The sequence below is a fragment of the Candidatus Zixiibacteriota bacterium genome, assembly GCA_040752595.1.
Classification (GTDB): domain Bacteria; phylum Zixibacteria; class MSB-5A5; order WJJR01; family WJJR01; genus JACQFV01.
This window is the reverse complement of record JBFMGX010000028.1, coordinates 1-115,343: the sequence shown is the minus strand read 5'-3', so window position 1 is coordinate 115,343 and position 115,343 is coordinate 1. Positions and strand designations below refer to the sequence as shown.

Below are 115,343 nucleotides of genomic sequence, written 5' to 3'. Positions count from 1 at the left end.
CCGACGCCGCGCCGGCGGTTCATCATCGACGATCAGGACCTTCATCATTCCGCACTCCGGCAGGATCGACCGATTGGCAGGGAATCCTGATCGACACCGAAACACCGGCCTCGCTGTTGCTCAGGGTGAAGATGTGGTCTTCGCCATACAAACTCTGCAATCGCTCGCGGACACTGGCGAGGCCGATGCCGCGCCCGGAACCGCCCGTGCTCCGACTCCCCAGACCCGGTCCGTTGTCCGACACCGAGACCAGGAGATAACCGTTGTCCAGGCGGGCACCGACACGGACCGTGCCTCCATCCGTTGCGGCTGCCACGCCATGTCTCACCGCGTTCTCAACCAGCGGCTGCAACATGAGCGTGGGAACAGGGACATCGAGTGCCGCCGCATCGACGTCGACGACGACTCTCAGCCGATCCGAGAACCGGACGCGCTCAATGTCCAGGTAGGCCTCGACGAACTCCAGCTCCCGGCGCAGCGCGATGGTCGGCCGATCGGCGTGGTGGAGCACCAGGCGCAGAAGTCCGCTGAGCCGCGACACCATGAGATCGGCGGCGGCGACGTCCTCGTGCATGAGCGATGAGATCGTGTGGAGCGTGTTGAACAGGAAGTGGGGCTGCAAACGCGATTGGAGCGCGTCGAGCCGGGCATGCGCCAACTGGGTCGACAACTCGGCCGCCTGCAGTTCCTGCTGGCGGTAGCGCCGGTAGTACAAGATCGCGTATGACACCATCGCGATGAGCGCATACGCCATGACGGCGGCGTGGAGCTTGGAGCGCAGGATGTAGAAATACCCGGACCAGAATGTGGCCATTTCCGGCGGCGGGGGTTGCTGCATGAAGTACTCATCGATCGGCCGTTGGGCGGCATTGTACAGCAGGAGCTGCACGAGACTGATCACCAACGCGCAGACGGCATGAATCGGCAGCGGCCGCCACCAGCGCGACTTCTGAAATGGTAGTCGTGATGAAATCGCGAAGATGGCCAGGGCGAAGAAACCCCAGAGGTACCACTCCACCAGCCCGAGGCACATCGATTCCAGCCACGTAATCGGCATGGTCTTACTGTCCTTGAACAGCCAGTACCATCGCGTGGCCCAGAAGAGCCCGACCAGCGTCCAGATTCCCGCATAGAGAAGCCACATGCGGGCGCGGTTTCTGGTCGATGGTGCGGTTGGCATGGTGGTTTGCCGGGATTGCGAGGATTCGATCCGAAGTCCGCAGCGGGTCCGATCAGCAGTTCGCGGCGTGCGATGCCGCCCATGCCCTTACAATCTGATGATCGGCAGCCGGAAAGGCCGCCCGCATCAATGAATATACGCAAAAGCGCCGCGCCCTCGCTGGATTGGCTCAATCCGTGATGGTTTCGATGTGAGGCGGGCTCAGGCCCAGTCGCACTCCTTGGGGATGTTGGTGAAGCCGATGCGCACCGGGGCCGTGGTACGATAGTCGTGAATGCCGCCGAAGTAGAGTGTCCGGCCGCCGTACTTGGCATTGATGCGATCCAACGCCCGCGACAGCGCTTCGCGCTTGCCGTCTCCGAGGAGGGGGAGGTTGTGTTGCTCGTCCGGAACCAGGCCGACGAGGTTGAGCCCGACCAATTGGGGTGTGCTGTGTTCAAACGAGGGGCGCCTGCGCCAAAGAACTTGCAGGGTCTGCAACAGGGTCAGTGTGTCCTGACACTCCTGGAAGACGGCCTTCTCCTCCCAGGAGCGGTCGCCATAGAACTTCACAAACACGATCATGCCCGTGGTCCACAGATTCCCCAGACGCAGCCGTGCCGCCGCCTTGTGCAGCAGGCGCTGCAACACCCCATAGGCCGCCGCCTCGCTGCGCACGTCCGGCCCCAAGACATGGGAGTGTCCCAGCGAGCTTTGGTGCGTCACCACGTCGGGGATGTCATGTCCGTGCAGCCAGTGCCAGAAGCGCTCGCCGACAATCCCGCCCCAGAGTTGCCGCATTTGCTTCTCGCTCAACTCGCAGAGTCGTTTGACCGTGGTGATGCCGCGTGCCTCGAGTCGTTTGTTCATGCGCGGCCCGATGCCGGGCAGATCGATCGGTTGCAGAGTAAAGAGAATCTCGGGGAGGTCGTGTTGCCGGATCACCACAAGCCCGTCGGGTTTCTGCATATCGGTGCCCACCTTGGCCAACCACTTGTTGGGCGCCAAACCGACGGAGCACGTCAGCACTTCGCCGACGGTGTCATGGATCGTGCGTTTGATCATCCGCGCCAGTGCCACGGCGGCGGCCGGATCCCGTTCGCCCCGGCTCAACCGGCACGCCATTTCATCGATTGAGTGAATCGCGGTGACGGGCGTGCATGACTCGACCGCCGCGACGATCTTGTCGTGGTACTCGACATACCGCTGCGGGCGCGATTCGATCAGGTGGATGCCGGGGCACAGGCGACGCGCCTCGCGGGCCAGCGTCCCGGTGCGGATGCCGAACTTCTTCGCCTCGCGGCTGGCGGCGATACAGCAGGAGGTCTCGGCCAGCAGGGGGAGTATCCCGACCGGCCGGCCGCGCAACTTGGGATTGACCTGCTGCTCGACGGAGGCAAAGTACGAGTTCAAGTCGAGAAACAGCCAGCGCACTTCGTCGGAATCGGGGGGCCGCATCGAAACCTCTCACCACAACATACGACCCCCGATACCGGGGAGTGGATCACTTTGCGATCAGAGTCCCCGGGCGAACCCCGGCGCCATGACCTTGATCAATGAATGAGACGTGCGGAACAAGAGCCACTGACCGAGGTCAGTAGCACACAGGATGTCGGGATACACCCGGGGCGAACCCCGTGTTCGCCCGCGAACCTCCCCGCATGGCAACACGCTGTTATCCCGGGAGGTCAATCCGAGGCGGTCATTCCCGGACACATCAGAAGATGCCGAAGATCTTCTTGCCGGCCCGCATGATGCCGAGGGTCACGACGTATCCGCGGTCGTGCGCGCCGTTGAGAGCAAGGCTGTACTCGAAGTTGGCGATCACGCGGAAATCGTAGGTCCGAAACGCCAACAGACCTCCCTTGATGAGGAATTCCACACCGCCGCTGGATTTGTTGTCCTGTTCGTCGTAGGGGTGGGACTCATCATACCGATACTCGTGGTCCACGGTATGAAATCCCAGTCCGCCGGCGACAAAGGGACTGAAATCGCGCAAGCTCGGCAGGTACATGACGCCGACATTCACCGCCAGCCCCTTCCGGATTCCCAAGAGAGCATCGACGGCCACGTGCCGGATTTCATACAGACTTCGGAAGTCCCAGATGAAGAAACTCTGCTTGTCGTCGTACCCCTCCTCCGGATAGAGGTAGCCGACGCCGATTCCCGATGAGGAGTTCGCCTTGCGCTCGTGCGGTTGCAGCGACTCCTGCTCGGTGACCCGTCCGACTTCCACGGTCTTCTCAGCCGGAGTCTGTTCGGTGATGCTTACGGCGACGCGTTTGGTCACCTGATCCAAGTCCTCGACGTGCAGGGCGCTCATCGCATCGGAGAAAAGCGTGCTGCCGGAGGAGACGTCGACAAGGTGATACTGGAAGATGATCTTCTCGCCGAGCCGGTTCAGGCTGCCGAAGACGACCTTGGCCACCTTCAACTGCCTCCCGACTCCAGCCGCACAGGCGGCATCCGAACAACTGCTGTCGGCCAACAGGAGTGCGATTTCGGTTTCGGATGCAACCTCGTACTTTTTCAATCGCGTCAGCTCCGACTGCAACAGCAGGCGGACCGTCTGCGCTGTCGTGGGATCCACGCCGATGCCGCGCAGCGGCAGCACCGCCAGCCGTTCCTGCGCCGCAAGCGATACTCTGACGCTCGATGAGAGGATCATGAGTGCAAGGATGGCTCTCTTCATATCGCCCCACTTTGTCGATTCGGCGTTGCCGCCACGCCCCGCCTCCATCCAGCATACCTTGTAGCATTCAATTGGTCAATATGGAGCTTACCCCGGTGACGGTCTCTTCAGATGAGGACCAGCGCCAGCATGGCCAGCAGGGATGTTGCCTGTGCTGCTTCGACCAGCCCAGAGAAGGGAATCAGCACGAGACTCCCGAGGACCGCCCCGGCGAATCCTCCGAGGAGATCGGCCCCGTAGAGTGGGCCAACAAGATTCTGCTGTTCGACGCCGCAGAGACTGGCATAGGCAAAGAGGCCGGAGACAAGCGCCCCGATCGCTACGAGCAGTATCGTGCCTTCAAGCAAGCTGGTGCCCAACCCTATGGACATGAGGGCTCCGAAGGCGCCGCCGATCACAGCGACGGCTCCCAAGAGCCCGTATCCGATCACTCTCCCGCCGTTCGCTGACAAGCGTGATGCCGCCATCAATCGCCCGACGGCGGGGGCGCCCATGGCCAACCCCGCCATCACCGCCATCAGCAGAATCCCGACATTCAGATAGAGAGCGCCGCTCGTGACTTGATAGTGGAGGATGATGCACGACTCAAGGATCATTCCCGCGAATCCCGCCACACCGACCAGGGCCACTGGCCGGAGCATCCGCCGCCGGCGGACCATCAGGAAACCGCCGGCGACGAGGAACACCAAGATGCCGACGCTGGTCAGGCGTACTGCCGACGACAAGATCAGTAGCCCGAAATCCCGATTGATCAGCGCAGGAATGAACTTCGACAACCAGACCATGCCGGCATAACGGTAGCACACTGGCCGCGCATCGGTGTTCGGTGGGGCTGGTGTCGACTCGAGACGGTGCGCCAGTTCCGCGAAACGATCGTTTGTATACAGGTAGTTGATGTACGCCGGCGTGATCAGACGCGTCCGGAGACCGCGGCGCTGTAACCCGGCGGTCACGTCGTCGGGGCCGCGCGGCAGTGGCCCGGGTGAGGCGACCACGATGTTGGCCGAAGCCGGGAAGACGCGGACATCGGGGAATGTCACGCGCAACGCACCAATGATGCTGGCATTCCGGTCGATGACGAATCGCGTCCAGATATTCTCCGAAGTGCTCAGCCGGAACGCCAGTACGCCGCCCCGACGCAGCTTCGCGGCGCACCTCGCGAAGAACTCCTGGGTGTAGAAGCGGCCGCTGAGCCCGGATGCCGGGTCCGGCATGCCCACGAGGATCAGATCGTACGGCGGGGCCGTCGCGATGAACTCCCGGGGATCGGCCACATGAACGCGCACGACCACGGACTCCAGTGGCGCCAGACACTCCCGGGGCAGAGTCTGCTTGGCCTCGTCCAGCAACGTGGCGTTCAACTCCACATAGTCCACCTGTTGCGGAGCGTGCTTCAGGATCTCAGCCAGGAGCCCGCCCAACCCGCCGCCGAGAATCAGGACGCGTTCGGGGGCCGCGCAGTGCAATGCTCCCAGATGCGCAATCTCCTCGGACGCGACGTTCTGAGTTTCGAAGGTGAGCGCGTCATTCTCGAATAGCACAAACTGATCACCACGGCGCGTGACCGTGATGCGGCCATAGGGAGAATCGCGCGTATCCAACAAGTCGGGGTGATTGACGCGCGTCAGCGCGCGATCAATCGATGGTGGGAGCAGCAGCGCCAGAAACGGCAAGGCCGTGACGAGGAGCAGAACCTGCCGCGTCGAGCGGCGCTTCAATGCCTGCGACACAAGCACGGCGGTGACGGCCGACAGACTGCAGAATGCGATCATCGCGAGATTCTGGACGCCAAGAGACAGCAGTAGGGTTGCGACCAGCCCGCCCAGCAACCCGCCTGCGCTCTCGATGGCGTAGGCGGCCGCGAGAGTGCGATTCCCGGCGACATATCGATGGGCGGCCATCCGAAACAGCAGGCCGAGGACGACGCCAATGGGACAGAGAACCAAGGCGGCGGCGATGAGTTGTCGACCGATCGGGAGATATGTTCCCGGTATTCCGCCTGCGATCACGCGCAGCCAGCGGATGACCATCGCATCAACGGGGAGTAGGACAGCAAACAGAATGAGCAACGCGTGGACCCAGGTCGTCGATGGCGGTCTCCTGCGGCGTCCGATCAGAGCGCCGGTTCCGCTCCACAGCAACCACAGCCCCATGGCCAGGAGATAGATGAGCTCCACGCCATAGAATGCGACATTGAGTTCGCGCAGGAGCCCTACCTGTCCCAGGATCGAGACGAAGCCGATGGTGAAGAGGATGAGAGCCACGGTCGGCCCGACGACCTCAGCGGTCGAAATCCGACTCGCTGAACACCTTGGCTTGGAATGTCTGGAATCTCGCGCCGGTCCGCCACGCGTCGCGCGGCAGGCCGGCTTTGGCACAAAGCTGCTCGAGCATCTGATCGCGGTCCCAGCCCTGTTCCGTCGCCACTTGCGGGAGGAAGACAGCCGAGCGGCCGTCCTTTTCGAGCAGAACGCCGTCGCGGCCGACTTGGATGTCCTCGTACGAAGACACCGGCCGATAGGGGGTCAGGATGGAAATCTCAATCTGTGCTTGCGGCAACTCTTCCGGCTCCAACGGTGGGAAACGCCGGTCATTGAACGCCGCCTGCAGGGCACAGTAGCCGACCGCTTGTTCGAGGGGAAGGTCCGCTGCCATATGCCCGATGCAGCCGCGCAGTTCGCCGCGCTCTTTGAGTGTGACAAACACGCCGGCGCCGCGAAGCAGATCCGGGTCGTCTCCCCGCGCCAATGGCGCGGTCTCGGTTTCCAGGAACTGCCGGATGGTCTTGCGGGCAAAGCGCAAGAGCGTTCGCTTGCCCTCAGGAGTCAACACGGGAGTATCGGCCGGAGTCAATCCACTTTCGGCGATCGTGATACCGTTGTCGGCGAGAGAGTCTCGGACGATGGCGATGGCGGCATAGCCGACGACCCGCGTGCGGTCCGCGAGCGCTGTTTCCCCGGAATTGGCCCGACTGATCAGGCGGGCGCCGTGTGCGCCGAGATGGCGGGCGGCGACGGCGGCGACCATGATCGGCGCCTCGCCGCAGGCGCAGGTCACCAGGTTCGCAACATTCCTCCGCACCAACCGCCCCAACGTCTGATGTATCGAGTCGGCATCCAGAGTGAGAATGGCCCGTATGGTCTCGCGATCGATCCGCCGCGCGTCTTCATAGTCGGGATAGTGGGACAGATCGGAACTGGCGACGATCAAGGGCCGCCGTCCCGCCAGCGACGCGGCCAGGGCCTCGCCGAAACGCGTGCAGAGCGCCAAATCGGGCTCCCCGATGACGGCTGGGAGAATCGGCACGTGAGGAAACAGCCGCTGCACAAAGGGAAGCAGGACTTCGATGGAGTGCTCGCGGGCGTGGACGGATTCAATGAATGTGACGTCCTTGTCGGTCGCCAGCAGACGCGCCGCCAGATCGCGAGCCACCGGGACATCGCCCAACGGCGTGCGGAATGCGCCCTCGGCATAGACGGAGACACCACTGAACCGCGGCACTGTATGGTTGGTTCCCAGAAGTACTATGACGTCGTAGTCAAAGGACGATGCCTGGCAGAACGCGTCGGCCGCGATCTGGCCGGAGTAAATGTATCCGGCGTGCGGCGCAATCAACGCAATCGGTCGCTCGGCGAGCGGTATGATCGCGTCCTCGAAATAGCAATCGACGGCGCGCGCCAACACGGTGGAATCAGCCGGGTAGAATTGACCGGCCACGGCAGGAGGGCGGATGTGGTCGCCGCCCGCGCGGACCGGGGACGCGTTCCATCCCAACGCGACAGAAACGACGCAAGCCAGGACTACACCGATGGGGCCATGCGCCGTGCGCTGAAGCGCAGACACCGGACGGGTCACCGCGACAGATCGGGACGATCCATCGTGACGACCGGGAGGATGAGCGATGCTCTCATCACGCCTAATCATGGGATAAACTCCACACACCGGCGATCGGCTCGCGACAGTATCGGCACCGTCCGTCCCCGATGTTCATGGCACTGATGAAGAAACCACTGCGCTCGATGACCGCGCGCCCGCACTGGGGACAGTACGTGTTGTCGCCGGGATGGCCGGGGACATTCCCGACATAAGGGTAGTGCATGCCGGCCTCACGGGCGATCGCGTAAGCACGTTCCAGCGTCCCGACCGGAGTGGGGGGCAGGTTCAGCATCTGGTAGTCGGGATGGAAACGGGTGAAATGCACGGGGACATCGGGGCCCAGTTCCCCCATCACCCACTTCACCAGGTCGGTCATCATGGTCTCCGAGTCGTTCAAGCTCGGCACCACGAGATTGACGATTTCCAGGTGGACGCCGCTGCGCGCAACCTGCTTGATACTGCGCAGGACCGGCGCCAACTCGGCGCTGCACACGCGCTGGTAGAACTCCGGACTGAACCCCTTCAGGTCGATCTTGATCGCGCGGAGGACCGAACACATCTCGGTCAGCGGCGCTTCATTCATGAATCCGCAACTGACCAGCACACAGGGAATCCCATGCGGCCGGGCGAGACGGGCAATATCGGTGAGGTACTCCGTGAACACGGTCGGTTCATTGTAGGTGAAGGCGATCACTTGCACATCGGGACGCGCGGCCTTGGCCACGATCGTGTCCGGAGGCGTGTATGGTCCGGCGTAGTCTTCCGGCCGCGCCTGCGAGATCTCCCAATTCTGACAGAACTTACAGTGCAGCGGGCAGCCCGCGGTCGCCAGTGAGAATGCCGCCGATCCGGGAAGGAAGTGATAGAACGGCTTTTTCTCGATCGGGTCGATGTGGACGGTGATGGGACGGCCGTACACGAGAGTGCGTAGCTCGCCGTTCAGATTCATGCGGGCGCGACAGCCGCCGCGTTCGCCCTCCCGTATGACACAGCCCCGGGCGCACAACAGGCACTTGACGATCCCGTTGGCGTGAACGTGCCGATCACCGGAAACGCTGTCACCGGCGGCATGGCAGGTCAGGCATGAGGTTCCCGGAGCATTTGCCGCGACCCAGTAACGCGCCAGCGGCGCATCACGCAAGAGGGCGACATTGAACGGCTCTGAGTCTACGCCGGCCAGAGCCGGCTGGCTCAGCCACTCGAGCCAGCCGGGGCATGTCAACGCCAACCCGACGCCTCCCAATGCCAGGCCCGCACGCGACGTCCAAAGCAGAAACTCCCGTCGCGATAACGGGTGCCTTGCCCCGACTTCTAACTCGTTGTCGTGCGGAACAAGCACCGGATGCCTCCTGCGGCCGGCTGCCGCACCATCATCGGCACGTCCATTATACGTACTCGGCATTCGCCCGGGGGCAAGATCCTGCATTATCTCCCACCGCGTAGCCCCGTAGTACCGCGGTGCGAGGCCCGAGGCGTCTCGGCCGGGCTCCATTCCTCATAAGACAACGCAGAGTACGGGCAGGAGTCCGTCAATGTGACCGCGGAAGGGGCAATTGTCGTTTTTGACACGCAATGGCCGACGGTCCCCATATACTGGTGGCGAGGGTCATGATCGGACTCTCCGGGAATCCGATCGGAGAACTCACATGGTCTGAGGATGAGGTCACGGATGCGGACAAGATACATACGCTATGGTCTTCTGACGGTCATTGTTGGTCTCGTAGTCTACCTCGCGCTCGGTCTTGGCACGCGGTCGTTTGAGACCTTCTGCCCGTTCGGCGGCATGGAGAGCTTGTGGGGTTTGTACACGGCGGGCGAGTTCAGTTGCGCCCTCGGCCCCCTGAACCTATCGCTGCTCTTGGCGGTGCTGGTGCTCGCCCTGGTCGCCAAGAAGGCGTTCTGCGGTTGGGCCTGTCCGATCGGTTTCTTGGGGGAATTGTGCGGTCGACTCGGGCGCACGGTGACCGGACGGAGCGCCTCGCCGACCGCGGGTCTTGATCGGGGGATGAGACTCTTGCGCTATGTTGTTCTGGCGATGTCACTCTACTTCACATATAAAACCGGCGAACTGATCCTGCGCGGGTACGATCCGTTCTACTTGATCTTCTCCGGTATCGGCCATGGCTCGGCGGGTGTGATATCGTGGGCCGTCCTGGCCGTCATCCTCGTCGGGGCGCTGGTGATCCCGATGTTCTTCTGCCGGTATCTCTGCCCGCTGGGCGCGGTGTTCGACCCATTCAGCCGCCTGGGTCTGATCAAGGTGGTTCGCAATGACGAGACCTGTACGGCGTGCGGCAACTGCCAGTCGGCCTGCCCACATGACATACCTGTACACACGCTCTCGCGTGTCAGACATCGGGACTGCACTAACTGTCTTGAGTGCATTGATGCCTGCCCGGAGCGCAATGTGCTTTCACTGCGTACGACACTGTAGAGGTCGCCATGTCCGTGCCCAAACTCGCAATTCCTGTCCTGGTCATCGCCCTGCTCTTCGGAGGTTTCGCCTTTCGCAATTCCTTCACGCAGCCGACTACGGCCGTGACCGTGGGGGAGGGGAGCGGTGCCACACTCGACTGCATCGTCGACGGCGTCAAATGCAAAGGCACTGCGGCGTTTTTCACGTCGCTCTATAAGGACGTGCCCGGAATCGAGAAGATCGAAACCTATGCGTCCGATCACCGCGCCGTCTTCACCTATGACCCCGTCCGCATCAGTCCCGATCAGATCCGCGTGATCATGGAAACGCCGGTGCAACTGGACGATGGCACGAGTGTCCAGGTGTTCACCTGTATGTCCATGAAGTAGACCGGCTGGCGACCGCAGTACCACGCGGGATGAACCGGGTCTTCGCCCTGATCATCCACGGGGTCAGTGGCATGGACGGACCCCCCGGACCGCGCGCAGAAGACGATTGACACCCTGTCGACCGTGTCGTACTCTAACCGGTGGACAAAAGGATGCCGAAAATAGTCCACTATCCACAATTATGCACGGGGAGGGTGTCATGACCGGGTTGCCCGCGCTATGGCTGCCGATTCTACTGTCGGCGGTGTTCGTGTTCCTGCTCAGTTGGCTGCTCCATACGGTGCTGCCGTGGCATAAGAAGGACTACCGGCCGGTGCCGGACCAGGACAAGGTCATGGATGCGCTGCGTCCCTTTGCCATCCCGCCGGGCGACTACATGCTGCCGTGCGCCGCGGATATGAAACAGATGTGCACGCCGGAGTTCAGGGAAAAGCTGAACAAGGGACCGATTGCGGTCATGACGGTGCTGCCGAATGGCCCGTTCTCGATGGGGAAGAGTCTCGCCCTCTGGTTTCTCTATCTGATCGTGGTCGGCATCTTTGCCGCCTACATCGCCGGGCGGGCGTTGCCGGTGGGTGCCCCATATCTGTCCGTGTTTCGCTTTGCGGGGTGCACAGCCTTCGTCGGGCACTCGCTGGCGCTCTGGCAGATGTCGATCTGGTATCAGCGCTCGTGCACGACCACGATCAAGGCGACGATCGACGGGCTTCTCTACGGTCTCGTGACCGCCGGCGTCTTCGGCTGGCTGTGGCCGCGCTGATGGAATAGGGCCTGATCGATCGCCAAGGTAGACAGACTCCCAGGGCCTCTGACTGGATGAGCGGGCGAAAGAGCTCCCTCACCCGATCCGTCCTCCGGATGCCGTGCCTGCCGGCAGGCAGGGATCGACCTCTCCCCGCCAGAGGCGGACAAGCCGGAGGGAGAGGTGAGATTTCCCCCCCTCTGGGGAGAGGGCAGGGAAAGGGGTTGTGACCCGCGGATTACGCATGCCGAGGCACCAACCCACCTTGGACTTCTCATTCTGTCAGACGCTCTTATTGACTTCAACGCTCTCGATACTTCAGTCGGTCCGCTGGTGCCGGATGTCACGGCCTTCGAGGAAGTAGATGACGTCCTCGGCGATGTTGGTGGCGTGGTCGGCGATCCGCTCCAGGTGATGGGCGACGAGGACAAGCTGCATGGTCTGCACGAAGGAATGTGCCCGATCCTCCGCCTGACGGACGAGCTCAGTTTCGATGTCGTGACGCAAGGCATCCGCGGATCTCTCATCCTCTAGGACCTTCTGTGCCAGGTCCACATCCCGGCGAATGAACGCATCCAACGCGTCCGCCACCATTCCGGAGGCGACCCGTACCAGCGGGGTCAGATCAACCGACGGCCATTCGCCCCCGGATTGCTCCAGAGTGGCGGCGCGATTCAGCAGATTGACGGTCTGGTCGCCGATGCGCTCCAGGTCGGCATTCATCTTCAACGCCGAGGCCACGAGTCGCAGGTCGGCCGCTGCCGGCTGCCTGAGCGCCAGAAGGCGGAGGCAGATCTCGTCAATCTGCATGTGCAGCCGATTGACTTCCTCCTCGTCGCGCTCCAGCGTCCCGGCCTCAGCCGTGGAGTGCTCCGTCAGGAAGCGGACCGCCTGGCTGATCATGGACTCCACCAGTGTGCCCATGGTGGCCAGTTGCTGCCGCAGCTCGGCGAGTTCTTCTTCGAAATGACGCTGCATGGAAGTCGTCTATCCGGCGTTCGGATCAGCCGAACCGTCCGGTCACGTAGTCCTCGGTCTGCTTTTCCCGAGGTGTGGTGAAGATCGTGGCGGTCGGCCCGAACTCGATCAACCGGCCCATGTAGAAGAAGCCGGTGTATTGCGAGATGCGCGCCGCCTGTTGCATGTTATGGGTCACGATGACGATGGTGTAGCGTTTGCGGAGATCCTCGATGAGTTCCTCGATCTTGGCGGTCGAGATCGGATCGAGCGCCGAGGCCGGTTCATCCATGAGCAGGACTTCCGGACGAACGGCCAGTGCGCGGGCGATGCAGAGGCGCTGCTGTTGGCCGCCCGACAGCATGAGCGCCGGCCGGCGCACGTCATCCTTCACTTCCTCCCAGAGCGCCGCCAACTGCAGGGATTCCTCCACGGCGCCGTCGATCACACGGCGGTCCCGGACCCCGGCGATGCGGAGGCCGAACGCCACGTTTTCGTAGATCGACTTGGCGAAGGGATTGGACCGCTGGAAGACCATGCCGATCCGCCGGCGCAGCGCCGTCACGTCCACGTTCGGGGCGTAGATCGGGGCATCGTCGATGGTAACCTCTCCCATCACCCGCGTCCCCGGTATATGGTCGTTCATCCGGTTGAGTGTGCGCAGGAAGGTCGTCTTGCCGCACCCCGAGGGCCCGATCAACGACGTCACAACATTCGGGAAGATGTCGAAATCCACGCGGTACAGGACTTGCAGTGCGCCGTAGTAGAAGTCCAAGGCACGCGTGCGCATCTTCGGCGTGACCGGTTCGATCACCGGCCCTTCGTTCACGTGCAGACGCGGTTCCGGGCGGCCGTTCCTTGTCGACGTCGGCAATGGCATGGGAACCGTCGTCATCGTCTATGATGCAACCTGGCGCCGCCGCAACCGTGAGCGGATCAGGACCGCCAGCGCGTTGAGTGCAAACGTGAGCATCAGGAGGACCAAGACGGTCGAGTACAGGATGGGAAGCGTGGCCTCCACGTCGGGCGACTGCGTCGACATGACGTACACATGATAGCCCAATTCCATGAATTGGTCATTCAGTTTGTGGGGCAGGTAGGGCAGAAAATACGCGGCCCCGGTGAACATGATCGGCGCCACTTCACCGGCGCCGCGGGATACCGCGAGGATGCCTCCGGTCAAGATTCCCGTCATGGCATTGGGCAACACGACGCGGGAGATCGTCTGCCAGCGTGTCGCACCGAGGGAATACGACGCTTCGAGATAGTCGCGCGGAATGGCGCGCATGGCCTCCTCGGTCGCCACGATGACCACCGGGAGGGTCAGGAGCGCCAGAGTGAGCGATGCCCAGATGATGGCCGGCTGTGCGAAGGTCAGTTCGCCGCCGAAGAAGGAGCGATCGATCCCCCGTCCGACAAACTGCACAAAGAACCCGAGGCCGAAGAGACCGAACACGATCGACGGTACACCGGCGAGGTTGTTGACCGCGACCCGTACGAGGCGGGAAAACGCCGAGTCCGGTCGCGCATAGTAGCGCAAGTACACCGCCGTGGCGACACCCAGCGGGATCACGGCGAGCGTCATCAACACAACCAGAAAGACCGTCCCGAAAATCGCCGGGAAGATGCCTCCGGCCGTCATTCCTTCTTTGGGCGCCGTGGTCAAGAATTCCCAAGTCAGTCGTCCGACCCCTCCGGCCGTGACGTTCCAGAGGATGACAACCAGCAGGGCCAGGACACAGACCGTCAATGCGCCGGTTAGTAGCGGCAGCGGAGACAGCCAGCGGCGCCAGCGGGCGCGATGAGCCAGCGGCCGCGCCGGCACGGCCAATGACCCGCTCACCGAAGGCAACTCGCCACCTGGGGTCATCATGATCTTCAGCCTGCGATGCCGGACAGCCGACGCTTCAAACGCCCGACGTACACCTCACCCGCCAGGTTGACCAGGAAAGTCACCACAAACAGCAGGGCACCGATGAAGAACAGAACATGATAGTGCGCTGAGTCGTGCACGACTTCCGCCAATTCCGCGGCGATCGTGGCCGACATGGTGCGAATCGAATCGGAGAGCGAGAGCGTCCATAGGGCCGCGTTGCCGGACGCCATCAGCACGATCATGGTTTCACCAATGGCCCGCCCGAACCCCAGAGCAATGGCCGCCAGAATCCCGGGTGCCGCCGCCGGCAGGACGACCCGTCGGGCCGCCGCCCATGGCCCGGCGCCGAGGGCGAGAGCGGCTTCACGGTACTGGCGCGGCACGGCCCGCAACGCCTCCTCGGCGACCGTGTAGATCACGGGGATGATCGCCACACCGAGCGCGACGCCCGCGGTGGTGGCATTCAAGCGGTATTTCCAGCCGAAGAGCACCTTCAGCCAGTCGGCCATCACCATCAGCGCGAAGAACCCAAGTACGACCGAGGGAATCCCGGCCAACATTTCGATGACCGGTTTGATGAACTCACGGGCGCGCCGCGGTGCGAACTCGGATGAGTACATCGCGGCGCCGACGGCAAGCGGGGTGGCAAACAAGATGGCGACCAGAGTCGCCTTCAGAGAACCGAGCACCAACGGCGGCAGCGCATACTTGGGGACGTCGGAGACCGGTTGCCAGATGAACGTTTTGGGCTTACCGGGTCGCGGCTCCACTTTTTCGAGCATCTGGCCGACCGTGACTTCCTTGTGCACTTCAGGAGATGTCAGTACGGGAAGGGCCTCCTTGCCGACGAACACGAAGATGAGAATGATCGATGCGATGGTTCCGAATGCGGCAAGGCCAATCAACCGGTGAGCGATCTGATCCCGTCGCCGGTCGGCGACACGAAGAGGAAAGGCGCGTCGGGGAGCGGAACCGGCAAGGTGAGAACCGGGGGCCTTCATCTGCGGCGGCGTCATCGGATGCTCCGAGTCGTGTCGCCATCGGGTCGATCTCCGACGTGGCCGCTGTCCGGCAGGCGGTAATACCCGACTTTGGTAACGATGCTCTGTCCTTCCGGCCCCAGGACCCAGTCGATCAGGTCTCTCGTCGGTCCCGCGGGAGAACCGGCGGTGTACCAGTAGAGGTTGCGTGATAGAGGGTATTTCATGGCGGCGACGTTATCCTGAGTGGCCGCATAGTATTCGGACGAAGAATCGGTGGCCAGAGCCACGGTCCGGACGCCCTTGGTGTACCCTATCCCTCCATAGCCGATCGCCTGACGATCTTTGGCGACAACGTTGACGATAGATGCCGTTCCCTGCAACATCTGGCACTCCGGTGAGAACTCGCCTTTCGCCAAGACGCGTTCTTTGAAGAACGCAAAGGTGCCGGAGTTGTTTTCCCGCGAGTAGAGCGCAATTTCCAGATCTGCTCCGCCGACCTGACGCCAGTTCGTGATGTCGCCCTGGTAGATCATTCGAAGCTGGTGCAGCGTGAGCCGTTGCACGGGGTTGTCCTTATGGACGTAGATGGCAATCCCATCCATGGCCGTCGGTATCTCGATCGCCGGGACAGCGCGCCGGTCGAGGAGTTCCGCCTTCTCCTTTTCGGAAATCGCACGGGACGACTGCGCGACGTCCGCCGAGCCGTTGATCAGAGCCGCGATGCCTGTGCCCGAGCCACCCCCAGTCACCTGCACCACAGCGCCCGGGTGCGTGCGCATGTAGACCTCGGCCCAGCGCTGCCCGAGAATCACCATGGTGTCGGAACCCTTGATCGTCACCGCCGCACCGGCAGAGACGGCGCCGGCCAGAAGCATCGCGACCCAGGCGACAGAACATGCTCTTCTCATGACAATCTCACAACTCCGGCCACGCCTCCATCTGCTCAACAGTACGACGTCGATCAACGCCTGCATCGCCCCGCAAGCGACAGCGGTCACGACTGAGTGCTCTGCGGTTTGACCGGCGGACGCCACATGTCCGCACGCCTGCAGCGTCGCGTGGCCTGCACAATGACGCCCGAGAGCGGGCCAAGGTCCAGCCGTGCTTTCCGTCCCTCACTTCCCGGCCGTGGCCTTTGACGCAACCGGGAAGTACCCTGTCTCAGTGACAACCGCCTGTCCCGATGGTGACAGGACCCAGTCGACCAGCTTCTTGATGTCGCCTTCCGGTTTGGTGCGCAGGTACCAGTAGAGGTCGCGCGCCAGGGGATACTTGCCGTTTTCCACCATCTCCTTGGTCGGAGGATAGGCCACAGAGTCGGCCGCCACAGCCACGGCACACTGCTTGACGCCCTTCGCGTAGGCCGCGCCGCCATAACCGATCCCGTTGGGATCCTTGGACACCGCATTGACAACGCTGGCCGTCCCGGGGAGCGTCGCCACGGCCGGCGCGAAATCTTCCCCTTCGAGGACGTTATCCTTGAAGAAGACATAGGTGCCGGAGTTGTTCTCCCGCCCGTAGAGATTGATGTCCGCATCCGGGCCGCCGAGATCCTTCCAACTCGTGATCTCGCCCACATAGATCTTCCGCAACTGCTCGATGGTCAATTGCGACACCGGATTGCTCTCACTCACGTAGACCGTCATGCCGTCCTTGGCAACCGGGATCTCGGTTCCCTGTGTGAAGTAGCGTTCCTTCATCTTCGTCTTTTCTGCCGGCTTCATGGGACGCGAGGCCTGACAGATATCGGTGGTGCCGTTGATCAATGCCGCGATGCCAGTGCCGCTGCCGCCGCCGGTGACCTGAATGACGATGCCGGGGTGCTCCTTCATGTACACTTCAGCCCAGCGTTGCCCCAGAATCACCATCGTGTCCGATCCTTTGATCGTGATGGCGCGTCCCGCGGACCCTGAGACCGCGATTCCCGCCACCATCAATGATGCCGCAACGATGAATGCCGTAATCCGCTTCATACCCATTCCCTCCTCCGAGAGACTCGTCAGATAGTATAAACCCATTCCAGAGTGATGGTGTTGTCCTTTACCTCGTTTTTACCCGCGGTCTTCGGGATCTCATAGATGAGCTTGAGCTTGCTGTTGCCGTCCCAGAAGTAGATCAAACCCAGACCATACGTCGTTGTCTGGTCTTGTTCGGTATCCCTGTCCGGGTCATAGAAATCCAGACGTGAGATCCACTGAAACCTTTCTCTGAGATTCTGCGCCCAGACGATGTCCAACCCGAGCACGTTGCGGGTTGTGTCGCCGGAGAGAAAACCCTTGGCGTTCTTGGGCTCTTTGCCGGCTACGAGCTCGCCTTTGAGCACACCGCCGCCCAGGCGCGGAAGCTCGTAGAAGTATTGTGCGTCAACGCCGTAGCGGATCTTGTCGGTGGTCGACGGCTGCTGCGCGGGGATCGACTGGTCGCTGGGGTTGAACTGTTTTCCCCAGTATCCGGACACGCCGAAGTCGAGGAACCCCAGCCCGCACGTCGCCCGAGCGATGACGTCTTTTGACTTGTTAGGGTCATTGGAGTTGAACGACTTATCATCCACGCCATTGCCATTATAGAGCCCCGCCTGAAGTCCCAATGTGTACCTGTCTTCAACGAGGAAGGACGTCTCCACCTTTACGCCGCGGTCGCGCTCGCCCGGAAACAGCGTGCGCGCCCACCGGGCCCGTTCCGGGAATTCGCGTTTGGAGGATGAGAACGAGATCTCGTAACCGAACAGCCAGTTGAATTGCCCCAAGGTGAACGTCAATTGACTCCACGGTTCGGTTACGCTGACGTAGGCATCCTTGAGCGAGACACCCGATGCCGAGCCGTCAAAGGAGACCGCTCCCGCGGCATTCGGGCTGGCTTGAAAGGCCGCTTTGAGTCGGGTGCGCCGGATGAAGAACCGGTTGAGCAGTTGCCCCTGGTTCTTCTTATCTGAGGATGTCGTCCCCAGAGCCGGACTGCCGATGGCATCATCATGGTACTCGTAGCGCGCCTGCACGTAGCCGGTGATCTTGACCTTCTTCAGCTTGGCAATGTCTGACTCCGCTATCGCCAGTCTCTCCTGCACTCCTGCCATCTGATCGGTGACCTGGTTGAGTTGGTCGTAAAGACTGTCGCTTTCAGGTTCCTCGCCTTTCGCCCAATGGGCTCCACCCATCAGTAAGCTGGCGCACAGTGCATATCGGATCAGTGTCACGGCACGGATCCTGCTCCGGGTCGCCTGCTTTGTCGTGGTGGGTCGGTTCAATTTCTCCTCCTTTGATATTCGTGAACGTACTATTCTCCCGTGGCGTGGCAGAGATGAAAGCCCCACACGAGTAAACGCCTGGTAATTGATGTGTTAATTTCATGTAAATTCTCGGCACGGGCCTCGTGCGGTCGGACCGGATCGGATCGCGAGTCTATGAGCGGACCGAGCTTCGAGGGCTTGGGCAGAGCGGAACCCCCCGGCTATGAGCTGTGCATGGCCGGAGGCACCGAGGGTCAATCTGGGCGGGTCTGGGGAAGACGGATGATGAAGCGGCTGCCGGTCGGCAGGTTGGGCTCGTACGAGGCGGAGCCACCGTGCGCCTCCGCCAAGTGCTTGACGATGGACAGGCCAAGCCCGGTTCCCCCCATGTCGCGCGACCGGCCGCGATCCACGCGGAAGAACCGCTCGAACAGCCGCGCCTGATCGGCTTCGGGCACACCGATGCCGTTGTCGGCGACTACGATGACAAGGTCATCTCCATCGAATGCTGTCGATATGTTGATGCGACCGCCGTCGGGGGTGTATTTCCCGGCGTTGTCGATCAGATTCATCAACATCCGTTCCAGCGCATCCCGGTCGGCGTAAACACGATCGACCGCGGAGGACGTCTCGAGAGTCAGTGTCTGGCGCTTCAAGTCGAACGCATGCCCGGTGTTTGACCGTATCTCCTCCAGCAGGTCGGGAAGGGGGAATTCGGTGCGCGTCAGTTGGTATCCCGGCGCTTCGATCCGCGACAATTCCAGGAGATCCCCGACGATACGGTCCATCCGGGCGGCATTTCGTTCAACGGTGTCGAGGAATCTGCCTGCCTCATCGCCAGAGACCCCCAGGTCGCGTAGCGCCGAAACGTACCCAATGATTGCGGTCAGGGGGGTTCGTAGCTCGTGGGAGACGTTCGCGACGAAGTCCCGGCGCATCTGCTCCATCCGGCGACGGGCCGTCACGTCGCGTACGACCAGCACGCCCCATACGTCGTCGTCACGTGCCGCGGCGATCATGGCGGGGCGTGCCACAAGTATGCGGCGTCGTGGCGCCATGGTCTCCAGCTCCTCGCTTTCCTGGGCTTCACCCGTCAGCAGTCTTTCCAGAAGCTCATTCAATCCACGGTCACGGAAGGCCTCAGCCTGGTGGCAGCCAATCGGGTCTGCGAGGAGGGAGCGATAGAAGCGGAGAAACGCATCATTGACCAGCCGAACAATCCCCTGTCGGTCGATGGCCAGCACGCCGTCGGACATGTTGGCCAGTACGGCCTGAAGCTGATCTCGTTCCCGGCCGGATTCCAGGAATCTCCATTGAACTTCGTCGGCCATCTGATTGAAATCGTGGGCCAGCTCACTGAGCACATCCGACCGGCGGTAGGGATCAATCGGTACCCGAGCATTCCAATCGCCCCGCGCGAAACGCGTCGCCGTCTCGGTCAATCCCGCCAATCGCCGTTGCGCTCGTAATCGCGACCACCAAACGCCCACCAAGACCACGACCACGCTCAGAAGCAGCGTGGCCGCGTTCCAGTGACCGGACGCCCAGAGTCCAAGTGCGGCCGCAACGAGTGCGATGGTGCCGGCGATCGACCAGGTGCGTGGCATGATCCACCCGGGAACGACGATCATAGTCTAACAGGTTGCTGAAAAAGAGCCAACCACTGTCATTCCGAGTCCCGCCGTTCTCCGGCGGGACGAGGAATCTGCTTTCTTCTCATAGGAAGAAACGGCAGATTCCCCGCTTCCCTCGCTTTCGCTTGGGGCAAGTCGCCCGGAATAACAAGTGGGGGCAATCCATCACTTCCACGCGTCTTTCTGCACCCCGCTAAAGCTCATCGCGCAGCTTGTAGCCGATGTTCTTCACGGTGACGATTGCCGCAGCCAACAGCGGTATCTTCTCGCGCAGATGCCGAACGTGGACGTCGACGGTGCGAGTCGACCCGTAGTAGTCGTATCCCCACACGGTGTTGAGCAGGAACTCGCGCGTGAGTACCCGGCCACGGGCACGAAGAAACGCTTCCAGCAGGCCGAATTCCTTGGCCGTGAGCGCGATCGGGGTCCCATCGACCTTCAACTCGAACCTGGCGCGGTCTATCTGCAAAGGACCGTACTGGTAGGAGGAGGGCGCTTTTTCGCCGCGTTCCAGCCGTCTCAGCATGGAGCGTACGCGCGCCAGAAGCTCGCGGGGAGAGAATGGCTTTGTCAGGTAGTCATCCGCTCCCATCTCCAGGCCGATGACCTTGTCGCTTTCCTCGGCCTTGGCCGTCAGCATGATGATCGGGATGAGCATGGTGCCTTCGGCTTGGCGCAGTCGGCGGGTGATCTCCAGACCGTCGATTCCCGGCAGCATCAGATCGAGGATGATCAGATCGGGCTTCTCCTTTTCGGCCCGCGCCAGGGCGGTCCGGCCGTCCCCCACGCGATAGGCGGTGAAACCCTCGCGCTGCAAATAATGAACGACGAGATCGCCGATGTCCTTCTCGTCCTCGACGACGAGGATTCGTCGTGGGGCTGCCATCGATTGTGAACATACCCCCCGGCGGGCGACAGATCAAGCCCGGCTGGAGAACGGGAACCCCCGCGCGAGGTGGCGGACCCGCCTCTTCGAGAACATGCATCATGCCGACCATCCGGTTCGGGGGGCCGTAAGGGTTGTTGCCTGTTGGTCCTTCGTTCGCTATGATGGCGGACGCCAAGAATCCGGCGACCTTGTGAACCCATTCTCGACCGGGATCACAATCCGGCAGACAGGGAGGCAATCACGGTGGATGCCAAGGTTCAAGACGGTCGGCGATTTCGTCTGAGCGAAGACTGGTTGGCGGTGGCGATTGGTCTGTTCCTCTTCCTGTTGTCCCTGGCCACCTTGGGTGGATGGGACCTGCTGGGTTGGGTTGTGACGACGAAGGTCTGGACGAGTCTCGCGGTGGCCTTGAAGCCGGTCTCCAGCGGTTATGGCCAGCTCCCCGGCTGGCTGTCACTCCTCCTTACGTACCTCTTCCTGCTTGGCCTACTCTCCTGCGGGGCAATGTTCTTGGGCGTCGGTCTCCGGAAGTTTGCATCTGCATTCACGCTGGTGTTTGTCATCAGCTATGTCTGCTGGATCGCCGGCGGTTGGGCGCATATCGCGGCAACGACCAACCAGCACGGGTCGTTCGGCATATCCTGGTCACTCAACCTGACCTCGGAGGCCGGGTACATCATCGCTCTGATCGTCGGGCTGCTGATCGGCAATTTCGCCCCCGGCTGGGTCGGTGCCATGCGAGGCGCCCTGCTGCCGGAGTTGTACATCAAGACCGCGATCGTCGTTTTGGGGGGCTTCCTGGGGATTACGGCGGCGGAGCAACTGGGGCTGGCCACATCGGTCATCTTCCGGGGGCTGTGTGCCATCGTCGAGGCCTACCTCATCTACTGGGCGCTCGTCTATTTCGTGGCCCGCAAGTGGTTCAAGTTCAGCCGCGAGTGGTCGGTACCTCTGGCCAGCGGCATTTCCATCTGCGGCGTCTCGGCGGCGATCGCCACCGGCTCGGCGATCAAAGCCCGGCCGGTCGTGCCGATCATGGTCTCCTCCTTGGTCGTGATCTTTGCCGTCGTGGAGCTGATTGCGTTGCCCTTCATCGCCCAACATTTCCTGCATGACGAGCCGATGGTGGCGGGGGCCTGGATGGGACTGGCGGTCAAGACCGATGGCGCCGCGGTCGCGAGCGGCGCCATCTCGGAGTCGCTCATCTTGGCCAAGGCCGCTGAACAGGGCATCCGCTACCAGCCCGGTTGGATCATGGCGACGACGACAACCGTGAAAGTGTTCATCGATACCTTCATCGCGGTCTGGGCGTTCATCCTCGCTTGGATCTGGTCGGCGAAGATCGAGCGCACCACTGGGGGACGGATTTCGGCCGTCCAGATCTGGGAGAGATTCCCGAAGTTCATCATCGGGTATATCGCCACGTTCGGGGCTGTCATCCTCATTGGCGCCCTGTCGCCCGGGTCGGTTGCTCTGACCAAGGCCGCCATGAATCAGGCCAATGTTCTGCGCGGCATCTTCTTCGTCATGACGTTCTTCACGATCGGCGTCGTCTCCGACTTCCGGAGGCTGTGGGCCGAGGGGATCGGCCGTCTCGCCCTTGTCTATGTGATCTGCCTGTTCGGGTTCATTATCTGGATCGGGCTGGTGATCTCATGGCTGTTCTTTCACGGCGTGAAGCCGCCGCTGTTGTGACCGGGCACTGCTGGGAACTTCGCACATGACCCTTGGAGCATCTAACACAATGAGAAGCTCAACGTGCGATGTGGCTTCGGCCTGTGCAATGCACCGGTGGCAGCCCCTCACCCTGCCCTCTCCCCAGAGAGGAGAGGGGAATCACCAACCTCTCCCCCCGGGAGAGGTCGCCCGCCGCAGGCGGGCGGGTGTGGGTGTTCTTCTATCGCTTACTCTGCTGGAATTTCTCATGGAGGGCATCGAACCATGACCGAGCCGAAACTCGCAGACGAGCTGCAGCGGATGCAGCACGAGCCGCTGTTGCCGATCGAGAAAAAACTGATCGCGTGGAGCATCGCGCTGGGGCTGTTTTTGATCGTCGTTCTGGTCTGGGTCAGCAGCACCTTCTTCGAGGTGTGATTCCCTCTCAGTCTGCCTCCGTGGGCATCCGGCAGCGTTGACTCCCGCCCGTTGCCGGCGTGGAAACACGAGTCCGCCGTCAACGGCGTGCCCTGATCCGGACTCCAATGGCGCGACATCACGATTCTGCTACCGACCCGGATACCGATAACGGATCTCCTGATCGCGCGTCAGGGAGGGGAAAGGGAGGTTCACGCGAAACACGAAGCGTCGCAGGTCCCACTTCGCACGTACGCTCGATCTGTCACCATGCGATGAGTACATCGGGACGTCCACCCGGACAATCCATTCATCCGGTTCATACTCGTTTGGATTCTTTCCCATGGTGAACCCGAGACCCAACTCGGCGAATTCCCCGGATTGCCCGTCGCTGCGCGTCAGAGCGGCGTAGGGCCGGGCATAAGCGCGCCACATCAGATTGCCACGAGGCCTCGGCACCGGTGCCTTGAAAGCCGGTTGTGCGATAGCGGCGAAGCGGCACCGCGCCCAGTTGACCATCGATGGCGAGGTCGAACAGTTCCTGAATGGGCAAGTCTCCTGATGCGATCCCCCAATGCATCCAGACCTCCCAGTGGCGATGCGGCCAGGTGATTCGCCCTGTCAAGAGGCGATACGAGAAGTCTCTGCCCAAGTCACGGATGCTCAGTGCACCATGCAGCCATATCCGGACAGGATGCAGGATCGTTGGGTGTTGCGGCTGAGAGAGTCTGATGTCGGCGCGTCCCCACGCGCGTTGGCCCCCAGACCAATCGTGCGGGCCAAGGGCTTCGAGACTGACATACTCCTCCCGATATGCTCCTGCGACAACCGAAAGCCATTCTTCTTCCTCGAGTTCTGACAGGCCGAGCGACAACTGAATTCCACCGCCGCGACAACCGAGGCGGTTGTACAGCGACACACCAATGTCCGACCTCATGTCGGTGCGCCGCAGGAGTCCCACCGACAATGCGATTTGGCCGGACAAACGGTCCTCGCGCTGTTCATACGAGGGCAGCGCCCCCAGTGCCAGCGCCGACGATGTACTCTGACCTCCGTCCCAAGTTAACCACGCGGCTGCCCCCAAGACCCAGCCAAACCGCTCCTGGTATGAAGGGAATGGTAACGCCCCAAAGCCCAGTCGGCCGACCGACCACAGCGGCCTCTGCGCCTCACAGACCGGGCCCTCGTTCTTGATCGTCCCGAATAGGCCGGAGGGATTCGACGTGTCCGTCGCGGTCGGCCCAACGACGTCTATTGAGTCGGGCATGGGGGCCGGTCGCACTTCTGCCTGAGCAGGAGACGTTCCTCCCGAGACGAAGCCCACAGTCGTGAATATGAGTAGACCGATGATCAATGCGCTGAGAATCGGTGGTACCGTCGGTTGCCCCATTCATCCGACCGGAACCATGACGTTACCGGTTCGGGTATCGGTACGAGACATTCTCCGACTGGCCGGCAAACTCGATCGGCAGGTTCAGACGAACCCGAAACCGTCGCAGGTCCCATTTCGCGCGACGCATCGACAACCCCGGATCATCTGCGCCGCTGGAATAGAAGGGGAGATCGATTCTGAGAACCCAATTGTCAGCATGGAATCCCCATTCCATGTAGTCGCCCGTGAGGGCAATACCGAGCTCCCAGAGGTCGCGATGACATCCATCCGCGTGCGCATAGCTGGCGAACGGTCGCAGGAAGAAGTCGGCGTAGCTCAATGAAAGGCGTCCCTCCACTCCGCCAGCACCCAACCCTTTGGTTCGGATCAGCCGAATCGGCAGTCCCGCGACACCTCCCTCGACTGCAGCGTCAAACCACTGCTGAACGGGGACATGACCGCTCGCAGCGCCCCAATACCCCCAGATTCGAAACTCCGGCCAAACCCTCTCCAGTGACGCTGATAGCTTGCGATACACGAAATCACCGCCTGCAATGTCGGTACCGACGGTTCCATTCAGCCGGGTCCTAATACCGAGAACGATCGGTGCACCCTTCTCTTGGTCGTCGTACTCGATCGTAAGCCGCGCCGCTGTCTGGTTGCCGACATCCCAATCCTGCGACTTCAACCACGCTGACGCACGGTAATCCTCACGCAAGACATATATCCTTGCAGACAGCCAACTCTCAAAAGCAGCCGGTCCTGCCTGAGCACGGAATTCAAGACCAGCACCGAGTCCGCGTCTTCCTACTCGCGAGTAGAAGTCGCCCGCGAGATGAAAACTGGTCGTGTCCTCCCGACCCCCAAGGTCGAGATCGGGAGAGATGCGTCCCGCAATCCTGTCGTCCCGCACGGAGTACAGGAGTTGAAGCAACAGACCACCCGATCCCGTGAGCCGGGTATGCTCCCAAGAAACGCGTGTCAGGCCGCCGACTTCCCACCCGTACTGCTCCTGATAGTACGCATCCGGAAAGGGCGCGAAACGATACGGCCCGATACGGAACAGGGATTTCTCGGCCCAGCAGACGGGGCCCGAAGACTTGATTGTGCCGAAGAAATTCTGATCGGTATCTCTACCGGTATCCGGTGAACATCGGAAACTCGCTGAATCGGGGAGGCGTAGTCTGGATTCTCCGATTCCGTTCGAAACCGGCGCGGTGCTCGTTGACGTTTGTCCCCGCACTGGAATCCCCGTCAAGAGCATCAAGAGCAATGTCCGCGTGAATCGAACTTGGATCAAACAGGGATTTCCCATACTGGCTCCCCCTTGATTATCTCAGATGCAAGAACGACTGCCTTCTGAAGATCGGGGGGAGCGCCGTCCGGCACTCCCCCCTTGCTCCCCTAATCAATCCTGTTGCCTGCTGCGGAAGCTGCGGCAGCGCCTGCCCGCCCCCTCGTCGCCATTCCGGAACCACTTCCAACAGTTCTTCGCCCAGCCGTAGACGGCTCCCCACGGGCTCCATGCTGTCCGTGGTCCTTCGTTCGGTGCTCCACCTGCTGTTAGCAAGCCTGGTGCAACCGCTGACGCCGCCACGGCCGGCTGCGACGCATGGTTCAAGAACACACTTGTGTGCGTCGCCGGCACGAAGGCCAGCAGGACGAGCAACATATCGGTCAGCATGATCGTGACCGCCAGCGAGGTCAAGAGTTTTCTTGCATTCATGGCCATCCTCCCGATGTGGGTGATTGAATTCCACTTGGTCATTCGCCTTGCAACTACACGGTTTGTGGCTACATTGTGGCGCCTCCTTTCCTTGAGGGGGTGGCCCCGGTGGCTGTGGTGGGATCGCCCGATCGTCCCATGGCCCCGGGGTTCCGTTTTGACCCTTTCGTTGGAATCGCCGCTAGTCCGTTGGTACATAAGCGCGTAACTCGGCCGTCGTCAGTGCGCCACGCACGATGACATCGAGAACCTGACCGTTTGTCGGGTCGAGCATCACGCGGGTTTCGTCCCAGCGCTCCACCCGATCAAATGGGCAATTGCAGTTGGGCTTGGCCAAGTCGATCTGCCAAGCGCTCGTTGAATCAGATGACCTCCAAACGAGGGCGACACGAGTCATCACCCTGCTCTGAGACGTGCTGCCCGGCCCGAGAAAGTCTCGAACTCGCTGCAAGCCGGTCGCCTCTTGGAGCGCCGACTCTGGCGGGATGATCCTTCCCCACCCGCTCACCGCCATCTTGGGCCAGACCTTGTTGCCGCTGGCGGTGCCGACGAACTCAGTCACGGAGGCGGCCAAGGCTTCTGCGCCGCCAAAACCCTCAATGACGGCCTGAACGGCCCCGTCCCGGATCAGCCAGGCGCTAGGGAGATACCGGAGTCGTTGAGTGGTTTCTTCGTCCAAGCGAAAGCACCCAAGCGCGTCAACTGACGTCGGGCTCCCGGGGACACGAGCCGGCGTCTTCAGGACCAGGGCAAGCGGGCGAACGCCGGTGTTTATCGCGGGAAGGCGACCTCCGGTGAGTCGACCGACGAGGTCACGCGAATCATCGTCGGCGGGATCGAAGAAGACGATCGCGGTCTTTGACCTTGGCCGGTCGGCCCGAAAGGCCTCCGAATTCCCGGGTAGCGGCAGGAATTCCAAGTCTTCAACTGACTCACCGGGGGATGGTATTTCCGGCGCTTCTTGGTGGGGAAACAGGTCGAAGCGGATGGCGAAGACAACGGCGGCGGAGACGGTGCCCCAAAGTACCGCTAACGCGCCAAGTACCCGAAATCCGATTCTGGGGAATCTACCCTTTCTTCCGCCCATGTTCGGCCTGCCTATGCTGACTCTTGCAGGCGAAGGGATCGAATCTGTCCCCCGCCGCCGACGGGGTAGCATGCGTGGCGTGTCGGCGGCGGGGTCCGAACGAGGCCCGCTCCCCCCGGAGAGACTCTCCAAGCGGGCGCCGACAGCACAGGCAGCAACTGCTGTGCCCAGGCCAGAGGCGCCGCACGTCCGATCTTCCCTCGTTGACTGCCAATCGAATGGCCGCTTCAGGGACTCCCTTGCGGGTTGTTGAAGGTGCGTAGTGCGTCGCGCTACTTCGCAGCACCACTACGCAGCGTGCCCGAAAAACGCATTCTCCTCCTCCGGCCGTATCCGGCAGTGGAATAGTCGACCCATTCGCGGGTAGTAGGCACAGAACACGTTCCTGCATTGCCGCTGCCGCTTTGTTGGTGAAGAACAGCGCTTGACTATGTGTACTTCACGACATATGGAATGTCCGGGTAGCAGGCCACCGGCCGCTTCAGCCGGGGCCGGAAACCGAATCTGCACGAGTCGAGAATGGGTGTTGTACCGCGCGGAGTTCACGCGGAGGTTGAACGTTTTCCCTAAAGGAGGTTTTGGCCATGAAGTTGACCAAGCTGTTGCTGGTGATCTGTCTGTGTGTCTTGGTCCTGTCGCCCAGTGCATGGGGGATCAGCCGGGAACGACTGACGACGTCTGCGGGACACCCCAACGATGACTTGAGTATTGCGACCACCTCAAGTCACAGACTGCGCGGCAGTGTCCTGTTTGTCGGTTGGCCCGGTCTTCGTTTGCCGTTGCCGCTGGCTTGGCTGCCCGTGCCAAAGACAGCACCTTCGTCATCGGCCCCGTCTCGCTGGCTGTCGAACCCAAGGAAGGTCCGTCGATGAGCGCGACTGTCACGCACACATGGGTCGCCGCCGTCGAAGAGAGAATGAAGCACCGGGATTATGAAACGGCGCTCAAGCTGCTTCGGCGTGAGGCCGACGCTCGGGCCGGTACTCATGGGACCAATGATCGCTGGACCATGGACGCTCTGTGCGGAGAGTGCCTGGCGTTCCTCGGCCGTTATCAGGAAGCCTTGTCCGTCTCGCGCCAGGTCGCGCGGGCACTGCAACAGGGCGATGACCATGGGCTTTATGCCCGAGCCTGCTTTTCGATGTCCGTGGCGCAGTACTATCTGGGCGATCTCGAGGCCGCATGCGAAAGTGCCAATCTGGCTCTCTTCACCTACAAGAGGATCGATGCGCCGGAAGGCGAAGCCCGGGCGCTCAACTGGCTCGGAAACATCCTCTTTGACAGGTCCGAGTATCGGCAGGCCATCGCCAGCTACAGGGCGTGCGCGGACATCGCACTGCGACATGGTCTGCCGCGATGGGTCGCCGTTGCCAACAGCAACACGGCCCGTACCCACCTGCTCACGGGGCACCTGGCTGAGGCCAAGGAAACTCTCCGCGGTGTCCGTGAGTTTCACGCGGAGAACGGCGACGTCCTCAGCGTGATTCGCTTTGATCTTTCGGCGAGCTACGCCGATATCCTCGGCCATCGCTTTGCGGAAGCGGAAGCCACACTGCAGCGTCTACGCGCTGAGCGCACGATATGCTCGTACCCCCGGGAGGAGGGAATCTGGTACGAGTACATGGGAGAGTTGGAGTTCTCCCGCGGTCGGTTGGACGCAGCGGCCGCCCAGCTCGAGTGCGCAGTCTCACGGGGGGTGGAGATATCCTCGGAGACGATCATTGGTCAATCGCGTCGGCTTCTGGCCGAGGTCCGTTTGGCGCAGGGCGACCTCGATGGCGCGATAGCCGAAGGGGAACGGGCACTGGTCTCGATTCGCAAGGTCGGTGAACGCTTCGAGGAGGGGGCGGTCCACCGTGTGTTCGGTGAGGTTTGTTCACGTCGCGGGGAGGTGGGCGAGGCGGCCAGGGCGTTTCGACAGTCGGTTCACATTCTCCGTTCCATTGGTGCCCAACTGGAATGGGGCAAGTCATGCTTGTCGGCGGGGCGGTGTCCGTTGTTGTCCAATCGGGAGCGGCTGGCATACCTGATGGAAGCCGAGCGACTCTTTGACGAGGTCGGCGTATCCTACTGGGTCGAGCAGACCGACTCCGAACTGGTGCGGATTTCGGAGGACACAACCGCCAGGATCTATCCGCGCAACGGCGACTCGCGCAACGGCAAACCCACGTTCGTCGCCGAAGACGCGTCGACGGTGGAAACACTGCGTCTGGCCGAGCGTTACGCCCGCAGTGACATAGCCATCCTGATCACCGGCGAGACCGGCACCGGCAAGGATCTTTTGGCTCGCTACATTCACGGCGTGAGCCCGCGCCATGAGGGTCCCTTCGTCAGTGTGGATCTGAACACGATCCCGGAGGCGTTGTGGGAAAGTGAGCTGTTCGGCCACAGCAAGGGAACATTCACCGGAGCAGCCGGGGCGAAGCCAGGGCTCTTGGAAACGGCGGCGGGAGGAACGGTCTTCCTCAACGAGATCGGGGACCTGGCTGTGGGGCTGCAGGCGAAGCTCCTGGAGCTTCTGGACACGAAGCACATCCGGCGGCTCGGTGAGACAGCGTCCCGCGCACTCGACGTTCGCTTCATCGCGGCGACGAACCGTGATCTGCGGGAGGCCGTGGACAAGGGCATATTCCGTGCCGACCTGTTTTTCCGCCTGGAACAGGCACCGCTGCATCTGGCGTCGCTTCGCGATCGCCGCGGCGATGTGCTTCCGTTGATTCGGCACTTTCTGGCCGAGTTCACCGTGCCCGCACACTGCACGGTCGATCTGGCAGATCAATCATGGGTGCGGCGTGCCCTGCAGGCTGCTTGGGATGGCAACGTCCGTCAGTTGCGCAACTTCCTGTGGCGGCTGGCAACACTCACTGAGCCCAACGGCAACGGCGAATTCGCGCGATGTGCTGAGGAACTCCTGGACCGTCATCCGGTCCGTTCCCGCGAACAGGGTGATCCGGGTTCTGCTGACCAGCTTTCGGTCCGACTGCGCACGGTCCTGGAGCGGAACAACTGGAATCAGCGTGCCTCGGCGCGGGAGTTGGGCATATCCGAGGGAGGAGTGCGTCACCGGATGCGGCGGTGGGATGTAATGCGTCCAGGGCTTGAACGAAGCCCATCAGCGCCTGCCGGACGGTGAAATCAACGCACGGTGTTGAAGCGATAGCCCGCGGGATATCATCCCCGCGGGCTGGCGCTTCGTCGTCCCGACTCTATTACGAGAGGCGGACAAGGGGCTACACCCATTGTCACCGGTGAGGTCGCAGGTCGGTCGCCTACCGTCCGGAATCGCTGGACAAGTGAAGATTTTCGCTTATTTTGAGATGAGGGGAAGTGAAATCTTGATCCCGCAGGAGGACAACGACATGGAACACGCAACCCGCCATCCAGGGTCGGGGCACTTGGTTCGCGCCTACCGGGCCGTCGGAGTGCTTGCCGGCCTGCTGTTCGGCACACTGGGCATCCCCGTCGCGGGCCAATGCCAGCAGTACTCCAGTGAGAATGACCTCATTGAGGTGATGTTCTCCCCAGAGTCCGTGGTCCGACTCCGCGGCGGACAACTCGTCGATCTTGGGGCACAGAAGGGGCTGACAGGGCTGAGCCAGTTGCAGCAGGAGCTTTCCGGGGCCCGATGGGAGCGGATCTGCGAAGTCCCCGAAGAGCAACTGGACGAAATCCAATCGCTGGGGGAGGCCAACACCGGGCAGCCGGTCTACAACCTGAACAACATCTATCGACTGCGCACTCCTCAAGGTCAGGATGTCTGGGCCATCAGCCGGAAGCTCGAGAGTCTCCCAGGTGTGATTCTGGCACGACCGGTCCCGAAGCCGACGCCGCCCCCGTATCCGCCTCCCGATTTCGTGCCGATTCAGGGGTATCTGCGGGATGCCGGGATCGTCCCCTCGGGAATCGGCATGGACCTTGTCTGGACGCTGCCCGGCGGCAATGGGGTCGGCGTAAACGTCTGCGATCTGGAATACTCCTGGAACTACTCGCATGGGGATATCACCAAGGCACCGGGATCTCAGATCAACATCAACGTCTCCGATCCATTCGGGAACACAGATCACGGCACCGCGGTCATTGGTGAGTTGGTGTCCGACGCCAACGGGATGGGGACCACAGGTATCAGCTACGGCTCCAACCTGAGAACCTGTGGCACCTACTACGGTCTGCCTCCCAGTTGGAACGTTCCGGGTGCGCTGGCGGTGGCGATCACCAATCTGACGGCCGGGGATGTGATTCTTCTGGAGCAGCAGTGGGAGTACACACCCGGCAGCGGCAACTACATCCCGATCGAGTGGTGGCTGAACTACTCGCCCAGCGCCCAGACCTTCAACGGGGTCTATGCCGCGATTACCAATGCGATCGCTCTCGGCATCCATGTGGTCGAGGCGGGGGGAAACGGCAACGTCAACATGAGCGCGCTGGTGTGGTTCGGGAATTCGGGCGCGATCATCGTGGGTGCCGGCGGGGTTAATCCGGGCGGTGCCTACCCCGAAGGGGACCGTCAGCGACTCTCTTTCTCGTCCTACGGCGCGCGCTTCGACCTGCAGGGATGGGGTGAGGATGTCGTGACAACCGGCTACGGTGGATTCTACGGCTTCGATGGGCCAAACTACTATTACACGAATTCGTTCAGCGGGACATCGAGTGCCTCACCGATCGTTGCGGGCGCGGTCGCTGCCGCGATGGGATACTGGAAGACGAATTTCCAGGGACCGTTGCCGACGCCGGCATACATGAGGAGCACACTGATCGCCACCGGTACGCCCCAGATCTTACCGCCCGCCGGCAACATCGGACCGAGGCCGAACCTCTGGGCCGCGATCAACAGTTTCTGTCAGTGTCCCTGTCACGGTGACCCGCAATGCGACGGAGTGCCAAACGTGCAGGATGTCGTGCAGACTGTGAATGTCGCCTTCCGCGGCAGCACGCCGGTGTTCGATCCACAGTGCCCACATGAGAGGACGGATGTCAGTTGTGACAACGTGACTACCGTGGTCGATGTCGTGAAGGTCGTCAACGTGGCCTTTCGCGGCGCCAGCGCATCCAGCGAGTATTGCACGCCCTGCCCGTAGGGCCCTTGGAGTGCGGCGCGATCGAGGCCCGCGGGTCGATTGGCCCGCGGGCCTTGTTTATGGACGGTGCCTCACAATTGTCTGGGCAGAGACGAATGCGGCGCCGGGCGGGCTCCGATTGTATAGATTGCCTCGCCTTGGAGGTGCCAACCATGCCACCTTCCGATTACAGTTTCCGCAACCTTGCCCCCGGAGTGCACTTCGCCACCGCCAGCGACCGATATGCGGCGTGGATCGGACAGATCTACTCCGGGGATCGAGACTACAAGATCACGCGCACGCCGAAGACCGTGAAGGGCGAGTCATTTGTTGAGGAGAAGCTCCCTGTCCGATCGGTCATCGAGTACTACGAGCACTACAGCGCCTTGGAGCTCGATTTCACGTTCTACGCGTTCTTGCTGGATTCCGAGGGGAAGCCGACACGAAATCATGCCCCGCTCGTCGAGTACGCCAAGTGGCTCCCACTCGATGCTCAGGTCATCCTGAAGGTCCCGGAGGGGATTTGCGCGAAGCGCATTTGGAGGTCCGAAGGTGGCAAGAGGGTTCTGGCAGACAACCCGGACTATCTCAACGCCCGGAAGTTCGTGGACCAATTCTACCGGCCGGCAATCAGCATTCTCGGAGACCGAATCGCCGCCTTCAGTTTCGAGAAGGGGTACCAGCGCAAAGAGTCCTGCCCGTCGCCGGAGGAGAATATCGACGACTTGGGCGTCTTCTTCACGTCAATACCCGGTGATGAACGCTACCACATTGAGGAACGCACGGACCGGCTGAAGACGGAGGACTATTTCGTTTTCCTGCACGAGCAGGGGATCGGCAACATCTTCAGCCATTGGACGTGGCTGCCGGACTTGCGGACCCAGTGGGCACAGGTCGGGGGATTCACCAGTCCCGTGCTATCGATCACGCGGCTTCTAACGCCACTGCGGATGGGTTATGAGGAGTCGTACGCGCGGTATCATCCCTTCGACAGACTGAAAGACGAGTTTGACGCGATGTACCGGGATGCCGCCTTCCTGATTAGGGAGGGGATTTCGATCCATCTGCCGACCATCACCGTGGTCAACAACCGCGCCGGGGGAAACGCCAATGAGATCAGCCGCCGGGTGAAGGACGAATTGTGCAAGCTGCTGTAGCGAAGTTCACATTGACGTGCCAGGACGCGCTGGACTTCTCCGAGTCGCAAGCGGATAGCAATCGGCCCGGCCCCGAGAGCAGATCACCGGGGCCGGGTCGCAGCGTGCAAGAAGTCTTATGGTCTGAACTTATGGACGTACCGGCAATCGCTCTCGATCATTTACTGCTCATCTGAGGCCTGGATTGCGCTACCGGCCTCGGTCTTCTCCCACGTGTCGATGAATGCGCCCTCGGCGGTGGAGATGATCCTGTTCCCATCGACGATCATGGTCGGTGTCTCAATGGATGGTGTGAAGCCCGATGCCGTTTGTCCGGTCACGATGCGGACCAACTGGGACTTTTTCACGAGATCGTAACCGGTCTTCTGCCCGAGGAGATGGTCATTGAGACTGCTGAAGAGGATCTTCTCCTTGAGTGTTCCCGATTTGATCTGGTAGCGCGACGCGAGGGAGTAGGAGCATAAGGCGTCGTTGGGACCCTTCCAGATCACGTTGAGGTTCCTGTGGGCGTTGGTGAACGTGAGGATACCGGTGACGTCGGGTTCCGACTTCACCGTGCCGTCCGGCAACTGCCGGGACACGAGGCGATAGGTGCCCACGACATTGGGATTGCCCGCGTGAGCCATGCCGGCACCCAGCAACACCAGCGCGAGTCCGGCGGCCATGGCATTTCGAAACACAGTCGACAGGGGTCTGACCACGGTGCATTCCTCCTTGGTATTGGCAGCATTCGGAGCTGTGTGTTGACGAATCGCAAGCCCCGGCGACACAGCTCCTCGGTCACGGGACTGGCAGGATCGCGACACGGCCGGTTTCTTGGTCGTGCCGGACATTGCCGGAGGGATACCACGGGAGGACCCTTAGGTCAAGATGAATATGATAGTCATGTTCGTTTTCTTCTGCGAGATCGGGACGGCGGTGCCGTCGCCGGTCCTGCGACTCCGCGCCTGTGTGTCAAATGCCGTCAAACGCCACGTGCCGCGTTAACGCGTACGGCGTCAAGGAATTATGCCATCGGTGATCGCCGGAGTGAATCGGATTCCCAGCGTTCACGGTGCACAGGGATCGCAGAAACGGCCGGTGGGGTTGTACCCCCGGAAGGCAACGTCGACAACACTGACCACGTCATGCACGGTGGTCGCGCCGTCGCAGTTCACGTCGGTCTGTTCGCGCGGACACTGCGGGTCTAAGGCCGGCGCCGTGCCGCGGAAAGCAACGTCGACCGTTCTGACGACATCGTGCACGGTCGAACGGACGCTGTCGCACTGCGGATCGGCATGGCAGGGGCAGGCGCAATTGCAGCCGCCGACGGCCACCAAGAACGCGGTCGACTCCGTGCCGCCATTCCCGTCGTCGGCTGTCAGAGTGATCTTCGCGCTTCCATCCGATGCGGACGCCACGTGCAGGATGGTCCCGTCCACCCACGCGTCGGCGATCACCGGTTCGGAGCTCTCGGCCCAACACGAGAGGACATCCCCGTCCGGATCCGTGAAGACCGCCGAATCGGCCAAATCCAGCATGTACTCTTGCGGGCATCCCGTCATGGTGAGGTCGCTCATCCGGCGGACCAGCACCGGCACGGTGTTGACTTCGCCCACCGACATGAGTGACTCATAGAAGTCATCGTCGATCGGGAAGTCCAAGGCGGCGAACTCGGAACGCAGATCGCTCTTGAAGGCGTACGATACGGCGGCGATCATCAGTGTGGCGCGGGCCGAGTCAGCGGCGAGGGAGTTGTTGTTCTGGTCGTACTGATCCATAACATACTGGTCGAACTGCTGCAACAAGTGCAGCATCCGCTTGGTCGGTGCACGGTACCCCCAACCCGATGTCTCGGCATGCTCGCAGAACGTGTAGGCGACCGTCATGAATGTCTGCATGGCTGAATCGCCGGGAGGATCGTTCCAGGTACAGAAGGGCGTGCCGGCGGCGAGGTAGTCGTTGTACTGGCTGCGTACGAAGGCCATGGATGACGTGACGCTTTCTGTGATCTCGAAGACCAGATCATCCGGCAGGTTGTACCGCCGGGCGGCATTGAGCAGAGCCCAACCCGTCGCATGCTGGTAGATCTGCGCCATGGTCTCCGAATAGATCATGTTGGCCGGGCCGTCGATCCGGCCCCCATAGTAGAAGTGGGCGGGGGTGTTGAGCGTGAAGTTGTGGCCCATCTCGTGAAACAGCGACGAGTAGCCGATTGTGCCCTGCAGGAAGACGTCGCCCACGCCGAAGGCGACCGGGTCGGAAAACCAGATCGAATAGGCGCCGCCGAACGTCGAGTCGCGCAGCATGACCTCCTCGAAGATCGAGTTATAGAAGTACGGGCCGTCATTCGTGAAATCCATCTGCGCGACCGCCGCAACGGTCAGGATCTTCTCGAGAGTCTCTCGCGCGATCGACCGGAAAGACGAATCGTCAAAGGCCGAGAGGTTGGGGGGGATACCGTAGAGACGCGTTCCGAGCGGCGGCATTGTTGATGGTATGGTGATCGGCATGTAGGAGGGGATGTCGCCCGGATCGCACGTCGGCGGGACAAAACGCACGAGCGTCTGTGCCGTGTCTTCCGCGCCACCCACGTAATGTGAGATCACAGATACAATGTAGTTCCGGGTGACTTCCGCGTAGGTGTGCGATTGCGGGAAGTAGTCGTCGTATACTGTCCCGTCCCCCCAGTCCCATGTGAACGGTCCCGACGTCGGCGCAATCTCAACCCCGTTGAGCTGCGCCACGCCGGATGCCGAATCGACGGCTTCAACCCACAGGAACAACGTCGGCGGATCGCCGAAGAGAACCTCGCTGTAGTTGAAGAGCCCGGTCTGCGCCAGACCGGGGATAGGCCACAGCAGTACGAGGAGAAGCAGTACAGTGCAGGAGGGTCTTTTCATGTGCCGCTCGCTTGGCATTGTTCCCAGGAGCACAGATCACAGAGTGTGAACTTCCACAGACCCTGTCGTCCGTGGGGTGGAAGGGCTCCGCATCGCATCCTTGTTGTCTCGAGACAGACGACCGAACTCCATCGACAAGATAGTACTTGTCGTCACATGGTCAAGACGGTTTGTGAGCGTCGATTCAGCCGCCCGGGAGGAACGATCTCGGGCACGGTCTCGACAAGACGGAGGCGTCAAAGCACGCTGAGATCAGTACCGGCACGATTCGCCGTCAGGACGGCGAGCCGCGCCAGCGGCGCCACAGGAAGTAGGCGGGGATGCTGACCAGCAGAATCGCCAGTCCGATTAGGGAATCGCGGGTGTTCTCCCGCAATAGTTGGTACATGAGTCCCAGTGCGACGAGGAGGAAGAGTGCCGGTGTGATTGGGTAAAGCGGCACGCGGAAGGGGCGTTCCAGATCAGGACGGCGGATGCGCAGGACATAGACCGAGGCGATGACCAGCACATACCAGATGGTCGACACGAACACGAAGTAGCGGATGATCTGCTCGAATGTCCCCAACAAGCAGTAGCCCGCCGACACGACCGCGAGGATCGCCAGCGCATTGGCCGGTGTGGCAAAGCGGCGGTGGACATACCCCACGGCCGCGAAGAACAGCCCCGCCCGGGCCATGGCGAAGAAAACGCGCGAGCCGCCGATCACCATGCCGTTGATGCTCCCCAACGTGGACACGAGAACCAATAGGTTGACAAATACGCCGCCATAGGCACCGAGTCCGCGGCTGGCCATGTCGACCGCGACCGAATCGGACCCGGCAATCCCCGGGATCGTGAGCACATAGGCGTACCCGGCGTTGACGAGAACATAGATCACGGTGACCAGCGCCGTGCCGAGAAGCAGAGCGCGGGGGAGATCGGTGCGGATGTGGCGAACCTCGCCGGAGAGAGTGGGGCCATTGGACCACCCTTCATAGGTCCACATGACGGATGCCAGCGCCAGGGCCAGTGCCGACAAGTGCCAGCCGGATGAGGGAGCACTGATCAACGGTCTGAGATTCTCCCAGTTGCCGGCTGAGGTGAAGACCGCCGCGCCGACCAAGGCCACTAGCGCGCCGACTTTGGCCGCGGTGGCGGCGGACTGAACTCGGGCGCCGAGAATCACGCCGCGGGCATTGAGACCACAAAGGAAGACGGAAAGCAAAGCCGCAACCAACGACTGGGGCACGGGAAGGCCCGGAAACAGTCGCGCCAGGTATGCGGAGAAGACAACAGCAACGGCAGCGATCGAGGCAGGGTAGGTGATCAGCAACGCCGACCAGCCATAGATGAATGCCGGCAGCGGTCCGTATGCCTCATGGAGGAAGACGAAGCTGCCGCCGGTCCGGGGGAACATCGCCGCCGGCTCGGCATAGGTGAGCGCGCCGCACACGGCCAGCACGCCACCGACCAGCCAGATGGCGATCATGGGTCCGAAGCGGTCGAGCGAAGCGGCGATCTGCGGCGGGGTGGCAAAGATCCCCGAGCCGATCATGATCCCCACGATCAGCGCCGTGGCATCCCACTTCGTCAGCACGCGGCGGAGCTCGCCGCGGTTTGACTCGGTGCCCGATGCGATTGTCTTCTGCATTGTCTGTGCCCCGGGTGTGCAGAGCACGCGAGCCTGAAGTCGCCCGGGAGAACAACATAAGTCGCAGATGCCTCCCAGAGCAAACGCACGGCCATCCGATCAGCCGTGGCCGTGCATGCGCCTCGGGGGACTCAGTTCACACTCTGGGAATAGGCGGCGGCCCATGAGAACAAGCGACCGTACATTGCGTTTGGCGATCAGTGCCATCCAGCGGTCCGTGCCTGCTCCAATGAACGGAACCACCCCAGACTGTCGCGCGCCGAGACGACTTTCATGGCTCGATCCAGGGTCATGCCAGGGAAAGTCGCCAGGTCGAAGACGTTTGCCGTGTTCAGATTCACCCGCAGCGGCTGGGTCGGCTCCGGGAAGAAGATCGTGGCTGGAATCGAGAACGCGTGATTCTCGACCCACAGTTGCGTCCCGACGTTTCCATCCAATGCGCGAGTGCCGGCGAGGACATCATCGCGAATGCGTGTGAACGCCGAGTCGTACTCCGCCCTCTGGCGACGGAAGTCCATGATCCGCCCCGTCGTTCCTGTGTATGCGGTCCGTTCGTAGAGAATGCCCAACTCATCGGTCGCCGTCTTTGCCACGGTCGTGGCCAAGAACAGCGACAGCAGCTCCCGGCGATCCTCCGGATAGAGGTCACACCAGGACTTGATGAACGAGATCATCGGAGCGCTGGAGGAGTCCACCGTGGGGCGGATGGCTTGCCAGACACGCGCCGTCTTCAGGATGATGTTCTCCAGCGGCGTGAACACGTCCCGTGGCCGCAGCGTCGTCGGCGCCGGGTGTCGCAAGAACGGCCGATAGAAGGTCCAGTCCAGATAGTGGCGCGAGAGAACCGTGTCGGTGGCCATCCGGTAGAAGATGGTCGCGACCACTCCTTCCGAGGCCAGCATCTCCTGCGCGCTCCTGAGCCGACACCGGTCGAACAGCGGCGAGGTATGTTCCAGGAAAATCAGCTCCGTGAGCGACATCCCGGAGGTATCCACCTGCGGCAAGACCTTGCGGTGGATGAAGTCGTTGTGCCGAACCCCCTCCAGCCGCAAACGCGTGTCCAGATGGGAATGCCACAGTTGACGGACATCCTGCGTGTAATTCCAGGTCTCGCGCTCAAGGTCACTGTACCGCTCGACCTGATCCATGGCCAGTTGCTGGAAGTGGATCCCCCATCCCTCGGAGAATGCGACATAGTCATCGGTGATCCCCATGCTGACGTGCTGCTTGGGAGTCCAACCTTCCCACCGATCCGGCCACACGATGCTCATCATCACGTGGCCCAGTTCGTGCGAGAAGATGTCCATTTCGCCGTTCGCGATTCGGCTGGAGTCCAGCACCAGATCAACGTAATGAAGCTTGGGGAATCGGTGGACCGTGCTGCCTTCGATGATGGCCAATCCCGTCCGGGCATAACCGCCTTCCTCGGAGGAGACATACAGGACATTGGGGCCTGCCGTGTCGCCGGTGAGGTTGCGCAGACACTGTGTTACCTTGACGAGAGAACGGTGAAAGGGTTGTCCCAACTCCGTCAGGATCAATCCGGCCAGGGGATCATCGTGGGCCAGTATGTGCCCGCATGGTAGTTCACCGTCGCAACTGTCCGCCGGGGCGACTACGATCTCATGGAGAGGGTCGGGAAAGATCAGATCGGGAATCGATTGCGCTGTCGCCTCCCATGGCACGAAAGCGACAATACAGGAGATGATCCCGCACACAGATCGCACTGACATGGAGATGCTCCTTGCTGGGTTCGCCGCATAGGCGGGTCTACGGAGTGTGCCGCTGTTTGTTGCATCCGGGCCCGGCGCATCCGAGGTTGACACGGAAGCGCACATTGCTCTTCTTCATTTCGCGGACAGAATTGGGCATCCGATAAGGAGTGATGGCCATGTGGAGAAGAGGAAAGCTCGTCGCGGTCGGCGTGGCGGTGGCGCTATGCGGCATTTCCTGCCTGCGAACGGTTCCATCCGGGGTGACACAGAGGGAAGCGGATCGGATCGCATCGACCTATCTGGAGGCCCGGAACACTGCCAACCTGGGTCTGCTCGATCAAGTCTTCGATGCCGCGGTGGTGGTCCATGACTGCGGTGCTCCCGCCGACATACTCGGACTCGACTCCCTGAAGTCATACTACCGCGGGAGTCATGCCGGATTCCCGGACCTCAAGATGACATTCGAGCAAGTGCTCGTCTCGGGGAACGACATGATCGTCCGGTGGACAATCACCGGGACCCAAACGGGACCGTTGTGGGGAATGCCGCCCACGGGGAAGGCGGTCCACTTCTCCGGCTTGGCCATTGATCGGATCGCCAACGGGAAGATCGTGGAAGAGTGGGTGTATTTCAATCTCCTTGACCTGCTGCAGCAACTGGGGTTCACGCTCGTGCCACCCTCGCCTCCTGTCGGCCATTGAGTCGGCGCGACCAGGCATCGGCGGATCACGCCTGCGAGGGAGTTCGTGAGTCGGAATCGGGATTCCGCGCCCCGCCGCTCAATCAAACTCATTGCGCGGATCGGCCGGCGTCTGTTCGCGGCCGACACATCCAATCACGACGTCAGCCCGGTTGTAACTCTCTCCCTTCATCGGTGAGCCGTGGAGCCGGCGCAGCATCGCCAGTTGCCCGGTGTGCGTGAGGGCGTCGGCGATCGGTCCTTGAAACAGGCGGGCCGGCTCATACCGAAGCGACGCGCCGGAGGCGAGGTAGGCGTCGAAGCGACCCAGCGTCTGAAAGAACCGCTCGCACTCCCCATCCCATTCCTGTGGTTCCGAGTCGCGCCAGACGGGAGCACCGTTCACCATGCTCAAGGCCCAGTCCAACAGGTCGCCCATGTGAGCGACGATCTTGACCGGAGAATTCGCGGCGGGTCCTGGTCGAAAAGTCGCAAACGACTCCGGAGCGCCGCGCATGGTCTTGGCCGCACGGTAAGCCACAGTGGCGATTGTATGCCGGAGGAATTCGACCTCGGTCATCGGGATACTCCCTCCTTCCACGGAATTCCGCCCGGAGTAAGATCTGGCGGGGACTGGAGGTCAAACGGTTCCGTGGGCGGTGTCGGTCCTCATGTCTGGGCGACGAGGATGCGGGACTCGATAAGCTCAAGTCAGATGATCGGTTAAGCGCTATCCGTTGCCGTGGGTGAGAAAGAGATGCCGTATGATCCCAAAGACACTCCGGACGAGAATCCGCCTGTTCGCCTGCCTGTGGATTGGACTGTCTGTGCTTGCTTCGGATCAACTGAGTGCCCAGTCGGCAGGGAGTAGAATCAGTGTCGGCGCGCCAACGAGCCCCATCCTCCGGGTCTCAAGACCTGATCCTGCTCGGTCACTTCTTCTCGGAGATCTCGACCGGCAAGTCCTCCTTGCGCGACCACTCCTGAAATGATCCGTCGTATAACCCAACGTCATAGCCCAGCATCTTGGCCGCCACGTACACAGGGCAGGCCATCCGGCCCACTCCGCAGTATGCGATGATCCTATGTCCCGGCTTCAATCCGGCGCGTTCGCAACGTGCCGCGAGCGAATCGAGCGGCATATAGCAGTCGAGACTGTCGACGACCGTGGAAGCAGGGATGCTGATCGCACCCGGAATGTGGCCGCCGCGGAATACGTTGAGACTGGCCGTGGCATCGAACTCCTTTGGTGACCGAGCGTCCACAACCTGGACTCCTGGAGAGTTGTAGCACACGCGCATGCTGTCGAGGTGGACGACGGTCTTTTGACGCACCTTCGGCACGAACGTTCCCGGCGCATACTCCGCATCGTCGCTCGTAACCGGCAATCCCGCCTCCTGCCACGCCGCCAGTCCACCGTCGAGGATCATGGTGCGATCGCCCATCCCCAAGTAGTCCAGCGTCACGAATACGCGCGCCGTTCCGGTGACGTCACCCAACACATGGCAGAGGACGATTCGGCTCTCATTGGAGACGCCGAGCGTTCGCAACACAGCGGCAAGCGAATCGACCGAGGGCATCTCGTAGCCGAGTTCCGGAGTCGAGACGGCCAGCCATGCGGGCCAGAGGAAACGGGCGCCGGGTATGTGCGCGCGGGTGTAGTCGTCGCGGAGAGAAGCAACATGCAACACCACGACGTCAGAGTCGCGAAGATGGTCCGCCAGCCATGCCGGTGTCGCGGTGATCGCCGGTGTACTCCCGATGACTGCTTCGCTGCCGCCAGTGAGGATGCCCGCGCACACGGCCGCCAGCATGACAATCTGATGCATACGTCGCACGGCTGATCTCCTTCATATCTGCTGTCGGATACGAACGCCCGACTGCCGGGCCGGAGGGAAGTGACCATCGCGGTGGTGCCACGGCTGGGGCGGACTCATGCCATCACGGTCAGCTCGAGTTCGATTTCCAGCTTCAGAACCCGCGAGATCGGACAGCCGACTTTGGCGGCGGCCGCGGCCTCCTCGACCTTGGACTTGTCGGCGCCGCGCGCCTTCACCGCTGTCTGCAGCACGCTCTTCGTCAATGTCAGGTTCTCGAAGGTGATCGTGCAGGTCGTCTCGATGGCCTCGGGGGTGATCCCGCGCTCGCCGAGTTGGCCGCTGAGTGCCATGCTGAAGCAACTGGCGTGGGCCGCGGCGATCAGCTCTTCGGGATTGGTGCCGGGGGCATCCTCGAAGCGCATGCGGAAGCCGTATTTTTGCCCCTTGATCACCCCACTGGCCACGCTGAATGTGCCCGTGCCGTCCCTCAATCCGCCGTTCCAGACGGCGCTCCCACTGCGTCTCATGTCACACCCCTTTCGGTTGTCGCATTCAGCGATCCACGTCCACGGCCAGTATGGTACGACAAGCGCGCCCTCACGGCAATTGCCTTTGAATTACCGGCCCGTGGCACCGCGCATCCCGCTTGACGCGGCGATCGCCGCGCCACAGGTCGTTCACTGCGGCATTGCGGACGTCCGAAGCGCCGCCGTCAGGAGGCGCCGGCGACACTCCAGGATGGTGCGGTAGTCGCGGTCAGTGGCCCATCATCTATGATGGGATAATTGAATTCTATCCAAAGAGCTGCTTCAGTATTTCCGCGCCGTTCTCCCAGAAGACCAAGATGACGCCCATGAGCGCGCCGCCGGCCACGATACCGGATGCCACCGGGAACAGGTATTCCTCGCAGTGCTTCGCGTTCCTCTTCTGCCAGCCATAGCCAATCAAGGCGCCGATCAGGAACAGCAGGCCGTAGAACCACTGGAAGACCCAAGCCAGCCCGACCCCGGCCGCGGAGGGAATCCACTTTTGCTTCTTGGGGAACAGGCGGGAGAGAGTCGGCAGGATGATGCCGACGAGGCCGCCGATCACGATGGCCCAGATCTTCACCGGGTGCATGGTGCTGAGGCCTTTCGACATCGCTTCGGCGACCCCTCTCCAGGTTTGCGCCGCCGGAGCCGGGAATTGATCGGTGCCGAGCACGCTGGCATCGGGAACAAGGATGCGGAAGGCGGCGACAGTCACGAGCGTGCCGACGAAGATGCCGGCGAATTGGGCAATAAACTGCTTCCGGGGATGGGCGCCGAGGAGATAACCGCTCTTCAGGTCGGTGAGCAGATCGGCTGACGATGTCGCCGCTCCCGCCGTGATGTTGGCCGCCATCAGATTCACGTTGATGTTCCCCGGCGAGAGCGCGCCGAACGTCAACTGGGTGATCTTGCCCATGGCCCCCACCGGCGTTGTGTCGGTCTCACCAGTGACGCGGCAGGCGACCAGCGCGAGCGCGAAGCTTAAGATCACCGCGATGGCGCTCTGCCAGTACGGCATGTCGAATGTAATGTGCCCCAGAATCGCCAGTGCGATCAAGGCGATGACTTGTCCGATCAGGAACCAGGAGCCCGGAGTCTCAACCGCGTCGAGTTTGTCGCGCGTTCCGCCGCCGCGCCTCAGCAGCATGTCTCCCAGACCCTTGAATGCGCGGACGGCACTCTTCCACTGGAAAAACACCGACAGGATCCCCGAAGTGACCATGCAGGCCGTACCGCCCCAGAGTGTCCACTGGACCAGGGACCGGAAGCCGGTCAAGCCGCTGGCCTCCGGCACATACGCCTGCACCAAGGGGACGAAGATCATCCAGCCCAGCACGGAACCGATGAACATGCTGGCCGCCACTCTCATGCCCACAAACATGCCGGCGGCGATGAAGATCGGATCCCAGGCGAACGTGACGGTGCGGCCCATCCAAGCCCTGCCGAGCGTCGCGGCGCTGAACCGGTCCACCAGGGTGGATAACTGCAGGAATTCCAGACGGGAAGTAATGAGTCGAAGGCCATCGGTTAGGAAGGCGCTCACCATGGCCAGGAGGCCGGCGATTCCAAGGGCACGCGCGGCTCGCATCCCCTTCTCACCCTTCGCGTGAAGGGCCCGCAAGGTCTCCGCCGCGGCAATCCCGCTGGGGAATCGGAGTTGTTCGACATTGATCATCTGGCGCTTCATGGGTACGGCCATAGTCACGCCGAGAACGGCGACGAAGAAGACCCAGGCCAGCATAAGTGAGAAGGGAAGAGTCTCGTTGTTTATGAGGATGTACGCGGCGAAGGCGGAGATCAACGTCCCTCCGGTTGAATACCCCGCGGCACTGGCCGTCGACTGCATGCAATTGTTCTCGAGGATCGTCATTTGCGTCCGGGCCAGTCCGATTTTGTGGAAGGTGGTCCAGATGGCGTAGGAGAGGATGCAGGCGGTGATGGCGACACCAAAGGCCCAACCGGCCTTGAGACCGATGTAGATGTTCGTCAGTGAGAGAATGCCGCCCAGCACCCACCCCATGATGACGGCACGCCAGGTGAGTTGTTTGATTGTGTCACCACGGCCCACGTAGCAACGCTCATACCACTGGCGCTCGACCTCCTCCGGGGCACCCCGGAATCCCTCCACCGGGAGCTCGTACTCCTCATAGGCGTCGTGGGGGCCGGCTGCATCTTCGCGCCCTCCCGCCGAATGCCGCGACTGTTGTTCCATTGCCATGGCCGTGTTCTCCTTGGACGTCCGCCGGCATCGGCCGGTGGGTATTCAGCTCGACGTGTTCGTCCCGCGAAATGCAAATCGCACATCAGATGCACTGCGCCTTCCGGCATTTTCAGGTGAGACATACTCTACCGGAGGGCAACGGCCTGACGGCTCGACGAAAGATAGCGCCGGCGGTCAGGAGGTCAAGGGGATGTCGATCCACCGCACCCGACGGCAGGAGATGGACGCGCCGGACCCCTCTGTTTGGACAGGCATGATCGAAGGGCTGACCGTTCCTCGGCAGTGCGCTTGCTCGTCGAACCGCGGGCGCGTGGATTCCTGCGAAGGTGAGGATCCGCGAGTGCGAACGAAGAGCATTGCTTGGGGACTGACGTGAGCATACTCTTCCCGCAAGAATGGAGGGTCTATGTCCACACAAACACGACGTGAATTCCTGGCGATGACGGCGGCGACCGTCGCCGGCCTGCCCTTGCTGGCGCGGGCGCAAGGCGCGGCGCCTGCCAAGTCTGCCGCCGCAACAAAGCACCCGGTCAGGATCATCGCCTCGGCCAATGGCCAAGAGGCCACACGGCGGGCCTACGAGATGGTCGTCGATGGCGCCGATCCATTAGACGCCGTGATTGCTGGCGTCAACATCATGGAGGATGATCCCAAGGACAACTCGGTCGGGCTCGGCGGTCTCCCCAACGAGGAGGGTGTCGTTGAACTGGACGCGGCCGTCATGCACGGACCGTCACACCTGGCCGGAGCGGTCGCCGGGCTGCGCAACATCCGCAATCCGTCCAAGGTCGCCAAGCTGGTCATGGAGCAGACCGATCACGTGCTGTTGGTCGGGAAAGGGGCATTGCGTTTCGCCCGTGCCCAGGGATTCCCAGAGGAGAACCTGCTCACCGCAGAATCGCGCCAGATCTGGCTCTATTGGAAGCAGTCTTTGTCCACTGAGGATGACTGGATGGCGCCACCGGACAGCCTGCTGGACCCTGCCGTGGCCAAACACTTCGGACGGCCGACCGGCACCGTCCACTGCTCCGGCATGAACGCGGCCGGGGACATCTCGTGCGTTACCTCCACCAGTGGATTGTCCTTCAAAATACCGGGACGAGTGGGTGACTCGCCGATCATTGGCGCGGGTCTGTACGTGGACAACCAGATCGGTTCGTGCGGGAGTACGGGGCGCGGCGAGGCCAATCTGCAGAACCTGTGCAGCTTCGCGGCCGTCGAGTTGATGCGCAATGGCATGGCGCCGGTCGACGCGGGTATTGAGGTCCTGAGGCGGGTCGCCCGGCACACCAAGCTGAAACACCTGCTGAGAGAAGATGGGCGGCCGAACTTCGGCTTGAAGTTCTATCTGCTGGCGAAGGATGGACGCCACGCCGGCGTGTCGATGTGGGGACCGGCGCAGTACGCCGTCAGCGACAACGAGGGCACGCGGCTGGAGGATTGCGCTTCGCTCTATGAGAAATGACGTGAGTGTGCAGGCAACAACACTGAGAGCGACCAACAAAGAGACGATCACGGCCTGCCGTTGGTGTGCAGGAGAATCACGATGCGGTTGCTTGCGAGGCGGACCGCCTCACCCCGACCCTCTCCCGAAGGGAGAGGGGGAATGATCGCCTCTCCATCCGGGAGAGGTCGATCTGTCCGGAGGACGGATCGGGTGAGGGAGCTCTTTCGTCCGCTCAGTCAGTTAGATGCCCCAAGTGGGAGCCTGTGAGAAGACAAACACGAGGCCCTCCCAAAGGACATGCTGACACTCACAATCCGTTTTCGGTAGCGAGTGTCGAGCCAGCTTCTGTCTCCCCCCGGGACACGACGACGGCGCCGGCGAGGTCGCCGGTCACGTTCAGCGTCGTTCGGCACATGTCGAGAAAGCGGTCCACGCCGAGGATCAGGCCCAGTCCCTCGACCGGCACATGAACCATGCCGAGGATCATCGCCACCACCGGTAATGAGGCCGCCGGAACGCCCGCTGTGCCGATTCCCCCTAGGATGCAGATAAAGACGATGAGAATCTGTTCAGGGAGCGACAACGCCACGCCGTAGAACTGTGCCAGGAACAGAACCGTGACCCCTTCATACAGAGCCGTCCCGTTTTGGTTGGCCGTCGACCCGATCGTGAGCACAAAACGCCCGACGCTGGAGGGAAGCTTGAGGTTGTCCTGCGCCACGCGCAGCGACGTCGGAAGGGTGGCATTGCTCGATGCCGTCGAGAATGCCGTCAGCATCGCCTCTTCGATCCCACGAAAGAACCGTCGCGGACTCATCCGGCCCAGAAGACGAACGGCCAGCGAATACACTCCGAATTGGTGGATGATCATGGCCAGGAGCACCACGCCGACATATCGCACCAACTGCAACAGGATCTCATAGCCCAGTTGCGCCGTCAGAGTGAACAACAACGCACCGACTCCGATGGGGGCGAACTCAATCACCAAACCGATCAGCCGCATGGTGACATCATAGAGGCCCTGCAGTGCCGTAGCGAATCGCCTGCTCGCCTCGGAACGGGTCAGAATCAATCCGACCCCGATCATGAACGCAAAGAACATGACCGCCAGCATGTCCATGTCGGTCGCCGCTTTGATCGGGTTGTCGGGGATGATCCTGACGATGAAGTCCGGCCCCTTCCCGCTGGCCGGTGCGCGCGCCGTGATGACCGCCGCCCGTTCTGCCGCTCCGTCCAGCAGCCGCGCCCGTGTCTCCTGTGACATCCCCTCGCCGGGACGGAGCACATTCACGAGGAATACGCCCAGCAGGACGGCGATCGACGACACGACGGCGGTGTAGGCCAGCATCTTGAGACCGACCCGTCCCAGCCGACGCGGGTCACCGATCTCCGCGACGCCCAACGTCAACGCCGAGAACACCAACGGGATCACCAGCATGAACAACAGGCGCAGGAAGATCTGGCCCAGAGGTTGAGCCACATACGTGATGGCATATCGAAGCGCTTCGGCATCCCGGAAGAAGATGAAGGAGAGAACACCCAGAGAAGCCCCGGTCAGGAGCCCGACGGCCATGCGCTGGTGCAATGGCATTCGCACCTGATCACTATCGTGCCGTCGCACGCACAAAGCAACGGCTTTCCCCACCCATCGTCGAATCATGCCACAACGGCTGTCGTACCCGTGTGCGTCATGGCAGATACATGCCGCTTTCCGGCCGGCCCACCATTGAACTGGACCTGATCCGGTCGGTTCCGTACTCTACCATCGGTCCATGCGGCCCGTCATCACCCGACTGCGTGCGACCGATCCCGCAACTGGCAACCCCGGGTCCCGTTGTTAGTGCCCGGGTGGGATTGGAGACAATCGATGAACGCCGCCCCACTCCTCACCGCGCTCGCTATTGGGTCAGCCGCGATCGCCAACGCGCCGTCTCTGCCTCCGGGTGACACGCCGCCGCCGACAGTCTTCAGCCTCGTCAAGGACATTGGCGACGCCTCGAAGTACGACAGCGCCGCCTATGTCATCGTCGTGGACTCGACTCTCAACCAGGTCAACGATCGGGGCGTGTCCCGCTCCGAGAGCTACCTCCTGTACAAGGTCCTGACCGACGAGGGCAGTCGAAACCTGTCAGTCTTGACATGGCACTACGAACCGTTGAGCAACTGGATTGACGTACGCCGGGTCAACATCATCCGCGGCGGCCGCACAATCCCTGTTGCGCTCGATGCCTTGCGCGACCTGCCCGCGCCACAAAGCGCGATCTATTGGGGTGATCGCATGAAGGCTCTGCAGCTTCCCCGGCTGGAGGTCGGCGACGGCATCGAGGTCGTCTCGTTTCGCAAGGGATACTCATACGCGCTGTTGGATTCGACACGGGCCGAGCCGGGTGACGAACGCTACATCCCGCCGATGCCGGGGCAGTACTTCGATATCGTGCTCTTCGAGTCGGATGTACCGATGGGCCGAAAGGTCTATGTCCTGCGATTGCCGGTTGCCAAGCGCCTGCACTCGCAGGTCTACAACGGCTCATTGTACAGCCGCACCGGCTACTCGGGCGACACGACAACGTACGCCTGGTGGCAGAGCGGAATCGCGGCGCACAAATCGGAGCGGTTTCGCCCTGCCGTCTCCGATCTGTACACCAAGGTTGTTCTGGCGACCGTGGAAAGCTGGGAAGCCAAGAGCCGTTGGTTCTTTGAAGTCAATGAACCCCAGTTCGAATACACGTCGGCGATCAAAGCCAAGGTGGATGAGATCCTGGCCGCCGCCGGGGTTGGCAACGGGACCGATGAACAGAAGGCGTTTGCGCTCGTGCACTGGGTGGCGCAGAACATCCGCTACAGCGGCCAATCGATGGGCGTGGGTGAGGGATACACATTGCACCCGGGGGCGATGATCTTCGAGCAGCGCAGCGGAGTTTGCAAGGACATCGCCGGGATGCTGATCACCATGATGCGGGCGGCGGGGCTGGATTCGTATGCGGCCATGACGATGGCCGGCAGTCGCATCGAGCAGGTCCCCGCCGATCAGTTCAATCATTGTGTCGTGGCCTTGCGCAAGAGCGATGGCACCTTCGAAATGTACGATCCCACCTGGGTTCCCTTCAACAACGACATCTGGAGTCTTCTGGAAACCGAACAGCATTACTTGATCGGCTCGCCGGAGGGCCGTCCCCTGTCGCGGATTCGCTTCAGCCCCGCCGAGGAGTCACCGCTGGTGGTCACCAGCACAGGACGGATTCTCGCGGACGGCACATACGAGGGACAACTGGAGTTGCACGGCCAGGGTGCCGTGGATGGGCGTCTGCGCCGTATGGCGGCGTACAATCACATCGCCGAACTCGACAACTACCTCGCCGACGTGCTGCATCACGCCGGGGATCAGGTCGAACTGGTCCGATTCGAGCACGGCGATGTGCTGGACTTCGGGAATGACATGTGGTGGCGCATCGATTTCCGCATTCCCCATCTGGCGCTGCCCGTGGACGGCGGCTGGGAGTTCCGTAGCCCGATGATGCAGACCCTTCTCGACAATGGACTGCTTCTCCGTGCGGCCAGTGCCGACTGGCCGGAGAAGCGTGACGATGACTTGTTCTTCTACTACACGCAACAGCTCGATGCCACCGAAGTCATCCAACTCCCCGCCGGGTATCGGGTGACCAAGCCGCCGCAGAGCAAGGCGATCGACGAGACGTACGCCTCTTTCAAAGGTGAGAGCGAGATGACCTCGCGGGGGCTGGTCATCAAACAGAAGGCGGCGCTCAAGCGACGGCAGATTCCGCCCGGCGGTTACAGGGGTTTTCGGGATGCCTTTCAGGAATTGCGGCGATACGCCGGGGTCGTGTTTCGCGCCGAGAAGGGAGGTGCGCGATGACCCGCCGCCGCGTCTTGTTCCTGTTTGCGCTGGCACTCGTGTGGTGCGCGGCGCGACCGTTGCCTGTCGAAGCCCAGACGTCGATCGACGGCCGACACGACATCGCGGCATTGACCGCGCAGGCCCAAGCCCATTTCGATCTGGCCAAGGAAGATGCGGTACTCCTCTTCGATAGCCAGCGCCAATACTGGCTGGCTGACGGTCGTTTGGTCAGTTTCGTCCACCGCATCGTCCGCGTGAATACCGATCTGGGCTTGGATACCTATGGCGACAACCGTGTGTCTTATGACGCCCAAAGATGCTCGCTGCAGGTCGTAACCGTGCGGACCTGGCGTGACGGGCAATGGTGGGAGACCGGGCCAAGCGGAAAAGTGGAAACGCTGCCGTTCGCGTTGCGCGAGGCGTATGACTACACCAACATGCGCGAGATGATGCTCCTGCACAATGGCATCGAAGCGCCATGCGTGCTGGAGTTGGCATACGTGATTGAAGACAAGGTGCCATTCCGCGGCGGGGCCGATGGAATCTGGTCGTTCGCCCGCCCCGAGCCGGCAGTGGAATCGTGGTTCTCGTTCGGTGTTCCGCCAGGCGCGAAACCGCATTTCGCCGCCTCTGAGGGAGTGCCCGAGTCCGGTCGGGAATCTGACACGCAGTACAGTGTAGATGTCTACACCTGGAAGATGTCGAATGTGCGGCCACTGCGACACCCGCAGGCCGCCAACGCGATCCAGTTTGCTCCACACGTTCTCTGGTCCACATGGTCCGACTGGGAGTCATTCGGCCGTCACCTCGACAGCGTGCTCCGTTCGGCGATGTCAACGGATGATCCAATCGTCGGCACGCTGGATTCGCTACTACGACCTGCAGCGACAGACTTTGAACGCGCCGAGATTGTCGCGAGGTTCATTCGCGATAAGACCCGCTACATCAGCTATCCGGAGATGTTCTGGTGGCTTGTTCCGCGCTCAGCGACACGCACATATGCGACCGCCTACGGCCACCGTCTGGACCGCGCGATCCTGGCCGCTGCGTTGTTTGGGCGGGCAGGGCTTCAGGCCCAACCCGTGTTCCTGGGCAGGGGATATGGTGCCATGGAAGCGACAATCCCATCGCTTGCTGAGATGAGCGGCGTGGGTGTCCGGGTCGTGGGGGAAAACCTCGATGGATACTACGATCCCGAGTCCGGTGAAATCGCCAATGGAAAAGCCCGCAGCTTCGGACGCGTCATGTGGAGACCCGGCACCGATCCGGAACCGTTGCTGCTCTCCGCCGACGAAGATCTTGCCAGCGCAATGACCGTTCGCTTCGATCTCCGGTTGGACACAGCGGGGAAGGCGCTGGTTGGCAAGGGGTATCTGGACGGCAGCGGGTGCTTCAGTGCCTATGACCGCATGGTCGGACAGGACGATCAGTCGACGCGATTCTTGGGATCACTGGCGTCATCGGTCCTAACCGATGCCAAGGTGACGGGATTCGGCCCGTTGCGTTTCGATCCACAGCGCGTCGAGATCGGTTTCGCCGTCGATGTGCCGCTTCCGGAGCCCGATTCGCTGGGGCGTCTACGGCTCGGCATCGGCGATCCGACGGGTGGAGTCTTGCAGTGCCTTCCCGACGATGTCCGGTTGTTCCATCAACGGCGCGAGTCGCCGGTCTGTCTCCCCAGTGTGATGCAACAACGGGTCGAGTGCCGGATCGACTTGCATGGGCTGAAGGTCGTCTATCAACCCGCGTCGTCCACCGTGGAGAATTCGCTTGGACGCTCCCAGATCACAGTGAACGTCCAGGATAGCGTACTGATAATCTCACGCGAACTCCATCTGGGTGTGCCCATCTGCAAGGCGGAGGACTGGCCCTCGCTGCGCGCCGTCCTCCTGGCCGACAAGAACGAACGTGGGCGGACGCTGCTGTTCAAGAAGTGAGTGTGAGTTGTGACTCATCGATCGTCGGCGGCGCGGTCCCAAGAGTAAGGGCCGCGGCCCCTTCGCTCTCGGGCCCTGTAATCTCATAACACTCAATAAGTTGAGCCGGGATGGTCGCGTCTTGATCGTTCCTTGGGGCCGACATCGTGCGGCTGCGGGGGAACCGAGATCATTTTCCTCGTGTTTATGGGAAACGACCGCGCCTTATGATCCGTAAGGCCTGTCAATCCTCCGTAAGAGGATCATCCGGCACCCGTCTGTCGAGGCGCACCGTGTCATCCACCCGCGAAGACGATCCGTCCCGGACACAAGAGCACGCGCACATATGAGAGCGACTGAAACGCGGGGACGGGCATTCATGCTGTGATTTGCGAAGGAGAGACCAGATGAAGAAACGCATGGCCATCATGTTGATTGCGATGTTCGTGTTCATCGCGGCGGTCGGGACATACAAGTTCCTGCAGATTCGCGCCGCGATCGCGCAGGGGTCTTCGTGGCAACCGCCGCCCGAGGCGGTGACGACAATCGTCGCCCATGAAGAGGATTGGCCGGCGACGTTGAACGCGATCGGCAGCGTGTCAGCCGTGCATGGCGTGACGGTGAGCGCCGATCTCCCCGGAGTCGTTTCCAGCATCGAGTTCGAATCCGGACGACACATCGATGCGGGCGAGGTGCTGGTCCATTTGGAGGCCAGCCAGGAGCGCGCGCAATTGGCCGCTGCCGAGGCGCAGCGGGAGCTTGCGAATCTGAACTTCGAACGCGTCCGCGGATTGCGTGACAAGGATCTGGTCGCACAATCGGAGTACGATCGCATCGCCGCGGAGTTGAAACAGGCCGATGCCCGGGTCGCGGAGCTGCAGGCCACCATCGACCGGAAACTGATCCGCGCGCCGTTTTCCGGCGAGCTCGGGATCCGGCAGGTGAATCTCGGTCAGTACCTCCGGGCGGGGGACCCAATTGTCCCCCTGCAATCGATGGATCCGATCTATGTGGATTTCGCCCTGCCGCAGCAATCGGTGAGCGCCCTGAAAGTCGGAGCCGAGGTCGAAGTCTCCGCCGACAGCATTGCCATCGCCCACCCCAAAGGCAAGATCACCGCCATCAACTCGGTGGTGGATGCGGGGACGCGCAATGTCCAGGTGCAGGCGACATTCGAGAATCCCAGTCGACAGTTGCGGCCCGGGATGTTCGTCGAGGTGAAGGTCTCGGTAGGACAAGGCGCCGAGGTGATCACGCTGCCGGCGTCGGCCATCAACTACGCCCCCTATGGCAATTCGGTTTTTGTCGTGACGGAGATGAAATCCCCTTCGGGCCAGTCATACACTGGCGTTCAGCAACGATTCGTCAAGCTCGGTGGCGGCCGGGGTGATCAGGTCGCGGTGCTGTCCGGTCTTGCGGCCGGTGAGGAAGTTGTGACCTCCGGCGTCTTCAAGTTGCGCAGTGGCACGGCGGTTCTGGTGGACAACAAGATCCAGCCGTCGAACGACGCCGCGCCGAGGCCGGAGGAGAGCTGATGAAGTTTACGGACCTGTTCATCCGCCGACCCGTGTTGGCGATGGTCGTGAGTCTGGTGATCCTCATCGCCGGGCTTCAGTCCATCCGCTCGCTGAGCGTGCGGCAGTATCCGCGCAGCGACATCGCCGTCATCAAGGTGACGACGGCATACATCGGTGCGAACGCCGATTTGGTCCGCGGATTCATCACGACGCCGTTGGAGCGGGTGATCGCCAGCGCCGACGGGATCGACTACATCGAATCGTCGAGCGCTCAGGGTCTGAGCACCATCACAGTGCATCTCAAGTTAAATTACGAGACCAACGCCGCCCTCACGCAAATCCAGGCCAAGGTGGCGCAGGTGCGCAACGAGCTGCCGCCCGAGGCCGAAGCTCCGATCATCGAACTGGAGACCGCGGACAATCAGTTCGCCGCGATGTATCTGGGATTTGCCGCCGATCATCTCGATCAGAACCAGATCACCGACTACTTGACGCGCGTTGTCCAGCCGAAGCTGAGCTCCATCGCCGGGGTACAGCGTGCCGAGATTCTCGGCGGACGCCGGTTCGCCATGCGCATCTGGCTGGAACCGGACAAGATGGCGGCGATGGGAATCACCGCCTCGCAGGTGCGCGATGCCTTGGCGCAGAACAACTACCTCTCCACGCTGGGACGGACAAAGGGAACGCTGGTCTCCGTCAATCTGGTCGCCAACACCAACCTCCAGACCCCGGAGGAATTCCGTCGCCTCGTCGTCAAGAAGGACAACGGTGTTGTCGTTCGCCTCGGCGACATTGCCGACGTCGTCCTGGGCGCCGAGAACTATGATCAGGACGTTCGTTTCGACGGTCAGGGCGCCATCTTCATGGGCATCTGGGTCCTTCCCGGAGCCAACACGCTGGATGTCATCCGCTCAATTCGGGAGGCCATGCCGCGATTGCAGGCGGAGCTGCCGGTCGGAATGAGGGCCGGAATCCCCTACGACTCCACCGAGTACATCGAGAGCGCCATCGATGAGGTCCTCAAGACTCTCGCGGAGACGCTGCTCATCGTCATCGTGGTCATCTTCTTGTTCCTGGGGTCGATGCGAGCGGTCGTTATTCCGTTGGTGGCGATCCCGATTTCCCTCATCGGCGCCGTGTTCCTGATGATGTTGGCCGGCTTCACGATCAACCTGCTCACGCTGCTGGCGATCGTGCTGTCGGTCGGGCTGGTGGTCGACGACGCCATCGTGATGGTGGAGAACATCGAGCGGCACCTGCGTCGGGGCGCCCGTCCCATGCGCGCGGCGCTCGATGCCGCACGCGAGTTGATCGGGCCGATCATCGCCATGACAATCACGCTGGCCGCCGTTTATACGCCGGTCGCGATCCAGGGCGGATTGACCGGATCGCTCTTCCGCGAGTTTGCCTTCACGCTGGCCGGCGCCGTGATCGTCTCGGGCGTCGTGGCGCTGACGTTGTCGCCCATGATGGGATCGAGACTCTTGCGCGCCGGCGACACACAACGTGGGTTCGCCGGGATGATCAACCGGCACTTCGAGGTTGTGCGCGACACGTACAAGCGACTGCTGGCGGGCACGCTGAGGTACCGCCCCGTGATCTATGTGCTGTGGGGCATTGTCATCTTGTTGATCGTTCCCTTCTACATGTTCTCGCAACGTGAGTTGGCGCCTCAGGAAGACCAGAGTGTCATATTCGGAATCCTCCAGGCTTCGGCGAATTCAACGCTCGACCAGACCAAGCTCTATGCGGCCAAGGTCCAGGACGTCTATGAATCGTTTCCGGAGAAGAAGAACACGTTCCAGTTGATATTCCCGACCGGCGGGTTCGGCGGGATGGTCACCAAACCATGGGGGCAAAGAACCAAGAGTACGCAACAGCTTCAACTTGAGGCGTCCGCCGCACTGTCCAAGATCCCCGGGATTCGGGTGATTTCGCTGGTGCCGCCGGCTTTACCCGGAGGTGGGGATTTCCCGGTCGACTTCGTCATCGCCTCGACGGCCGAGCCGGAGCAGCTCGTCACATTCGCCAATCAACTTGTGCAGGCGGCGTATGCCAGCGGGAAGTTCATGTACGCCGATGCCGATCTGAAATTCGATCAACCACAGACCGAGGTTGTCTTCAACCGCGACAAGGTCCGATCGCTCGGCGTCGAGATGAGCCAGGCGGGGCAGGACCTGTCCACGTTTCTCGGCGGCAACTATGTCAATCGCTTCAGTATCCAGGGCCGCAGCTACAAGGTGATCCCGCAGGTCAAACGCAGCGAGCGCCTGACCCCGGACCAACTGAAGGACATCTATGTCACCGGAACCGCCGGCGGGTTGGTGCCACTGTCGACGTTCGCCACCTTGCGCACAACGACTGAGCCGCGGGAACTGAAACGCTTCCAGCAGTTAAACGCCGTCCGGATTCAGGGCGTGGTTCCCCCCGGCGTGTCATTGGATGACGCCCTGCGCTTTCTGGAGAACGAGGCGGCGCGGATCCTCCCCCAGGGCTTCACGGTCGATTATGCCGGCGAGTCACGGCAGCTTCGCACCGAGGGCGGCCGGTTCCTGGGTGTATTCGTTCTGTCTGCCATTCTGATCTTCCTAGTCCTCGCGGCCCAATTCGAGAGCTTCCGCGATCCGTTCGTGATTCTCGCGGGCTCCGTGCCGCTGGCGCTCTGCGGTTCCCTGTTGTTCTCGTTTCTCGGATTCACCACGCTGAACATCTACAGTCAGGTGGGACTGATCACGCTCGTCGGGTTGGTGGCCAAGAACGGCATTTTGATCGTTGAGTTTGCCAACCATCTGCGCGAATCCGGAATGACGAAGCTGGACGCCGTCATCGAGGCCTCGGCAACCCGGCTACGCCCGATCTTGATGACGACGGCTGCGACCGTCTTCGGGCACCTGCCCCTCGTCTTTGCCCACGGTCCGGGCGCCGGGGCGCGCAACAGCATCGGCATCATGCTGGTGACCGGGATGATTATCGGCACGGCGTTCACGCTGTTTGTCGTGCCGTCCATCTACATGCTCGTGGCGCAGTCACAACGGCAGCCCGCCGTCCGCGAGATGGAAGAATTCGAAACGCCTCTGGCGATGACCGAACCGGTCACTATCGGATGAGCGGCCAGCGAGTGTGCGCCGCCTGGCTCATATCCGGTCTTCTGTGATTGCTTCAGGGATCATCTCCCCGGGCATTGATTAGAGCAGCCGTCGCAGATGACTGTAGCACCGTCCTCACCGCGGACGACCACGTCAATCATGCCGACGACATCGGCAACATCCACGCGGCAGTCACAGTTGATGTCGGCACGGCTTCCTCGTCCGCAGTCGACGTCCTCAACCGGGGTCCATCTCCGGAACGTTTCTCCGACCATGGCCAGGATATCCAAAACGTCGCGCCGGCCATCACATTCGGGATCGCCGTGACAGGCACACGCACAGGGGACGATCGTAATCACGCCCTTCGTGAACGACGGCGGAAAGATGTACGATAGCATGCAATCAACGAACTCGGGGCCATCGTGCCATACGCACGTTGAGTCGATTTCGAAGGTCCCGGGGACGTCGGTCACATTGAAGTGCAGGACGAGTGATGGGGTCCCGGTGGGCGGGAGGCCGTCGCTTCCGGACGGCAGGCACCGATCCCGTTGGAACATCCCTCCGCCCGAGTAGTAGCGGACCATGTCGGGGCTGGCAAAGTCAGGGGGCTCTGTCACGACCCAACAACCCAGCGAGTCGTCCGGTTGGGCGTAATACAGGGTGGTCCCGGCATCGCCGAAGTACCCGGTCAGACGCCCCGTTCCGGTCAAGGAGATCGTGTCGGCGATGAACGACCCCGGAGTGACGGCGCGGATTTCGAAGGGCAAGTGCATGATGGCAAGAGGAGGGATGTTCGACAGGTAGATTCCCACGTCGACGCCGAGAGCTCCAGCGACAACTGTCTTGGACTCGACATACACCGCATTGGCGGCTAAAGCGGTTCGCACCAGGCATAGACTTGCCGCTACGGGGATGGCACAGAGCATCCGTCGCATACCTTGACTCCTTCGCAGAGGTTTGCGTTCCGTCTTACTGCTGATGTACGATCGGAAGCGCTGCTCCCGATTCCCCTTCGCAACTGACGCCAGTATATGCCAGCGCCTGGCCGGTGTCAACAAGCAGAACGGGACGTCGTCACTGGACGTGGTGGCAGAGAGTCGAGCGCGGAGTGGGACAGGATCATTCCGCCTCTTGCGCCGCACACTGCGCCAACATCCAGTCGCGGAAAGCGGCGACCTGGGGGAGATCGGTCTTGCGCTGGGGACAAACGAGGTAGTACGCCGATTCGCTGGCCACGGGACGGTCGATGGCGACGATTAGTCGGCCGCTGGTAAGCTCCTCCTGAATCAGGAACCGGGGGAGGACAGCGAGACCGAGTCCGGCGATCGCGGCTTGGATCACCATGTGGAATTCCTCGAAACTGGGTCCGACGCGGCCATCCAAGTCCTCCACGTGACACGCGCGCAGCCATTCCTGCCAGGCCTGTGGGCGGGTGACATGCTGCAGAAGCGTGAATCGACCGACCTCCGCGGGACGCGTGAGTGGACAACGTCCGGCCAGCAGCGACGGCGCCGCCACCGGGACGACAACTTCGCCCATCAGTCGATGGCAGACCGCACCCGGCCAGAGATCGCTCCCGAAGTGGATGGCGACGTCGATGTCGCTGCCGGCAAACTCGAACGGCCTGGTCTTTGTCACGAAGTTCAGTTGAATATCAGGATGGCGGGCCGTGAAGTCGCCGAGCCGTGGAATGAGCCACCGGGCCCCGAAGGTCGGCAACAATGCGATGGTCAGGAGGCCTCCTCCGGTACCGTACGCCATCAACTGCAAGGTCGCCGCCTCGGCACGGTCGAGAAGGTCACGAACGGAGAGGAAGTAGACCTCTCCCGGCTCGGTCAGGACCAGTTGCTGTTTTTGGCGGCGAAACAGCGGTTGCCCGACGTAGTCCTCAAGCTGCCGGATGCGGCGACTTACGGCGCTTTGGGTGATACTGAGCTCGCGCGCCGCTTTGGTGAAGCTCATATGTCGAACGGCAGCGTCGAAGCACTGGAGCGATGAGAGTGATGGAAGAACACGCCGCATAGTCATGACTTTTTGGAATGACGACATGAGAAAACACCGTTTGCCGCCAAGCTCAAGATAGGGTATAATGTTCGGTCATGCAACGGGAAATAGGCCATATTGTGACACGTATCACAAGTGAGCATTCGGCCGATTCATTCCCAATCGGCATGCAATGGCGATTAGGCGGGGTCAGGAATAGCCAGTCCCTGGGTCTGAAGCGAGGTCCGAAGAGGACGGAGGTCGCATGAGCAAATGCAGGATCGCCTGGCTGCCCGGAGACGGCGTCGGGGTTGAAGTCATGGAGGCAACCAAGATCTGCCTCGATGCGCTCAAGTTCGACGCCGCCTACACGCACGGCGACATCGGATGGGAGTTCTGGTGTAAGGAGGGGGATGCGTTTCCCGAACGGACCATCGCGCTTCTCAAGAACTGTGACGCTGCCATGTTCGGCGCCATCACCTCCAAGCCGGTGAAGGACGCAGAGCGTGAACTCGTTCCCGAGCTGCAGGGAAGGGGCCTGGTGTACCGCAGCCCGATCGTTCGCATGCGCCAGATGTTCGATCTCTATACCTGTCTGCGTCCCTGCCGCGCGTATCCGGGCAATCCGCTCAACTATAAAGAAGGGATCGATCTCGTCGTGTTCCGCGAGAATACCGAGGATCTCTACTCCGGCGTGGAATTCAGCCCGGTTCCGGACGAGTTGACGGCCGTCCTCAACAAGCTCAGCAAGCCATTCGCGCCTTTCACCAAGCTGCCGGGGAGCGACTACGCCATCACCTGCAAGATCAACACAAGGAATGGGTGTGAGCGGATCATCCGTGCTGCCTTCGAGTATGCCCAGAAGTTCCGCTACCCGAAAGTGACCGTCATCCACAAAGCCAATGTCGTGCGCGCGACCGAGGGGATGTTCCTGGAGACCGGACGGCGCATCGCCAGGGAGTACCCTGGGATTCGGATGGATGACGCCAACGTCGACGCGATCTGTATGTGGTTGCTCAAGAATCCGATGAATTACGGTGTTCTGGTTGCCACCAACATGTTCGGCGACATTGTCAGCGACCTCGCGGCGCAGATGGTCGGCGGTCTGGGATTCGGGTGCTCCGGCAACATCGGCGAGAAGCTCGCCGTGTTCGAGCCGACCCATGGGAGCGCCCCCAAGTACACCGGCCAGTACAAGGTCAATCCGATCGCTACGATCCTCGCCGGCAAGATGATGCTGGATTGGCTGGGTGAAAAAGAGAAGGCCGACCGGCTCGAAAAGGCCACCGCCCAAGTCATCGCCGAGGGGAAGGTAAGGACCTACGACATGGGTGGCAGCGCCACAACTCTCGAGATGGGCGAGGCGATCGCCCGGAAGCTCTGATGGGTTGTCTGTGAACCAGTCCATCTTATTGCCGGCTTCCGCATGTCATCCCGAGTCCGCCCATGGCGGACGAGGGGTCTGCTGCTTCCTTTGTGAGAGGAAAGCAGATTCCTCGCCCCGCCAAAGAACAGCAGGCCTCGGAATGACTGCTGTCGCCTCTTGCCGCGACAGGTTGGTTCGCTCGTGGGGATAAACCATGCCCGAAATCATCATCCATGAAGTTGGACCACGCGACGGCCTGCAATTCGAGAAACAGACCGTCCCAACCGAGAAGAAGCTCGCGTGGATCCGATCGCTGGCCGCCGCGGGTGTCGACATCGTTCAGGTCGGCTCATTCGTGCACGCCGAGAAAGTCCCGCAGATGGCCGATACCGACGCGTTGTTCCGCGCCCTCAGTGCTGACCCGAAACGCAGGACGGTTTTCTCGGGGCTTGTGCTCAACGAGAAGGGGCTGGAGCGGGGGCTGAACTGCGGTGTCGAGATGTTCTGTCTCGGAGTGTCGGCCTCCGACACCCACAGCCGGAAGAACACGGGAATGGGCACGGAGGAGGCGCAGCGTCGCATCATCGCCATCGCCAAGGAGGCGGCCGCCGCGGGCAAGAAAGTCCAGGTCTCGGTACAAAGCGCCTTCGGTTGCGGCTTTGAAGGGCCGATTTCCGAGGAGCGGGTCCTCGGGATCGTCCGGTCCTACATCGAGGCCGGACTGATGAGCATCAGTCTCGCCGACACCGCCGGCCATGCGCATCCGGCGCAAGTGCGGCGGCTGTTCGGGAGTATCCGGGATCTGGCGCCGGAGATCGCCACCACGTGCCACTTCCATGACACGTATGGGCTCGGGATGGCCAACATCTTTGCCGCCATGGAATCGGGAGTCACCAGCTTCGAGACTTCCTTCGCCGGCTTGGGTGGCTGTCCATTCACCAAGGTCGCGGCCGGCAACGTTGCCACGGAGGATTTTGTTCATGCGCTCCGACGCCTTGGTCTTCGCCGGGAAATCGATCTCGATGCGCTCATCGCCATCGCGCGGGATGTGGCCCATCACTTCGGCCGGGAGATGCCGGGGCGGGTCTACAAGACGGGACCGTTGTCCTACTGACAGGCAGGTGCACCAATGACCAAGACGTCGCGCATTCTCGATGGCATTCAGGTTCTGGACCTCACCAATGTGCTGTCGGGTCCGTTCGCCTCTCTCCATCTGGCGCTTCTCGGCGCCGAGGTCATCAAGATCGAAAATCCCAAGGATGGTGACTTGGCCCGTAAACTCGGGATCGTGCCGGACTACAACAAGCGACTGATGGGAACAAGTTTCCTGGCACAAAACTGCAACAAGAAGTCGGTGACGCTCAACACCAAGAGCCAGGAGGGGAAGGAGATCTTCAAACGGCTGGTCCGGGATGCCGATGTCGTGATCGAGAACTTCCGGCCCGGCGTCATGGATCGCCTCGGGATCGGCTACACCGTCCTGCGCGAGATCAACCCGAAGCTGATCTACTGCGCCATCTCCGGCTTCGGCCAGACCGGCCCCGACGCCGACAAACCGGCGTACGATCAGATCATCCAGGGACTTTCCGGGGAGATGGCGATCAACGGCGATGAGCGGTTGACACCGTTGCGCGCCGGTTTCCCCGTGTGTGACACGGTGGGCGGGCTGAATGCCGCCTTTGCGGTGATGGCGGCGCTCTTTCATCGGCAGCGCACCGGCGATGGGCAGTTCATCGACGTGGCGTTGCTCGACTCGATCATGCCGCTCATGGGGTGGGTGGTCGCCAATCTCCTGATCGGCGGGCAGGAACCGCCGGTCATGGGCAACGACAACTTCACCGCCGCGCCGAGTGGCACGTTCAAGACGCTCGACGGCCACATCAACATCGCGGCCAACAAGCAGGAGCAGTGGGAAGCGGTCTGTGACGTTCTGGCGCTGCCGGAGTTGAAGACCGATCCGCGTTTCCAGGAGCGCGACACGCGCAAGAAGAACCGCAAGGCACTCACGCCTCTGCTCGAAGCGCGGCTGACCCAGAAGCCGACGTCGCACTGGGTCGAAGCGCTCAACGCTCAGGATGTGCCGAGTGGCGAGATCCTGAGCTTGAAGCAGGCGGTGCGCCAGAGTCAGATTGCGCACCGCGGCGTCTTGCAGAAAGTGCATGTCCCGAACGTCGGCGATATCGAGGTGTTCGGCCTCACCGCCATGTTCGACCGTACCCCGGGATCGGTCACGTCACCGCCGCCTGCTCTCGGGGAACACAACACCGAGATCTTCGGGCGCCTCGGATACGGCGAGGCCGAGCTCGCCGATCTGAAGAAGAAGGCAGTGATCTAACACGCCGCCGCGTACTATGCGAGGAATCGGATCCTCCATCATTGTCATCCTGAGCGGAGCGAATGATCTGCTGTTTCCCGTCGTCACCCGACACAGCAGGTTCCTCACTTCGTCCCCGTTCAAGAATGGGGACTCGTTCGGAATGACAGGGGTTGGTGTTATTCAAGAGCTTGCGACAGCATGATCCACAAGGAGCACCAATGGGAATGACAGTCGTCGAGAAGATACTGGCCAAGGCGGCGGGAGTGGATGCCGTCAATGCCATGGATGTTGTTGAGCCGCGTGTCGACCTCGCGATGTCGCACGAGAACGCGGCGCTGGTCGTGAACCAATTCAAGGAAATCTATCAGGGCACGGGACGTGAACCGAAGCCCTGGGATTCCACCCGGATCGCCATCATCTTCGATCACCGGGTGCCGGCCGAAGGGCCCAAGACCGCCACCAACCAGAAGCTCATCCGTGGCTTCGTGACGCTGCACGGCGTCGGGAAATTCCACGACATCCGCGGCGACCGCGGCGGCATCTGCCACCAGGTCTTGCCGGAAAACGGTTACGTCCGACCGGGCCAGGTGATCGTCGGCACCGACAGTCACACCACCAGCCATGGCGCCCTCGGCGCCTTCGCCTTCGGCATCGGCGCCACCGAGATGGCCTCGGTTTGGGCTCTTGGGGTCGCGCTCAACATCGAGGTGCCGCCGACGATCAAGGTTGTCGTGAACGGGGAGTTCCCCGAATACGTGGGACCGAAGGATCTGATTCTCCATCTCATCGGCAGGTTGACGGCGCAGGGGGCGAACTTCCGCGTCCTCGAGTTCCATGGCGAGACCATCATGGCGATGTCGACGAGCAGCCGACTTGTCATCTGCAACATGAGCGTCGAGGCGGGTGCCACCAGCGGGATCGTTCCCGCCGATGATGAAACCGAACGTTACCTGCGTACCGAGGCCGGAGTCACCGGACCAATCGAGCGGATCCTCCCGGACGCCGACGCCGTCTATGAGAAAGTCGTTGAGATCGACGTATCGAAGCTCGCGCCTCAGATCGCCTGCCCGCACACGGTGGACAACGTGAAGCCGGTGGGCGAAGTCGCGGGGAAAGCAGTGCAGCAGATCGTGATCGGCAGTTGCACGAACGGGCGTCTGGATGATCTCGAAATCGCCGCCCGCATCCTCAAGGGTCGCAAGGTGGCAGCGGGCACGCGTATGTTGGTCTTCCCGGCGTCGGGCCGCATCTTCACCCGGGCCTTGGAGGCCGGTTACATACAGGAATTCATGAAAGCCGGCGCCGTGGTGATGAATCCCGGGTGTGGCCCCTGTCTCGGTGTCCACCAGGGTGCTCTCGGTGATGATGAGGTCGCTCTCGCCACCACCAATCGGAATTTCAAGGGCCGAATGGGCAATCCGAAATCCGAAGTCTACTTATGCAGTCCGGCGGTCGCGGCGGCCAGTGCCATCACCGGTGTGATCACTGATCCGCGCAGGGAGGGACGTTGACATGGGCAAGGTCGTTCTGAAACTCGGCAGGGACATCAGCACCGACGATATCTACCCCGGCAGGTTTATGGCCACGGTCCTGCCTACGGAAACGCCGCTGTTCTGTTTCTTTGATCGCACCGAGTTCAACAACAAGCTCAAGGCGAAGGCGATTCCCCCCGGCAGCGTCATCGTCGCCGATGAGAACTTCGGCTGCGGCTCCAGCCGTGAGCAGGCAGCCAGCACGATTCGCGGTCATGATCTGATTGTCGTGGCCCGGAGCATTGCCCGCATCTTCATGCAGAACGCCATCAATCTCGGCCTGAACGTGATCATTTGTCCGACCATTGAGGCGAATGAAGGCGATGAGCTTGACTTCGCGCCCGGCAAGGTGCGGAACAAGACCAGCGGCCGGGAGTTCGCCATGGTTCCCTTGCCGCCGGCACGCCAGGCGATCATCGACGCCGGCGGGCTGATCCCGTATACCCGGCGGAAACTGCTCGCGCTGCCGCAGCGCTGATTTGTTGGTGTCGGCTCGGCGCAACCGCGCCGCATCTGGTCAAGGCAAATCGCGTACTTGACCTCCCCGCCGGGTGGTGAGTTAGATTCCCGGCATGTCGGAAGGAGGACTCATGCGTTTTCCACACGTCTTGAATCTGGGCCTTGCTCTTGTGTGCGCGGTTTTCGTTCTCAACTCACATCAGGGCCTGGCCTGTACGAACTTCATGGTCACGCGGGGCGCATCGATCGACAGCTCGGTGACGGTCACTTACACCTGCGATGGGGAATTCCACCCGCGCTTGAACTTTGACCCTGCCGCCGATCACCGACCAGGCGATTCCATCGAGATCCGGCGCTGGGGTGGAAGATTGCGCGGCAAGGTCGCACAGGTTCCGCACACGTATGCCGTGCTGGGACTGATGAACGAATACCAGGTGGCATTCGGCGAAACGACATTCGGCGGCCGCAAAGAACTCGAGGACTCGTTGGGAATCCTGCCATACTGGGACCTGATGCGCCTGTCACTGCAGCGGGCGAAGACGGCGCGCGAGGTTGTGACCGTGATCGGCGAACTGGTGGCCGAGTATGGCTATGGCGACGAAGGCGAGTCGTTCTCCATCGGCGATCCGCATGAGGTGTGGTACATGGAGATCGCTGGCACCGGTCCAGGTGGTAAGGGGGCGGTGTGGGTCGCGCTGCGGGTCCCCGACGGATATGTCTGTGCGCACGCCAACAGGGCGCGCATCGGCGAGTTCCCGATGGATGATCCAGCGAATTGTCTGCACTCGCCCAATGTCGTCTCATTCGCAGTCAAGAAGGGATACTATGACCCGAAGTCGGGCAAACCGTTCCGGTTCTGCGAGGCGTACTGCCCGGCAGGTCCGCAGGATCTCCGTTACTGCGACACGCGCGTGTGGAGCGTCTTTTGTCGTTGTGCTCCCTCCCAGGAGTTCTCCCCCGACGTCCACCGTGGCGTCGAAGGCGCCAAGCCATACCCGCTCTGGATCAAACCCGACAAGAAGCTCTCGATGGCCGATGTGATGAGCATCATGCGCGACCACTACGAGGGGACGCCGTACGACATGACCAAAGGTGTAGACGCGGGGCCGTTCGGCAGTCCCAATCATTGCCGTCCCATGACTTGGGAAGTCGACAGCACCTTGTACGGTTGGGAGCGGGCGATCTCCACGCCGCAGACCGGATTCTCGTTCATCTCGCAGTCGCGTGATTGGTTGCCGAATCCGATTGGAGGAGTCTACTGGTACGGGGTGGATGACACCTATTTCAGCGTCTGGTTGCCGCTCTACTGCGGGATCACCGCGGTGCCGTCGTCATTCACGACCGGGAGTTTGCGCCAATTCTCCTGGGAGTCGGCGTGGTGGGTGTTCAATTTCGTCGCGAACTACGCCAACCTGAAGTACTCTTACATGAAGGACGACATCATCAAGGTCCGCGATGAGCTGGAGAACCAGTTTCTGGCGATGCAGCCGGTGATCGAGGAAACGGCATTGGGACTTCGCCGGCAGGACGCTCTGCTTCTTCAGCAGTACCTCACCGACTACTCGGTGAGCCATGCCGAGGAGGTCGTCCGACGCTACCGGGAATTGGGAGAATTCCTCATCTGCAAGTACAATGACGGATATGTGAAAGACTCCAGCGGCCGTCCTCAGGAGGTCGGTTACCCCCAGGACTGGCTGCGCGACGTGGTGCGCTTGCGTCCGAAACAATTCGCCGTTCCGCGTTGGAAGTCGGACACACTCGATGCGAAATCGGCGAACTGACGGACGGGGATGGGGAAGAACGTGGAAACTCTATCCCACGATACGATCGAGTCCATACCGCCGTCGGGCGGCGGCGAGTTGACCGACATGGTACGTGTCGTGGAGCGCGGCCAGACTGAGCGTACCGAGCACAGAATCATCGAGACTGGGACCCTCGGTCGTCGCTCTAATCTGTTCCGAGGTCAGTCGTTCGAGCCGCGACATGAACGCGGCCTGGACCTCATCCCATTTCGCGCGCACTTGGTTCAAAGACGGCCATGATGCTTCGTCCTTGACCTGACCGCCGCGCGGGAAGTACTTCGCCCACGGAATGTCGATGGGTACGCCGAGGAACTTCAGGAATCCGGCCCTGATAGCGACCACATGTCCGGCTATCCATAAGATTGGGTTGGCGCCGTCGCGCCGTTCGCGTGCCCGTGACTCCGTGATCCCGTCGAGGGCGCGATGGAACAACTGGTGCGCGGTACGAAAAATCGGTGCGAGGCCTTCCAGTTCGGGAATCATGTCGTTCTCCATTCGTTTTCTGGTGACCACGGTTCGTCATCCCCCGTGGGACAGATTGGGTACTCAAGATAGTGAATGCGAGCCACTGTGCGCTGTTCTTCTTGATCGTACGCGACCTGGCGAATGCAAGTCGGACAGCGCCCCGCTTCGAATGTGAACACAATGGACCCACTGTGGTCTAATTGATGTCCCTCCACGGGGCACCATGGGTCACATGCTCACGTGCTCCCCGATCTCGATGACCCGCTCCGGGGGGATATTGAAATACGTCGTCGCACCTTGGGCGTTGCGCAAGAGGAACGAGAAGATGTACTTCCGCCACAGGGACATCAGCGGCCACGGTTGGGACCGGACACGCTCGCGACCCAAGAAGAAGCTGACTTTCCACGGTTCAAACTCCAACCCCTGCTTTCGTGCCAGGTCGAGCACCTCACAGACATCGGGCGTCTCCATGAACCCATATCGTGCTACGATGCGCCAGAATCCATCACCGAGCTCCTCCACGGTGACCCTCTCCTCACTGGGCACGGACGGAACATCTTCCGTGCGGATGTTCATGATCGCGACCTCCTGATGGAGGACGCGGTTGTGCCGCAGGTTGTGGACCAGGGCGGGCGGCACGACATCGCGGCGTCCTGCCATGAAGATCGCCTTCCCCGGGATTCGGAGTGGGGGCGATTGGTGCAGGTCATCCAGAAAGGTCTCAAGAGTGGGGCTGCCGGCATAGAGCTTCGCCGTCAGGATGGCGCGTCCCTTCCGCCACGTGCTCATGAGCGTGAAAGCGGCGGCGGCAATCGCGAGCGGAATCCACGCACCGTGGGCGATCTTGCTGATGTTGGCACCGAAGAAGCTCAAGTCCACGGCGATGAAGACCAGCGCGAACGACAACACGGCGGGCCACCGCCACCGTCGATCAAGTCGCGCGACCACCGCGTAGAGAATCGTCGCAATCAGCATTGTCGTCGTGACGGCAACACCGTATGCCGCCGCCAGTCGGCTCGAGGATCCGAATCCCAAGACCAGAGCGACTGTGCAGATCATCAGAATCCAATTCACCTGTGGAACGTACACCTGGCCGATCTGCGCGGCCGACGTGTGAATGATCCTGAGGCGGGGCAAGTAGCCCATCTGGATCGCCTGACGGGTCAGTGAAAACGCCCCCGTGATGACCGCCTGCGACGCGATGATCGTCGCGACGGTCGCGAGGACAACCAACGGCATCAATGCCCAGCGAGGCGCCAGTGCATAGAACGGATTGGCAGCGGCTGTCGGATCGCCCAGCAGTGCGGCGCCCTGCCCCATGTAGTTGCAGAGGAGCGCGGGCATGGCCACGGTGAACCACGCCAGCCGAATCGGTCGACGCCCGAAGTGCCCCAGATCGGCGTACAGAGTCTCGGCCCCAGTGACCACCAGAAAGACCGCGCCCAGGGCCAGGAAGCCGACCTTTCCGCTCGCCCGTAGGAATTCGAATCCATATATCGGGCTGAATGCCATCAACACTTCCGGGCGTTGGACGATGCTCGGCAGACCCAGAAGCATGATAACACAGAACCACGTCAGGGTGATCGGGCCGAAGAAGACCCCGACGCGCTGTGTGCCGTGTGACTGGACCATGAACAACGCCAGGAGGATTCCGACCGTCAACGGGACAATATAGGGATCGAACACCGGCGTAACGACGCGCAAGCCTTCAACGGCGCTCAACACGGAAATCGCCGGTGTGATCATCCCGTCGCCATAGAGGAGTGAGGCGGCAAACACGCCGGCGGCGATGACCGGCCAGCGCCATCCCCGCTCGCCACCAAGGGCTCTTCTCACCAGGGCGGTGAGAGCGATGACTCCGCCCTCACCACGATTGTCCGCCCGGAGGATAAACGTCAGGTACTTGATCGCCACGATCAGGATCAACGCCCAGACCATGAGCGAAAGGATGCCCAGGACATTCGCCCGCGTGAGCGGCACTTCGAAGTCACCATGGAAGCACTCGCGCATGGCGTAGAGCGGGCTGGTGCCGATGTCGCCATAGACGACTCCCAGTGCGGCGAGCGCGAGGATCGCGAGACGCTTCCTGGCATCGGCCGTCTTAGGCGCAGGCGAATCGTCGGTCATGGGGCCGGGACTTCTCATCGGGGCACTGGATGATCTGCGACGAGACTATGGTAGCCCGTCCCGGTGACCCAGACAAGAGTTTGTTGCCGTCGCGTCGCTCGACGCGTTGCGGGGGCCATGGTTGCGACGACTCGTGACGACGGTGCCGCGAGGGTCGCACGGGATTCCTTGCCGCCTCCCCGCCAGATCGCTACCTTGTGAGACAGAGGAAACTGGAGGGTGCCGCAATGGAACTGCTGGTATTCGGCAAAGACGTGAAGTTGACACCGTCCGTGCGGTTTCTGATCCGGACGGCAACCGATCATCTGGAAGCCCACTTTCGCCATATGTTGAGCGCTCAATGGGACCTTGCGTTCGAGCGGTTCGAAATCCGAGTCTCATGTCGCTTGCATGCGCGGAGTGGCTTCTATCGGGCTTCGTCCCGATCCAAGAAGCTGCGGACGGCGGTCGACGACGTGGTTCAGAAGATCCAGACGCAGCGACGCCGGAAGAAGGTCATTGTCCTGCGTGCGCGCCGACAGTCGGCGCGGAAGCGGTAGTCGGACCGGAGCGCTCCATCCATGGGCACCGAAGCGCTGGGCAAAGACGTTTACTACGTCCTTCTGCTCTTTTCGCTCTTCGTCATTCCCCGCCTGCTTCAGCACCTGCGGATTCCCACGGCGATCACGAGCCTCGCCATCGGTGCGGTGGCCGGAATGGGCTTCGGTTTGTTCCGAGCCGATCAGACGGTCGAGCTGTTGGCAACACTGGGCATCGTTTCCCTCTTCCTGTTCGCCGGGATGGACGTCGAGTTCGCGGCTCTGCGGCGCGAACGCCGCGTGATTCTGCAGCATGTGCTTATTCGCGTGGCGGCGTTCGCCCTGGTGTCGCCCGCACTCATGTGGGCGCTGGATGTCGACCTTCGCGTCGGGATGCTGATTGCGTTGGCGGTCCTGACTCCGTCCACAGGATTCATCCTCGATTCGATTCGGGGGTTTGGCCTGTCGCCGTCAGAGCAATTCTGGATTCGCTCCAAGTCGGTGGCCACGGAGCTGGTGGCGCTCGTCGTCCTGTTTGTGGCGTTGCAGTCGGCGTCTCTTTCCCGATTGGCAATCTCCACGGGCATTCTGGTGGCGATGATTGTCCTGTTGCCGCCGGCCTTTCGTTTGTTCGCACGAATCGTGGTGCCATATGCGCCGAAATCGGAGTTCGCGTTTCTCATCATCATGGCCATTGTCTGCGCGATGATCACTCGTGCCTTGGGCGTCTACTATCTGGTGGGTGCATTTGCGGTCGGCATCGCCGCTCAACATCTGCGCGAGCAACTCCCCGCGATGAGTTCTGAGAAGATGTTGCACGCCGTGGAGGCGTTCGGCTCCATCTTCGTCCCCTTCTACTTCTTTCATGCGGGTTTGCTTCTGCGCGCGGACGAGCTGGGGATGGCGCAGGTTGTCGCAGGTCTTGTCCTGCTCGCCGTGTTTCTCCCACTCCGCCTTGGTCTCGTCGCCATTCACCGGCGCGTCGTCGTCCGCGAGAAACTGCGCGAAACGATGCGTGTGGCCATCCCCATGCTGCCCACCCTTGTGTTCACTCTGGTGATCGCTGAGGTCTTGCGCATGGAGGGCGGGTATCCGACCTTTCTCGTGGGTGGTCTGATCGTGTATACCCTCGCGAACACTCTGATGCCGGGTCTGGTCATGAGGGCGCAACCACCGGAGTTCGAGGAACTGCATCCGCCGCCGTTGGAGATCTCCACCACGGTCTAGGAGTTTCCCGAAGGAAGAACTGCCGTGGAGACGATGGCCGGCACCTACGCCGTGATGCGCGCACACGGAGTGCGACCGGTGACGGTAAGCAGGGCTGCCGGACACAAAGGAGGCCTGCCATAAAGCTGGGCCGATTCATCATCCAATCGTTGGAGCGATTGCATGTGCGCGGGACCAACGCGCTCCTGCTGATCGCCTCGTTGGTCGGCATCACCACCGGGCTTGGTGCCATCGGCTTCACGGCGCTCATCCGGTATTTCAACCGGTTGTTCTTCGGCATGACAGACCGCTTTCTCTCTCAGTCGCTCGGCGCCGGCGGATTCCATTACTGGACGGCAGTCATTCCCGCGATCGGCGGGCTGATCGTCGGTCCGATCGTCTTCCTCTATGCCAGGGAGGCCCGAGGGCACGGCGTGCCGGAGGTGATGAACGCGGTGGCACGTCTGGGGGGTGTCATCCGGCCGCGCGTAGCACTTGCCAAAGCGGTCGCCTCCGCCGCCTGCATTGGCTCCGGCGGGTCGGCGGGGCGAGAGGGACCCATTGTGCAGATTGGATCGGCGCTCGGGTCGACGGTCGGCCAATTCCTGGGGTTCTCTGGCGAGCGGATCAAGATCCTCGTAGGGTGCGGCGCCGCCGCAGGGATTTCAGCGGTGTTCAACGCCCCCATTGCAGGCGTTCTCTTCTCCCTGGAGGTCATCCTGGGGGACTTTGCGATCGGGACGTTCTCGCCGGTACTCGTGTCGTCGGTCCTGGCCTCCGTTCTCACGCGCAGCATCCTGGGCAATCATCCTGCTTTTGCGGTCCCCGGCTACGAGTTGGCGTCGGCGTGGGAGGTGCTGTTCTACGCGGTCATGTCCGTCGGGCTCGGCCTGGTCGCCGTCTTGTTCACGAAGACTCTGGACGTGATGGAGGATGGCTTCGAGCGGCTCCGGATTCCGAACGTTCTCAAGCCCGTGCTCGGCGGCCTGCTGTTGGGTCTTCTGGCTCTGATGTACCCGCAATTGCTGGCGGACGGATATGAATCGGTGCGGCTGGCCCTACACAACTACCTGGCGTTGGGGATTCTGGTGCCGCTCGTCTTTCTCAAGATCGTGGCCACATCCCTGACCTTGGGATCGGGCAGTTCGGGCGGTATCTTCGCACCCTCGTTATTCATGGGCGCCATGGCTGGCGGGGCGTTCGGATATCTGGCGCATGCGGTCTTTCCGGAGGTGACCGCCAACCCAGGCGCCTATGCGCTCGTCGGGATGGCCGGCGTCATTGCCGCCGCGACCCACGCCCCGATCACTGCCTTGGTGATCGTCTTTGAGATGACGGGCGATTACCACATTGTCCTGCCGCTGATGATCACGGTGGCCATCTCGACGGTGGTGGCCAGGAGCGTCTCCAGCGAATCGATCTATACGATGAAGTTGGTGAAACGCGGCATCGACATTCGCGGTGGCCGCGACCTGAACATCCTGCAGAGGTTCCACGTCGCTGATGTCCTGGACGACCACTATACACGATTTCCCTCCCAGGCGCCGCTCGACAATGTGCTCGCCGTGGTCGAGGAGTCACACGAAACGCACTTTGTTGTGGAAGGTAGTGGCGGGGAATTGCGGGGGCTCGTGTCCCTCCACGACATGCGGGGCGTGCTGGCGAAACACGATGTCGGTGCGGCCCTCGTCGCCGAGGACGTCGCCCGGCACAAGATTCCGGAGCTGGTCCCTGCCGATGATCTTCAGAAGGCCCTGGAGGCCTTCAACCTCACCGGCCACGCATTGCTTCCCGTCGTGCGCGATGGAACCTCGAAGATCGTGGTCGGTGTGGTGCGTCGGGAGGCGCTTCTCAACTTCTACAACTTGAGGCTGCTGGAACAGTTGCGGCGGTAGTCGGCGTCATCAGCGTCGTCGAGCGCGCCTTGGGATCACGATTACGTGCTCCGCCCGTCGCAGCCGTCAGACGTAGAGAATGCGCTGCCCATCACCTCGCTTGAGGGCCAACAGCAGCGTGAGATACTCGCGCAGGTGACGCGTCAGAAGGAAGTTGCTGCCCACGAACTCGCGTCCGGTACGCCCCATCTGGGACATCATGTCCCGATGATGCAATAGGTAGCGGATCCGATGGGCCGCGCCTTCCGGCGTGGACACGAGGAAGCCGGTGTGGTAGTTGATGACCTGCAGGCGGATGCCGCCGGTGTCGCCGCCGATCACTGGTTTGCCCTTCCAAAGGGCCTCGGTGACCGTGAGGCCGAACCCTTCGCGCGTGGACTTCTGGAGGATGATGTCGGCGGCGCGCTGTATTGCATTGACCTGACGATCGGCACCGCTGGGGAGTTTCAACACATGGATGTCGGCATCGTTCTTGGCCTCTTCCATCACTTCTTCCAGGACGACATCGCCCTCCGGGTCATCGTCCGCGCCGCCACCGGCAAGGACCAACTGCACCGGGTACGTATGCTTCACGAGTTGATAGGCCCTGATGACACCGAGTGGATCCTTGAATCGGTCGAACCGGGAAATCTGCACAAGCAGCGGGCGGTCGGGGTCGAGCCCGTGTGCCGTTCTCATGGCAGCGACTTCGGACTGGGCCAGCTCGTGGTTCTTCTCGCTCAGCGGATCGATGCTGGGAGCCACGATCACTTGCCGATGCGGCAGAGACCGGGCGAAGTCCACGATGGAGCAGATGCTGGCATCGTACCCGGCGACGACGGAACGGAAGAACTTCCAGTTCTCATGGTTGGGGTTGCTGAGATCGATGTGCGCCCGCCAGATCCACTTCCCGATGCGGTCGCGCGTGAAGTGGAGCAGAGCGGCGGGCTGGGGATCATGGATGATCACGAAGTCCGCATCGCGGAGCACGTCCCGCAGCCGGGCGGCGTTTTCCTCGTTCACTTCCAGGTACAGTTTCCAGTCTTTCTTGCTGATCACTCCGGGTTGGCCCTGAAAGCTGTTATGGATCATCTTGGTAATCTCAAAGTAACGCTGGGGCCCGGTCACGACCTCCCAGCGCGCATCGAGGCCGAGTTCGCGCATGAACGGGACCATCCAGCCGAGAATCTCGGCCACCCCGCCTCCGGTCTGTGTGGAGTTGACATGGACGACGCGCGCCCCGGAGAGACGCTCTCCCAACTGCGATAGCTGGCGAATCGTGGCGCCGCCGGCGATCTCCGTGTAGTCTTGAAGCGTTCTGTCCATCATGTGTCCGGCAATCCCAGCAGTGAATCGGCCAGCGCCCGCCGCATCGTGGGCAGACTGTGGAAGTGAACGTCGATGCCTTGAATCGCCTGCAAATGGCGCGCCCAGTCCCCCGGGTATTCCCGCAGCCACGCGGAAAAATCGTCCATCTGGCGCGGCGGTCGGCGACGGGCTTCCAGGAAGTGAAAGTAGATGCTCCCGTCGCTCATGCGGGCGATGCTCCGGGGCAGGTCGTGTGGCCGCCGCACGCGTTCGCCCGTATCGAACACAACAATGGTGGCTTCAGTGAAGCGGAATTCATATCCCGGACGGGCGGTCGGTGCCCAGGGTGAGACCTCGGCCAGCCGCTCCTCGATGATCTCGTGGACGTGGGCCCGCAGCTCCGTCAGCGAAGCAAAACTGTAGGGATCGATGATTCCCAGTTGTTCGGCCAACACCGGATCGCCCAATCCCTGTTTGGCCCAGACGGCGAAATCGTTCCGATAGTCCGGATCATCAAACGTCGGTCGCAGCAGCGTCTCGCAGAAGTGGTGGTACAGGGTGTCGTCGCTGCAGGATGCGATTCGATCACTCAGATCCCTCATGTTGTAGGCCGGCGGAAGACCGCTCATGCGCAGAAGCAGAGTGCAGTCCATGACGGCAAAGGGCGGTGCAGTTGCGCTGTTGGCACGCTCCCTCATCTCACACTCGCCTTCTCCAGCAGCACCGATCGAATCGCCGCGGCCAACGAGGGCGGATCGGGCACGCGCGTGGCGCCGCTGACTTGGATCGAATCCCCGACGATGAAGCCCATCCCCCCCTGCGACAGGGTCCACCGAATGGCGGTGGCGTCATTCTCATCATCACCGGCGTAGACAATCCTGGCGCCGGCCGAGGTCCCGCGCGTGGCTCGGATCAGCCGTTGCAGCCCCGTGCTCTTGTCCATTCCGAGCAGGGCCTGTACTTCGACGACCCGCGGACCGCGGTGCATCTTGATTCCTGGTGTCGTAGCAACCCTCTCCAGTATGGCGAAGATCTCCTCGTGTGCGGACGGGTCCACGTGCCGGAAGTGAATCGCCAGCGACCACTTCTTGTCTTCGATCTCCAATCCGGGGACGCGCTGCAATGGCTTCAAGGCGCGAGCCAGGCGATTACGGGACTGCTCCAGTCTCTCTCCCATCGCCGCCGGCGGCGACAGAACTGTCCCGTCGGGCATCCGCCATTCGAGCCCGCTGGACCCTCCCAAGATAATTCTCGGCAACGGCACACGCCGCCTCAAGTCCTCCAGTGAGCGGCTCGATATGATCGCGACCGTGTTGGTGTCATCGGCAGTCAGTTCCACGAGCAGCTCACGGCAGTCGGGATGAAGGACCGCGGCCTCGCGGTCCGCCACGATCTCCGATAACGTGCCGTCGAAGTCGAAGACCCAGATCGCAACCGGAGAGCGTGTCACGGCGACCATCCTCTCTGAATCCGTTTCAGTTCATAGAAGATGCGCTCGCCCCACGCGTAGATGTCATGATCTCTGACGGCTTCCCGCATTTTTTCCATTCTCGTCACGGCCTCTTCTCTGTTCATTTGCAGCGCCTGCTGCATGGAGTCTGCGAGTTCATCGATGTCGTAGGGGTTGATCAACAGGGCGCTGTCGAGTTCCCGCGCCGCGCCGGTGAAGCGAGACAGCATCAACACGCCCCGGTTGTCCCAGCGGGACGACACGAACTCCTTGGCCACCAGGTTCATCCCGTCGTGGAGCGAAGTGACCGCCAGCACATCCGCCATGTGGTAGGCGGCGAGGACGGTGTCGTAGTCGTGGTGCGCGCGCAGGAGGTGGACGGGCAGCCAATCATCGCGCTGATGTCGATTGTTGATTTCCTCAACCAGCGCGACGACCTGTTCGTTGAGCTTCTGATAGGCGCCGACTTGCGTGCGACTGGGCGCGGCAAACTGCAGGAAGCTCGTTGTTCCGCGCAGCTTGGGAGAGCGCCGCAGCAGGAGCTCGAACGCCTGCAAGCGTTCGAGGATCCCCTTGGTGTAGTCGATGCGGTCCATGCCGACGAAGTAAGCGACGCGCCCTGTCTCCAGATCGTGATTCGACTGCAACTCACTGAGACGGCGCAGCGTCGCCGCCGACTGCGCATCCTCGTGAATCTGATCCAGGTCGACGCTGATCGGAAAGGGCCTCACAACCGTCGATCGGCCGCCGCGGACCACACTGAAGTTCTCATAGTCCACTTTCGCCTCGATGCCGCGATCGACGGTGTCGAGGAAATTGTTGCAGTGATACTGGATGTGGAAGCCCAGAAGATCACTGCCGAGCAGCCCGTCCAGCAGCTCCTCGCCCCAGGGGAACACCCGAAAGGCCTCCCGATTGGGCCAGGGAATGTGCCAGAACAGCATGATCGTCAGATCCGGTCGCTGCATCCGCAGCAGGCGAGGCAGGAGCGCCAGGTGGAAATCCTGGATGAGAACGATGGCCTTCTCGTCGCCGACTTCCTCGAGCACCGCGTCGCAGAACTTCTGATTCACGGCGCCGTAGGTGTCCCAGTCGAGTCGGGCGAACTGCGGACGGGTGAACGTGATGTGGCACATCGGCCAAATGGCACTGTTGGCGATTCCATAGTAGTATCCGACTTCCTCCTCCTGAGACAGCCAGACGCGTCTCAGCGTGTACTGCGGATTGGACCTCGGAATGCCGACGCGGTCATGGGCATCCACAACCTGCCGGTCGGCAGTGCCGGACCCATGAGCCACCCATTTCCCCCGCACCGCGCGGATGATCGGCTCGAGAGCGGTCACCATGCCGCTGGCGGGGCGAAGAGTCCGTATCCCGCTGTCCGAGTAATCATGAATGACGGGCTCACGGTTGGAAACGACGACGATCCGGCAATCACCGGCGACCTCCGAGACAAAACGAGCCAGCCGGGATTCCCTCACCGTTCCTCCGCGCTCTTAGTCTCGTCGTTCGTGCGCCCCATGCGGACCTCATGGGCCGGTTCGAAGCCCATTTGAACCGATCCGCTCTTTTCCTGGTCAAAGTTGAGAGCACGGATCGGGAAGGGAATGACAATTCCCTCCCGGTTATACCGATGATGGAGACGCTTGATGAACTCGTGCATGATCAAGTATCGGGACACGAAATCCCGTCCCCGCAGAATGACGGTGAAGTCCACGCTGGATTCGCCGAACGCGTTGTACCGTATGAACGGCTCGAATTCGGGCACTCCCCCCGGGACCTGCTGCATGACTTCACGCGCCACGTCGCAAGTCACGTCCTCCACGTGGCCAAGGTCACTGCCGTAGTGCACTCCAACGGGCACCAGCACGGCCAGATCCTTGGAGGGCAATTCATAGTTGGTGACCACGCTTTGCCCCAGTCGGCTGTTGGGAACAAGAACGACGTTGTTGGGCAGCATCCGCACCCGAGTGGTCCGCCAGCCGATATCTTCGATTGTCCCCTCTTCTCCCGATTCCAGTCGGACAAAATCCCCCACCCGGATGTTCTTGGCCATCGTGATGTGAATGCCTGCGAAGACATTGGCCAGCGTTTCCTGAAGCCCGAGGGCCACAGCAAGCCCGCCAACACCCAAGGTGGTCACAATCGGAGTGATGGAGATCCCCATAGTACCCAGAAGTACGATTGTACCTGTGACCAGAATCGCGAACCGGATGACATTCTGCACCACGCCGGCAACCGGCAGTGCATCGCCGTCCCTTCCTGTGGACGCAAGCGCGAGCAAACCGGAGGCGAAGTTGGCGAGCCAGAATGTCGCCGACACCACGAAGATGATGAGAATGGCCTTGTCACTCAGATGAGCCCACTCCGCCGGCACGCCCGCGACTTTGATAGCGGCGAATATGCCGAGCAGGATCGACCATCCGACGATCGGGCGGCGAAGAGAATCGATAAGAAGATCATCGGCCTTCGATTCTGTCCGTGACGCCCATCTGCCGATCCTGTTCCTCAGGAGTCTGCGGAGGAGAATGCCGGCTGGCCACGAGGCGACCACGATCGCCGCAGCAAGGCCCATACGCCACGGTTCGAAAACGAACGTCAAACTCGTTTCCCCTTCCTCTGAGCGACGGTGTTCTGGAGATCATCTGCCAGGGATTGCAGTACCTGCTTTGCCGCCTCAATCTTCCACGGCGGGAGCTTTGCCAACGTGCGACGCACGCTATCCTCTACGGTTCCACGACGGGGTGGGGAGAACGCGCCCCCCCGGGCAGTCAGCCTCAACTGTGCGCTGCGGCCGTCGGTCGGATCTGGAATCCGCGACAGAAGGCGGCGGTGCTCCAAGCGCTTCAGGATGCCCGTCAACGTGCTTGGGTCAAGATGCAGCAGGACCGACAGATCGCCCGGCTTCGAAGCGGGGAAGCGTTCGAGCATGCGAAGCACCAGTCGCTGCGGTCCCGTCACTCCCAGGCAGTTCCTCATGTCCTTGGAGAGCGAACGGAGCCCGTGATCCACGGCCCATAGCGTGCGCATGAAGTCCAGCACTTCGTCGAGATGCGGACCATCAGAAATCACGGTGGATGCGGGATTGCGTCGTTTTGGGATCATGGGGCTGTGCTCGTTTCGAAACACGTCCGGTGCAATCAATCAAGACCGGACATGTGAACTTCTGCTGCCGTGTCGCGGCGCCATTATCCCTTATACGCAGACATCGGGCGATAGTTTGATCTCAAACGACATAATTTGAGCTCAAACCAGTTCTATAGCTCCGCGTCGCAATTCGTGGCCGGACGTCAGGTTGCGAGATTCCTGTCGGCACGTCAGCCGGGCCGACCGGGTAGTCACGTCGATCGCGAATTCATCGATCCCGCTGCCGGTTCTGCACCGACGGGCGGAGCCGTGCCGTGCCTCACCGGATCGTCCGACGATTTATCAGCACCTCGGTAATGCCTGTCAGGGTGTGTGCCCACGCCACGGCGATCCGAAGTGCGACAGTGTGGCGAATGTCCAGGACGTGGTGGAGACGGTGAACGTGGCCTTCCGCAGCAGCGCACCCGTGTTTGATCCGAATTGTCCGCGTGAGCAGATAGACGTCAACTGCGATGGCGTCACGACGGTCCAGGACGTTGTCAAGGCCGTGAACGTGGCATTCCGTGGTGCCAACAAGGCGACGGAATTCTGCGACCCCTGCGCGCCGTAGGCCGGCGCGCATATGCGGGAATGCCTGTCCTTCTGTCATTTCCTCGTGGGCTTCAGGAGGACAGGCATTCTGGTCTGTTCGGCCCACGACTTATGCTTGACGCAGAACGCCTTGGGCTATCTTATCACTGTTGGTGCCGCCTGTCACGAACTGACATTACTTCTCACGAACGCCACAACTGGAGGTGATCATGCGTAAGTCCAAGGCAGTACCGTTGGCAGCAGCGGTCATTGTGACTGTCGTCGCATGTGCGATCTCGTCGGCGCCCGCCCAGGCACAGGATTTCTGTCTTGAGACGGCGGTGAATTACGCGGCCGGGGATGCCCCCTACTCGGTCTTTGCCGTCGATCTGGACGGCGATGGCGATGCCGACCTGGCGGTGGCCAATGGCAACAGCAACAACGTCTCGGTGTTGAAAAACAACGGGGATGGGACGTTCGTGACGACGGCGGTGAACTTCCCGGCCGGGGATGAACCCACTTCGGTGATCGCCGCCGATTTCGACGGGGATGGCGCATGGGACTTGGCCGTGGCCAACAACAACGGCGACAACATCTCCGTGCTGATCAACTGCGCGCCGCCACCGTGCCAGTGTCCCTGCCACGGTGATCCGCAGTGCGATGGCGTGCCGAATGTGCAAGACGTCGTGAAGACGGTCGATGTCGCCTTCCGTGGCGCGGCGCCGATCTTTGATCCACTCTGTCCGCGTGAGCAGACCGACGTGAATTGCGACGGCGTGTCCACGGTGCAGGACGTGGTCAAAATGGTGAACGTCGCCTTCCGAGGAGCGAGCAAGGCAACCGAGTACTGCGATCCCTGCGCGCCGTGAGGTGACACGACAGCAAAGGGACCAAGTCTCGTGGGTCGCAGCCCTGCGCACCTCGCATCGGGCGTCGAATCTCGATCCACTCCCTTCGCCATTCGTGGTGACTGATCGCCGCCCTTGTTCTCGACAGGGGATGCCGACGGGACCATGTCGCAGCGCGCGGATCAGGCGCTTGGGCGGAGTGTGGCAAAGGCCGTGTGATCAGGCGGCCCTCACGGAGAGTGTGGCTGGGGCATCATCTCGTTGGCCCACCATCTGCCAAGAACGCCCGCTGGCTTCGGTAGGCGAGAGATCGCCGGTCAATGGCACGGTCAATGGCAAGAATACCATCCAAGTGGTCGCATTCATGTTGGAGCAGTTCGGACAAGGCATCGGTGACCGTGAGCGAGTGCTCTTTCCATTCCAGGTCACGGAAGATGATCCGACAACGCCGGTGCCGTTCAACCTTGACTAACAGATCAGGAAACGACATGCAGTCATCCCAGAGTTCGAACCGCTCCTCGCTGAGATTCTCGAGGCGCGGGTTGACGAACACGACCGGGGAATCGATGCACATATAGACCAGTCTCTTCCTGACGCCGATCTGGGGAGCGGCTATCGCGCGTCCCGCACCCCATCGCTGTCGGAAGTCCATCAGTGTGTCGTGCAAGTCCTGCACGACAGGCCGAAGGGAATCGGCTTCCTCCCGGGTGACGGGTTCGGACGGCAAATACAGCTTCGGGTTGCCGAGCAGAAGAATGTCCCGCGCTGCCAACGACAGCACCTCCGGCGTCAATATGTGTGAGTCTCCTCATCTTGCCAACAGCTCATCACCCGGCGGGCGCTGTGGCATTGGCAGATGACAACGACAGTGATCCCTGCAACGTCATCAGACGACACTCTGAGGCCGGCACTGTCTCTCATCTGACCGCCTCATCCTGTGCGCGGGATTGTACTTTTGGGGCACTCGAGCATCCCGACGATATGGGTGTCTTCGCCGCCAAGATGACGATTTTCATCTTGTCTTTCCCCGATCGGCGACAAGACGATCACCGAGGGATCGATCCTGACGTTCGCGCTGGACGGCAGCGATCCGGATGATCGTCCGCAGCATTTCTACACCTGCCCGCTCCCCCGGAACACGGCCTTCGTCTCAGCGACGCGAGCGTTCTGGTGGATGCCGGACTTTGACCAAGCGGGTGAATATCTCTGCATCAACTTCGACCTCTGCGATTCCATGCCAGTATCAAGGCCTACGTCTGCGGCTCTCTGGGAACGGACTGCACACTGAACTTTCAGATCGAATCGGACTTGCCGGCCGCACCGGGCGTGCCGGTCGGGCCGCGCATGGTGCCCGGATCGTACAGCAATCCTGGAATCCTGGCACCGCTGGGATGCCCGTGATCGCAGCGGGCCAGAGGAGCGAAGTGCAGTGAGCTGCGTTCGGTCACTCGTTCAGAGGGTGCTGGGAATCGGCATGTGACGATGCCCGCGATTCACGTACGGGTGAGCGGTACTGTCCTGCGATAGGCTGTCATTTGGACGCGGGGCATCCGACCGTCAGGATGCCCCGCGTGCCGTGCTCACTGTCCGTTGATCGCTATGGTAGAGGCGGACAACTCGTCGGGTAGGGATCGCAGAGGCAAGGATCGCAGATCCGCGTCGCCGGATCATACCCCCGAAACGCCACGTCCACCATGCGAACAACGTCGATGACTGTGGATACTCCGTCGCAACTCAGGTCGGTGCGCTCGGCCGGGTTGCCTTTCCAGCAGGAGAGATCAAAGGTCGGCGTACCGCCGCGGAAGGCGACGTCGACGGTGGCAACCACGTCCTGAACATTGGGGATGGAGTCGCAGTGGGGATCCGCCCAGCATGGGCAATGGCAGGCAATCGTGATCACGCCCTTGGTGAACGCCGGCAAGAGACAATCGTACGTGCCGCAAATCCCATAGGCCAGGTGGTTGGCCGGTCTGACACAGCAGGTGTCGATCTCAAATTCGCCGCTGGCGGCGGTGACGTCGAAGGTGAGCAGGAGCGAGGGTGATCCGCTCCCCGGCACACCGTCTGAGCCGGCAGCGAGACAGGGCTCGGTGGAGTTCACTCCCGACCACATGATGGCGCTCGGGCTGGCAAAGAACGTGCCGGAAGCGGAGCCGGGGAGTCTGTACATCTGCGAGACGGGCCCGCTACATTCATTGGCGACCTCAGGATCGGGGAAGAATTGCCTGGCGACATGCTGCGCCACGCCGCTGGCTGCCAGGCGATTGATGGCCTGGTAGTCAAAGGAATTGGCGATGAACGCGCCTCCCGTGACCGAGCGAATTTCCAGCGGCAGGACCAGTCCCGTCAGCGCCACCCGCGGAAGCCGACCTCACAGGCGACGATCACATCCACGATGTTCAACAAGCCGTCACAGATCGGGTCGGCGTGACATGGGCAGGGACACGCGCAACTCAGCAGGATGGAGACATTGTCCTCAAAGAAGTTGGCGACGGCCAGGTCCAAATCATACTCGCCATCCAAGTCGGCGGCGAAGACTGAAGCAGCGACGTTTCCGGTTCCGTAGCTACTCGCCGCGGCAAACGTGCCATCTCCGTTGTTCCTGAGTACGGAAACGTCGTCGCCGAGACTATCGGCCACTGCCAGATCGGTATCGAGATCTCCGTCCAAATCGGCGGCAAAGACCGAACGCGGACCGTCTCCGGCCCCGTAGCCGACCGCCGCGACAAAGGTCCCGTCCCCATTGTTCTCCAACACCGAGACATCGTCGGTGCCGTAGTTGGCCACGACCAAGTCGGCATCGAGATCCCCGTCGACGTCGGCGGCGAAGACCGAGGACGGGAAACTGCCAACTCCGTAGGAAGTTGCTGCAGAGAAGGTCCCATCCCCGTTGTTCTTCAGCACGGACACGTCGTATCCGCTCTCATTCGCCACCGCCAAATCGGCGTCGTCGTCCCCGTCCAAGTCGGCCGCGAAGATAGAAATGGGTCCTTCCCCAGCCCCGTAGGTCACGGGGGGAGAGAAAGTCCCGTTGCCGCCGTTTATCAGCACAGAGATCAACAGGGAACCTATGTCGGCCACAGCCAAATCCGCGTCGTCATCTCCGTCCAAGTCGGCAGCAAACACGGAGTAAGGATTGTGGCCGGCGGAGTAGTTGACCGCTGCGGCGAAGGTCCCGTCGCCGTGGTTCTTCAGCACCGAGACACTGTCGGTCTGGCTTCTGGCCACTGCCAGATCAAGATCGAGATCCCCATCCAGGTCCGCGGCGAACACCGAGGTGGGACCGCCCCCAATTGCGTAGTCCTCCGCATCCGCGAAAGTGCCATCTCCGTTGTTCGCCAGCACAGAGACGGTGCCACTGTTGTCATTCGCGACTGCCAAGTCGGCATCTCCATCTCCGTCCAGATCGGCGGCAAAGACGGAGTGAGGACCATCTCCCGGGGCGTAGTTGACGGCCGGCAAATAACACAATCCCTGTCCGTGGGTCGTTGACGTGCTCAGGACAAGGCAACCGGCCAGCGACAAGCAGGCAGTCATGAGATTGAATCTCCTGCTTCGCATGAGACACCTCCTTGGCTTTGGACTGCGGCCTGTGGAGTACCAATCTCCGCGGCGCGTCGATCTGTGACGGCGGAGGGATGCGACTACGTGATTAAGAAATACAGCCACGCCGCCCCTGTCGAGCATTAAGCGGCGTCGAGCATATAGGTATAGTATTCTGAAATAGTATTGTTTTCTTCGTCCCGTCGGTGGTCAGACAGTCCGCTCTTCCTTTAGCAGGTTGCTGAAAAACCATCCGACACTGTCATTCTGAACCCCGCCGCTCTTCGGCGGGGTGAAGAATCTGCTGTTTCTTCATAGGGGAGGGGAAGCAGATGCTTCGCTTCGCTCAGCATGACAGACCCGTTTTCAAGGCTTCCTATGGTGTTTTTCAGCAGCCTGTTAGAGCTCGATCCCTGCCTGCCGGCAGGCACGGCGTCCGGAGGACGGATCGGGGAGCTCCTTCGCCCGCTCATTGTGTTAGCGGGATGCTGACAAAGGACCATCCATGTCATTCTGGGCCCCGCCGCTCTCTGGCGGGGCGAAGAATCTGCTTTCCTCTCATCGGAGAAACAGCAGATCCCTCGTCCGCCATGGGCGGACTCGGGATGACAAATGGGCGCGAGGGACCACTCCCATGTGTCTTCCAGCAACCTGCCATGCCGGGGTGTCAGATCAGGCGCTCCGGCGGGCGGTGCGTCGCGAGTGAAGCGCTTTCTCCGCGGTATGGATTTCGGTTGACGATGATCTCGCCGCGCGCTAATCGTAGCCGGGAATGCTGTGATCCGCAGCGGGGGAACCATGGGCGAGAGCACGAATCAGGCACCGGAATCACCGGGCGGGGCGGTGGCTGTGCGAGTCTCGATTTCGACGCCTGACGGCGAGATTAGGGGTACGGTTCACATCGACCCGGGGCCAATGTCGTTGGGGGATCTGGTTCCCCTGGCGCTCGAATTGACAGACATCACGGTCGCCTTGGCGAGTCGCCGTGAACAGAAAGCGGGGCGGGCGATCTCCTGCCGGGCCAAATGCGGGGCCTGTTGCCGGCAAATGGTCGCCCTTTCGGCCCCTGAGTGTTTCTATCTGATGGACCGGATTGAGACGTGGGCGGAAGCGAGTCGGCACGAAGTACTGTCGCGGTTTCAAACGGCTGAAAAGCGTCTGGTCGCTGCCCGTCTTGTGGAACTGTTTCTTTCCGACAATTACGATGATGAGCGGGCCCTCGAAGTCGCGCCGCACTACTTTGCTCTGGGGATTCCCTGTCCCTTTCTGGTCGACGAGTCCTGCGGCATCCATCCTCACCGTCCCACGGCCTGCCGGGAACACAACGTGACGTCGCCGGCGGCGTGGTGCGTCGATCCGATCAACAATCCGATCATGAAGGTGCCGATGCCGCAGCCGATCTCGGCGGCGCTGGCCAGGTTGGTCGCGGAATTGGCGAACGACGCGCCGCGTCTGATTCCCCTGACGTTGGCGCCCCGATGGGTGGAAAGACACGGTGCCTTGCGGCGGCAGACCTGGCCGGGGATGGAGTTGTTCACGCGTTTTCTGGCGCAGGTCAGCGCGTTACCCACCTCACGGTGATTTTCTGCGCCCCGGTTTCGCCACCCGGCTGTACCACAGGACCGGCGACCTGCACCTTCGGGCACCGGTAGATCACAGCGACGGAGATCGGCGCCAGAGCGTCAGCAACTCCACTCCGGCCCCGCGGCCGGGCGCCCTTGATGCCCGTGAGCGTTCCTGTCGCTCCTCGTTGTGAGATCCGGACCTATGAAGGCGACGTCATGGTCACGGCAAGGTAGAACGGCAGGGCCAGACAGCAGACCGTGGTCAACGTTCTGACCGCCGTCCAGTCTGCCACCTCATCGGAGGTCAGATACACGCGGGACAGGAACCGTCCCGAGTAGCGGTGGATGGCGACGAGGAGCAGCGTGAAGAGCGGTTGAAGAATCTTCCCCTCCAGCGCCAAGATCACCGACCCCGCCAAGCCGACGAATACCGGCGGAGCTTCGGAGACCATCGACCAGAGACCACGTTTCTGTACCGACATGGTGGCACCCTCCACAAGTAGAAGATCGGTCCCGGCGATCTTCCCTTGAGCGGGCCGTCCAACTCTCCTGGGTCCACAGGGATTGGACCGCCGGCAGATCACGACAACCGGGGTCTACGCGCGGTTGGCAATCAGGTGTTGCGGCGCGCAACACCAACGGTCTGACTCCGATGCTCAGCAGCGTCCTCCACACGGTCGCTGCGTTGAACTCCTGCCTTGTGGATTCTTGCGCTCCCCGCTAACTTAATCGTGCCGGGACTTCTTGATCAGGGCGATCCCATGATCGGCCAGACGATCTCCCATTACACGATCACCGCCAAGCTGGGCGAAGGCGGGATGGGGGAGGTGTATCTGGCCACTGACACCAACTTGGACCGCCAGGTTGCCATCAAGTTCCTGTCCGCCGGTCGATCCACTGATCCGGAAGCTCGGCAGCGGTTCATCCACGAGGCCAAAGCCCAGGCGATGCTGAGTCATCCCCACATCGCGACGTTTCTCGATGTCGGCGAGGCCGATGGGCGCGCCTTCCTCATCATGGAATATGTCGAGGGGCGATCCCTGCCGGAGTTGGCCCGCGACGAGAAGCTGACGTTATCGGAGATTCTGGATTTGGTGATCCAGGTCGCCGAGGGGTTGCAAGCCGCCCATGAACATGGCATTGTGCACCGTGACATCAAGCCGGAGAATGTCCTGGTGACGTCCAAGCGTCTGGTCAAGATCACGGACTTCGGGTTGGCGAGGTGGAAGGGGGCGACGACCCTCACCAAGAAGGGCACCCGGATGGGGACAGCGTATTACATGTCGCCGGAGCAGACCGAGGGGAGGCGGGTTGACCATCGCGGCGATATCTTCTCGCTGGGCGTGATCCTGTACGAGCTGGTGTGCCGGCAGCGACCGTTCGAGGGAGAGACGGAGACCGCCATCGCCTATGCCGTCGTCACAGAAACACCCGAGCCGTTGGCGCGATACAAGACAGGCGTTCCTGAGCAGTTGCAGTCGATCGTCTCCAAGTGTCTGGCCAAGGATCCCGCCCAGCGGTATCAGTCAGCAGCGGACTTGGTGACAGACCTGACCGCGCTCCGACGGACTTTGACCGGTGCCGGCCGCGTCACCAGCACGAGAATCGTCGCTGCGAGACGACCTTGGAAGTTGGCACTCGCGGTCGTTGTGGGTGTTGCTGTCGTTGCAGCGGCCGGAGCGCTGGTGACCCGTTATCTCCTGCCATCCGGGCGGAGCGTTCTTCCTGAGCGCAAGATGCTGGCGGTGTTGCCGTTCGAGAATCTGGGATCGTCGGACGACGAGTACTTCTCCGACGGCATCACCGACGAAATCACCGCGAAGTTGGCGGTGATCCGCGATCTCGGCGTGATCTCGCGCACCAGCACGATGCAGTACAAGAACACGACGAAGAAGCTGCGAGAGGTGGCCAGGGAATTGGGCGTCGACTACGTGTTGGAGGGAACGATCCGCTGGGACAAGAGCCGCGATACCAGCATGGTGCGGGTTGTTCCGCAATTGATCCGGGTCTCCGATGACACCCATCTCTGGGCGGAGACGTACCAGCGGCCGCTGACCGACATCTTTGCCCTCCAGGCGGACATTGCATCGCGGATCGCTGAGGCGATGGATGTGACGCTCGTTGGCTCGGAGCACGCCGCCTTGGAGGCGATGCCGACGCGGAATCTGGAGGCGTATCAGGCCTATCTGCGGGGGTCGGACCTCCTGTGGGGACCGGACCTCACGCGTGAAGACTGCCAGTTGGCGGTACAGATGTTCCAGCGGGCGGTCCAGCTTGATTCCACATTCGCCCTGGCGTATGCCAAGCTCGCCAATGTGCATACCAGAATATACCGCGTAGGGGGCGATGCCACTCCGGAACGTCTTGGCCTGGCCAAGGCCGCGGTTGACCGGGCGCTGGCTCTGCAGCCGCGTCTCCCTTGGGCGCATATCGCTTTGAGTTACTACTATTACTGGGGTCTTCGAGACTATGACGCCGCGCTGCGCGAGCTGTCGACGGCGGAAGTCGGCCTCCCCAATGATCCCGATATTCTCTCCGCCCGGGCCTTCATCTGGCGGCGGCAGGGGCAGTTGCGTGACGCGGTGCAACAGCTACAACGGGCGTTCGTTCTGAATCCGCGATCCGTTTGGTTGCCTCAGGACATTTCGTTGACGGAACGCTATCTGCGAGATTATGCACCAGCGATCAAGTCGATGGATCAGTCAATTGCCCTCGCACCGGATCAAGTCAGCGGATACGTGGCCAAATCTCAGATCTTCTGTTTCTGGCGCGGCGACACCAGCTCAGCTCGTGCAACGCTGGCATCCAGTCCCAACCAGGATGACGACTATACCCGCTTTGGATGGTTATGGCTGTACTGGTTGGGACGGGACTATCCTGCGGCATTGGGGCAGATGGCACGTTTGTCCTCGAGACCTCTACCTCTCGAGGACGAAGGCGTGATGCCGAAGACGCTGTTGCGGGCCATGGTCTACGACCTTATGAGCGAACCGGCGCGCGCCCGAGGGTGCTACGACTCTGCCCGTGTCATCTTGGAGGACGAACTCAAAGAGCGGCCTGATGATCACCGCGTACACGGAGCGTTGGGTCTTGCGTACGCCGGCCTGGATCGGAAGCAAGAGGCGATCCAAGAAGGCAAGTTGGGAACAGAGATTCTTCCCGTCTCCAGGGATGCGATGACCGGGCCTCTGAGAGTCGCGGATCTCGCTCAAATCTACATCATGGTCGGTGAGTACGATCAGGCCTTGGACCAGATCGAGTACCTGCTCTCGATTCCCTCATTGGTTTCTGTGTCGCTGCTCCGTCTCGATCCGCGCTACGATCCCCTGCGCGAACTGCCGCGTTTCCAGAGGCTGCTGGAACAACCGGACAAGGTCTTCTAATGACCGGCCAGACGATCTCTCTTGGAGCGTCCAACACAATGAGGAACACAAGGTACGTTGAGGCTTTGGTATGTTGAATGCTCCGGTGACAGCCCCTCACCCCTTCGACTTCGCTCAGGGCAAGCCTGTCCTCTCTCCAGAGAGGAGAGGGGAAATCTAACCTCTCCCTCCGGCTTGCCCTGAGCGAAGTCGAGGGGGAGAGGTCGATCCGCCGCAGGCGGATCGGGTGAGGGCATCTTTCCTTCATTCTGTTAGAAGCTCTTACACGATCGCTGTAGCGATTCAACCAAACCCTGACACGGTTGGGCTCCAAATCTTCATTGCCCCGGCAAATCGGTACGAGGGCCGGGTAGCGGCGATCTTGAAGCCACGGAGACGGAGCAAACCGATGACGACCTTGCAGCGGAGGACAGCGTACTGGTCCGTCTCTCATCCGAGTCGCCGTCCCACTACGGCCGTGATGGCGGCGACCCGCTGCATCAACTGGTCGAATTGCCCGAGATCGAGCGATTGCGGGCCATCGGACAGCGCCGCATCCGGGTTGGGATGGACTTCGATCATCAACCCATCAGCGCCGACCGCCGCCGCCGCGCACGAGAGCGGTGTCACCTTGTGACGGATCCCGGTCCCATGGCTGGGATCGACGATGATCGGCAGGTGACTGAGCCGTTGGACAAAAGGGACGGCGGAGAGATCCAGGGTGTTCCGCGCGTGATTGGCGAAGGTGCGCACGCCCCGTTCGCAGAGGACGACATCGGGGTTCCCCTCGCTGACGATGTACTCGGCCGCCATCAGAAGCTCGTCGAGCGTTGCCGCCATGCCGCGTTTCAACAACACGGGACGGCCGCACCTTCCGGCGGCGCGGAGGAGGGAGTAGTTTTGCATGTTGCGCGCCCCGATCTGAACCATGTCGGCGTAGTGGGCGACCAGATCGAGCGATTCCTGATCGACCGCTTCGGTCACGACCGGAAGTCCGTGACGATCGCGCACCTCGGCCAGCATCTTCAGCCCGGCCTCGCCCAACCCCTGAAAACTGTAGGGTGACGTGCGCGGCTTGAAGGCGCCGCCGCGCATGAGTTGGGCGCCGGCGGCCTTGATCCGAACCGCCACAGCCTCCAACTGCTCCGGCGATTCCACCGCGCACGGCCCGGCGATCACGGCAAACCGTCCGCCTCCGATCGCCGCCGGGCCGACACGTACGACGGAATCGTCCGGGCGAAACTCGCGGCTGACAAGTTTGTAGGGGGCGGTCACCGCGATCACCTGCAGCACGCCCGGCATGGCCTCGAATCGCGCCGCCTCCACCGGTCCCTTGTTGCCGGTGATTCCGATCGCGGTGCGTTGCGCCCCCGGCATCGGGTGGGGCACCAGGCCGAGGGCGCGGATCTCGGCACAGACCATTTCGACTTCAGAATTAGATGCGTGGACGTCCATCACTATGAGCATATAGTGTCTCCTTCATTTGCGGACACTGACACTTCTGTGCATCCGTTCACCCGCGCGCCGCACGGACAAGACGCGCCACCGCCTGTCCGACCGCCGCCGCGCGCGTTCGCGGAGGACCATCCTCCAACAATGGGACGAGGGCCGACCCGATCACGAAACCATCGGCCAGGCCGGCCAACGCGCGTACGTGATCCGGGGCGGCAATGCCGAAGCCGACGACCACCGGTTTGCGCGCGAGGTGTCGGACGCGGCGCAGGAATTCCCGGGTGGAATCGGCGATGCCCGAGCGAGCACCGGTCACGCCGGTCACCGCGACACAATAAGAGAAGTCAGTGGACACCCTGTCGATGTGGCGGAGACGCGGAGCGGCCGTGGTCGGCGCCATGAGAAAGACATTGGCCAGACCATGTTCTCGCGAGTGGCGAATCCATTCCCCGGCCTCCTCGGGCGGCCAATCGGGAATGATTGTGCCGTCGACACCGGCGGCCGCAGCGGCGGCCGCAAAGCGGGCCGGGCCAAAGCGCAGGATCGGGTTGAGATACCCCATGAGAAAGATCGGGATGGGCATGCGCGCGCGCAGTGATGCGGCCAAATCCAGAACGCGCGACAGGGTCGTGCCTCCACTCAACGCCATCTGCGAGGCACGTTGAATCGCAGGTCCATCGGCCAGCGGATCGGAGAACGGCATGCCGACCTCCAGTGCTTTCGCTCCGGCCTCGTGGGCCGCGATCGCCGTATCCAGGAACATGCGCCGCGTGGGAAACCCCGCGGTCAGGAATGGGATGACCGGCGGTTCATGGGCGAACAACCCCACGATGCGTGAGTTGACGATCCCAACTGAACCGGGGCGCCCCCTGGTTGTCTCGTCCGTCATTGAATGTCCAGCCGTCATCACTTCCCCAAACGAGCCGCCCCGAGCGCGGCCATCACCGTGCCGAGATCCTTGTCGCCGCGCCCGGAAAGACAGACTCCAATGACACGCTTTCCGCTTGGGTCGCGCGGAAGCTGGTACAGCGCTGCGATGGCATGCGCCGACTCCAGCGCCGGCAGGATTCCTTCGCATTCGGCCAATAGTGAGAACGCCGCCAGCGCCTCCTGGTCGGTGACCGCCAAATACTCAACCCGTCCCGTGTCACGCAGGAACGAATGCTCCGGCCCGACGCCGGGATAGTCGAGTCCCGCGGAGATTGAATGCGGCGTGATCACCTGGCCGTCATCATCCTGCAGGAGGTATCCCATCGAGCCATGCAATACGCCGACAGTTCCGGCGGACAATGTCGCTGCGTGCCTGCCGGAGCGTAGTCCGCACCCGCCCGCCTCGACACCGATCATGCGAACCCTGGCGTCGGAAAAGAAATCGGTGAAGAACCCGATGGCATTGGAGCCGCCGCCGACGCAAGCGACCAGCGTGTCCGGAGAGCGCCCCAGCAGTCTGCGGAACTGACCTCTGGCCTCACGGCCGATGACGCGCTGGAACTCGCGCACCATGTAGGGATAGGGATGCGGACCGACCACGGAGCCGAGCACATAGTACGTGTCGTTGACATTGGTCACCCAGTCACGGATCGCCTCGCTGGCCGCATCCTTGAGGGTTCCCGCCCCGGCCTCAACGGGGATGACCCGGGCGCCGAGCAACTGCATCCGTTCGACATTCGGCGCCTGCCGCTTCATATCGAGAGCACCCATGTACACGTCGCACGTCAGTCCGAAACGTGCCGCGACAGTTGCCGTGGCGACTCCGTGCTGCCCGGCACCGGTCTCGGCAGTGACCCGGCGCTTGCGCTGTCGCACGGCCAACAGGATCTGCCCAAGCACGTTGTTGATCTTGTGCGATCCGGTGTGCGTAAGATCCTCCCGTTTCAGGAAGATCTGTCCGCGACGCAGCCGCTGGGACAGCCGTGGTGCATGGGTGAGCGGCGTGGGACGTCCGGCATATTCCCGCAGCAGATGGGAGTATTCGTCACGGAAACGCCGGTCCCGCCACGCCGCGACAAAATCGGCAGTCAGACGCTCCAAGGCGGGAATCAACGTTTCCGGCACATACCGTCCGCCATACACGCCGAATCGCCCTCGTCGATCCGGCCGTTTCAGGTAGGCGGGTCCTTTGTCTCTCTGTCTGCCCATTTCGTCCCCTGCAACAGATACTCCTATTGTCCGGTTCGCCGCGCATCGGCCTGTCGAACGGCGTGCACAAGTGCCGCGATCCGTTCCGGGGACTTGATTCCCGGTGCGGTCTCCACGCCGCTGGAAACATCGATCGCATAGGGTCGAACCTGGGCAATGGCATCAGGCACATTGCCCGGATGGATTCCACCCGCCAACCAGACCCGCCCCCAGGAGCGCGCGCCCTCGATCAACGACCAGTCGAATGTCCGCCCGGTCCCGCCATGTAGTCCGGACCCCCCGTGGTCAAACAGGTAGTCGTCGATCGCATCGATCTGAAGCGACGGGTCCGCCGGTCGCGAGTCGACGGGGATAGCCCGGATCAGGCGGATCTCTTTCCCGAGTTCCGCCCATGGCCCGGGACGGATAACCCCGTGCAGTTGCGCGGCCGTGATGCCTGTCGAGCGGGCCACGGCAGCGATTTCATCGGGACCGGCATCAACGAATACGCCAACGGTTTCGAGGTCCGGCGAGACGGCGGCAACCAATTCGCTCGCGTGACGTTCTGTGACATAGCGCGGGCTGCCCGGCCAGAACACCAATCCCATCAGATCGCATCCCGAATCCCGGACCGCGATCGCATCCTGCATCCTGGTAATCCCGCAGATCTTGATGCGCGTGTGAGCCATGTCTACCCTTGTCTTCCCACACTGCACAACTCGCGCAGGCGCGCCGCAGGATCGGGCGATGTGATCAGGGATTCGCCGATCAGAAAGCCGCGGAACCCCACCTGCATCAGTGACTGAATCTGATCTGCGTTGCTGATTCCGCTCTCGGCGATGGCGACGGCGCCGGACGGGCACCGGTCGCAAAGCCGGGCCAGGCGCGCGATGTCGACCGAGAAATCGTCAAGGTCGCGGGCGTTGATGCCCACAAGGTGCGGGTCGCAGGCGGCGACCTTCTCCATGTCGTCGGTTCCGTGGACCTCGAACAGCACTTCCAATTGCGCCGCGCCAGCCGCATCGCGCAACTCGCGCAGTTGCATTGCCGTCAGAATTCGAGCAATCAGGAGGATGGCATCGGCTCCCAGCGCCGCCGATTCGGCCACTTGAATGGGCTCGACCATGAAGTCTTTCCGCAGAATGGGCAAATCGGTGTTTTGGCGGATCGCCGTGACCCAACCGTTCTCGCCGAGGAAGAACTCCGGTTCCGTCACAACGGAAAGAGCCGTAGCGCCACCGCAGGCGTACACCGCCGCCAGACCGAGAGGATCTAATGCCTGTTTCAGCAACAGACCCTTCGACGGGGACGCCTTCTTGATTTCGGCGATGATGGCCGGACACTGATTCCGGATCGCCGCGATCAATGAACGACGGGGAAATCGCTGTCCCTGCCGCAGCAGTTCCTCGACCGATGACGTCGAATGCAATGACTCCGCCCGACGCCGCGCCGCATCGACGATTGCATTCAGCACCCCGGTTGCCGGACCAACCAACGGTGGCTTTGATTCGGATGACAACCGTTCGCTCACGGCGTCGCCTCCCTGCCCGTACCATCCTCGCGCGAGGCAGCGACCGCTGATGTCAGCAACGTCGCCAACCGCCCCTCGCTCACGGCGGAGCGTGACTGCCTTATCCCTTCGGCAATGGAAGGCGCTGTCCCGGCTATATAGAGTGCGGCGCCGGCGTTCATGATGGCTGCGTCAGTGTGCGGTCCCGGCACGCCCCCGGCAATCGCCCGGATGATGCCCGCGTTTTCTGTGGCATCGCCGCCGGTTAGATCGTCGAGGGAACGCGTTCCCATGCCCCAGTCACTCGGGTGGATGGTGTATTCCCGCACCGACTGGCCGTCCCATTCGGCGACGCGATTGTCGCCACACGGCAGGAGTTCATCCGCATCGTGGGGGCCGCAGACCACAAGAGCGCGTTCGGCGCCCAGATGCGCAAGGACTTCCGCCATCTGGCGCAGACGCTTCGGATCATAGACCCCGACGACCTGACGCCGGACACCGGCGGGATTGCACAGGGGACCCAGGAGATTGAAGACAGTGCGCACGCCGATCTCTCGACGCGGCGCCAGCGCATGGCGCATCGCCGGATGGAATCGGGGCGCAAACAGAAAGGCGAATCGGCACGTGCCGAGCGCGTTTTGTACGACGGCCGGACCGGGATCGATTTCGAATCCCAATGCGGCGAGCACGTCGGCAGAGCCGGAGCGCGATGAAACGGCGCGATTCCCGTGCTTGGCCACGGGGACGCCACAAGCGGCCGCGATCAATCCGGCCACGGTGGACACATTGAACGTGCCCAGTCCATCCCCGCCCGTGCCGCACGTGTCGATCGCTCCGACGGGTACATCATTCAACACGACCATCGAGGAACGCATTGCATGCACGAAACCGACGATCTCCTCTGTCGTCTCTCCCTTCAGGCGCAACGCCACCAACCAGGCGGCGATCTGAGCCGGTGAGGCCTCACCGGACATAACCAATCCCATCGCGGTCTCGGCATCGGATTCGCAGAGGTCGCTTCCGGCCATCGCGACTTTGATAAACGGTCTCAGCATCGACTCATGCTCCGGGTGTTCTTAGTGGCAACAGCACGGCGACGCATGTGATCACAAGCGTCCTTCCAGAAAATTCCGCAGCAGCCGCTCTCCGTCAGGGGTCATGATCGATTCGGGGTGAAACTGCACACCGACAGTCGGGTGCTCGCGGTGACGCAGCGCCATGATCGTCCCGTCTTCCGTCTCGGCCGTGATCACAAGGCATGCGGGACAGGATGAGCGCTCGACGACCAGCGAATGATACCGAGTCGCAACCATGGGATTGCTCAGACCTGTGAATACGCCACGACGGTTATGGCGAATGAGCGATGCCTTGCCGTGCATCAAGCGACGGGCTGGCACGATGCGCCCGCCGAAGACCTCGCCGATCGCTTGGTGCCCCAGACAAACACCGAGGATCGGCAATGCTCCCGACAGTTCACGGATGATCTGGGGGGTTGCCCCCGCTTCGGTCGGACGACCGGGGCCGGGCGAGAGTACGATCATGTCGTGGCGTCTGAGAATGCCGGGAATGTCGATCGCGTCATTGCGACGCACATCAATGCGTGCCCCCAGGCCGCCGAACGCCTGGTAAAGGTTGTAGGTGAAGGAATCGTAGTTGTCCACCAGGAGGATCATCGCCGCTCCTTCGTATTCCAAACACCGCCCGCGGCGGCCAGTGGCGCCGCCGCCTTGCTGCATGTCTCGGCGAACTCACGGTCGGCATCGGAGTCGGCGACGATGCCGGCCCCGGCCTGCACGTAGGCGGCGTTCTTGTCCATGACCACCGTGCGAATGGCAATCGCCATGTCCATGTTCCCTCCCCAGTCGAAGTACCCCACGCAGCCGCCGTACACACCGCGGCGCGACGGTTCCAGGGCGTCGATGATCTCCATCGCGCGGATTTTGGGCGCACCCGTCAGCGTCCCGGCCGGAAAAGCCGCCGCCAGCGCATCGAATGCATCGATCCGCGGACGGATGCGGCCGCGCACCGTGGACACCATGTGCAGAACATGAGAGAATCGCTCGATGTCGCGGAAGGGCTCGGTCCTCACCGTCCCGAAACGGCAGACGCGTCCCAGGTCGTTGCGGCCGAGATCTACCAGCATCAGATGCTCAGCGTTTTCCTTGGGCGACTTTCGCAACTGCTCCTCGCGTCGCAAATCCTCGGCCAGGTTCGCTCCGCGCGGACGAGTTCCGGCAATCGGGCGGGTGGTCACGACGTTACCGTTCTTCTGAATCAGGGTCTCCGGCGAGGAACCGGCAATGGCGAGATCGTCGCAACGGAGGAAGAACATGTACGGCGAGGGATTGCTTTGACGCAGCCGGCGATAGACGGCGAATGCATCCCTTGGCGATGGAACCCGCCAGCGTTGGGAAAGCACGCCCTGGAAGATGTCGCCCCGGCGAATATGGCTCTTCATCGCGGCGACGGCCGCGGAGAATTCTTGTCGCGACATGTTCGAGCGGGCCACGCTCTCTGCCTGAGGAGGAAGTGGTGAGACAGTCAGCGGGCACCCAAGACACCGTACGAGTCTATCCAACCCTCGCCGGGATTGTTCGTAGGCGCGGACAGCGCCCGGACGACTTGAGTCCGCAGGCCGGACAGCCGCGATGGCGCGTGCGGTCTGGCAAACGTGATCGACGGCGACGATTCGATCATAGAGCCCCAGGTGGATCCATGGCTGTTGTAGGACATCGGGAGCGCGACTGGGAAGCCGTTCCCACAACCGGATGACGTCATAGGCGAAATATCCAACCCATCCGCCGGTCAGGCCGATGGCGGGCGCCACTCCCTTGGGGATGGATCTCGCAGGTAGACGCGACCGCAACAACGCGGGCAAATCGCCGGACGTGATGCGGTGTCGGCGGGAGCCGATGCGGTGCCAGCCGCCATCTTGGAAAAGCACGATTTCCTCGGTCGGGGCGCTGCCGACAAATGAGTACCGTCCCACCGACTGACCGCGGTCAACGCTCTCCAGCAGGAAGGCGGGACCGCGGCCGTCGGAATTCAGACGCATCAGAATCGCCGCCGGCGTGAGCACATCGGCCGGCACGTCCGCCGTAACAAAGGCGATCGGTGAATCGCGCAATTGCCGTTGGACGTCACGGAAGTCCATGGTCGGTCTCGCGTGCCATTCTGCCGCAACGCCGTCGCAGCAATGATGCTCCCTGCTCGCGCCCATTCGCACAGCCGATCTGTAACCCCTATCGGCCAAATCACCGGCTCAATAAGAAAGCGCCCGTCGGATCGACGGGCGCCTGAGGCCATGCCAGTGTCTGCCCACCGATCCTACAAGAAGCCCTCCCAACGCCATGACCAGGCCGAGGACATTGCGGAAACAGTTATCGTGGGCAGGTACACCACTAAAATTTATACGTGACCGGTCGCCCACTGTTTGTGATGAATTCAGATTCCACGCCAGGGGTTGTGGTCATTCATAGCTCGATGCGTGCTATCAACATGACGTTGTGCTGACTGACACAAGCCAGGTGTACACCGGTCGCCGACCTGGTTTCTTGGCTTCCGCACTGAGTACTTGCGCATTTGCCCTGCCCTTGTTACAATTGACATGAGGTTCGCAGTCCTCGGATCGGGTCACCGGTCCATCTACAGATCGTTTGGGGCTTATTCGCGGTGGGAGTCGCCACGGGTGTTCAGGCGCCGTGGGGCGACCGTCAGGGCAGAAATGGTACACAAGCAGCCCGAAGGGTGGGTGGTTCTCTCTGTTGTCTCATGGAGACCGATTGAGGAATCTGGAAGATGACCTTGGGTGCAACCTGGCGACATCGTCCTTGCGGCCGCCGCGGTGGCCTCTGCGACAGCACGCCCAGCATTCGACGCTGTCGTAAGATGACTGCGGCGCTCCTGCTGTTCGGTTTGACCCTGTGCGCGACGGATCTGTTCGCGCAAGGCGTGGCCCTGTACAAAGACGGTCAGAAGATCATCGATCTCCAGGACGTCATCACATCTTCTCATGCACCTCAGGGGAAGATAGCCGTCTCCAAACCTGCCGGGATCGAAGCTCTGCGACACCAGATCTTCGCAGCTACCAGGTCACGTCCCTTCCCGGAACGCGACACGTATTTGCGCACGGTCAGCGAGTGCCGCGATCAGGTGTTACGGCTCACCGCCGGGGACGGAGTGGGAGAATACTCCCCTGCAGATGTGGGCCGGCTTCTGGATCTGAAGACCGAACTGGAGCGGGATGGACAGATTCTGCTGGCCGAGTATCAGAGCCTGGCCGACGGTCTCGCCGCTGCAGGGTACCCAGGGGAAAAGCTCGCGCGCCACGCGCAGATGGTTGAACAGTGTCGCAAGGCGTCGGGGCACCTCCTCGATCTGCTATCGGAGTTGGAACGGGCCCGAACCGGCGGAGACCAAGCCGGAACACTGCGGACGATCGGCCGATTGCGCCAGTGCTTTGCAGACAGCATGGCGCCGTGGGAAGTAGAGGGACAGAACCCTTTACCCCGGCCGATGCTCCTTCAAACGAGAGCGCTTCCGCAGATTCAAGGTGACTTGCAGGGGCGACCTCCGGTGCTGTACCCCTCCGCCGACGCCAAGAGGATCGGCCCGGGTCCGGGTGATCTGGACGAAACGATCGATGTTCAGTTTTCCGATCAGATCGCCGCATTGGCGGCGGAGCTGGATTCCTCGCCGGTCCAGATCTACGGGTACGTGCGAAACCAGCTCACTTTCGAGCCCTATCTGGGTTCCCGCAAGGGGTCCCAGCAGACGCTGGAGCACATGCGGGGCAATAGTGAAGGGGTGTCGATGGACGTGTCCAGTGGAGCCTGCCGGAAGGCCGGTCACGTCTTCGAGTCCTCGGTCCGCTGCACACAGCAGATCAACATCGCACAGAGATCACCAACGCCCATGTCTTCACCGCCCACGGGATTCTGTTTGAACGCCTGCTCTTCGATCACCAAATCCCAGATCATTCGGCAGGGGAGAGCGGATTTCGGGTGCTGAATGGGCCAGTCAGCGGCCTTTGTTGCCGTTCGCGGATTGACCCGCCGAAGCGGTGGCAGCGTGCCATCGCCGTAACTCCGCCACGGTCCGTCGGTTCGCAACGTGCAGAACGGCCAGATTGACGCAGGCGATTCTTGTTGGGGGATAAGGACTTATGGCCACACTTTTGAAAGCTCCCCGGGCCGGACCTTTTGCGAACTCGTAAGTCGTTGGGCGGAATCGAGGGTTGATCGTCGCTATGGGCGCTGGCGAGTCTCGGCTTCCCTTCACGACGTTCAGCAGTGATCTGCTCCGCCGTAAACCGCTTCCGGCTCCACCCCAACCCCTTCTCTCTGGTCTCGCGGAACCGAACACAACCACTGGAGCAGCCTTCGGGAGGCAGGTCATCCCAGCAGAACGTCGATCTTGTCCAGCAGTTCTTCGGCTGTCAGCAGAAACCGATCTTCGGTTGGGAGTTGAATGGTCTACCCCAAGGCTCCAATACCGCGGCGGATGATCGGAATCTCGTGTACTGGATCGGCGCCCTTCGTGGCTGCCGCGACGATAGCATGCCCGGTCTCATGGTAGGCCACGATCTCCCGTTTCCTCGGAGTGATCAGTCGGCTCTTTTCTCGAGACCGGCGATCACCATTTCGATCGCGCCATCGAAATCCTTCGGCATGACCCGGCTGCAGCCAGCCCGGACGGCGCGTAATGCTGCTTCATGGGAATCCAGCGGGAGATCTCCGGACAGTGGGTGTGGAAACCGGGTCAGAGAACATGCCGATGACCCGGGCTCTCCGGTGGCAAGTTCGGACGATTTTCTTGTGCGTTCAACCTCACATCCCGCACGGCTCACAGAACTCCGTCGCCGGGTCGGCGCTGCGAAAGGCGACGTTAACCAGATGAACCACGTCGTGAATTTTCGTAACCCCGTCGCAATCGACGTCGGTCGTCATCCGGGGACAGAGCACGTTGGAATCGGGGATTTCCGCTTCTCCACGGAAAGCAACCCCGGCTGCAAAGACGACGTCGTGGACAGTGGTCACACCGTCGCAAAGGGGATCCCCATGGCAATCGCAGGCACACGGCGCCGCGGCACTCGCTGCGCCGTACCAAAACCCCAGTTCCATCCTCAGATTGCCGGCGGCGACTTCCCCGACGGCATTCTGACCAACCGACAGTCCTGTCCACACGTTGCCGGTACCCACCGATGTGCCACCACCATAGTCGATCACGTACCAATCGAGATTGACGGGGAGTGCCTGTGCCGTCGCGATCGGGATGACAGGGTCAGCACGCCGCGGGATCTCCGCCGGAGTCATGCCTCCGCTGTCGGCCGGTTGGGCGGCCGGCGTCGGCTGTAACCTCGGCACTATGTCGCTCGCGATATTCTGACGCCGAGGGCCTTCACCCGCCAGGGCCGGCAGCGCGATCAAGAACACGGCCACACCGATCCGGGTAAGCGCACCCGATCCCCAATCGGGTCTGATAATGCGTCTTCGGTTGCGTCGCGTATTCATTGTGTCCTCCGCTTCAGCTGCTCCGTCGGGCCGGGCAGGCACTCTTGTCACGGGCGCGATCGTCCGTCGCCGTGCACCGCCCGGCGAGATCGGGTTACTCCTCCTCCCGCAGTTGTTCGTCGCCCACATCGGGAGCGCTCGGCGTCGGCTCTTGCTGCATCAGCGGCGTCGGCGAACCGATATAGACATTCCCGACCGGAGCTCTGAGTGTCATCGCCTTGGTGATCACCAGGGTCTCATCATATGTTCCCTTGGCGATACACAGATGGCCGCTGGTGGCGATGCCGGTCGCGCCGTTCTGCACCGAGAGGTAGGGATCAAAGATGGCCCCCGTTTCCCCGGTGCTGATGTGGGCGTTGTCAACATAACGGGCCGATGATCCCAGAAAACCGTTCACCGCGTTGTAAAAGACAATCCGGCCAAAGGCGGTTCCCTTGTTACGGCCCGTCAGAACATCGCATCCAGAATTGGTATGCACCCCGAGAGCATGGCCGTTTGTGTTGTAGATGATCGGGCTGCCGGAACTCCCTCCTTCGGTATCGACGCGGTACTCGTGCACGATTTTGCCGTCGTTGATGTCGACGCCCTTGTATTCGCCGGAGGCCGTCTGCAGAGTCATATTGTCCGAGTTGCGTCCGCCGGTTGAGCCGGGCGGAGTCTCGTCGATCCCGCAGCCGGTGATGCGAATCGTGGCATCATCCGGGGGCTGCACCGTTGACAGTCGGAAGAAGTTCTGCGCCTGATACGGCAACAGTCCGGTGTTGCTGTTGGCGCCGACCTCAAACACGCACCAATCGTCGCCGATGTCGCCGCCGCTGCCAGGGAACTCCCACGTGACGTTGCTGGTGATGATCGGATACTGGTCTTCCGGCGCGGCCGCCACAGTAGTCCCGTTGGCCAATGATTGGGGGATATTGAACTCAACCACACCCCAAAGATCGAGGACGCCATCGGGCAGTTGCGGTCCGCCATCATCGGGATCCCAGTCGCAGCAGTGACCGGCCGTGATGAAGGACGAATTCGCGGTGAGCCAGGCGGTGCAGCCGCCGTAGAACAGTCGGCCGACCCGCGAATCAGTCGATGGGCCACGATCGTCGTCGCCACCGCAGAGCGACTTGATGGAGGTTTCATCCCCTTTCAGGAAACTGCCGACATGCACTTGCGATAGTGAGAAGTGGATGCCCGTGTCGCCCGGCGCCACATGCAATGTGATCTCGACGGCGTCGCCATTGAATATCGCCGACATATTGGACCACGCGGCGAGCGTCTTGGCGGTGCGCCTCTGAATGCCGTCGTCTTGCAGCGAGCGGATCTCAAGGACACTGCGTGCACCGAGCACGCAGGTGTCGAAACGGAAATGCAACCACGCCGCGCCGTCGAAACGGATGGTCTGTGAGAACGCCTCGACCATCGTTCCAGTGTGGTTCTCATACGTTCCGCTGGCGAGCAGGAACGGTTGGACACGGAACGGCGGTGGGATCGGTTCACCCCACGCGACCGGCCCTCTGATCAAGCCGCACGCGAGGAACAGCGATAGGCCGCAAATGAACTTGATATGTTTCCGCATCTGGGTGTCTCCTTTGCCGGGTCGCCGCTATTGCAGCGAGACCAGGGCCAGCACAAGTCCGCTGCCGGAATCGAGGGCTGTCATGGCTTTGCCGATGATGGCGCCGCGCGCCAGTTCGTGATCGACGACCCGCATCGCATGTCCGGGTGTGCCGGACGTTGTAAGCAGATCGCCGACGGCGACTGGGCCGTTCGCCAGGACATAGACACGCCCGGTGAGCGCGACCGGATGTGTTCCGTCGGCGGCGCTGCCGTCCTGACGCATGAGCATTCCGGGGATGACACCACCGGCACCGCTGATGATCCCGGCGACTGTGCGACAGTACGCGGCATCAGAGACGACCAAATCACCGGGATGTGCAGGATCGAGGCAGACAACCGCCCCGGGAACCGGCGGCGCACCCGACGCACTGGGATGGATGGTGAATTGCTCCGCGAGATCGGCCCCGCCGGTGATCTCCAGCACTTGCGTGGTCACACGTCCCGGCCCCGTGCCCGGTTCGGCGTCGAGGACAATCGTGGCGTTGCTGTCGGAATCATACAGCGCGATCTGGGCCCCGTTGCCGACCGCTTCGGCGGCTTGGATGACGACGCTGTTGAATCCCTCTTCGTTCGCCAGCCGCAAATCCCCGGCGTCACTCTCGTCGGCATCCAGCTCCATCGTCACCAGACCAGCGCCGTTGTACAAACGGATACGGCTGCCGCCAGCCGTGCCGTCCTTGGCGTCGATAGACACCGTGTTGCGAAAGCCGTCGCGAAGCCAGAACGCGCCGGCATCATCTCCCGCGTCGGCGTCCCATTCCCCCGTGTAGTCACCGACGCTGTTGTACAGCCGGATGCGGCTGCCGCCGTCGGCGCCGTCCTTCGCGTCGATGGAGACCGTGTTGTTCACGCCGTCGCGAAGCCAGAACGCCCCGGCATCATCACCGGCGTCGGCGTCCCATTCTCCCGTGAAGTCACCGGCGCTGTTGTACAGACGGATGCGGCTGCCGCCGTCGGCGCCGTCCTTCGCGTCAATGGCCACTGTCAACTGCGCTCCATCATCAAGAGTCAGCAGGGAGGCGCCGTCACCATCATCCGCATCGATCTCCATGTTGATGATTCCGCCGGCTTTGTAGAGATAGAAATGGCCGGAATTGCCGTCTTCGCCATCCATATAGGCGCCGTATCCGCCGCCCGCTTCTCTGTTGACATAGACAAAGCCGCCGCTTGGCGAGGCGCTCCCAATCGCCGCAGTCAATTGACCCAGTTCATCGTAAGTGTGCATTCGGCCGCCCGACGTCATGGATTGGACTTCGACCAGGTTCGTTCCACCGAGGGCATCCACAAGTTGCAGGTCGCCGACGGAGTTGATATTGCCCGTGGCCCCGGCAATCTCAAGGGTATTGCTTCCTGCAGCGTCGGTGACAAAGAGATTGCCGTCGTCCCCCGCCTCGCCGACTGTCAGGTCGCTGCGCAGATGGACATCGCCATGGATGTCGCCGCCCGTGGCCTCGTCGATGGTCGCGACGCGGAACGAGTAGGGCCCGGTGCTCAGGTGCACGCGCGGCAGCACGATGGGACCCTTGCCGGGATCGACGGAGATTTCCAGCCAGCGCGCGCTGTCGGCGAAGACCGACGCCGGAATCGGCGTTACCGCGCCCATCATGGCGCTCCAGATCCCGGCCGCATCGGTTGTCACCATCTGGCCTTCCGACCAGACGGCGAATCCACCGGCCTGGACAGAAAAGATGGCGAAGGTGAACGGGTAGCTGTTCGCCGGGAGTGGTGCGCCGACAGCGTCGGTGAGTTTGCCCTGAACGGTCATGGTCGTGGGGACCGCGCCGAACAACGGCGCGTGTGCGAGAGCCGCGACCACGAACGCAAGCATGGTGCGTTTCCACCTTCTCATGATTGACCTCCACGGTTTCGAGACAATCGATTCGGTACGGACAATGATAGCCAACAAATCGGACACTTCGCACGTCACGCCGCGATCCATTCCGAACGGTATGACTGGTCGCAATCTCCGGGGTCCGGGTGCGGGCATTCCATCACACCGTACCGAATCCTGCGGCTTCCTGGCTCCGCCTGAGAATGTTTGCGACGGCAGGCAGATGCCTGACGCGACACGCCCCCACCAAGAGCATTGCGCTGAGCCGACGCATGGACTCCTCCCGCGTCAATTGAGTGTATGGGTCTCGGGACTGACGACCAGTCTACACAGGCAAGATAGCGCTTTCCGTCACGTGGTCAAGGGGATGTCGGCCTCCACCTCCCACAGAATTCTGCGAAGAAGGCCGCTTCTTCGACTTGACTTCTTCGCCGTTCAATCGATGAAGTGATGCGGGCGGGGGAGGTTGGGCAGATGAAGCTTGAAGCGGCGATCGCAGGGTTCGCCCGTCAACAGGCGGCGGACGGGCGACCTGGGCACACCCGGCGGCGTACCGCAGGGATTCGGCGTCGTTGGGGCGGTGGTTCACCCCGAGTGCACAGCGCGAGGGGCCGGGTTTACCCGCCTTTGGCGGGCATGACCCCCATGTCCGCCGGATCAGCCCCGACGATCTGGCATGGTTTTTGGTGTCCGACCAGTTCCTGCTCACCTCCTCCGGCTCTCCCCGCAAGCCGATCACTGTCAACCGCGCCAAGTCGGGGCGGCGGTCATTCTTTGGGTTCCGCCTGGAATCGGGCTGGATCCGGGAGAACTCAGCCCGGCTGAGCCGGTTGGCACGGACAGCGGCCAAAGAGCCGGCGACGCTGACCGAGGCGGAGATCGGGTGTCTCAGACAAGCCCTATCTGACCGAACTGAGACACCTGTGCGCCGAGGCGGGCTCGCCTGCCGGTTCGACTTCGCTCACCGCAAGCGTGGCCGCCTGATCTTCGAGCTGCTCCTCGGGACTAGCATCCGTTTGGGGTCGCTTGTGGCTCTGAACAGGGGAGATGTCGACCTGAAGTCCGGGACCCTGCACATCCGCACCAAGGGCGGGGGAGAGGAGCGGGTGTTCCTCAATCCCCAACCGGTGCGCCTGTTGGGGCGGTTCCTCAAAGAAAGCGCCCCTGAAGCCAACTGTGGCCCCGACACGCCCCTGTTTCGCAGCCGGTGGGGGACACGCCTGTGTCCGCGGCCGATCCAACTGCGGTTCGCCGCCCTGTGCCGCAAGGCCGGTATTGCCCGACCTATCTCCATCCACTCCCTCCGCCACTCGTGGTGAACTCGTGGTGAACCACACCTTCGCCACCCGGCTGTACGAGAAAACCGGCGACCTGTACCCGGTCCAGCGCGCCCTCGGCCACCGGCATATCACGACGACGGAGATCTATGCGCGGGTGTCAAATCAGGCGTTGCGGCGGGCGGTGGGGAGGAAGACCTATTACGCTCCCAAAGGACTGTAGAGCATCAAGGCGCCGGGATGACTGACCACACAGTTGGGCCGGCCGCCCGGCTCAGCCACGTTCCTGACGCCGAACCCCGATTACCGTCCTGCGCGTGACTCTCGTAGTCAGTGATCAGCGCAAGTCCGTATTCTCGTGGCGGAATTCACTTTGATTCATTGACCAGCGTGTGTATCTTGTATTCCGGTTCCGGAAGTCAACACGCGGAATCTGTCTTCGCGTCTTGTCACAACCTACCATATCCAGAGGAGGTCTGCCGTGCACGGCCGTGTCGCAGTTGTTCTTGGCGTCGTGGTGCTCACTGGCGCATTGCTCATCGCCGGAGCGAATCCGGCTTCGACCGCGGTCCCCCCGCTCATGACCGTTCAGGGCAAGTTGACCAGTGCGGTCGGCACCCCCCCGGCGGCGGGACCAAAGACATTCACGTTCAAGATCTATGATGCTCCGGTTGGCGGCACCGAACTCTGGCCGGGCGGACCGGGGGAGACCCAAGTCGTAAACACCGATGCTGCCGGTCTCTGGACCGCGCAATTGGGGTCGGTCGCGGCACTGACCGATCCGGTGTTCTCCGCCACCGAGCGCTGGTTGGAGATTACTGTCGACGATGGCGTCAATCCGCCGGAGACGCTCTCGCGGACGAAGCTGAACACGAACCCCTATACCTATCGCGCCAGCACGGTGGACGGCGCGTCAGGTGGGACGATCACCAGTAAAGTCTCGATCGGGCCGGGTCACACGAACACGGGTACCGATGCCTTTGTCGCCGGGGCCAACAACACTGTCTCCGGAGAAGCGACAGCCGTCTCCGGCGGTACGGGGAACACCGCCTCCGGCCGCAAGGCGGTCGTGAGTGGCGGGCAGAATAACACGGCGTCTGGGGACAACTCGCTTGTCTGTGGCGGTACGGCGAACGAAGCGAGTGCTGTCGAAGCAATAGTCGGCGGGGGATCGGGTAACGTCGCCACGGGCGTCGGCAGCGTCATCAATGGTGGTGCCGGCAACGCCGCCAGCGGGCTGTTGGCAACAATTGGGGGAGGATTCTACAACCGCGCCCGCGGGCAATATGCCGTAGTGGGTGGAGGCGGCGGAGATGCGTCCTCCGACTCAAACACGGCCTCCGGCGACTGGTCTACTGTCGGCGGCGGTCGCCAGAATGTCGCAGATGACATCATTGCCACTGTCAGCGGTGGCCGACAAAACACGGCCAGCGGCCAGGGAGCGACCGTCGGCGGCGGCGTCGGCAACGTGATCACCGGCAACTACTCCACCATTCCCGGTGGGTATGACAACGCCGCCAGCGGTTCCAACTCTTTCGCCGGCGGCCTACATGCACGCGCCAATCACGATGGCTGCTTTGTCTGGGCCGATGCGATCGCACCGCAGTTTCCCTCATCGACGGGTAACGAGTTCAGCGTGCGCTGTCGCGGCGGGGCGCGGTTCGTGAGTGCCATTGATGGTCTCGGCAATCCGACCGCGGGCGTACAGTTGGCATCCGGCGGCGGGTCGTGGTCGTCCATATCCGACCGCAACGCCAAGGAGAACATTGAGCCGGTCGACGGCGCCGCGTTGCTGGCGAAGCTCGCCTCGATCCCCGTCGCCATGTGGAACTACAAGTCGCAGCCCACAGAGGTCCGTCACATCGGCCCCATGGCGCAGGATTTCTACAACGCCTTTGGTGTCGGTGAAGATGACAAACACATCACGACGATCGATGCCGATGGTGTCGCGTTCGCAGCGATCCAGGCGCTCCACGCCAAGACCCAGGAGATCGATGAGCTGCGCGCTCTGATCGCCGAGCTTCAGAAGCGACTCGAAGCCATGACGGCACAGGCGAAGTAGCCGACAGGAGGCGATGAGCATGAATCGATCAAGACGCATCCGATGCGGGTACTTCGGCCTCCTGCTACTGGCTGCCCTCCTGGCCGGGGGACCGGTGTCCCTCACATCACGGGCCGGTGCTCCGGTGCTGCCGAACTACCTCAACGACTGGTACTCGGTGAACGGCGGCGGGGCCATCGACGCGTCTTCCGCGCACTGGAAGATCGGAATGTCGGTGGGACAATCGGCGGCGGGGCAGGCGACCTCGGCGTCGTACAGACTGGGCATCGGCTTCTGGCACGCGACCGCTTGCCATTGTCCCTGTCACGCCGATCCCAAGTGCGATTCGATTTCCAATGTGCAGGATGTTGTCCAGACGGTGAATGTCGCCTTTCGCGGCGACACTCCGGTGTTCGATCCGCTGTGCCCGCGCGAACGCACCGATGTCAATTGCGACAGCGTCAGCACTGTCGTCGACGTCGTCAAGATGGTGAGCGTCGCGTTCCGGGGCTGGGGTCCGGACACGACGTTCTGCGCTCCGTGCGCACCATAGGGAGACGGTCGCGGCAGGATCGCGCGGCTGCGGTCCGCGCATCCTTTGTACCGGTTCGGACAGGATCGAGGATCTGCGTACGGGCGGGGGAAGAGCAGTTCAGGCGGGCCGTGAGACTCGCCTGACTTTCGACAAACCTCTCCGGTCTTTGCCTGCAACTGCGTAGAACGGGTAGACAACGACGATGTGGCGCCGGTACCGTGACCGCCGCGTCCGCGCTCGCCGGAGGGGGTCGATGCTCCGGACGACCGCCCGTTGTCGACGGCGACTGCTGACTGGGCAGTACTGATCTGACGCGCCTCTCCGCCAGCATCGCCGCCTTTGTCTTCGGCACACCACGACCACGGAGATCTACGCAAGGGTCAGTGATGACAGGCTCAGCAGCGCGGTGGAAATTATCTGATATCCGAGGTGATTCCCGCGGGCTGGGTCGGTATGCCGGAACTCAGCTGCACCCCTCAAGGTAGCAGCAGACTGTAAAGACTCTTCTGATAACGATCAAGAAGCCAAGTGCCTTTCTCCCGGTGGCGATGTCGCTCGCCGCCCTCGCCATCGTTCTCGGTCACATGGCGCTGTTTGGCGTTGTCCGCGAGGCCGATGAGGGGACCGCGGCCCACGTCTTCCAATTGCTCATGGCTGTGCAGACGCCAATCATCGCCTTCTTCGCGCTCAAGTGGCTTCCGCAGGCTCCGAGACAGGCGCTACAGGTACTGGCGCTTCAAGTCGGAGCGGCGCTCGCCGCACTCACACCCGTGTTCTTCCTCAACCTCTGATCAAATCGCCTGTTGGCACGCACAGGTAACCACGACGGAAATCGGTGCCCGTGTGAGCGATGGGTCGGTCCGTCAGGCGTTGGTGTGCCGGGAGCACTACGTCACACCCGCGGTCGGCGTCGCCTCACGGCGTTCGGCGGAGCTGCTGCTGGATGAAACAGGAAAAGTCCTTACCCGGAAACGCCAATTCAAACCAGGATCGGAGCGTGTCGCCGCCCGACAATTCATAGCGCAGTCTTGCCGTCATGCCCGGCGGCGCATTCTCCAGCGCCTCCGAGGTGAAGACCAGGATCATCGGTTCGGTCGCGACACTGTCCAGCGTGTATTGACTCACGTACCCCTCGCTCAGGAACTCCCGTAGCACGTGCCTGTCCCGCTGCCGGTCAAAGCTGATGTAACCAACGTCATCGTGAACTTCACCTTGGGGAGTGTTCTCCTGCGGGGCGATGACCGACCGATTCGAAACACGGATGAACTGACTGTCAAGCACAAGGGCAAACTCGGTGGAGACAGTCGAAGTCCCGGCCTGACTGGATCCCGTTCCTTCCCACCGGCCGACCAGTGGGCGCAACGGAGCCCAACGGTCCGGTTGAGGCGGCTTGTCCTGCGCGTTTGCCATTCCTGAAGAGAGCAACACGATTGCGAGCATCCGTTTCACGGGGGGCCTCCTTCAGAGCAGCACGCCGTTCCCGCGCAAGGTGGGCCAGGCCGCGAGCAATTGCAATGGTCTCTGAACAGATCTGTCCGTGTCGGGTCGGATTCTCCTCTTGGCCGATGCCGCGAAACCGCCCCGGGAGTGTGAACGCGCGACCATACTCCATCGGCGGGAATCGGCAGGCCGGGATTATACCCGCCTCAGGCGGGCGAGCCCGTCCTATCTCGATCCACTCCCTCCGCCACTCGTGGTGAACTCGTGGTGAACCTCAGACCCTAACATAACAACTGGACCGATCTTCGGGGGGCAGGTCAAGAAAGTCGTTGTGATCTTCCTCACATGATGTAAATTGTCCGTTGAGGTTCGCAGTCCTCCGGTCCCGGCATTCCTGGGCCAGTCAGAAGTCCGGTACCTTCCCGGCCCGTTCACAGCGGGTCACGAATCAGTGTTCGGTCATAATGATCGTCTGGTCGTGCATTCTCACATTTCGTCTGGATCAATCGGCTGCATGGGAGGAGGCATCATGAAGACAGGTTTAAGTGCTTCCCGATGGGCTCACCGCGCGCTTGTCGCGGCGTGGCTTTGCGCAATGACAACTGCGGCGGGTACGGTGCACGGCTCAGAGTGGCCGTTCGTGCTCCTCTATCAGAAGGACGGAGCTGCTGCCTACTACGGGCTGGGGTACTCGGTGGCAGGGGCGGGGGATGTGAATGGGGATGGGTATGCCGATTTCATCATTGGCGCGATCGGCGCCAACTCGGCATACGTCCACTCCGGTCTGAATGGATCGCTTTTGTACCAGAAGTATGGTGCGGCTGCCAGTGACCAATTCGGGTGGTCGGTAGCCGGGACGGGGGATGTGGACGGGGATGGTAGAGCCGACTTCATCATCGGCGCTCCCTATGCCGACCCCGGCGCACGTGCGGATGCTGGGTCCGCATATGTCTACTCCGGAGCGAATGGTCTGCTGCTGTACCAGAAAGACGGCGCCGCTGCCGGTGACAACTTGGGACGCTCGGTAGCCGGGGCGGTGGATGTGAATGGCGATGGGAAAGGCGACTTCATCGTCGGCGCTCCTTATGCCGATCCCGGTGGGCGTGCAACGGCGGGGTCCGCGTACGTCTACTCCGGTGTGAACGGGACGCTGTTGTATCAGAAGGACGGAGCAGCAGCCGGTGACGCGCTTGGGTCGTCGGTCGCCGGCTCTGCGGATGTGACCGGGGATGGAAGGGCTGATTTCATCATTGGCGCAGTAGCCGCCAGCCCGGGCGGACGTTGGGGTGCGGGGTCGGTGTATGTTTACTCCGGTCTGAGCGGATCGCTTCTGTACCAGAAGGACGGGGTGGCTGCCGGTGACAACTTCGGGTTGTCCGTCGCCGGGGCAGGGGATGTGAACGGAGACGGTTATGCCGATTTCATCATCGGCGCCGGATATGCCGACCCTGGCGGACGTTCGGATGCGGGATCGGTCTACCTCTACTCCGGTCAGAACGAATCGCTCCTGTACCAAAAGGATGGCGCGGCTGCCGGTGACCGCTTGGGGAACTCGGTAGCCGGGGTCGGGGATGTGAACGGCGATGGGAAGGCGGATTTTATCATCGGCGCCGATTTCGCCGACCCCGGGGGACACGCATACGCCGGGTCCGCGTATGTCTATTCCGGGCTGGACGGCGCGCTGCTCTTCCAGAAAGACGGCGAGGCGGCAAATCACTGGCTCGGCTATTCCGTTGCCAGCGCGGGGGACATCAACGGTGACGGCCGGGCCGATTTCATCATCGGCGTTTACGGGGCCAATCCCGGCGGTCGCACCGACGCTGGCAGCGCCTACGTGTTCCAGTCCGGCTATCGGGAACAAATCGTGCACGTCACCGACGTCGGCAACGATCAGGGCAGGAGAGTCCGAATCCAATGGCTGAGCCATCCGGGCGCGGACAACTTCGTCAAGGACTTCGCAATCTACCGGCGGATCGGAGCATACAAGTCCGGGGAGAAAGCGTACGATCCCTATGGCCTGAAGGACACGCCGCCCGGCGACTGGGATTATGTCCTGACTGTCCCGGCGCGCGGCGATACACTCTACAGCACCGAGGTGCCCACCGATGCCGACTCTACCATTACGGACGGTATGTACTGGAGCGTGTTCTTCGTGAGCGCGATTGGGGATAATCCCACAGACCATTTTGATTCACCACCCGATTCGGGACACTCGAAGGACAATCTCGCTCCGGCTCCGCCGATCGCCCTTGTCGCCACGGCTGCGGGCACCGATGTTGATCTCGACTGGCGGTCGGTCGCCGAGGACGACTTCGACTACTACTGGGTGTATCGGGACATCGTTCCCGGTTTCATTCCCGTCCCGTCAACGCGCGTCGGTGCCACCTGCGATTCGTCTTTCCTTGACCAATCGGTGCCTGCCGGCGGAACAGTCTACTACAAGATTCGCGCCGTGGACTTCTCAGGGAACGAGGGTGATCCGTCGAATGAAGCGGCGGTGACTCTTTGCTCATGCCCATGCCATGGCGACCCACAATGCGACGGGCTCCCAAACGTCCAAGACGTCGTGCAGACCGTAAACGTGGCGTTTCGCGGTTCAGTTCCGGTGTCTGATCCCGATTGCCCGCGGGAGCGCACCGATGTGAACTGCGATAACGTCACCACCGTGCAGGATGTCGTCAAGGTTGTGAACGTAGCTTTCCGCGGCGCCAATCCAGCTACCGAATTCTGCGACCCCTGCGCGCCGTGAGAACGACCAAGCGAGGATAACGCTGAAGCCCGTGGGGTCGCGCCTCACGGGCTTTCTCTTCGGTCACAGAATCCCAGATGATTCGACGCGATAGAGCGGCTTTCGAGCATTGAAACGGCTTGCCAGCGGCACGGGATGCCGTTTGCAGACTGGCAACGCGAACCAGCGGCCATTCGCCGTTGCCGTAACTCCGCACCGGCGAGCCAGTTCGAAACGCGCAGGACGGTCAGTTCGGCCGCAAGCGATCCTTGTTGGCGTGGAAGGCGTGAGTGGCATCTGATCGACAGTTCACGACTCGAGAGCCATACCCGCAGATCTGGGGCGTTAGAGGCCATCACAATTGGCTGTTGACATCTTGCATGTGGCCCGTATCTTAAGTTCAGAGGTCTGTTCTTCACAGACGGCACGGCAGGAGGTGATGATGCGTCGCTCCGATGCCGCGCGCCTGCTCGGGCACGTGGCGGTGATTGTAGCGGCTGCTGGCGGGACGTTCTCGCCAGGGGCCGTCCATGCACAGGGGATCTGCTTCGAGCCCCGACGCTCGTTGGCTGTAGGTGACGTTCCGTATTCGGTCTTTGCTGCTGACCTTAACGGGGACAGTGTTGCCGACCTCGCCGTGGTCAGCCGGTCGAGCAACTATGTCTCGGTGCTGATGAACAACGGTGACGGGAGTTTCGCGGCGGCGACCAACTACCCCGTGGGGGAGCTCCCCATGTCGGTCTTCGTGGCCGATTTGGATGGTGATGATGACGCCGACCTCGCCGTGGCCAATTCCAGCAGTCTCAGCGCCAGTGTCTCGGTCCTGAAGAACAACGGGGACGGGACGTTTGCGGCCGCGATCAACTACACGACCGGCGGGGGACCCTATTCCGTCGTGGCCGCCGACCTGGACGGGGATCACGACCTGGATCTGGCCGCGGCGGACCCGCTCAGCGTCAATGTCCGGGTGCTGAAGAATAATGGAGATGGGACATTCGGGGCGGCGGCGAGCTACGTGGCCGGGGATGCCCCGTGGTCGGTCTTCGCAGCGGATCTGGACGGGGATAGCGATGTCGATTTGGCCACGGCCAATTTCTACACCGACAGCGTGTCGGTGCTCAAGAACAACGGCGACGCGAGCTTTGCGGCGGCCATCCGCTTCGCGGTTGGTGATTCGCCGATATCGGTCGCGGCCGCCGATCTGGATGGCGACAATGATGCCGACCTCGCCGTGGCCAACTACTCCAGCCAGAACGTCGCAGTGCTGACAAACAACGGAGATGGGACCTTTGCGCCGGCAGTGTTCCATCTGGCCTGGAACCTCCCCACGGACGTTCGCGCCGCCGATCTGGACGGGGATGGAGATGCCGACCTCGTGGTTGCGAACAGGTTAAGCGACAATGTGTCTGTGCTGAGGAACAACGGCGACGGGACATTTGAGGCCGTCCCGTACTACCCGGCCGGAGACGGGCCCCAGTCGGTTTCCATCGCGGACTTGGATGGGGATGACGATCTCGACTTGGCAGTAGCCGATTACTACGGCGACAGCGTGTCCGTGTTGATGAACTGCACGGTGCCACCGTGTCCGTGTGTCTGTCATGCGGACCCGCAGTGTGACAGCGTAACCTCGGTGCACGACGTCGTGCGGACTGTGGATGTCGCCTTCCGCGGTGATTCGGCCCCGATCGACCCGCTTTGCCCCTACGAACAGACGGACGTCAACTGCAGCGGCATGACGACGGTTCACGACGTGGTGAGGATGGTCAACGTCGCCTTCCGCGGGGCGGACAAGGCCACCGAGTTCTGCGATCCCTGCGCGCCGTGAGGCGGTGTGGTGACGTACTCTGCGAATCACGGCGTGTCGCGACGTCATGTCGTTGTCAGTCAATTATTGGAGGTGTGCAGTGAAAAGGATTGTGGCGGGACTCGGCGCACTGGCTGCGACCTTGTGGTTGGCGGCGTCCGCGTCCGCGCAGGTGGAGACCGACTGGATCGCACGGTACGATGGCCCGCCCAGTCAGGACGATTGGCCCTACGCCATCGATGTGGACACAGCGGGCAACGTGTATGTTGCCGGCACGGTGAACGATCCAAGCACCGTTGCCGATTACGCCACCCTGAAGTACGACGCTGACGGTAATCTCCTCTGGGCGGTGCTCTATGACGGACCCGTCAGTGGCCTGGACGAGGCCAACGACGTCGGGGTGGACCTTGAGGGGAACGTCTACGTAACGGGCCTCAGCACGGGGAGCGGGACCCAGGCCGACTGGGCCACGCTGAAGTATGATGCGGCCGGCACCTTCGTTTGGGAACGGCGGGAGAACAACTTCGTCGCCAACGGGGAAGATGTGGCCAACGCCCTCGAAGTTGACGAGGCAGGAAACATCTACGTCACAGGCCGGTACACGGCCTGGCACATGGGATTCCCGGGTTACACCAGTCTGGAATTCATGACCGTCAAGTATGACCCGGACGGCAATGCCATCTGGTTACGGACCTTCGACGGCGGTGGTGATGATGAAGCCCTGGCCCTGGATGTGGATGCTCTGGGCAACGTGTACGTTACCGGCTGGAGCCAGGGCGTGGGGAGGGACTACCTAACCGTGAAGTATAGCACCGATGGCACGCTTCTTTGGTCCCAGAGCTATAACGGGCCGGGCAACCTTGACGACACCCCCCGGGATCTCGTCGTTGACGATGCCGGGAACGTCTTCGTCACGGGTTATTGTCAGGTCAACCTCAACAACACCGATTACGCCACGACAAAATACGATCCCAGTGGGACTCCACTTTGGACGCGGCTGTACAATGGACCTGGTGGCTGGCACGATTGGGCCGAAGCCGTCGGTGTCGACACGGGCGGCAACGCATTTGTCGCCGGCACCAGTGATGGCAATTCATCCCAGTACGACTACGCGACGCTGAAATACGATCCGGCCGGAACCCTGCTGTGGGAACGGCGGTTCGACGACGTCTTCGCCCACGGCTGGGACTTCGCTTCTGCGCTCGATGTGGACGCTTCGGGGAACGTGTATGTCACCGGCTGGTCCACGGTGTGGCATCCAGGTATCCCCGTCGAGCTCACCGAGGATTACCGCACGATCAAATACGACCCGGACGGCGGTGCCGATTGGTCACTGATATACAACGGTCCGGGAAACAAGCGGGACGAGCCAACCGACATCTTGGTGGACCGCAGGGGCAACGTCTACGTCACCGGCATGAGCCCCGGCGTGGCCGCGACGTTCTACTACGACTTCGCGACCATCAAGTACAGTCAGTGCTTCTGCCCGTGCCACGGTGATCCGCAGTGCGACTCTGTTGCGAATGTGCAGGACGTGGTACAGACGGTGAATGTCGCCTTCCGCGGCAGCGCTCCAGCCTTCGATCCGAACTGCCCGCGGGAGCGCACGGACGTGAATTGCGATGGCTTCTCGACCGTGCAGGATGTCGTGAAGGTCGTCAACGTTGCCTTCCGCGGCGCGAATCCGACCACGGAATTCTGCGATCCCTGCGCGCCGTGAGGTGAGGCAAGAGTATGATGCTGAAGCCCGTGGGTCAACCGGCCCACGGGTTCTCGTTTCTGGGCGTTCGTCCTTGGTCACCGAATCCCAGATGATCCGGCGGAGGAGAGCGGAATTCGAGTGGCGGAACGGCAGCTCAGCGGCGCGGATCGTTGTTGACAGATTGATCGTCCAACGTGGGTCGACTTGCCGCCGCCGTAAGCACGGAACGGTTCGCCGGTCCGCGATTCCCAGAATGGTCAGATTGTCGTGTGCCGATCATGTTGGAGTGTAGGGGATTAGCGGCGCCCTTTCGATGGCTCACCGGGCCGGGCCTCTTTCGAACTCGTAATTCGTTTCGGCACAATGGGGGTGCTACATCGGAGGAGAGGGTCTGGCCACTATTGCCGCTCCTTTCGCCAAGACCAATCGACAACAAAACCACATCTTAGCAAAGAGCTCCTACCCGTCCGGGTGTTGCTGAACCGCTACACAGGTGGACACAGCGGACTGCCGACGGCGGTCGCAGCGACCGATACGGCGGCCAGCAGGGATCGCAAGTACGCAGACGTTGCAGCCTTCAATCAGATCGCCGCGACTCACATCACCTCACAGATCGAGTTGAAGCCGCCGTACCGGTTCGATCGCTTCCCCGGATTGTTGGGGTCGGGTCGCCATTCGGTATCGACCAGGAACTGGTACTCGTAGGTACCGGCCGCCAACGGCAAGGCGAGCGACCACCGCCCGTCGGGCTTCTGGGCCATCGCCTGCGGCTCCCAGTTGTTGAAGGTGCCGGCGA

Annotated in this window: 93 protein-coding genes and 1 pseudogene (1 of these 94 running past the window's edge); 36 read left to right on the top strand and 58 right to left on the bottom strand. The window is 61.9% G+C overall.

All coding sequences use genetic code 11. The annotated features are described in order from the left end of the window. The 7 genes from AB1792_08055 to amrS all read right to left on the bottom strand — a co-directional run. A protein-coding gene (locus AB1792_08055; protein ID MEW5702165.1) for a response regulator crosses the window boundary here: on the bottom strand, nt 1–48 show its 5' end (the start). 705 nt of this gene lie to the left of the window's left edge; only the first 48 of its 753 coding nucleotides appear in the window; the start codon lies at nt 46–48; its stop codon lies beyond the left edge, outside the window. Further along, nucleotides 23–1,180, bottom strand: a complete 1,158-nt coding sequence (locus AB1792_08050; GenBank protein ID MEW5702164.1) for a sensor histidine kinase — start codon at nt 1,178–1,180, stop codon at nt 23–25. The genes AB1792_08055 and AB1792_08050 overlap by 26 nt, the downstream gene beginning before the upstream one ends. A gap of 201 nt (nt 1,181–1,381) precedes the next feature. Continuing rightward, on the bottom strand, nt 1,382–2,617 hold the full coding sequence (locus AB1792_08045; GenBank protein MEW5702163.1) for a DNA polymerase: 1,236 nt from the start codon (nt 2,615–2,617) through the stop codon (nt 1,382–1,384). Nucleotides 2,618–2,876: 259 nt separating this feature from the next. Beyond that, entirely contained in the window at nt 2,877–3,851 is a 975-nt protein-coding gene (locus AB1792_08040; protein MEW5702162.1) for a hypothetical protein, read from the bottom strand. A 107-nt stretch (nt 3,852–3,958) separates the two neighbouring features. Beyond that, entirely contained in the window at nt 3,959–6,115 is a 2,157-nt protein-coding gene (locus AB1792_08035; GenBank protein MEW5702161.1) for a hypothetical protein, read from the bottom strand. A gap of 16 nt (nt 6,116–6,131) precedes the next feature. Then, nucleotides 6,132–7,775 (bottom strand): AmmeMemoRadiSam system protein B, encoded by a 1,644-nt coding sequence (gene amrB / locus AB1792_08030; protein MEW5702160.1) that lies wholly within the window; start codon nt 7,773–7,775, stop codon nt 6,132–6,134. Next, nucleotides 7,768–8,955: an AmmeMemoRadiSam system radical SAM enzyme gene (gene amrS / locus AB1792_08025; GenBank protein ID MEW5702159.1), complete on the bottom strand. Its 1,188-nt coding sequence runs from the start codon at nt 8,953–8,955 to the stop codon at nt 7,768–7,770. Before amrS ends, amrB begins: the two co-directional genes overlap by 8 nt. Nucleotides 8,956–9,396: 441 nt before the next feature. Between amrS and AB1792_08020 the strand changes: the two genes are divergently transcribed. The 3 genes from AB1792_08020 to AB1792_08010 all read left to right on the top strand — a co-directional run bounded on the left by AB1792_08020 (nt 9,397) and on the right by AB1792_08010 (nt 11,292). After that, on the top strand, nt 9,397–10,161 hold the full coding sequence (locus AB1792_08020) for a 4Fe-4S binding protein (GenBank protein MEW5702158.1): 765 nt from the start codon (nt 9,397–9,399) through the stop codon (nt 10,159–10,161). 14 nt (nt 10,162–10,175) lie between these two features. After that, nucleotides 10,176–10,532, top strand: a complete 357-nt coding sequence (locus AB1792_08015; GenBank protein MEW5702157.1) for a hypothetical protein — start codon at nt 10,176–10,178, stop codon at nt 10,530–10,532. 199 nt (nt 10,533–10,731) lie between these two features. Then, on the top strand, nt 10,732–11,292 hold the full coding sequence (locus AB1792_08010) for a hypothetical protein (protein MEW5702156.1): 561 nt from the start codon (nt 10,732–10,734) through the stop codon (nt 11,290–11,292). Nucleotides 11,293–11,592: 300 nt separating this feature from the next. On the opposite strand, the gene phoU is transcribed toward AB1792_08010, so the two are convergent. From phoU to AB1792_07965, 9 genes are all read right to left on the bottom strand, one after another. Next, nucleotides 11,593–12,252, bottom strand: a complete 660-nt coding sequence (gene phoU, locus AB1792_08005) for a phosphate signaling complex protein PhoU (protein ID MEW5702155.1) — start codon at nt 12,250–12,252, stop codon at nt 11,593–11,595. Nucleotides 12,253–12,277: 25 nt separating this feature from the next. Continuing rightward, nucleotides 12,278–13,021, bottom strand: coding sequence for a phosphate ABC transporter ATP-binding protein PstB (gene pstB / locus AB1792_08000; GenBank protein ID MEW5702154.1), 744 nt, complete (start codon nt 13,019–13,021; stop codon nt 12,278–12,280). Between the two features lie 108 nt (nt 13,022–13,129). Continuing rightward, a complete protein-coding gene (gene pstA / locus AB1792_07995) occupies nt 13,130–14,104 on the bottom strand; it encodes a phosphate ABC transporter permease PstA (protein ID MEW5702153.1) in 975 nt (324 codons plus the stop codon). Between the two features lie 5 nt (nt 14,105–14,109). Further along, entirely contained in the window at nt 14,110–15,123 is a 1,014-nt protein-coding gene (gene pstC, locus AB1792_07990) for a phosphate ABC transporter permease subunit PstC (protein ID MEW5702152.1), read from the bottom strand. Then, nucleotides 15,120–15,998 (bottom strand): phosphate ABC transporter substrate-binding protein, encoded by an 879-nt coding sequence (locus tag AB1792_07985; GenBank protein ID MEW5702151.1) that lies wholly within the window; start codon nt 15,996–15,998, stop codon nt 15,120–15,122. Before AB1792_07985 ends, pstC begins: the two co-directional genes overlap by 4 nt. Nucleotides 15,999–16,205: 207 nt before the next feature. Next, nucleotides 16,206–17,063: a phosphate ABC transporter substrate-binding protein gene (locus AB1792_07980; protein MEW5702150.1), complete on the bottom strand. Its 858-nt coding sequence runs from the start codon at nt 17,061–17,063 to the stop codon at nt 16,206–16,208. A gap of 26 nt (nt 17,064–17,089) precedes the next feature. Then, on the bottom strand, nt 17,090–18,283 hold the full coding sequence (locus AB1792_07975) for a porin (protein MEW5702149.1): 1,194 nt from the start codon (nt 18,281–18,283) through the stop codon (nt 17,090–17,092). A gap of 287 nt (nt 18,284–18,570) precedes the next feature. Continuing rightward, nucleotides 18,571–19,923 (bottom strand): ATP-binding protein, encoded by a 1,353-nt coding sequence (locus tag AB1792_07970; GenBank protein ID MEW5702148.1) that lies wholly within the window; start codon nt 19,921–19,923, stop codon nt 18,571–18,573. A gap of 220 nt (nt 19,924–20,143) precedes the next feature. After that, the gene (locus AB1792_07965; protein ID MEW5702147.1) at nt 20,144–20,836 is read right to left on the bottom strand and encodes a response regulator transcription factor; all 693 of its coding nucleotides are present in this window, start codon (nt 20,834–20,836) and stop codon (nt 20,144–20,146) included. A 246-nt stretch (nt 20,837–21,082) separates the two neighbouring features. Between AB1792_07965 and AB1792_07960 the strand changes: the two genes are divergently transcribed. Further along, nucleotides 21,083–22,534, top strand: a complete 1,452-nt coding sequence (locus AB1792_07960; GenBank protein ID MEW5702146.1) for a putative sulfate exporter family transporter — start codon at nt 21,083–21,085, stop codon at nt 22,532–22,534. 246 nt (nt 22,535–22,780) lie between these two features. Further along, nucleotides 22,781–22,933, top strand: coding sequence for a hypothetical protein (locus tag AB1792_07955; protein ID MEW5702145.1), 153 nt, complete (start codon nt 22,781–22,783; stop codon nt 22,931–22,933). A 129-nt stretch (nt 22,934–23,062) separates the two neighbouring features. Here AB1792_07955 and AB1792_07950 read toward each other — a convergent pair whose 3' ends face one another. The 4 genes from AB1792_07950 to AB1792_07935 form a co-directional block, all read right to left on the bottom strand. Further along, on the bottom strand, nt 23,063–23,347 hold the full coding sequence (locus AB1792_07950; protein MEW5702144.1) for a hypothetical protein: 285 nt from the start codon (nt 23,345–23,347) through the stop codon (nt 23,063–23,065). 977 nt (nt 23,348–24,324) lie between these two features. Continuing rightward, nucleotides 24,325–25,002 (bottom strand): hypothetical protein, encoded by a 678-nt coding sequence (locus AB1792_07945; GenBank protein MEW5702143.1) that lies wholly within the window; start codon nt 25,000–25,002, stop codon nt 24,325–24,327. A 690-nt stretch (nt 25,003–25,692) separates the two neighbouring features. Continuing rightward, nucleotides 25,693–26,010 carry a hypothetical protein gene (locus AB1792_07940; GenBank protein ID MEW5702142.1) on the bottom strand — a complete coding sequence of 106 codons (318 nt, stop codon included), beginning with the start codon at nt 26,008–26,010 and terminating at the stop codon, nt 25,693–25,695. A 181-nt stretch (nt 26,011–26,191) separates the two neighbouring features. Next, nucleotides 26,192–27,097: a hypothetical protein gene (locus AB1792_07935; protein MEW5702141.1), complete on the bottom strand. Its 906-nt coding sequence runs from the start codon at nt 27,095–27,097 to the stop codon at nt 26,192–26,194. A gap of 868 nt (nt 27,098–27,965) precedes the next feature. Here AB1792_07935 and AB1792_07930 point away from each other — a divergent pair. The 3 genes from AB1792_07930 (at nt 27,966) to AB1792_07920 (ending at nt 33,308) form a co-directional block, all read left to right on the top strand. After that, nucleotides 27,966–30,230 carry a sigma 54-interacting transcriptional regulator gene (locus AB1792_07930; GenBank protein ID MEW5702140.1) on the top strand — a complete coding sequence of 755 codons (2,265 nt, stop codon included), beginning with the start codon at nt 27,966–27,968 and terminating at the stop codon, nt 30,228–30,230. A 226-nt stretch (nt 30,231–30,456) separates the two neighbouring features. Then, nucleotides 30,457–32,172 carry a S8 family serine peptidase gene (locus AB1792_07925; GenBank protein ID MEW5702139.1) on the top strand — a complete coding sequence of 572 codons (1,716 nt, stop codon included), beginning with the start codon at nt 30,457–30,459 and terminating at the stop codon, nt 32,170–32,172. 152 nt (nt 32,173–32,324) lie between these two features. Beyond that, nucleotides 32,325–33,308, top strand: coding sequence for a DUF72 domain-containing protein (locus tag AB1792_07920; GenBank protein ID MEW5702138.1), 984 nt, complete (start codon nt 32,325–32,327; stop codon nt 33,306–33,308). Nucleotides 33,309–33,469: 161 nt separating this feature from the next. Here AB1792_07920 and AB1792_07915 read toward each other — a convergent pair whose 3' ends face one another. The 4 genes from AB1792_07915 to AB1792_07900 form a co-directional block, all read right to left on the bottom strand. After that, nucleotides 33,470–34,009 (bottom strand): hypothetical protein, encoded by a 540-nt coding sequence (locus tag AB1792_07915; GenBank protein MEW5702137.1) that lies wholly within the window; start codon nt 34,007–34,009, stop codon nt 33,470–33,472. A 348-nt stretch (nt 34,010–34,357) separates the two neighbouring features. After that, nucleotides 34,358–36,190 carry a hypothetical protein gene (locus AB1792_07910; GenBank protein ID MEW5702136.1) on the bottom strand — a complete coding sequence of 611 codons (1,833 nt, stop codon included), beginning with the start codon at nt 36,188–36,190 and terminating at the stop codon, nt 34,358–34,360. 274 nt (nt 36,191–36,464) lie between these two features. After that, nucleotides 36,465–37,820 carry an amino acid permease gene (locus AB1792_07905; protein ID MEW5702135.1) on the bottom strand — a complete coding sequence of 452 codons (1,356 nt, stop codon included), beginning with the start codon at nt 37,818–37,820 and terminating at the stop codon, nt 36,465–36,467. A gap of 197 nt (nt 37,821–38,017) precedes the next feature. After that, nucleotides 38,018–39,553 (bottom strand): hypothetical protein, encoded by a 1,536-nt coding sequence (locus tag AB1792_07900; GenBank protein ID MEW5702134.1) that lies wholly within the window; start codon nt 39,551–39,553, stop codon nt 38,018–38,020. Between the two features lie 158 nt (nt 39,554–39,711). On the opposite strand from AB1792_07900, the gene AB1792_07895 reads away from it, so the two are divergent. Continuing rightward, nucleotides 39,712–40,236, top strand: coding sequence for an ester cyclase (locus AB1792_07895; GenBank protein ID MEW5702133.1), 525 nt, complete (start codon nt 39,712–39,714; stop codon nt 40,234–40,236). Nucleotides 40,237–40,314: 78 nt separating this feature from the next. On the opposite strand, the gene AB1792_07890 is transcribed toward AB1792_07895, so the two are convergent. The 4 genes from AB1792_07890 to AB1792_07875 form a co-directional block, all read right to left on the bottom strand. Beyond that, nucleotides 40,315–40,794: a hypothetical protein gene (locus AB1792_07890; protein ID MEW5702132.1), complete on the bottom strand. Its 480-nt coding sequence runs from the start codon at nt 40,792–40,794 to the stop codon at nt 40,315–40,317. 352 nt (nt 40,795–41,146) lie between these two features. Next, the gene (locus tag AB1792_07885; protein MEW5702131.1) at nt 41,147–42,043 is read right to left on the bottom strand and encodes a sulfurtransferase; all 897 of its coding nucleotides are present in this window, start codon (nt 42,041–42,043) and stop codon (nt 41,147–41,149) included. A gap of 104 nt (nt 42,044–42,147) precedes the next feature. Further along, nucleotides 42,148–42,561: an OsmC family peroxiredoxin gene (locus tag AB1792_07880; GenBank protein ID MEW5702130.1), complete on the bottom strand. Its 414-nt coding sequence runs from the start codon at nt 42,559–42,561 to the stop codon at nt 42,148–42,150. 265 nt (nt 42,562–42,826) lie between these two features. Further along, entirely contained in the window at nt 42,827–44,782 is a 1,956-nt protein-coding gene (locus AB1792_07875) for an OPT family oligopeptide transporter (protein ID MEW5702129.1), read from the bottom strand. A 409-nt stretch (nt 44,783–45,191) separates the two neighbouring features. Here AB1792_07875 and AB1792_07870 point away from each other — a divergent pair, with 409 nt between their 5' ends. Beyond that, nucleotides 45,192–46,250 (top strand): N(4)-(beta-N-acetylglucosaminyl)-L-asparaginase, encoded by a 1,059-nt coding sequence (locus tag AB1792_07870; GenBank protein ID MEW5702128.1) that lies wholly within the window; start codon nt 45,192–45,194, stop codon nt 46,248–46,250. 289 nt (nt 46,251–46,539) lie between these two features. Here AB1792_07870 and AB1792_07865 read toward each other — a convergent pair whose 3' ends face one another. Next, nucleotides 46,540–47,823 (bottom strand): dicarboxylate/amino acid:cation symporter, encoded by a 1,284-nt coding sequence (locus tag AB1792_07865; protein MEW5702127.1) that lies wholly within the window; start codon nt 47,821–47,823, stop codon nt 46,540–46,542. Nucleotides 47,824–48,099: 276 nt separating this feature from the next. Here AB1792_07865 and AB1792_07860 point away from each other — a divergent pair, with 276 nt between their 5' ends. The 4 genes from AB1792_07860 (at nt 48,100) to AB1792_07845 (ending at nt 56,628) form a co-directional block, all read left to right on the top strand. Continuing rightward, nucleotides 48,100–50,106: a DUF3857 domain-containing transglutaminase family protein gene (locus AB1792_07860; GenBank protein ID MEW5702126.1), complete on the top strand. Its 2,007-nt coding sequence runs from the start codon at nt 48,100–48,102 to the stop codon at nt 50,104–50,106. Continuing rightward, on the top strand, nt 50,103–52,025 hold the full coding sequence (locus AB1792_07855; GenBank protein ID MEW5702125.1) for a DUF3857 domain-containing protein: 1,923 nt from the start codon (nt 50,103–50,105) through the stop codon (nt 52,023–52,025). Before AB1792_07860 ends, AB1792_07855 begins: the two co-directional genes overlap by 4 nt. A gap of 386 nt (nt 52,026–52,411) precedes the next feature. Next, nucleotides 52,412–53,539, top strand: coding sequence for an efflux RND transporter periplasmic adaptor subunit (locus AB1792_07850; GenBank protein ID MEW5702124.1), 1,128 nt, complete (start codon nt 52,412–52,414; stop codon nt 53,537–53,539). Beyond that, on the top strand, nt 53,539–56,628 hold the full coding sequence (locus AB1792_07845) for an efflux RND transporter permease subunit (GenBank protein ID MEW5702123.1): 3,090 nt from the start codon (nt 53,539–53,541) through the stop codon (nt 56,626–56,628). The genes AB1792_07850 and AB1792_07845 overlap by 1 nt, the downstream gene beginning before the upstream one ends. 59 nt (nt 56,629–56,687) lie before the next feature. Here AB1792_07845 and AB1792_07840 read toward each other — a convergent pair whose 3' ends face one another. Beyond that, the gene (locus AB1792_07840; GenBank protein MEW5702122.1) at nt 56,688–57,542 is read right to left on the bottom strand and encodes a hypothetical protein; all 855 of its coding nucleotides are present in this window, start codon (nt 57,540–57,542) and stop codon (nt 56,688–56,690) included. 184 nt (nt 57,543–57,726) lie between these two features. Further along, on the bottom strand, nt 57,727–58,629 hold the full coding sequence (gene gcvA, locus AB1792_07835) for a transcriptional regulator GcvA (protein ID MEW5702121.1): 903 nt from the start codon (nt 58,627–58,629) through the stop codon (nt 57,727–57,729). Between the two features lie 226 nt (nt 58,630–58,855). Here gcvA and AB1792_07830 point away from each other — a divergent pair, with 226 nt between their 5' ends. From AB1792_07830 to AB1792_07805, 6 genes are all read left to right on the top strand, one after another. Then, nucleotides 58,856–59,974 carry an isocitrate/isopropylmalate dehydrogenase family protein gene (locus tag AB1792_07830; GenBank protein MEW5702120.1) on the top strand — a complete coding sequence of 373 codons (1,119 nt, stop codon included), beginning with the start codon at nt 58,856–58,858 and terminating at the stop codon, nt 59,972–59,974. Between the two features lie 196 nt (nt 59,975–60,170). Continuing rightward, the gene (locus AB1792_07825) at nt 60,171–61,070 is read left to right on the top strand and encodes a hydroxymethylglutaryl-CoA lyase (protein MEW5702119.1); all 900 of its coding nucleotides are present in this window, start codon (nt 60,171–60,173) and stop codon (nt 61,068–61,070) included. 15 nt (nt 61,071–61,085) lie between these two features. Beyond that, nucleotides 61,086–62,291 (top strand): CoA transferase, encoded by a 1,206-nt coding sequence (locus AB1792_07820; protein MEW5702118.1) that lies wholly within the window; start codon nt 61,086–61,088, stop codon nt 62,289–62,291. Between the two features lie 200 nt (nt 62,292–62,491). Further along, nucleotides 62,492–63,784 (top strand): 3-isopropylmalate dehydratase large subunit, encoded by a 1,293-nt coding sequence (locus tag AB1792_07815; protein MEW5702117.1) that lies wholly within the window; start codon nt 62,492–62,494, stop codon nt 63,782–63,784. A 1-nt stretch (nt 63,785) separates the two neighbouring features. Continuing rightward, on the top strand, nt 63,786–64,283 hold the full coding sequence (gene leuD, locus AB1792_07810; protein ID MEW5702116.1) for a 3-isopropylmalate dehydratase small subunit: 498 nt from the start codon (nt 63,786–63,788) through the stop codon (nt 64,281–64,283). A 112-nt stretch (nt 64,284–64,395) separates the two neighbouring features. Next, nucleotides 64,396–66,045, top strand: a complete 1,650-nt coding sequence (locus AB1792_07805; protein MEW5702115.1) for a C69 family dipeptidase — start codon at nt 64,396–64,398, stop codon at nt 66,043–66,045. A 30-nt stretch (nt 66,046–66,075) separates the two neighbouring features. Here AB1792_07805 and AB1792_07800 read toward each other — a convergent pair whose 3' ends face one another. Together AB1792_07800 and AB1792_07795 are read right to left on the bottom strand one after the other, a co-directional pair. Beyond that, the gene (locus tag AB1792_07800) at nt 66,076–66,549 is read right to left on the bottom strand and encodes a DinB family protein (protein ID MEW5702114.1); all 474 of its coding nucleotides are present in this window, start codon (nt 66,547–66,549) and stop codon (nt 66,076–66,078) included. A gap of 210 nt (nt 66,550–66,759) precedes the next feature. Continuing rightward, entirely contained in the window at nt 66,760–68,658 is a 1,899-nt protein-coding gene (locus AB1792_07795) for a potassium transporter Kup (GenBank protein ID MEW5702113.1), read from the bottom strand. Between the two features lie 227 nt (nt 68,659–68,885). Between AB1792_07795 and AB1792_07790 the strand changes: the two genes are divergently transcribed. The 3 genes from AB1792_07790 (at nt 68,886) to AB1792_07780 (ending at nt 72,277) form a co-directional block, all read left to right on the top strand. Beyond that, nucleotides 68,886–69,197, top strand: a complete 312-nt coding sequence (locus tag AB1792_07790; protein ID MEW5702112.1) for an HPF/RaiA family ribosome-associated protein — start codon at nt 68,886–68,888, stop codon at nt 69,195–69,197. Between the two features lie 21 nt (nt 69,198–69,218). Then, nucleotides 69,219–70,403, top strand: coding sequence for a cation:proton antiporter (locus AB1792_07785; GenBank protein ID MEW5702111.1), 1,185 nt, complete (start codon nt 69,219–69,221; stop codon nt 70,401–70,403). 164 nt (nt 70,404–70,567) lie between these two features. Further along, a complete protein-coding gene (locus tag AB1792_07780) occupies nt 70,568–72,277 on the top strand; it encodes a chloride channel protein (protein MEW5702110.1) in 1,710 nt (569 codons plus the stop codon). 66 nt (nt 72,278–72,343) lie between these two features. Here the strand turns inward: AB1792_07780 and AB1792_07775 are convergent, their stop codons facing one another. From AB1792_07775 to AB1792_07750, 6 genes are read right to left on the bottom strand one after another with little or no spacing between them, the layout of a single operon-like run. Continuing rightward, nucleotides 72,344–73,582: a glycosyltransferase gene (locus tag AB1792_07775; protein MEW5702109.1), complete on the bottom strand. Its 1,239-nt coding sequence runs from the start codon at nt 73,580–73,582 to the stop codon at nt 72,344–72,346. Next, nucleotides 73,582–74,262 (bottom strand): DUF5752 family protein, encoded by a 681-nt coding sequence (locus tag AB1792_07770; protein MEW5702108.1) that lies wholly within the window; start codon nt 74,260–74,262, stop codon nt 73,582–73,584. The genes AB1792_07775 and AB1792_07770 overlap by 1 nt, the downstream gene beginning before the upstream one ends. Further along, on the bottom strand, nt 74,259–75,014 hold the full coding sequence (otsB, locus tag AB1792_07765; protein ID MEW5702107.1) for a trehalose-phosphatase: 756 nt from the start codon (nt 75,012–75,014) through the stop codon (nt 74,259–74,261). The genes AB1792_07770 and otsB overlap by 4 nt, the downstream gene beginning before the upstream one ends. After that, nucleotides 75,011–76,495, bottom strand: coding sequence for a trehalose-6-phosphate synthase (locus tag AB1792_07760; protein ID MEW5702106.1), 1,485 nt, complete (start codon nt 76,493–76,495; stop codon nt 75,011–75,013). Before AB1792_07760 ends, otsB begins: the two co-directional genes overlap by 4 nt. After that, on the bottom strand, nt 76,492–77,589 hold the full coding sequence (locus tag AB1792_07755) for a mechanosensitive ion channel family protein (protein ID MEW5702105.1): 1,098 nt from the start codon (nt 77,587–77,589) through the stop codon (nt 76,492–76,494). The genes AB1792_07760 and AB1792_07755 overlap by 4 nt, the downstream gene beginning before the upstream one ends. Before the next feature lie 23 nt (nt 77,590–77,612). Next, nucleotides 77,613–78,119, bottom strand: coding sequence for a MarR family transcriptional regulator (locus tag AB1792_07750; protein MEW5702104.1), 507 nt, complete (start codon nt 78,117–78,119; stop codon nt 77,613–77,615). 388 nt (nt 78,120–78,507) lie between these two features. On the opposite strand from AB1792_07750, the gene AB1792_07745 reads away from it, so the two are divergent. Both AB1792_07745 and AB1792_07740 read left to right on the top strand, forming a co-directional pair. After that, complete coding sequence (locus tag AB1792_07745) at nt 78,508–78,711, top strand: hypothetical protein (protein ID MEW5702103.1); 204 nt, start codon at nt 78,508–78,510, stop codon at nt 78,709–78,711. 190 nt (nt 78,712–78,901) lie between these two features. Beyond that, on the top strand, nt 78,902–79,540 hold the full coding sequence (locus AB1792_07740; protein ID MEW5702102.1) for a VCBS repeat-containing protein: 639 nt from the start codon (nt 78,902–78,904) through the stop codon (nt 79,538–79,540). A gap of 232 nt (nt 79,541–79,772) precedes the next feature. Here the strand turns inward: AB1792_07740 and AB1792_07735 are convergent, their stop codons facing one another. The 4 genes from AB1792_07735 to AB1792_07720 all read right to left on the bottom strand — a co-directional run bounded on the left by AB1792_07735 (nt 79,773) and on the right by AB1792_07720 (nt 83,080). Next, nucleotides 79,773–80,312 carry a peptide deformylase gene (locus tag AB1792_07735; GenBank protein ID MEW5702101.1) on the bottom strand — a complete coding sequence of 180 codons (540 nt, stop codon included), beginning with the start codon at nt 80,310–80,312 and terminating at the stop codon, nt 79,773–79,775. Between the two features lie 499 nt (nt 80,313–80,811). After that, nucleotides 80,812–80,967, bottom strand: coding sequence for a hypothetical protein (locus tag AB1792_07730; GenBank protein ID MEW5702100.1), 156 nt, complete (start codon nt 80,965–80,967; stop codon nt 80,812–80,814). Nucleotides 80,968–81,116: 149 nt separating this feature from the next. Then, the gene (locus tag AB1792_07725) at nt 81,117–81,875 is read right to left on the bottom strand and encodes a hypothetical protein (GenBank protein ID MEW5702099.1); all 759 of its coding nucleotides are present in this window, start codon (nt 81,873–81,875) and stop codon (nt 81,117–81,119) included. Beyond that, entirely contained in the window at nt 81,866–83,080 is a 1,215-nt protein-coding gene (locus AB1792_07720) for a VCBS repeat-containing protein (GenBank protein ID MEW5702098.1), read from the bottom strand. Before AB1792_07720 ends, AB1792_07725 begins: the two co-directional genes overlap by 10 nt. Nucleotides 83,081–83,860: 780 nt before the next feature. On the opposite strand from AB1792_07720, the gene AB1792_07715 reads away from it, so the two are divergent. Continuing rightward, nucleotides 83,861–84,643 (top strand): YkgJ family cysteine cluster protein, encoded by a 783-nt coding sequence (locus AB1792_07715; GenBank protein ID MEW5702097.1) that lies wholly within the window; start codon nt 83,861–83,863, stop codon nt 84,641–84,643. Nucleotides 84,644–84,827: 184 nt separating this feature from the next. Here AB1792_07715 and AB1792_07710 read toward each other — a convergent pair whose 3' ends face one another. Further along, a complete protein-coding gene (locus tag AB1792_07710; protein MEW5702096.1) occupies nt 84,828–85,109 on the bottom strand; it encodes a hypothetical protein in 282 nt (93 codons plus the stop codon). 279 nt (nt 85,110–85,388) lie between these two features. Here AB1792_07710 and AB1792_07705 point away from each other — a divergent pair, with 279 nt between their 5' ends. Next, entirely contained in the window at nt 85,389–88,010 is a 2,622-nt protein-coding gene (locus AB1792_07705) for a protein kinase (GenBank protein ID MEW5702095.1), read from the top strand. A gap of 429 nt (nt 88,011–88,439) precedes the next feature. Here the strand turns inward: AB1792_07705 and aroF are convergent, their stop codons facing one another. From aroF to AB1792_07665, 8 genes are read right to left on the bottom strand one after another with little or no spacing between them, the layout of a single operon-like run. Continuing rightward, nucleotides 88,440–89,456: a 3-deoxy-7-phosphoheptulonate synthase gene (aroF, locus tag AB1792_07700; GenBank protein ID MEW5702094.1), complete on the bottom strand. Its 1,017-nt coding sequence runs from the start codon at nt 89,454–89,456 to the stop codon at nt 88,440–88,442. 46 nt (nt 89,457–89,502) lie between these two features. Continuing rightward, nucleotides 89,503–90,330, bottom strand: coding sequence for a tryptophan synthase subunit alpha (gene trpA, locus AB1792_07695; protein MEW5702093.1), 828 nt, complete (start codon nt 90,328–90,330; stop codon nt 89,503–89,505). A gap of 17 nt (nt 90,331–90,347) precedes the next feature. Continuing rightward, nucleotides 90,348–91,580: a tryptophan synthase subunit beta gene (trpB, locus tag AB1792_07690; GenBank protein ID MEW5702092.1), complete on the bottom strand. Its 1,233-nt coding sequence runs from the start codon at nt 91,578–91,580 to the stop codon at nt 90,348–90,350. A 23-nt stretch (nt 91,581–91,603) separates the two neighbouring features. Beyond that, nucleotides 91,604–92,248, bottom strand: a complete 645-nt coding sequence (locus AB1792_07685) for a phosphoribosylanthranilate isomerase (GenBank protein ID MEW5702091.1) — start codon at nt 92,246–92,248, stop codon at nt 91,604–91,606. A 2-nt stretch (nt 92,249–92,250) separates the two neighbouring features. Then, entirely contained in the window at nt 92,251–93,090 is an 840-nt protein-coding gene (locus AB1792_07680) for an indole-3-glycerol phosphate synthase TrpC (protein MEW5702090.1), read from the bottom strand. Next, nucleotides 93,087–94,124 (bottom strand): anthranilate phosphoribosyltransferase, encoded by a 1,038-nt coding sequence (trpD, locus tag AB1792_07675; GenBank protein ID MEW5702089.1) that lies wholly within the window; start codon nt 94,122–94,124, stop codon nt 93,087–93,089. Before trpD ends, AB1792_07680 begins: the two co-directional genes overlap by 4 nt. Nucleotides 94,125–94,175: 51 nt before the next feature. Continuing rightward, nucleotides 94,176–94,742 (bottom strand): aminodeoxychorismate/anthranilate synthase component II, encoded by a 567-nt coding sequence (locus tag AB1792_07670; GenBank protein ID MEW5702088.1) that lies wholly within the window; start codon nt 94,740–94,742, stop codon nt 94,176–94,178. Next, complete coding sequence (locus tag AB1792_07665; protein ID MEW5702087.1) at nt 94,739–96,223, bottom strand: chorismate-binding protein; 1,485 nt, start codon at nt 96,221–96,223, stop codon at nt 94,739–94,741. Before AB1792_07665 ends, AB1792_07670 begins: the two co-directional genes overlap by 4 nt. A gap of 734 nt (nt 96,224–96,957) precedes the next feature. Between AB1792_07665 and AB1792_07660 the strand changes: the two genes are divergently transcribed. After that, a complete protein-coding gene (locus AB1792_07660; protein MEW5702086.1) occupies nt 96,958–98,079 on the top strand; it encodes a hypothetical protein in 1,122 nt (373 codons plus the stop codon). A gap of 386 nt (nt 98,080–98,465) precedes the next feature. On the opposite strand, the pseudogene AB1792_07655 reads toward AB1792_07660, so the two are convergent. From AB1792_07655 to AB1792_07640, 4 genes and pseudogenes are all read right to left on the bottom strand, one after another. After that, a pseudogene (locus tag AB1792_07655) lies at nt 98,466–98,734 on the bottom strand (cell division protein FtsH). 163 nt (nt 98,735–98,897) lie between these two features. Further along, nucleotides 98,898–99,581: a hypothetical protein gene (locus tag AB1792_07650; protein MEW5702085.1), complete on the bottom strand. Its 684-nt coding sequence runs from the start codon at nt 99,579–99,581 to the stop codon at nt 98,898–98,900. A gap of 94 nt (nt 99,582–99,675) precedes the next feature. Beyond that, on the bottom strand, nt 99,676–101,148 hold the full coding sequence (locus AB1792_07645; protein ID MEW5702084.1) for a hypothetical protein: 1,473 nt from the start codon (nt 101,146–101,148) through the stop codon (nt 99,676–99,678). A 27-nt stretch (nt 101,149–101,175) separates the two neighbouring features. Beyond that, on the bottom strand, nt 101,176–103,038 hold the full coding sequence (locus AB1792_07640) for a hypothetical protein (GenBank protein ID MEW5702083.1): 1,863 nt from the start codon (nt 103,036–103,038) through the stop codon (nt 101,176–101,178). A gap of 554 nt (nt 103,039–103,592) precedes the next feature. On the opposite strand from AB1792_07640, the gene AB1792_07635 reads away from it, so the two are divergent. From AB1792_07635 to AB1792_07615, 5 genes are all read left to right on the top strand, one after another. Then, nucleotides 103,593–104,339 (top strand): tyrosine-type recombinase/integrase, encoded by a 747-nt coding sequence (locus AB1792_07635; GenBank protein ID MEW5702082.1) that lies wholly within the window; start codon nt 103,593–103,595, stop codon nt 104,337–104,339. A 7-nt stretch (nt 104,340–104,346) separates the two neighbouring features. Then, a complete protein-coding gene (locus AB1792_07630) occupies nt 104,347–104,520 on the top strand; it encodes a tyrosine-type recombinase/integrase (protein ID MEW5702081.1) in 174 nt (57 codons plus the stop codon). A 258-nt stretch (nt 104,521–104,778) separates the two neighbouring features. After that, nucleotides 104,779–106,359, top strand: coding sequence for a tail fiber domain-containing protein (locus AB1792_07625; protein ID MEW5702080.1), 1,581 nt, complete (start codon nt 104,779–104,781; stop codon nt 106,357–106,359). A 19-nt stretch (nt 106,360–106,378) separates the two neighbouring features. Beyond that, nucleotides 106,379–106,891 (top strand): hypothetical protein, encoded by a 513-nt coding sequence (locus AB1792_07620; protein ID MEW5702079.1) that lies wholly within the window; start codon nt 106,379–106,381, stop codon nt 106,889–106,891. 530 nt (nt 106,892–107,421) lie between these two features. Next, nucleotides 107,422–107,664: a hypothetical protein gene (locus AB1792_07615; GenBank protein ID MEW5702078.1), complete on the top strand. Its 243-nt coding sequence runs from the start codon at nt 107,422–107,424 to the stop codon at nt 107,662–107,664. Between the two features lie 124 nt (nt 107,665–107,788). Here the strand turns inward: AB1792_07615 and AB1792_07610 are convergent, their stop codons facing one another. Next, entirely contained in the window at nt 107,789–108,322 is a 534-nt protein-coding gene (locus tag AB1792_07610) for a hypothetical protein (protein ID MEW5702077.1), read from the bottom strand. A gap of 520 nt (nt 108,323–108,842) precedes the next feature. Here AB1792_07610 and AB1792_07605 point away from each other — a divergent pair. From AB1792_07605 to AB1792_07595, 3 genes are all read left to right on the top strand, one after another. Next, the gene (locus AB1792_07605; GenBank protein ID MEW5702076.1) at nt 108,843–111,062 is read left to right on the top strand and encodes an integrin alpha; all 2,220 of its coding nucleotides are present in this window, start codon (nt 108,843–108,845) and stop codon (nt 111,060–111,062) included. A 418-nt stretch (nt 111,063–111,480) separates the two neighbouring features. Further along, nucleotides 111,481–112,866, top strand: a complete 1,386-nt coding sequence (locus tag AB1792_07600) for a VCBS repeat-containing protein (protein ID MEW5702075.1) — start codon at nt 111,481–111,483, stop codon at nt 112,864–112,866. Nucleotides 112,867–112,945: 79 nt separating this feature from the next. Continuing rightward, nucleotides 112,946–114,565, top strand: a complete 1,620-nt coding sequence (locus AB1792_07595; protein MEW5702074.1) for an SBBP repeat-containing protein — start codon at nt 112,946–112,948, stop codon at nt 114,563–114,565. Nucleotides 114,566–115,143: 578 nt separating this feature from the next. Here AB1792_07595 and AB1792_07590 read toward each other — a convergent pair. Continuing rightward, on the bottom strand, nt 115,144–115,343 hold a 200-nt coding region (locus AB1792_07590; protein ID MEW5702073.1), incomplete at its 5' end, for a glycogen-binding domain-containing protein.

Excerpts from the sequence above, each read along its gene's own strand:
- AB1792_07705 (MEW5702095.1), top strand. The coding sequence starts at position 85,389 with ATGATCGGCCAGACGATCTCCCATTACACGATCACCGCCAAGCTGGGC.
- pstC (MEW5702152.1), bottom strand. The coding sequence starts at position 15,123 with ATGACGCCGCCGCAGATGAAGGCCCCCGGTTCTCACCTTGCCGGTTCC.
- AB1792_07985 (MEW5702151.1), bottom strand. The coding sequence starts at position 15,998 with ATGAGAAGAGCATGTTCTGTCGCCTGGGTCGCGATGCTTCTGGCCGGC.
- gcvA (MEW5702121.1), bottom strand. The coding sequence starts at position 58,629 with ATGCGGCGTGTTCTTCCATCACTCTCATCGCTCCAGTGCTTCGACGCT.
- AB1792_07900 (MEW5702134.1), bottom strand. The coding sequence starts at position 39,553 with ATGTCAGTGCGATCTGTGTGCGGGATCATCTCCTGTATTGTCGCTTTC.
- AB1792_07825 (MEW5702119.1), top strand. The coding sequence starts at position 60,171 with ATGCCCGAAATCATCATCCATGAAGTTGGACCACGCGACGGCCTGCAA.
- AB1792_07955 (MEW5702145.1), top strand. The coding sequence starts at position 22,781 with ATGACCGAGCCGAAACTCGCAGACGAGCTGCAGCGGATGCAGCACGAG.
- AB1792_07950 (MEW5702144.1), bottom strand. The coding sequence starts at position 23,347 with ATGTGGCGCGCTTATGCCCGGCCCTACGCCGCTCTGACGCGCAGCGAC.
- AB1792_07620 (MEW5702079.1), top strand. The coding sequence starts at position 106,379 with ATGAATCGATCAAGACGCATCCGATGCGGGTACTTCGGCCTCCTGCTA.
- AB1792_07815 (MEW5702117.1), top strand. The coding sequence starts at position 62,492 with ATGGGAATGACAGTCGTCGAGAAGATACTGGCCAAGGCGGCGGGAGTG.
- AB1792_07910 (MEW5702136.1), bottom strand. The coding sequence starts at position 36,190 with ATGAAAAGACCCTCCTGCACTGTACTGCTTCTCCTCGTACTGCTGTGG.
- AB1792_07870 (MEW5702128.1), top strand. The coding sequence starts at position 45,192 with ATGTCCACACAAACACGACGTGAATTCCTGGCGATGACGGCGGCGACC.
- AB1792_07840 (MEW5702122.1), bottom strand. The coding sequence starts at position 57,542 with ATGCGACGGATGCTCTGTGCCATCCCCGTAGCGGCAAGTCTATGCCTG.
- AB1792_07930 (MEW5702140.1), top strand. The coding sequence starts at position 27,966 with ATGAGCGCGACTGTCACGCACACATGGGTCGCCGCCGTCGAAGAGAGA.
- AB1792_07800 (MEW5702114.1), bottom strand. The coding sequence starts at position 66,549 with ATGATTCCCGAACTGGAAGGCCTCGCACCGATTTTTCGTACCGCGCAC.
- trpA (MEW5702093.1), bottom strand. The coding sequence starts at position 90,330 with ATGACGGACGAGACAACCAGGGGGCGCCCCGGTTCAGTTGGGATCGTC.
- AB1792_07740 (MEW5702102.1), top strand. The coding sequence starts at position 78,902 with ATGCGTAAGTCCAAGGCAGTACCGTTGGCAGCAGCGGTCATTGTGACT.
- AB1792_07895 (MEW5702133.1), top strand. The coding sequence starts at position 39,712 with ATGTGGAGAAGAGGAAAGCTCGTCGCGGTCGGCGTGGCGGTGGCGCTA.
- pstA (MEW5702153.1), bottom strand. The coding sequence starts at position 14,104 with ATGATGACCCCAGGTGGCGAGTTGCCTTCGGTGAGCGGGTCATTGGCC.
- AB1792_08010 (MEW5702156.1), top strand. The coding sequence starts at position 10,732 with ATGACCGGGTTGCCCGCGCTATGGCTGCCGATTCTACTGTCGGCGGTG.
- AB1792_07750 (MEW5702104.1), bottom strand. The coding sequence starts at position 78,119 with ATGATCCCAAAACGACGCAATCCCGCATCCACCGTGATTTCTGATGGT.
- AB1792_07820 (MEW5702118.1), top strand. The coding sequence starts at position 61,086 with ATGACCAAGACGTCGCGCATTCTCGATGGCATTCAGGTTCTGGACCTC.
- AB1792_07875 (MEW5702129.1), bottom strand. The coding sequence starts at position 44,782 with ATGGCAATGGAACAACAGTCGCGGCATTCGGCGGGAGGGCGCGAAGAT.
- AB1792_07940 (MEW5702142.1), bottom strand. The coding sequence starts at position 26,010 with ATGAATGCAAGAAAACTCTTGACCTCGCTGGCGGTCACGATCATGCTG.
- AB1792_08040 (MEW5702162.1), bottom strand. The coding sequence starts at position 3,851 with ATGAAGAGAGCCATCCTTGCACTCATGATCCTCTCATCGAGCGTCAGA.
- AB1792_07795 (MEW5702113.1), bottom strand. The coding sequence starts at position 68,658 with ATGACCGACGATTCGCCTGCGCCTAAGACGGCCGATGCCAGGAAGCGT.
- AB1792_07980 (MEW5702150.1), bottom strand. The coding sequence starts at position 17,063 with ATGAAGCGGATTACGGCATTCATCGTTGCGGCATCATTGATGGTGGCG.
- AB1792_07755 (MEW5702105.1), bottom strand. The coding sequence starts at position 77,589 with ATGGGCCTTGCTGCGGCGATCGTGGTCGCCTCGTGGCCAGCCGGCATT.
- AB1792_07710 (MEW5702096.1), bottom strand. The coding sequence starts at position 85,109 with ATGTCGGTACAGAAACGTGGTCTCTGGTCGATGGTCTCCGAAGCTCCG.
- AB1792_08020 (MEW5702158.1), top strand. The coding sequence starts at position 9,397 with ATGCGGACAAGATACATACGCTATGGTCTTCTGACGGTCATTGTTGGT.
- AB1792_07865 (MEW5702127.1), bottom strand. The coding sequence starts at position 47,823 with ATGCCATTGCACCAGCGCATGGCCGTCGGGCTCCTGACCGGGGCTTCT.
- AB1792_07805 (MEW5702115.1), top strand. The coding sequence starts at position 64,396 with ATGCGTTTTCCACACGTCTTGAATCTGGGCCTTGCTCTTGTGTGCGCG.
- AB1792_07770 (MEW5702108.1), bottom strand. The coding sequence starts at position 74,262 with ATGAGGGAGCGTGCCAACAGCGCAACTGCACCGCCCTTTGCCGTCATG.
- AB1792_07600 (MEW5702075.1), top strand. The coding sequence starts at position 111,481 with ATGATGCGTCGCTCCGATGCCGCGCGCCTGCTCGGGCACGTGGCGGTG.
- AB1792_07890 (MEW5702132.1), bottom strand. The coding sequence starts at position 40,794 with ATGACCGAGGTCGAATTCCTCCGGCATACAATCGCCACTGTGGCTTAC.
- leuD (MEW5702116.1), top strand. The coding sequence starts at position 63,786 with ATGGGCAAGGTCGTTCTGAAACTCGGCAGGGACATCAGCACCGACGAT.
- AB1792_07715 (MEW5702097.1), top strand. The coding sequence starts at position 83,861 with ATGGGCGAGAGCACGAATCAGGCACCGGAATCACCGGGCGGGGCGGTG.
- AB1792_07685 (MEW5702091.1), bottom strand. The coding sequence starts at position 92,248 with ATGGCTCACACGCGCATCAAGATCTGCGGGATTACCAGGATGCAGGAT.
- amrB (MEW5702160.1), bottom strand. The coding sequence starts at position 7,775 with ATGATTAGGCGTGATGAGAGCATCGCTCATCCTCCCGGTCGTCACGAT.
- AB1792_07860 (MEW5702126.1), top strand. The coding sequence starts at position 48,100 with ATGAACGCCGCCCCACTCCTCACCGCGCTCGCTATTGGGTCAGCCGCG.
- AB1792_07970 (MEW5702148.1), bottom strand. The coding sequence starts at position 19,923 with ATGCCACGCACCTGGTCGATCGCCGGCACCATCGCACTCGTTGCGGCC.
- AB1792_07720 (MEW5702098.1), bottom strand. The coding sequence starts at position 83,080 with ATGCGAAGCAGGAGATTCAATCTCATGACTGCCTGCTTGTCGCTGGCC.
- AB1792_07830 (MEW5702120.1), top strand. The coding sequence starts at position 58,856 with ATGAGCAAATGCAGGATCGCCTGGCTGCCCGGAGACGGCGTCGGGGTT.
- AB1792_07605 (MEW5702076.1), top strand. The coding sequence starts at position 108,843 with ATGAAGACAGGTTTAAGTGCTTCCCGATGGGCTCACCGCGCGCTTGTC.
- AB1792_07880 (MEW5702130.1), bottom strand. The coding sequence starts at position 42,561 with ATGAGACGCAGTGGGAGCGCCGTCTGGAACGGCGGATTGAGGGACGGC.
- AB1792_07640 (MEW5702083.1), bottom strand. The coding sequence starts at position 103,038 with ATGAGAAGGTGGAAACGCACCATGCTTGCGTTCGTGGTCGCGGCTCTC.
- AB1792_07935 (MEW5702141.1), bottom strand. The coding sequence starts at position 27,097 with ATGGGCGGAAGAAAGGGTAGATTCCCCAGAATCGGATTTCGGGTACTT.
- AB1792_07615 (MEW5702078.1), top strand. The coding sequence starts at position 107,422 with ATGTCGCTCGCCGCCCTCGCCATCGTTCTCGGTCACATGGCGCTGTTT.
- AB1792_07905 (MEW5702135.1), bottom strand. The coding sequence starts at position 37,820 with ATGCAGAAGACAATCGCATCGGGCACCGAGTCAAACCGCGGCGAGCTC.
- phoU (MEW5702155.1), bottom strand. The coding sequence starts at position 12,252 with ATGCAGCGTCATTTCGAAGAAGAACTCGCCGAGCTGCGGCAGCAACTG.
- AB1792_07790 (MEW5702112.1), top strand. The coding sequence starts at position 68,886 with ATGGAACTGCTGGTATTCGGCAAAGACGTGAAGTTGACACCGTCCGTG.
- AB1792_08045 (MEW5702163.1), bottom strand. The coding sequence starts at position 2,617 with ATGCGGCCCCCCGATTCCGACGAAGTGCGCTGGCTGTTTCTCGACTTG.
- AB1792_07885 (MEW5702131.1), bottom strand. The coding sequence starts at position 42,043 with ATGCATCAGATTGTCATGCTGGCGGCCGTGTGCGCGGGCATCCTCACT.
- aroF (MEW5702094.1), bottom strand. The coding sequence starts at position 89,456 with ATGCTCATAGTGATGGACGTCCACGCATCTAATTCTGAAGTCGAAATG.
- trpB (MEW5702092.1), bottom strand. The coding sequence starts at position 91,580 with ATGGGCAGACAGAGAGACAAAGGACCCGCCTACCTGAAACGGCCGGAT.
- AB1792_07665 (MEW5702087.1), bottom strand. The coding sequence starts at position 96,223 with ATGGACTTCCGTGACGTCCAACGGCAATTGCGCGATTCACCGATCGCC.
- AB1792_07925 (MEW5702139.1), top strand. The coding sequence starts at position 30,457 with ATGGAACACGCAACCCGCCATCCAGGGTCGGGGCACTTGGTTCGCGCC.
- AB1792_07965 (MEW5702147.1), bottom strand. The coding sequence starts at position 20,836 with ATGGCAGCCCCACGACGAATCCTCGTCGTCGAGGACGAGAAGGACATC.
- AB1792_07645 (MEW5702084.1), bottom strand. The coding sequence starts at position 101,148 with ATGCGGAAACATATCAAGTTCATTTGCGGCCTATCGCTGTTCCTCGCG.
- AB1792_07670 (MEW5702088.1), bottom strand. The coding sequence starts at position 94,742 with ATGATCCTCCTGGTGGACAACTACGATTCCTTCACCTACAACCTTTAC.
- AB1792_07785 (MEW5702111.1), top strand. The coding sequence starts at position 69,219 with ATGGGCACCGAAGCGCTGGGCAAAGACGTTTACTACGTCCTTCTGCTC.
- AB1792_07775 (MEW5702109.1), bottom strand. The coding sequence starts at position 73,582 with ATGGACAGAACGCTTCAAGACTACACGGAGATCGCCGGCGGCGCCACG.
- pstB (MEW5702154.1), bottom strand. The coding sequence starts at position 13,021 with ATGCGCACGCGTGCCTTGGACTTCTACTACGGCGCACTGCAAGTCCTG.
- AB1792_07845 (MEW5702123.1), top strand. The coding sequence starts at position 53,539 with ATGAAGTTTACGGACCTGTTCATCCGCCGACCCGTGTTGGCGATGGTC.
- AB1792_07850 (MEW5702124.1), top strand. The coding sequence starts at position 52,412 with ATGAAGAAACGCATGGCCATCATGTTGATTGCGATGTTCGTGTTCATC.
- AB1792_07855 (MEW5702125.1), top strand. The coding sequence starts at position 50,103 with ATGACCCGCCGCCGCGTCTTGTTCCTGTTTGCGCTGGCACTCGTGTGG.
- trpD (MEW5702089.1), bottom strand. The coding sequence starts at position 94,124 with ATGCTGAGACCGTTTATCAAAGTCGCGATGGCCGGAAGCGACCTCTGC.
- AB1792_08050 (MEW5702164.1), bottom strand. The coding sequence starts at position 1,180 with ATGCCAACCGCACCATCGACCAGAAACCGCGCCCGCATGTGGCTTCTC.
- AB1792_07920 (MEW5702138.1), top strand. The coding sequence starts at position 32,325 with ATGCCACCTTCCGATTACAGTTTCCGCAACCTTGCCCCCGGAGTGCAC.
- AB1792_07660 (MEW5702086.1), top strand. The coding sequence starts at position 96,958 with ATGACTGCGGCGCTCCTGCTGTTCGGTTTGACCCTGTGCGCGACGGAT.
- AB1792_07650 (MEW5702085.1), bottom strand. The coding sequence starts at position 99,581 with ATGAATACGCGACGCAACCGAAGACGCATTATCAGACCCGATTGGGGA.